This window comes from Amycolatopsis sp. NPDC051128, assembly GCF_040682715.1.
Lineage (GTDB): Bacteria > Actinomycetota > Actinomycetes > Mycobacteriales > Pseudonocardiaceae > Amycolatopsis.
This window is the reverse complement of record NZ_JBFBBN010000004.1, coordinates 109,201-221,110: the sequence shown is the minus strand read 5'-3', so window position 1 is coordinate 221,110 and position 111,910 is coordinate 109,201. Positions and strand designations below refer to the sequence as shown.

General features: G+C 70.8%; 120 protein-coding genes (2 of these 120 running past the window's edge). 34 read left to right on the top strand and 86 right to left on the bottom strand.

What is annotated here, in order from left to right; all coding sequences use genetic code 11:
• Positions 1-596 carry the 3' portion of an ESX secretion-associated protein EspG gene (locus AB0M82_RS06905; RefSeq protein WP_364718331.1) on the top strand. Its footprint begins 160 nt before the window's first position, so only the last 596 of its 756 coding nucleotides appear in the window; its start codon lies beyond the left edge, outside the window; the stop codon is at positions 594-596.
• Here the strand turns inward: AB0M82_RS06905 and AB0M82_RS06900 are convergent.
• Together AB0M82_RS06900 and AB0M82_RS06895 are read right to left on the bottom strand one after the other, a co-directional pair.
• Entirely contained in the window at positions 549-752 is a 204-nt protein-coding gene (locus AB0M82_RS06900) for a DUF397 domain-containing protein (RefSeq protein WP_364718329.1), read from the bottom strand. The two genes, AB0M82_RS06905 and AB0M82_RS06900, sit on opposite strands and share 48 nt — an antisense overlap.
• A 13-nt stretch (positions 753-765) precedes the next feature.
• The gene (locus AB0M82_RS06895) at positions 766-1,608 is read right to left on the bottom strand and encodes a helix-turn-helix transcriptional regulator (protein WP_364718328.1); all 843 of its coding nucleotides are present in this window, start codon (positions 1,606-1,608) and stop codon (positions 766-768) included.
• A gap of 88 nt (positions 1,609-1,696) precedes the next feature.
• Here AB0M82_RS06895 and AB0M82_RS06890 point away from each other — a divergent pair, with 88 nt between their 5' ends.
• On the top strand, positions 1,697-2,014 hold the full coding sequence (locus AB0M82_RS06890; RefSeq protein ID WP_364718327.1) for a hypothetical protein: 318 nt from the start codon (positions 1,697-1,699) through the stop codon (positions 2,012-2,014).
• A 49-nt stretch (positions 2,015-2,063) separates the two neighbouring features.
• Here the strand turns inward: AB0M82_RS06890 and nuoN are convergent, their stop codons facing one another.
• The 18 genes from nuoN to AB0M82_RS06800 form a co-directional block, all read right to left on the bottom strand.
• Entirely contained in the window at positions 2,064-3,629 is a 1,566-nt protein-coding gene (nuoN, locus tag AB0M82_RS06885) for an NADH-quinone oxidoreductase subunit NuoN (protein ID WP_364718326.1), read from the bottom strand.
• A 2-nt stretch (positions 3,630-3,631) separates the two neighbouring features.
• On the bottom strand, positions 3,632-5,182 hold the full coding sequence (locus AB0M82_RS06880; protein WP_364718325.1) for an NADH-quinone oxidoreductase subunit M: 1,551 nt from the start codon (positions 5,180-5,182) through the stop codon (positions 3,632-3,634).
• A complete protein-coding gene (gene nuoL, locus AB0M82_RS06875) occupies positions 5,182-7,083 on the bottom strand; it encodes an NADH-quinone oxidoreductase subunit L (RefSeq protein ID WP_364718323.1) in 1,902 nt (633 codons plus the stop codon). The genes AB0M82_RS06880 and nuoL overlap by 1 nt, the downstream gene beginning before the upstream one ends.
• 10 nt (positions 7,084-7,093) lie before the next feature.
• The gene (gene nuoK, locus AB0M82_RS06870; RefSeq protein ID WP_003081840.1) at positions 7,094-7,393 is read right to left on the bottom strand and encodes an NADH-quinone oxidoreductase subunit NuoK; all 300 of its coding nucleotides are present in this window, start codon (positions 7,391-7,393) and stop codon (positions 7,094-7,096) included.
• Positions 7,390-8,247: an NADH-quinone oxidoreductase subunit J gene (locus AB0M82_RS06865; RefSeq protein WP_364718321.1), complete on the bottom strand. Its 858-nt coding sequence runs from the start codon at positions 8,245-8,247 to the stop codon at positions 7,390-7,392. Before AB0M82_RS06865 ends, nuoK begins: the two co-directional genes overlap by 4 nt.
• Positions 8,244-8,810 carry an NADH-quinone oxidoreductase subunit NuoI gene (gene nuoI / locus AB0M82_RS06860; RefSeq protein WP_364718320.1) on the bottom strand — a complete coding sequence of 189 codons (567 nt, stop codon included), beginning with the start codon at positions 8,808-8,810 and terminating at the stop codon, positions 8,244-8,246. Before nuoI ends, AB0M82_RS06865 begins: the two co-directional genes overlap by 4 nt.
• The gene (nuoH, locus tag AB0M82_RS06855) at positions 8,797-10,146 is read right to left on the bottom strand and encodes an NADH-quinone oxidoreductase subunit NuoH (RefSeq protein ID WP_364718319.1); all 1,350 of its coding nucleotides are present in this window, start codon (positions 10,144-10,146) and stop codon (positions 8,797-8,799) included. The genes nuoI and nuoH overlap by 14 nt, the downstream gene beginning before the upstream one ends.
• Positions 10,143-12,614 (bottom strand): NADH-quinone oxidoreductase subunit G, encoded by a 2,472-nt coding sequence (locus tag AB0M82_RS06850; protein WP_364718317.1) that lies wholly within the window; start codon positions 12,612-12,614, stop codon positions 10,143-10,145. The genes nuoH and AB0M82_RS06850 overlap by 4 nt, the downstream gene beginning before the upstream one ends.
• A complete protein-coding gene (gene nuoF / locus AB0M82_RS06845; RefSeq protein WP_364718315.1) occupies positions 12,611-13,891 on the bottom strand; it encodes an NADH-quinone oxidoreductase subunit NuoF in 1,281 nt (426 codons plus the stop codon). The genes AB0M82_RS06850 and nuoF overlap by 4 nt, the downstream gene beginning before the upstream one ends.
• Positions 13,891-14,763: an NADH-quinone oxidoreductase subunit NuoE gene (nuoE, locus tag AB0M82_RS06840; protein WP_364718314.1), complete on the bottom strand. Its 873-nt coding sequence runs from the start codon at positions 14,761-14,763 to the stop codon at positions 13,891-13,893. The genes nuoF and nuoE overlap by 1 nt, the downstream gene beginning before the upstream one ends.
• Positions 14,760-16,142, bottom strand: a complete 1,383-nt coding sequence (locus AB0M82_RS06835) for an NADH-quinone oxidoreductase subunit D (protein ID WP_364718313.1) — start codon at positions 16,140-16,142, stop codon at positions 14,760-14,762. The genes nuoE and AB0M82_RS06835 overlap by 4 nt, the downstream gene beginning before the upstream one ends.
• Complete coding sequence (locus AB0M82_RS06830; RefSeq protein WP_364718312.1) at positions 16,139-16,888, bottom strand: NADH-quinone oxidoreductase subunit C; 750 nt, start codon at positions 16,886-16,888, stop codon at positions 16,139-16,141. Before AB0M82_RS06830 ends, AB0M82_RS06835 begins: the two co-directional genes overlap by 4 nt.
• Before the next feature lie 4 nt (positions 16,889-16,892).
• Complete coding sequence (locus tag AB0M82_RS06825) at positions 16,893-17,441, bottom strand: NADH-quinone oxidoreductase subunit B (RefSeq protein WP_020643101.1); 549 nt, start codon at positions 17,439-17,441, stop codon at positions 16,893-16,895.
• Positions 17,442-17,445: 4 nt separating this feature from the next.
• Complete coding sequence (locus AB0M82_RS06820) at positions 17,446-17,865, bottom strand: NADH-quinone oxidoreductase subunit A (protein ID WP_360263495.1); 420 nt, start codon at positions 17,863-17,865, stop codon at positions 17,446-17,448.
• Positions 17,866-18,382: 517 nt separating this feature from the next.
• The gene (locus AB0M82_RS06815; protein ID WP_364718311.1) at positions 18,383-19,669 is read right to left on the bottom strand and encodes a geranylgeranyl reductase family protein; all 1,287 of its coding nucleotides are present in this window, start codon (positions 19,667-19,669) and stop codon (positions 18,383-18,385) included.
• A 10-nt stretch (positions 19,670-19,679) separates the two neighbouring features.
• Entirely contained in the window at positions 19,680-20,369 is a 690-nt protein-coding gene (locus AB0M82_RS06810; protein WP_364718309.1) for a class I SAM-dependent methyltransferase, read from the bottom strand.
• A gap of 112 nt (positions 20,370-20,481) precedes the next feature.
• Positions 20,482-21,585, bottom strand: coding sequence for a glycosyltransferase (locus AB0M82_RS06805; RefSeq protein WP_364718307.1), 1,104 nt, complete (start codon positions 21,583-21,585; stop codon positions 20,482-20,484).
• A gap of 3 nt (positions 21,586-21,588) precedes the next feature.
• Positions 21,589-22,659 carry a glycosyltransferase family 1 protein gene (locus AB0M82_RS06800; RefSeq protein WP_364718306.1) on the bottom strand — a complete coding sequence of 357 codons (1,071 nt, stop codon included), beginning with the start codon at positions 22,657-22,659 and terminating at the stop codon, positions 21,589-21,591.
• 176 nt (positions 22,660-22,835) lie between these two features.
• Here AB0M82_RS06800 and AB0M82_RS06795 point away from each other — a divergent pair, with 176 nt between their 5' ends.
• Positions 22,836-23,672, top strand: coding sequence for an inositol monophosphatase (locus tag AB0M82_RS06795; protein WP_364718305.1), 837 nt, complete (start codon positions 22,836-22,838; stop codon positions 23,670-23,672).
• On the opposite strand, the gene AB0M82_RS06790 is transcribed toward AB0M82_RS06795, so the two are convergent.
• The 3 genes from AB0M82_RS06790 to menD form a co-directional block, all read right to left on the bottom strand.
• Positions 23,669-24,115, bottom strand: a complete 447-nt coding sequence (locus tag AB0M82_RS06790; protein WP_364718304.1) for a DUF3592 domain-containing protein — start codon at positions 24,113-24,115, stop codon at positions 23,669-23,671. The genes AB0M82_RS06795 and AB0M82_RS06790 overlap by 4 nt on opposite strands.
• A 22-nt stretch (positions 24,116-24,137) precedes the next feature.
• Positions 24,138-25,652 carry a M1 family metallopeptidase gene (locus AB0M82_RS06785; protein WP_364718303.1) on the bottom strand — a complete coding sequence of 505 codons (1,515 nt, stop codon included), beginning with the start codon at positions 25,650-25,652 and terminating at the stop codon, positions 24,138-24,140.
• Between the two features lie 125 nt (positions 25,653-25,777).
• The gene (gene menD / locus AB0M82_RS06780; protein WP_364718302.1) at positions 25,778-27,454 is read right to left on the bottom strand and encodes a 2-succinyl-5-enolpyruvyl-6-hydroxy-3-cyclohexene-1-carboxylic-acid synthase; all 1,677 of its coding nucleotides are present in this window, start codon (positions 27,452-27,454) and stop codon (positions 25,778-25,780) included.
• A gap of 57 nt (positions 27,455-27,511) precedes the next feature.
• Between menD and AB0M82_RS06775 the strand changes: the two genes are divergently transcribed.
• The 4 genes from AB0M82_RS06775 (at position 27,512) to AB0M82_RS06760 (ending at position 30,817) form a co-directional block, all read left to right on the top strand.
• Entirely contained in the window at positions 27,512-28,435 is a 924-nt protein-coding gene (locus AB0M82_RS06775; protein WP_364718300.1) for a 1,4-dihydroxy-2-naphthoyl-CoA synthase, read from the top strand.
• 60 nt (positions 28,436-28,495) lie between these two features.
• Positions 28,496-29,620, top strand: a complete 1,125-nt coding sequence (menE, locus tag AB0M82_RS06770) for an o-succinylbenzoate--CoA ligase (protein WP_364718299.1) — start codon at positions 28,496-28,498, stop codon at positions 29,618-29,620.
• A 51-nt stretch (positions 29,621-29,671) separates the two neighbouring features.
• A complete protein-coding gene (locus AB0M82_RS06765) occupies positions 29,672-29,818 on the top strand; it encodes a hypothetical protein (RefSeq protein WP_364718298.1) in 147 nt (48 codons plus the stop codon).
• A gap of 126 nt (positions 29,819-29,944) precedes the next feature.
• The gene (locus AB0M82_RS06760) at positions 29,945-30,817 is read left to right on the top strand and encodes a 1,4-dihydroxy-2-naphthoate polyprenyltransferase (RefSeq protein WP_364718297.1); all 873 of its coding nucleotides are present in this window, start codon (positions 29,945-29,947) and stop codon (positions 30,815-30,817) included.
• On the opposite strand, the gene AB0M82_RS06755 is transcribed toward AB0M82_RS06760, so the two are convergent.
• From AB0M82_RS06755 to AB0M82_RS06745, 3 genes are read right to left on the bottom strand one after another with little or no spacing between them, the layout of a single operon-like run.
• On the bottom strand, positions 30,814-31,896 hold the full coding sequence (locus AB0M82_RS06755) for a PLP-dependent cysteine synthase family protein (protein ID WP_364718296.1): 1,083 nt from the start codon (positions 31,894-31,896) through the stop codon (positions 30,814-30,816). The two genes, AB0M82_RS06760 and AB0M82_RS06755, sit on opposite strands and share 4 nt — an antisense overlap.
• Complete coding sequence (locus AB0M82_RS06750) at positions 31,893-32,198, bottom strand: DUF4229 domain-containing protein (protein WP_364718294.1); 306 nt, start codon at positions 32,196-32,198, stop codon at positions 31,893-31,895. Before AB0M82_RS06750 ends, AB0M82_RS06755 begins: the two co-directional genes overlap by 4 nt.
• Before the next feature lie 11 nt (positions 32,199-32,209).
• Positions 32,210-32,683, bottom strand: a complete 474-nt coding sequence (locus AB0M82_RS06745) for an Lrp/AsnC family transcriptional regulator (protein WP_364718293.1) — start codon at positions 32,681-32,683, stop codon at positions 32,210-32,212.
• Between the two features lie 280 nt (positions 32,684-32,963).
• On the opposite strand from AB0M82_RS06745, the gene AB0M82_RS06740 reads away from it, so the two are divergent.
• Both AB0M82_RS06740 and AB0M82_RS06735 read left to right on the top strand, forming a co-directional pair.
• Positions 32,964-33,176 (top strand): BldC family transcriptional regulator, encoded by a 213-nt coding sequence (locus AB0M82_RS06740; protein ID WP_086837800.1) that lies wholly within the window; start codon positions 32,964-32,966, stop codon positions 33,174-33,176.
• Positions 33,177-33,326: 150 nt separating this feature from the next.
• Positions 33,327-33,512 carry a hypothetical protein gene (locus tag AB0M82_RS06735; RefSeq protein ID WP_364718291.1) on the top strand — a complete coding sequence of 62 codons (186 nt, stop codon included), beginning with the start codon at positions 33,327-33,329 and terminating at the stop codon, positions 33,510-33,512.
• Positions 33,513-33,639: 127 nt separating this feature from the next.
• On the opposite strand, the gene AB0M82_RS06730 is transcribed toward AB0M82_RS06735, so the two are convergent.
• The 7 genes from AB0M82_RS06730 to hemL form a co-directional block, all read right to left on the bottom strand.
• On the bottom strand, positions 33,640-34,971 hold the full coding sequence (locus AB0M82_RS06730) for a MinD/ParA family protein (RefSeq protein ID WP_364718290.1): 1,332 nt from the start codon (positions 34,969-34,971) through the stop codon (positions 33,640-33,642).
• A 76-nt stretch (positions 34,972-35,047) separates the two neighbouring features.
• Complete coding sequence (ccsB, locus tag AB0M82_RS06725) at positions 35,048-36,043, bottom strand: c-type cytochrome biogenesis protein CcsB (RefSeq protein ID WP_364718289.1); 996 nt, start codon at positions 36,041-36,043, stop codon at positions 35,048-35,050.
• A gap of 3 nt (positions 36,044-36,046) precedes the next feature.
• Positions 36,047-37,552: a cytochrome c biogenesis protein ResB gene (locus AB0M82_RS06720; RefSeq protein ID WP_364718514.1), complete on the bottom strand. Its 1,506-nt coding sequence runs from the start codon at positions 37,550-37,552 to the stop codon at positions 36,047-36,049.
• A 98-nt stretch (positions 37,553-37,650) separates the two neighbouring features.
• A complete protein-coding gene (locus tag AB0M82_RS06715; RefSeq protein WP_364718288.1) occupies positions 37,651-38,424 on the bottom strand; it encodes a cytochrome c biogenesis CcdA family protein in 774 nt (257 codons plus the stop codon).
• 125 nt (positions 38,425-38,549) lie between these two features.
• Entirely contained in the window at positions 38,550-39,119 is a 570-nt protein-coding gene (locus AB0M82_RS06710) for a redoxin domain-containing protein (RefSeq protein ID WP_364718287.1), read from the bottom strand.
• Positions 39,116-39,742 (bottom strand): histidine phosphatase family protein, encoded by a 627-nt coding sequence (locus AB0M82_RS06705; protein WP_364718285.1) that lies wholly within the window; start codon positions 39,740-39,742, stop codon positions 39,116-39,118. The genes AB0M82_RS06710 and AB0M82_RS06705 overlap by 4 nt, the downstream gene beginning before the upstream one ends.
• Positions 39,739-41,040 (bottom strand): glutamate-1-semialdehyde 2,1-aminomutase, encoded by a 1,302-nt coding sequence (hemL, locus tag AB0M82_RS06700; protein ID WP_364718284.1) that lies wholly within the window; start codon positions 41,038-41,040, stop codon positions 39,739-39,741. Before hemL ends, AB0M82_RS06705 begins: the two co-directional genes overlap by 4 nt.
• 61 nt (positions 41,041-41,101) lie before the next feature.
• On the opposite strand from hemL, the gene AB0M82_RS06695 reads away from it, so the two are divergent.
• Positions 41,102-41,578: a TspO/MBR family protein gene (locus tag AB0M82_RS06695; RefSeq protein WP_364718282.1), complete on the top strand. Its 477-nt coding sequence runs from the start codon at positions 41,102-41,104 to the stop codon at positions 41,576-41,578.
• Here AB0M82_RS06695 and AB0M82_RS06690 read toward each other — a convergent pair.
• The 15 genes from AB0M82_RS06690 to AB0M82_RS06620 form a co-directional block, all read right to left on the bottom strand.
• On the bottom strand, positions 41,575-42,147 hold the full coding sequence (locus AB0M82_RS06690; RefSeq protein ID WP_364718280.1) for a hypothetical protein: 573 nt from the start codon (positions 42,145-42,147) through the stop codon (positions 41,575-41,577). The genes AB0M82_RS06695 and AB0M82_RS06690 overlap by 4 nt on opposite strands.
• Positions 42,148-42,155: 8 nt before the next feature.
• Positions 42,156-43,358: an ABC transporter permease gene (locus AB0M82_RS06685; protein ID WP_364718278.1), complete on the bottom strand. Its 1,203-nt coding sequence runs from the start codon at positions 43,356-43,358 to the stop codon at positions 42,156-42,158.
• Positions 43,355-44,068: an ABC transporter ATP-binding protein gene (locus tag AB0M82_RS06680; RefSeq protein WP_364718277.1), complete on the bottom strand. Its 714-nt coding sequence runs from the start codon at positions 44,066-44,068 to the stop codon at positions 43,355-43,357. The genes AB0M82_RS06685 and AB0M82_RS06680 overlap by 4 nt, the downstream gene beginning before the upstream one ends.
• Positions 44,065-45,351 carry an HlyD family efflux transporter periplasmic adaptor subunit gene (locus tag AB0M82_RS06675; protein WP_364718275.1) on the bottom strand — a complete coding sequence of 429 codons (1,287 nt, stop codon included), beginning with the start codon at positions 45,349-45,351 and terminating at the stop codon, positions 44,065-44,067. Before AB0M82_RS06675 ends, AB0M82_RS06680 begins: the two co-directional genes overlap by 4 nt.
• Before the next feature lie 62 nt (positions 45,352-45,413).
• On the bottom strand, positions 45,414-45,752 hold the full coding sequence (locus AB0M82_RS06670) for a hypothetical protein (protein WP_364718273.1): 339 nt from the start codon (positions 45,750-45,752) through the stop codon (positions 45,414-45,416).
• Positions 45,753-45,765: 13 nt separating this feature from the next.
• A complete protein-coding gene (locus tag AB0M82_RS06665) occupies positions 45,766-46,212 on the bottom strand; it encodes a hypothetical protein (RefSeq protein ID WP_364718272.1) in 447 nt (148 codons plus the stop codon).
• Positions 46,209-46,760, bottom strand: a complete 552-nt coding sequence (locus AB0M82_RS06660) for a hypothetical protein (protein WP_364718270.1) — start codon at positions 46,758-46,760, stop codon at positions 46,209-46,211. The genes AB0M82_RS06665 and AB0M82_RS06660 overlap by 4 nt, the downstream gene beginning before the upstream one ends.
• Before the next feature lie 16 nt (positions 46,761-46,776).
• Entirely contained in the window at positions 46,777-47,748 is a 972-nt protein-coding gene (gene hemB, locus AB0M82_RS06655; RefSeq protein ID WP_364718269.1) for a porphobilinogen synthase, read from the bottom strand.
• A gap of 215 nt (positions 47,749-47,963) precedes the next feature.
• On the bottom strand, positions 47,964-49,496 hold the full coding sequence (locus AB0M82_RS06650; RefSeq protein WP_364718267.1) for a bifunctional uroporphyrinogen-III C-methyltransferase/uroporphyrinogen-III synthase: 1,533 nt from the start codon (positions 49,494-49,496) through the stop codon (positions 47,964-47,966).
• An 83-nt stretch (positions 49,497-49,579) separates the two neighbouring features.
• Entirely contained in the window at positions 49,580-50,509 is a 930-nt protein-coding gene (gene hemC / locus AB0M82_RS06645; RefSeq protein ID WP_364718266.1) for a hydroxymethylbilane synthase, read from the bottom strand.
• Positions 50,510-50,529: 20 nt separating this feature from the next.
• The gene (locus tag AB0M82_RS06640; protein WP_364718264.1) at positions 50,530-51,837 is read right to left on the bottom strand and encodes a glutamyl-tRNA reductase; all 1,308 of its coding nucleotides are present in this window, start codon (positions 51,835-51,837) and stop codon (positions 50,530-50,532) included.
• Positions 51,834-52,757, bottom strand: a complete 924-nt coding sequence (locus AB0M82_RS06635; RefSeq protein ID WP_364718262.1) for a redox-sensing transcriptional repressor Rex — start codon at positions 52,755-52,757, stop codon at positions 51,834-51,836. The genes AB0M82_RS06640 and AB0M82_RS06635 overlap by 4 nt, the downstream gene beginning before the upstream one ends.
• Before the next feature lie 372 nt (positions 52,758-53,129).
• Entirely contained in the window at positions 53,130-54,686 is a 1,557-nt protein-coding gene (locus AB0M82_RS06630) for a molybdopterin-dependent oxidoreductase (protein WP_364718260.1), read from the bottom strand.
• Positions 54,687-54,750: 64 nt separating this feature from the next.
• On the bottom strand, positions 54,751-54,987 hold the full coding sequence (locus AB0M82_RS06625; protein WP_364718258.1) for a glutaredoxin family protein: 237 nt from the start codon (positions 54,985-54,987) through the stop codon (positions 54,751-54,753).
• Between the two features lie 10 nt (positions 54,988-54,997).
• Positions 54,998-56,542: a long-chain fatty acid--CoA ligase gene (locus AB0M82_RS06620; protein ID WP_364718256.1), complete on the bottom strand. Its 1,545-nt coding sequence runs from the start codon at positions 56,540-56,542 to the stop codon at positions 54,998-55,000.
• A 313-nt stretch (positions 56,543-56,855) separates the two neighbouring features.
• Between AB0M82_RS06620 and AB0M82_RS06615 the strand changes: the two genes are divergently transcribed.
• The 3 genes from AB0M82_RS06615 (at position 56,856) to AB0M82_RS06605 (ending at position 59,769) form a co-directional block, all read left to right on the top strand.
• Positions 56,856-57,548 carry a sigma-70 family RNA polymerase sigma factor gene (locus AB0M82_RS06615; protein WP_364718255.1) on the top strand — a complete coding sequence of 231 codons (693 nt, stop codon included), beginning with the start codon at positions 56,856-56,858 and terminating at the stop codon, positions 57,546-57,548.
• Between the two features lie 113 nt (positions 57,549-57,661).
• Entirely contained in the window at positions 57,662-58,756 is a 1,095-nt protein-coding gene (locus tag AB0M82_RS06610) for a DUF5667 domain-containing protein (protein ID WP_364718254.1), read from the top strand.
• Positions 58,757-58,851: 95 nt separating this feature from the next.
• The gene (locus AB0M82_RS06605; protein ID WP_364718253.1) at positions 58,852-59,769 is read left to right on the top strand and encodes an HAD-IB family hydrolase; all 918 of its coding nucleotides are present in this window, start codon (positions 58,852-58,854) and stop codon (positions 59,767-59,769) included.
• A 15-nt stretch (positions 59,770-59,784) separates the two neighbouring features.
• Here the strand turns inward: AB0M82_RS06605 and AB0M82_RS06600 are convergent, their stop codons facing one another.
• The 12 genes from AB0M82_RS06600 to AB0M82_RS06545 form a co-directional block, all read right to left on the bottom strand.
• Positions 59,785-60,828, bottom strand: a complete 1,044-nt coding sequence (locus AB0M82_RS06600; protein ID WP_364718251.1) for a lysophospholipid acyltransferase family protein — start codon at positions 60,826-60,828, stop codon at positions 59,785-59,787.
• A gap of 88 nt (positions 60,829-60,916) precedes the next feature.
• Positions 60,917-61,960, bottom strand: coding sequence for an NAD-dependent epimerase/dehydratase family protein (locus AB0M82_RS06595; protein WP_364718250.1), 1,044 nt, complete (start codon positions 61,958-61,960; stop codon positions 60,917-60,919).
• A 267-nt stretch (positions 61,961-62,227) separates the two neighbouring features.
• Positions 62,228-62,329: an AURKAIP1/COX24 domain-containing protein gene (locus tag AB0M82_RS06590; RefSeq protein WP_007030867.1), complete on the bottom strand. Its 102-nt coding sequence runs from the start codon at positions 62,327-62,329 to the stop codon at positions 62,228-62,230.
• 236 nt (positions 62,330-62,565) lie between these two features.
• The gene (locus tag AB0M82_RS06585) at positions 62,566-62,781 is read right to left on the bottom strand and encodes a helix-turn-helix domain-containing protein (protein WP_013222402.1); all 216 of its coding nucleotides are present in this window, start codon (positions 62,779-62,781) and stop codon (positions 62,566-62,568) included.
• A 257-nt stretch (positions 62,782-63,038) separates the two neighbouring features.
• A complete protein-coding gene (gene proC, locus AB0M82_RS06580) occupies positions 63,039-63,851 on the bottom strand; it encodes a pyrroline-5-carboxylate reductase (RefSeq protein ID WP_364718248.1) in 813 nt (270 codons plus the stop codon).
• A gap of 24 nt (positions 63,852-63,875) precedes the next feature.
• Entirely contained in the window at positions 63,876-64,703 is an 828-nt protein-coding gene (locus AB0M82_RS06575) for a thioesterase family protein (RefSeq protein ID WP_364718247.1), read from the bottom strand.
• A 161-nt stretch (positions 64,704-64,864) separates the two neighbouring features.
• Positions 64,865-65,677, bottom strand: a complete 813-nt coding sequence (locus tag AB0M82_RS06570; protein WP_364718246.1) for a sugar phosphate isomerase/epimerase family protein — start codon at positions 65,675-65,677, stop codon at positions 64,865-64,867.
• Between the two features lie 91 nt (positions 65,678-65,768).
• On the bottom strand, positions 65,769-67,433 hold the full coding sequence (locus tag AB0M82_RS06565) for a hypothetical protein (RefSeq protein WP_364718244.1): 1,665 nt from the start codon (positions 67,431-67,433) through the stop codon (positions 65,769-65,771).
• Positions 67,434-67,612: 179 nt separating this feature from the next.
• Positions 67,613-68,596, bottom strand: a complete 984-nt coding sequence (locus tag AB0M82_RS06560) for a Ppx/GppA phosphatase family protein (protein ID WP_364718243.1) — start codon at positions 68,594-68,596, stop codon at positions 67,613-67,615.
• Between the two features lie 150 nt (positions 68,597-68,746).
• Positions 68,747-69,436, bottom strand: coding sequence for a response regulator transcription factor (locus AB0M82_RS06555; protein ID WP_364718242.1), 690 nt, complete (start codon positions 69,434-69,436; stop codon positions 68,747-68,749).
• On the bottom strand, positions 69,433-70,677 hold the full coding sequence (locus AB0M82_RS06550; protein ID WP_364718241.1) for an ATP-binding protein: 1,245 nt from the start codon (positions 70,675-70,677) through the stop codon (positions 69,433-69,435). The genes AB0M82_RS06555 and AB0M82_RS06550 overlap by 4 nt, the downstream gene beginning before the upstream one ends.
• Before the next feature lie 146 nt (positions 70,678-70,823).
• Complete coding sequence (locus AB0M82_RS06545; RefSeq protein WP_364718240.1) at positions 70,824-71,699, bottom strand: oxidoreductase; 876 nt, start codon at positions 71,697-71,699, stop codon at positions 70,824-70,826.
• Positions 71,700-71,765: 66 nt separating this feature from the next.
• On the opposite strand from AB0M82_RS06545, the gene AB0M82_RS06540 reads away from it, so the two are divergent.
• A complete protein-coding gene (locus AB0M82_RS06540; protein WP_364718238.1) occupies positions 71,766-72,404 on the top strand; it encodes a DNA-binding response regulator in 639 nt (212 codons plus the stop codon).
• A 120-nt stretch (positions 72,405-72,524) separates the two neighbouring features.
• Here AB0M82_RS06540 and AB0M82_RS06535 read toward each other — a convergent pair whose 3' ends face one another.
• The 7 genes from AB0M82_RS06535 to AB0M82_RS06505 form a co-directional block, all read right to left on the bottom strand.
• A complete protein-coding gene (locus AB0M82_RS06535; RefSeq protein ID WP_364718237.1) occupies positions 72,525-73,274 on the bottom strand; it encodes a phosphoglyceromutase in 750 nt (249 codons plus the stop codon).
• Positions 73,275-73,697: 423 nt separating this feature from the next.
• Positions 73,698-74,582, bottom strand: coding sequence for a DUF4349 domain-containing protein (locus AB0M82_RS06530; protein WP_364718235.1), 885 nt, complete (start codon positions 74,580-74,582; stop codon positions 73,698-73,700).
• A gap of 70 nt (positions 74,583-74,652) precedes the next feature.
• Positions 74,653-75,165: a YbjN domain-containing protein gene (locus AB0M82_RS06525; protein WP_364718233.1), complete on the bottom strand. Its 513-nt coding sequence runs from the start codon at positions 75,163-75,165 to the stop codon at positions 74,653-74,655.
• Positions 75,162-76,466 carry a D-inositol-3-phosphate glycosyltransferase gene (gene mshA, locus AB0M82_RS06520; protein WP_364718232.1) on the bottom strand — a complete coding sequence of 435 codons (1,305 nt, stop codon included), beginning with the start codon at positions 76,464-76,466 and terminating at the stop codon, positions 75,162-75,164. The genes AB0M82_RS06525 and mshA overlap by 4 nt, the downstream gene beginning before the upstream one ends.
• Before the next feature lie 20 nt (positions 76,467-76,486).
• Complete coding sequence (locus tag AB0M82_RS06515; protein WP_364718230.1) at positions 76,487-77,302, bottom strand: alpha/beta hydrolase; 816 nt, start codon at positions 77,300-77,302, stop codon at positions 76,487-76,489.
• Between the two features lie 3 nt (positions 77,303-77,305).
• Entirely contained in the window at positions 77,306-78,484 is a 1,179-nt protein-coding gene (locus AB0M82_RS06510) for an Ig-like domain-containing protein (protein ID WP_364718229.1), read from the bottom strand.
• A 157-nt stretch (positions 78,485-78,641) separates the two neighbouring features.
• The gene (locus AB0M82_RS06505; protein WP_364718228.1) at positions 78,642-79,697 is read right to left on the bottom strand and encodes a UDP-N-acetylmuramate dehydrogenase; all 1,056 of its coding nucleotides are present in this window, start codon (positions 79,695-79,697) and stop codon (positions 78,642-78,644) included.
• A 24-nt stretch (positions 79,698-79,721) separates the two neighbouring features.
• Between AB0M82_RS06505 and AB0M82_RS06500 the strand changes: the two genes are divergently transcribed.
• The 4 genes from AB0M82_RS06500 to purU are packed head-to-tail and all read left to right on the top strand — an operon-like array spanning position 79,722 to position 82,572.
• The gene (locus AB0M82_RS06500; protein WP_364718227.1) at positions 79,722-80,228 is read left to right on the top strand and encodes a DUF2505 domain-containing protein; all 507 of its coding nucleotides are present in this window, start codon (positions 79,722-79,724) and stop codon (positions 80,226-80,228) included.
• A complete protein-coding gene (locus AB0M82_RS06495) occupies positions 80,207-81,007 on the top strand; it encodes a class I SAM-dependent methyltransferase (RefSeq protein ID WP_364718225.1) in 801 nt (266 codons plus the stop codon). Before AB0M82_RS06500 ends, AB0M82_RS06495 begins: the two co-directional genes overlap by 22 nt.
• Before the next feature lie 50 nt (positions 81,008-81,057).
• The gene (locus AB0M82_RS06490; RefSeq protein ID WP_364718224.1) at positions 81,058-81,681 is read left to right on the top strand and encodes a maleylpyruvate isomerase family mycothiol-dependent enzyme; all 624 of its coding nucleotides are present in this window, start codon (positions 81,058-81,060) and stop codon (positions 81,679-81,681) included.
• Between the two features lie 15 nt (positions 81,682-81,696).
• On the top strand, positions 81,697-82,572 hold the full coding sequence (purU, locus tag AB0M82_RS06485) for a formyltetrahydrofolate deformylase (RefSeq protein WP_364718223.1): 876 nt from the start codon (positions 81,697-81,699) through the stop codon (positions 82,570-82,572).
• A 27-nt stretch (positions 82,573-82,599) separates the two neighbouring features.
• Here the strand turns inward: purU and AB0M82_RS06480 are convergent, their stop codons facing one another.
• Entirely contained in the window at positions 82,600-83,649 is a 1,050-nt protein-coding gene (locus AB0M82_RS06480) for an NAD(P)-dependent alcohol dehydrogenase (protein WP_364718221.1), read from the bottom strand.
• Between the two features lie 92 nt (positions 83,650-83,741).
• Here AB0M82_RS06480 and AB0M82_RS06475 point away from each other — a divergent pair, with 92 nt between their 5' ends.
• The gene (locus AB0M82_RS06475; RefSeq protein WP_364718219.1) at positions 83,742-84,368 is read left to right on the top strand and encodes a TetR/AcrR family transcriptional regulator; all 627 of its coding nucleotides are present in this window, start codon (positions 83,742-83,744) and stop codon (positions 84,366-84,368) included.
• 9 nt (positions 84,369-84,377) lie between these two features.
• The gene (locus tag AB0M82_RS06470; protein WP_364718218.1) at positions 84,378-84,992 is read left to right on the top strand and encodes a pyridoxamine 5'-phosphate oxidase family protein; all 615 of its coding nucleotides are present in this window, start codon (positions 84,378-84,380) and stop codon (positions 84,990-84,992) included.
• On the opposite strand, the gene AB0M82_RS06465 is transcribed toward AB0M82_RS06470, so the two are convergent.
• Positions 84,961-85,308 carry a helix-turn-helix transcriptional regulator gene (locus AB0M82_RS06465; RefSeq protein WP_364718217.1) on the bottom strand — a complete coding sequence of 116 codons (348 nt, stop codon included), beginning with the start codon at positions 85,306-85,308 and terminating at the stop codon, positions 84,961-84,963. The genes AB0M82_RS06470 and AB0M82_RS06465 overlap by 32 nt on opposite strands.
• 69 nt (positions 85,309-85,377) lie before the next feature.
• Between AB0M82_RS06465 and AB0M82_RS06460 the strand changes: the two genes are divergently transcribed.
• Entirely contained in the window at positions 85,378-86,010 is a 633-nt protein-coding gene (locus AB0M82_RS06460; protein WP_364718216.1) for a haloacid dehalogenase type II, read from the top strand.
• Here the strand turns inward: AB0M82_RS06460 and AB0M82_RS06455 are convergent.
• The 3 genes from AB0M82_RS06455 to AB0M82_RS06445 form a co-directional block, all read right to left on the bottom strand.
• Positions 86,007-87,023 (bottom strand): NADP-dependent oxidoreductase, encoded by a 1,017-nt coding sequence (locus tag AB0M82_RS06455; RefSeq protein WP_364718215.1) that lies wholly within the window; start codon positions 87,021-87,023, stop codon positions 86,007-86,009. The genes AB0M82_RS06460 and AB0M82_RS06455 overlap by 4 nt on opposite strands.
• 95 nt (positions 87,024-87,118) lie before the next feature.
• Positions 87,119-87,553: an SRPBCC family protein gene (locus AB0M82_RS06450; RefSeq protein WP_364718213.1), complete on the bottom strand. Its 435-nt coding sequence runs from the start codon at positions 87,551-87,553 to the stop codon at positions 87,119-87,121.
• Positions 87,554-87,634: 81 nt separating this feature from the next.
• A complete protein-coding gene (locus AB0M82_RS06445) occupies positions 87,635-88,498 on the bottom strand; it encodes an NAD(P)H-binding protein (protein WP_364718212.1) in 864 nt (287 codons plus the stop codon).
• Between the two features lie 82 nt (positions 88,499-88,580).
• On the opposite strand from AB0M82_RS06445, the gene AB0M82_RS06440 reads away from it, so the two are divergent.
• Both AB0M82_RS06440 and AB0M82_RS06435 read left to right on the top strand, forming a co-directional pair.
• The gene (locus AB0M82_RS06440; protein ID WP_364718210.1) at positions 88,581-89,078 is read left to right on the top strand and encodes a MarR family transcriptional regulator; all 498 of its coding nucleotides are present in this window, start codon (positions 88,581-88,583) and stop codon (positions 89,076-89,078) included.
• A gap of 29 nt (positions 89,079-89,107) precedes the next feature.
• Complete coding sequence (locus AB0M82_RS06435) at positions 89,108-89,887, top strand: class I SAM-dependent methyltransferase (protein WP_364718208.1); 780 nt, start codon at positions 89,108-89,110, stop codon at positions 89,885-89,887.
• 1 nt (position 89,888) lies between these two features.
• Here the strand turns inward: AB0M82_RS06435 and AB0M82_RS06430 are convergent, their stop codons facing one another.
• Positions 89,889-90,812 (bottom strand): ABC transporter substrate-binding protein, encoded by a 924-nt coding sequence (locus AB0M82_RS06430; protein WP_364718207.1) that lies wholly within the window; start codon positions 90,810-90,812, stop codon positions 89,889-89,891.
• Between the two features lie 139 nt (positions 90,813-90,951).
• Between AB0M82_RS06430 and AB0M82_RS06425 the strand changes: the two genes are divergently transcribed.
• The 5 genes from AB0M82_RS06425 (at position 90,952) to AB0M82_RS06405 (ending at position 95,700) form a co-directional block, all read left to right on the top strand.
• A complete protein-coding gene (locus tag AB0M82_RS06425) occupies positions 90,952-91,635 on the top strand; it encodes an ABC transporter permease (protein ID WP_364718512.1) in 684 nt (227 codons plus the stop codon).
• Positions 91,632-92,345 carry an ABC transporter permease subunit gene (locus tag AB0M82_RS06420; RefSeq protein ID WP_364718206.1) on the top strand — a complete coding sequence of 238 codons (714 nt, stop codon included), beginning with the start codon at positions 91,632-91,634 and terminating at the stop codon, positions 92,343-92,345. The genes AB0M82_RS06425 and AB0M82_RS06420 overlap by 4 nt, the downstream gene beginning before the upstream one ends.
• 405 nt (positions 92,346-92,750) lie before the next feature.
• The gene (locus tag AB0M82_RS06415) at positions 92,751-93,404 is read left to right on the top strand and encodes a hypothetical protein (RefSeq protein WP_364718205.1); all 654 of its coding nucleotides are present in this window, start codon (positions 92,751-92,753) and stop codon (positions 93,402-93,404) included.
• A complete protein-coding gene (locus tag AB0M82_RS06410) occupies positions 93,401-95,059 on the top strand; it encodes an N-6 DNA methylase (RefSeq protein WP_364718204.1) in 1,659 nt (552 codons plus the stop codon). Before AB0M82_RS06415 ends, AB0M82_RS06410 begins: the two co-directional genes overlap by 4 nt.
• Positions 95,047-95,700, top strand: coding sequence for a restriction endonuclease subunit S (locus tag AB0M82_RS06405; protein WP_364718203.1), 654 nt, complete (start codon positions 95,047-95,049; stop codon positions 95,698-95,700). The genes AB0M82_RS06410 and AB0M82_RS06405 overlap by 13 nt, the downstream gene beginning before the upstream one ends.
• Here AB0M82_RS06405 and AB0M82_RS06400 read toward each other — a convergent pair.
• The 6 genes from AB0M82_RS06400 to AB0M82_RS06375 form a co-directional block, all read right to left on the bottom strand.
• The gene (locus AB0M82_RS06400) at positions 95,669-97,138 is read right to left on the bottom strand and encodes an aromatic amino acid lyase (protein ID WP_364718201.1); all 1,470 of its coding nucleotides are present in this window, start codon (positions 97,136-97,138) and stop codon (positions 95,669-95,671) included. The two genes, AB0M82_RS06405 and AB0M82_RS06400, sit on opposite strands and share 32 nt — an antisense overlap.
• Positions 97,135-98,142, bottom strand: a complete 1,008-nt coding sequence (locus AB0M82_RS06395; protein ID WP_364718199.1) for an ornithine cyclodeaminase family protein — start codon at positions 98,140-98,142, stop codon at positions 97,135-97,137. The genes AB0M82_RS06400 and AB0M82_RS06395 overlap by 4 nt, the downstream gene beginning before the upstream one ends.
• Positions 98,139-98,681 carry a YbaK/EbsC family protein gene (locus AB0M82_RS06390; protein ID WP_364718197.1) on the bottom strand — a complete coding sequence of 181 codons (543 nt, stop codon included), beginning with the start codon at positions 98,679-98,681 and terminating at the stop codon, positions 98,139-98,141. Before AB0M82_RS06390 ends, AB0M82_RS06395 begins: the two co-directional genes overlap by 4 nt.
• A 19-nt stretch (positions 98,682-98,700) precedes the next feature.
• Positions 98,701-98,994: a DUF2516 family protein gene (locus tag AB0M82_RS06385; protein WP_364718195.1), complete on the bottom strand. Its 294-nt coding sequence runs from the start codon at positions 98,992-98,994 to the stop codon at positions 98,701-98,703.
• A gap of 84 nt (positions 98,995-99,078) precedes the next feature.
• Positions 99,079-99,780 carry a hypothetical protein gene (locus tag AB0M82_RS06380; RefSeq protein WP_364718193.1) on the bottom strand — a complete coding sequence of 234 codons (702 nt, stop codon included), beginning with the start codon at positions 99,778-99,780 and terminating at the stop codon, positions 99,079-99,081.
• On the bottom strand, positions 99,777-100,211 hold the full coding sequence (locus AB0M82_RS06375; RefSeq protein WP_364718511.1) for a helix-turn-helix transcriptional regulator: 435 nt from the start codon (positions 100,209-100,211) through the stop codon (positions 99,777-99,779). The genes AB0M82_RS06380 and AB0M82_RS06375 overlap by 4 nt, the downstream gene beginning before the upstream one ends.
• A gap of 150 nt (positions 100,212-100,361) precedes the next feature.
• Here AB0M82_RS06375 and AB0M82_RS06370 point away from each other — a divergent pair, with 150 nt between their 5' ends.
• Positions 100,362-101,510, top strand: a complete 1,149-nt coding sequence (locus AB0M82_RS06370) for a methyltransferase domain-containing protein (protein WP_364718192.1) — start codon at positions 100,362-100,364, stop codon at positions 101,508-101,510.
• A 17-nt stretch (positions 101,511-101,527) separates the two neighbouring features.
• On the opposite strand, the gene AB0M82_RS06365 is transcribed toward AB0M82_RS06370, so the two are convergent.
• The 3 genes from AB0M82_RS06365 to AB0M82_RS06355 are packed head-to-tail and all read right to left on the bottom strand — an operon-like array spanning position 101,528 to position 102,920.
• On the bottom strand, positions 101,528-102,160 hold the full coding sequence (locus tag AB0M82_RS06365; RefSeq protein ID WP_364718191.1) for a nucleoside kinase: 633 nt from the start codon (positions 102,158-102,160) through the stop codon (positions 101,528-101,530).
• 1 nt (position 102,161) lies between these two features.
• On the bottom strand, positions 102,162-102,524 hold the full coding sequence (locus AB0M82_RS06360; protein WP_364718509.1) for a zf-TFIIB domain-containing protein: 363 nt from the start codon (positions 102,522-102,524) through the stop codon (positions 102,162-102,164).
• A gap of 27 nt (positions 102,525-102,551) precedes the next feature.
• Complete coding sequence (locus AB0M82_RS06355; RefSeq protein WP_364718190.1) at positions 102,552-102,920, bottom strand: VOC family protein; 369 nt, start codon at positions 102,918-102,920, stop codon at positions 102,552-102,554.
• A gap of 90 nt (positions 102,921-103,010) precedes the next feature.
• Between AB0M82_RS06355 and AB0M82_RS06350 the strand changes: the two genes are divergently transcribed.
• Positions 103,011-103,475: a CGNR zinc finger domain-containing protein gene (locus AB0M82_RS06350; RefSeq protein ID WP_364718189.1), complete on the top strand. Its 465-nt coding sequence runs from the start codon at positions 103,011-103,013 to the stop codon at positions 103,473-103,475.
• A gap of 211 nt (positions 103,476-103,686) precedes the next feature.
• Here AB0M82_RS06350 and AB0M82_RS06345 read toward each other — a convergent pair whose 3' ends face one another.
• On the bottom strand, positions 103,687-104,985 hold the full coding sequence (locus tag AB0M82_RS06345) for a DUF445 family protein (protein ID WP_364718188.1): 1,299 nt from the start codon (positions 104,983-104,985) through the stop codon (positions 103,687-103,689).
• 29 nt (positions 104,986-105,014) lie between these two features.
• Here AB0M82_RS06345 and AB0M82_RS06340 point away from each other — a divergent pair, with 29 nt between their 5' ends.
• Complete coding sequence (locus AB0M82_RS06340) at positions 105,015-106,181, top strand: pyridoxal phosphate-dependent aminotransferase (protein ID WP_364718186.1); 1,167 nt, start codon at positions 105,015-105,017, stop codon at positions 106,179-106,181.
• A gap of 459 nt (positions 106,182-106,640) precedes the next feature.
• Positions 106,641-107,780, top strand: a complete 1,140-nt coding sequence (locus AB0M82_RS06335; RefSeq protein ID WP_364718185.1) for a hypothetical protein — start codon at positions 106,641-106,643, stop codon at positions 107,778-107,780.
• 512 nt (positions 107,781-108,292) lie between these two features.
• On the opposite strand, the gene AB0M82_RS06330 is transcribed toward AB0M82_RS06335, so the two are convergent.
• Positions 108,293-109,702 carry a PLP-dependent aminotransferase family protein gene (locus AB0M82_RS06330; protein WP_364718184.1) on the bottom strand — a complete coding sequence of 470 codons (1,410 nt, stop codon included), beginning with the start codon at positions 109,700-109,702 and terminating at the stop codon, positions 108,293-108,295.
• A 121-nt stretch (positions 109,703-109,823) separates the two neighbouring features.
• Here AB0M82_RS06330 and AB0M82_RS06325 point away from each other — a divergent pair, with 121 nt between their 5' ends.
• The gene (locus AB0M82_RS06325; RefSeq protein ID WP_364718183.1) at positions 109,824-110,459 is read left to right on the top strand and encodes a hypothetical protein; all 636 of its coding nucleotides are present in this window, start codon (positions 109,824-109,826) and stop codon (positions 110,457-110,459) included.
• Here the strand turns inward: AB0M82_RS06325 and AB0M82_RS06320 are convergent.
• Both AB0M82_RS06320 and AB0M82_RS06315 read right to left on the bottom strand, forming a co-directional pair.
• Positions 110,456-110,995, bottom strand: a complete 540-nt coding sequence (locus AB0M82_RS06320; RefSeq protein WP_364718181.1) for a Clp protease N-terminal domain-containing protein — start codon at positions 110,993-110,995, stop codon at positions 110,456-110,458. The genes AB0M82_RS06325 and AB0M82_RS06320 overlap by 4 nt on opposite strands.
• A complete protein-coding gene (locus AB0M82_RS06315) occupies positions 110,995-111,204 on the bottom strand; it encodes a sigma factor-like helix-turn-helix DNA-binding protein (protein WP_004559389.1) in 210 nt (69 codons plus the stop codon). Before AB0M82_RS06315 ends, AB0M82_RS06320 begins: the two co-directional genes overlap by 1 nt.
• Before the next feature lie 65 nt (positions 111,205-111,269).
• Between AB0M82_RS06315 and AB0M82_RS06310 the strand changes: the two genes are divergently transcribed.
• Positions 111,270-111,910 carry the 5' portion of a protein phosphatase 2C domain-containing protein gene (locus tag AB0M82_RS06310; protein ID WP_364718179.1) on the top strand. It continues 121 nt past the right edge of the window, so the window shows 641 of its 762 coding nt (coding positions 1-641); it begins with the start codon at positions 111,270-111,272; its stop codon lies off the right edge, out of view.

Here is a 111,910-nt window from a genome sequence, read left to right as displayed (position 1 = left end):
AGTACGGTCTCACTCAGGGAAACGGGTTCACCCCCGGCTTCGAGGAGGTCCTGCACCTGCTCGACCGTCCGGCGACCGAGTACTTCGCCTACGCCCGCGATATGGACGAGCAGTTCGGAGTGCTCGTCGCCGTCCAGGGACGGTTCGCGGTCACCGCATTGTGCCAGGACGAACGCGTCTGGCTGAAGACGGTTTCGCCGGACAGCAGCCCGGTGGACGCGCTGGTCGCCAACCTGCCGCAGTACGTTCCGGCGCGCTTCACGCCGTTCTCACTGCCCCAGGACGAATTCCGGCGCGAAGAAGAAGTCGACGACCTCTACGACACGGGCCCCACGCGAAGCCGCGTCGCTCAGCAACTCGATGAGATCTTCGACCAGCCCTATTACGGCGTCGGTCAGTTCTACGCGGCGAAGCGCGTCAACGGCGGGCCTCGGACGCTGACCCAGGACTCGCTGAGCTACCTCGACATCGATGCCGGGCGCGTGGCCATCGAGCTGTCCGGGGCGCCGGGCAACCGGTATATCACCGTGCTCCCCGGCGAGCCGGGGCTACTGGGCCAGAAAGTCGCCGCGCTGCGCGCCGGCCTTGACCACTAGCGCCGCGAACGACGCCGGCGACAGCACCAGCGCGCCGCCATCCGGGTCCTTCGAGTCCCGGATGGCAGCGCGTGTGGCACCGAACGCGACTTCGACACAGTCCGACTGAGTGCCGCTGTAGCTGGATTTGCGCCAGCTCGCCGAGTGGGGGTTCACGCAGTCAGTCTAGTCACTTGTAACTTGCAGCAAGGTGCTCGATCATCTGCACCGACTGCATCGGATCGAGCGCGACCGCATCCAGGCTTGCCGTTGCACGCACGTAGGGCTCCACGTCGATCGCATGGTCCAGGAACAGGCCGGAACTGAGCTGTTCCACATGGACGACAGGACGATTGTCGGCGAACTCCAGCAGGACGAAAGAACCATCGATCGCAGCGTGACCGCCGACGTCGAACGGAATGACCCGCAGATCGACCGATGAGCGTTCCGCCATTGCAACCAGGTGTTTCAGCTGATCCGCCATCACTATTGCACCCCCGATCCGGCGATGCAACGCAGCCTCGTCGATGAAACTCACCAACGTCGGCGCACGCTCGCCGGAAAGGACCTTCTGACGCTGCAATCGCACGTCCACGCGCAACGGAATGTCTTGTGGTGACACACCGCCCGCACTCATCAACGATCGAATGTACGAGGGAGTCTGCAGAAGACCAGGAATCAGGGTCACCGCCGCACCGACGATCTTGGTGGCATCGGCCTCGTACTGCGCGAGAGTCTTGGCCTGCTCGGGAACGTCGGCATAACGCAACTCCACCCAGACCGGGCGGTCCACGTCGCGCGCCATCTCGATCAGCGTGTCACGCCTGGCGCCGGTCACCTGGTAGATGGCCAGTAGTGCGGAAACCTCTTCAGCCGAAGCATTGCGAAGGCCGGTTTCGATGCGACTGAGCGTCGACTCGGACCACCCCAATTTGTTCGCCACTTCGATCATGGCGAGCTTGCAAGCACGTCGTTCGAAACGCAACCCCTCTGCAAGTCCACGGGCCTGCGGTTTCGGTTTTGTTCTCGGCATGCGCCCTCCCTTCAGGTGAACGACCTTGCCACGGCGCACGGGAACGTCGATAGGGTTCTTGCAACAACAACTCGATCAGGGGACCAAGATGCGTTACGGCTATTTCGCCTACGAACTCCGCAAGACTTCCGTCAATGAACTTCACTATGAATTGGTCGGCTTCGCCGCGATGAGCTCCGTGAGCAAGCACGACAAGTACGTCGCCAACCTGCGCACGTGGGCTCTCGACCTGCTTCGCAGCGGGCAGCACGAAGCCGGGCTGTTCAGCTTCTCCTACGGCGAAGTCAACGAGTACGACGAGATGGGGAAAACTCTCGCCGACCTCATGCTGGCCTGGGACGGCACGAGCGAGCTCACGTCGGCCGATCACCCTGCCCGCCTGACGACAGAAGCCCAAACGCTCTGAAGGCCATCAGCAGGGCAACCCTGATGATGGCCTTCGGAGACTTACTGAACTACGAAGCGAAGCCTCCGGCACCCGCCCAGCCGAGCGCGAACGCCGGGACCAGGCCCAGGATCAGCGTCACCGCCGTGCCGAGGAAGATCGCCGTTCCCGTGCCGAAGCCCGGGACCGAGACCGAAGGGCCGTCGGCCGCCGGCTCGGAAAAGTACATCAGGACGATCACTCGCAGGTAGAAGAACGCCGCCACCGCGCTGAACACCAGGGCGATCACCACCAGCGGGGCCATTCCGTCCGACAGCGCCGCCGAAAACACGACGAACTTGCCCACGAACCCCGAAGTGAGCGGGATACCGGCCAGGGCCAAGAGCAAGAACGTGAACACGCCCGCCACCAACGGTGAGCGCTTCGCCAGTCCCGCCCACGCCGAAAGGTGCGTTGCCTCGCCCGAAGAATCGCGGACCAGGCTGATCACGCCGAACGCCGCCAGCGTCGTGAAACCGTACGCCAGCAAGTAGAACAGCGTGCTCGACAGACCGTCCTTCGTCATCGCGATCGCGCCCACCAGCAGGAACCCCGCGTGGGCGATCGACGAATACGCCACCATGCGCTTGACGTCGGTCTGCGTCAGGCCCAGCACCGCGCCGACCACCATCGAGATGATCGCCACGCCCCAGAGCACTCCGCGCCACTCCCAGCTGGTCGAGGAGAACGCCACCGACAGCACGCGCAGGATCCCGCCGAACGCGGCGACCTTCGTGCACGCCGCCATGAACGCCGTCACCGGCGTCGGCGCTCCTTGGTACACGTCCGGGGTCCACGTGTGGAACGGGCCGACCGAACCCTTGAACAGCAGGCCGACCACCAGCAGGCCGAGGCCGGCGAACAGCAGCGTGTCCGAGCGGTCCGAACCGGCCGCCGCCGCCGCGATGTCGCCCAGCTTCACGGAGTTCGCGTAGCCGTACAGCAGCGCGAGGCCGTACAAGAAGAACGCCGACGAGAACGCGCCGAGCAGGAAGTACTTGACCGCCGCCTCCTGCGACAACAGCCGACGGCGCCGGGCCAGGCCGCACATCAGGTACAGCGGCAGCGAAAGCACTTCCAGCGCGATGAACATCGTCAGCAGGTCGTTCGCCGCGCAGAACGCCATCATGCCGCCGAGCGCGAACAGCGTCAGCGGGAACACCTCGGTCTGCATGACCGTCGCCGTCTGCGCCCGGTCCTGCACGGTGCCCGGCCGGATGCCGGCCTGCGCCACCAGCGCGCCGCCCGGTTCGACGACGCGGTCCGAGATCAGCAGCACCGCGCCGACCGCCAGCGCCAGCAGCGTGCCCCAGAGGAACAGCGCGGGCTTGTCGATCGAGACCGCACCGCTGAACGTCTTCACGCCGCCTGCCGGCGAGCCGATCGCGTAGCTGATCAGGAAACCGCCCGCCGCGAGAATCGCCGCCAGGCTCAGCACGACCTGCACGCGGAACCGCGAGCGCTTCGAAGCGAACGCCTCGACCAGCACGCTGACGCACGCCGCGCCGAAGATGATCAGCACCGGCAGCACGGCCGGGTAATCGACCGACGGCACCACCACCGGCGGCTCCGCCTGGGTCAGGAGGATGTCGAGCACGGTTACTTGCCTCCCTGAACCGCGGACAGCGTCTGCTGCACCGTCGGGGTGACTGTGTCGAGCACCGGCTTCGGGTAGAAGCCGAGGACGAGGATCAGCACGACCAGCGGCGCGAGGATCGCGATTTCCTTACCACCAAGGTCGCGGATGGCCTTCTTGGCGCCGAGCTCCGGCGCGATGGCCGTGCCCGGACCGCCGCCGACACCCACGAGAGCGTCTCCGCGAACCGGACCCTGGAAGACCCGCTGGTAGAGCCACAGGACGTACGCCGCGGCCAGGACCATGCCCACCGTGGCGAGGATCGTGTACACCGGCTGGTCCACAAAGGACCCGATGAGCACCAGGAACTCCGAGACGAACGAGTTGGTGCCCGGCAGGGACAGCGTCGACAGACCGGCGAGGAGGAACATGCCTGCCAGCAGCGGGGTCACCTTCGCCATGCCGCCGTAGTCGGAGATCTTCGAGGACCCGCCGCGCGCGATGACCAGGCCGATCACCACGATCAGCATGCCGGTCGCGAGGCTGTGGTTCAGCATGTACGTCGCCGAGCCGACCATCGCCTGCTCGTTGAACGCGAAGATGCCGAGCGAGATGAAGCCGAAGTGCGCGATGGACACGTAGGCGATGAACCGCTTCATGTCCCGCTGCCCCGCGGCGAGGATCGATCCATAGAGGACACCGATCACCGAGAGCACCAGCACCAACGGCGCCAGTGCCTTGCTCGCGTCCGGGAACATCGGCAGGCAGTAGCGCAGGAACCCGAACGTGCCGACCTTGTCCAGCACGCCGACCAGCAGGACGGCGACGCCGATCGGCGCCTCCCCCGCCGCGTCCGGCAGCCAGGTGTGGAACGGCACGAGCGGCGCCTTGATCGCGAACGCCAGGAAGAAGCCGAGGAACAGCCAGATCTGCGTGGACAGCGGCGCGTCGCGCACCACCGTCACCAGCGTGGCCCAGTCGAAGGTGCCGTGCCCGAGCTTGTCCTTCGCCAGCGAGTACGCCCCGATCGCCGACGCCAGCATGATCAGGCCGCCGAGGAACGAGTAGAGGAAGAACTTCACCGCCGCGTACTGCCGGTTCGCGCCGCCGTAGCCGCCGATCAGGAAGTACATCGGGATCAGCATGATTTCGAACAGCACGTAGAACAGGAACACGTCGGTCGCGGCGAAGACGCCGATCGTGAGCGCCTCCTGCAACAGGATCAGCGACAGGAACCCGCCCGCGCTGCGGCCCGGCGGCAGCTTGTCCAGCGTGCCGAGTCCGCCGACGACGATCGGCACCAGCAGCGCGATCACCGCGATCATGATCAGCGAGATGCCGTCGGTGCCGAACGCGATGTGCACGCCGAAACTGGGGATCCAGTCGAAGCTCGACGTCATCTGCAGTCGCGCGCCGGACGGCGAGTAGCTGAGCCAGAACGGGATCACCAGCACGAACTCGAGGATCGAGAACCCGAGCGCGGCCAGCACCGCGGCGCGGTCGTTCCCCTTGAGGAACGCCAGCACCAGGGAGCCGGCGAGCGGCACCAGGATGAGGATCAGCAACCAGGTCATCAGGAGAACCTCACCAGCAGGAGAGCCGCCAGAAGCAGGAACGTGCCGCCCAGCATCGACAGCGCGTAGGACCGGACGAACCCGGTCTGGAGCCGCCTCAGCCGGCCGGAGCCGCCGCCGAGGGAGGCGGCCAGGCCGTTGACCGCGCCGTCGACGCCACGGTTGTCGACGAACACCAGCGCCCGCGAGAGCCAGGTGCCCGGGCGGGCGACCAGCGTCTCGTTGAGGGTGTTGCCGTACAGGTCCTTGCGCGCGGCCCGGGTGACGAACGAGACCCGCTGGGGCTGCTCGACCGGGACGTCGCGGCGGAAGATCAGGTACGCGAGCGCGACGCCGGCCAGCGAGAGCACGACCGCCGCCACCGAGATCACCCAGGCGTCGAACGGCGCGTGGTGCGCTTCCTCCAGCTCGCCGACCGAGGGGGTGAGCCAGTCGCTGAAGCGGTGGCCGAGGGCGAAGAACGCGCCGGCGCCGACGGAACCGAGCGCCAGCACCGCCATCGGGATCCACATGACGGACTTCGACTCGTGCGGGTGGAAGTCGTGGCCGTCCGCGCTCTTGAGGTCCTTCCAGCGTTCCTTGCCGAAGAACGTCATCACCATCAGGCGGGTCATGTAGAACGCGGTCAGCCCAGCGCCGAGCAGCGCCGCGCCGCCCATCACCCAGCCGCGCCAGCCACCCTGGCCGAACGCCGCCTCGATGATCGCGTCCTTGGTGAAGAAGCCCGACAGCGGCGGGATGCCGATCAGCGCCAGGTAGCCGAGGCCGAACGTGATGAAGGTGATCGGCATGTGCTTGCGCAGCCCGCCGAACTTCCGCATGTCGACCTCGTCGTTCATGGCGTGCATGACCGACCCGGCCCCGAGGAACAGCCCGGCCTTGAAGAAGCCGTGCGCGACCAGGTGCATGATGCCCAGCGCGTACGCGATCGGCCCGAGCCCGACGGCCAGCATCATGTAGCCGATCTGGCTGACGGTGGAGTACGCGAGAACCTTCTTGATGTCGTCGTACGCGCAGCCGATGATGCACCCGAGCAGCAGCGTCACCGTGCCGACCAGCGTGACGATCAGCCTGCCGTCCTCGGTGGCGTTGAAGATGTCCTTCGAGCGGGCCACCAGGTAGACGCCCGCGGTCACCATCGTCGCCGCGTGGATCAGCGCCGACACCGGGGTCGGGCCCTCCATCGCGTCCGGGAGCCACGCCTGGAGCGGGAACTGGCCGGACTTACCGCAGGCGCCCAGCAGGAGCAGGATCGCCATCGCGGTGATCGCGCCCGGCGAGAACTTGCCGTCGCCGACCGCCTGGAACACCTGCGCGTAGCCGGTGGAGCCCGCGTACTTGAACATGATGAAGATCGCCAGCGCGAGCCCGACGTCCCCGACGCGGTTCATCAGGAACGCCTTCTTGGCGGCGGTCGCCGCGGACGGGCGGCCCTGGTACCAGCCGATCAGCAGGTAGGAGGCGAGACCAACGCCTTCCCAGCCGAGGTACAGCGTGATGAAGCTGTTGCCCAGCACCAGGATCAGCATCGACGCGACGAAGAGGTTCAGGTACGCGAAGAAGCGGTACCGGCCCTCGTCGTCGGCCATGTAGCCGATCGAGTAGTAGTGGATCAGCATGCCGACGCCGGTGATGAGCAGCACGAACGTCAGCGACAGCGCGTCGATCCGCAGCCCGAAGTCCACCTGCAGCGCGCCGACCGGGATCCACGAGTACAGCTTCGTGTCCGTGGTGGTGCCCGTGTCGGCGGTGAAGAACAGAATCAGCCCGTAGACGAAGGCAAGCGTGACGGTGGCACAGCCGAGCAGATGCCCCCACGCCTTCGCGCGCTTACCCGCCAGAAGCAGGACCAGGGCGCCGAGAGCCGGAAGGGCCACCAGCAGCCACGATGATGCGGTCACTCGGTGTCTCCTAGTACTTCAGCAGGTTGGTGTCGTCGACCGAGGCCGAGCGCCGGGTGCGGAAGATGGCCATGATGATCGCCAGGCCGACCACGACCTCGGCGGCCGCGACGACCATGACGAAGAACGCCATGATCTGGCCGTCGAGCCCGCCGTTGATCCGGGCGAAGGTGACCAGCGAGAGGTTCACCGCGTTCAGCATCAGCTCGATGCACATGAACACGACGATCGCGTTGCGCCGCACCAGCACGCCGACCGCGCCGAGCGCGAACAGCAGCGCCGACAGCAGCAGGTAGTACGTCGGGGTCATTCCTTCTCCCCTTCCGAAGCGCTCTCCGGGCCGACCAGCGCGTGCGCGTCCGGGTGCGGGCCCTGGTCCGCGACGAGCTTGCGGTCCTTCGCCAGCTCGATCGCCGAGGTCGACTCGATGATCGCCGACAGCGACTCCGGCGCGACCGAGCCGTCCGGCAGCAACGCCGGGGTGGCCACCGAGTTGGCGGTGGCGAAGACGCCCGGGCCGGGCAGCGGCGACGGCCGGTCGTGCTCACCGCGGAAGCGGGCGACGACCAGTTCCTTCTGCGTCTGCTTCCCGCCCTTGCCGTGCCGGTCGGTGAAGGCCAGCACCATCGCGCCGATCGCGGCGGTGATGAGCAGCGCCGACGTCAGCTCGAACGGGAACAGGTAGTCGGTGAAGATCAGCCGGCCCAGGCCCTTCGGCCCGCCGCCGGCCGGGGTGGCCGAGTCGAGCGGGATGGCCGGGGTGACGTTTTCGAGCGCCCGGTAGATGCCGGTGGCCAGCAGCGCGGCCAGCCCGATGCCGAGCACGGTCGCGGCCAGCCGCTGGCCGCGCAGGACCTCGACGACCGAGTCGGAGCTCTCCCGGCCGACCAGCATCAGCACGAACAGGAACAGCATCATGATCGCGCCGGTGTAGACGATGATCTGCGTGAAGCCGAGGAACGGCGCCGACTGGATCATGTACAGCGCGCCCAGGTTCAGCATGGTCAGCACCAGCCACAGCGCCGAGTGGACGGCGTTGCGGGAGAAGATCATGCCGAGCGCGCCGAGCAGCGAGAGCGGGCCGAGGATCCAGAACGCGACGGCCTCGCCGGTGGTGACGCCCGCGGCGGGGTCGGGCGCCTGGGCCAGGAGTGCGGCGATCACTTGACGCCCTCCCCGCCACGCGCCAGCTGTGTCGATGAGCTCTCAGCTGAGAAGCGTGCTTCGAGCTGCGGCCCGTTCACGTAGTAGTCCTGCTCGCTGTCGCCGAGCCGCATCGGGTGCGGCGGCTGCTCCATGCCGGCCAGCAGCGGCGCGAGGAGGTCTTCCTTCGTGTAGATCAGCCGCTGGCGGTCGTCGTCGGCCAGCTCGTAGAAGTTGATCATCGTCAGCGACCGCGTCGGGCACGCCTCGACGCAGAGGCCGCAGCCGATGCAGCGCAGGTAGTTGATCTGGTAGTCCTTGCCGTACCGCTCACCCGGCGAGAACCGCGCCTCCTCGGTGTTGTCACCGCCCTCGACGAAGATCGCGTCCGCCGGGCACGCCCACGCGCACAGCTCGCAGCCGACGCACTTCTCGAGGCCGTCCGGGTGGCGGTTCAGCTGGTGCCGGCCGTGGTAGCGCGGCGCCGCCGGGGCGCCGGCCTCCGGGTACTCCTCGGTGGCGACCTTCTTGAACATCATCCCGAAGGTGACGCCGAAGCCCTTGACGGGATCAAGAAACCCCATCTTGCGCTCCTTCCTTTGCGGTACCGACAGCTGCCGGCTTGCGACGGGCCGCCTTGGCTTCGGCCTTGGCCAAAGCCTTCTGACGCGGAGTGGTCTGCGGGACCTTGAGGTCCAGTGGCGGAACCGGGAACCCGCCGCCGGTCACCGGCACGCTTTCGCTCTCTTCCTCGCGACTCGCCGCGCGGACGTAGAAGAACAAGGCGACGACGATGAAGATCGCGATCGCGGCGATGATGATCGACGCGGTGTTCCAGGTGATGACCTTCGCGAAGGTCACCATGATGATCCACACCAGGTTCAGCGGGACCAGGACCTTCCAGCCCAGGCGCATGAACTGGTCGTAGCGCAGGCGGGGCAGCGTGCCGCGCAGCCAGATGAACCCGAACAGCAGGACGAACATCTTCGCGAAGAACCACAGCACCGGCCACCAGCCGGTGTTGAGCACGTTGTTCCCGATCAGCGACAGCGGCCACGGGGCCATCCAGCCGCCGAGGAACAGCGTCGTCGCGAACGCCGAAACGATCACCATGTTGACGTACTCGGCGAGGAAGAACATCGCGAACTTCATCGAGCTGTACTCGGTGTGGAAGCCGCCGACCAGCTCCGACTCGGCCTCGGGGAGGTCGAACGGGGCGCGGTTGGTCTCGCCGACCATCGAGATCAGGTAGATCACGAAGCTCGGGACCAGGTAGAGGAACCACGCCGGCTGCTGCTTGGCGACGATGTCGGCCAGGTTCAGCGACCCGGCCTGCAGGATCACCGCGACGATCGACAGGCCCATCGCGATCTCGTAGGAGATCACCTGGGCCGCGCTGCGCATGCCGCCGAGCAGCGGGTACGGCGAGCCGGACGACCAGCCGGCGAGCACGATGCCGTAGACGCCGATCGAGGAGCAGGCCAGGATCACCAGCGCGCTGACCGGCAGGTCGAGCAGCTGCAGCATGGTCCGCTCGCCGAAGATCGAGACCACCGGGCCGAACGGGATGGCCGACAGGGCGATCAGCGAGGGCACCACGCAGACGACCGGGGCGAGGAAGTACACCTTGCGGTCGGCGGTGTCCGGGATGATCTGTTCCTTGAACGGCAGCTTGATCGCGTCCGCCAGTGACTGCAAGTAGCCGCCCGGGCCGACCCGGTTGGGGCCGGGCCGGTTCTGCATCCGGCCGACCGCCTTGCGCTCCCAGACGATCAGGAAGATCGTCAGGATCGGCCCGATCAGCAGGATGACCACGCACTTGAGCAGGATCAACCAGAACGGGTCGTCCGCCAGCAGCGCCGCCCGCGTCGCCGCGTCCGGCACGCTGCCAACGGCCGCTTCAGAGAGCAGCGGGGTCATTGCCCACCTCCAGCGAGGTTCACGACGGCGCCGTGTCCGGCACCGAGCGTCTTGGCCACGGCGGAGCCGTCGGAGTTGCCCGGCAGCCACACGACGCCGTCGGGCAGGTCGGCGATCTCCACCGGCAGCGTGATCGCACCGCGTTCGGTGCTGACCCGCACGGTGGCGCCCAGTCCTTCGGCGGTCTTCGCCGACAGCCGCGCGACCGGCGTGCGCTGGGTGCCCTTGAGGTGCGGCTCGCCGTCCTGCAGCGATCCGTTGTCGATCAGCTGGCGCCAAGTCGACAGGACCGCTTGGCCGGCGCCCGGGGTCGCGGACTCCGCGACCTCGGCCGGGACGTAACCCCAGCGCAGCGCCGAGGCCGGGCCGAGCTTCTCGTAGTCGCCGCGTGCGGCCGCCGGCGTCTGCGTGAACAGGTCCGCGTCCATCTCGACGGCGAGGGTGTCGAGCACCCGGCAGTCCGGCAGGGCGCCGGTGCCTTCGAGGGTGACGTCGAACGGGCGGGTGCGGCCCTCCCAGTTGAGGTAGCTGCCTGCCTTCTCGTCCGACGCGGCCACCGGGAGCACGACGTCCGCGCGCTCGGTCACCGCGCTGTGCCGCAGTTCCAGGCTGACCACGAAGCCGGCGTTGTCCAGCGCGCGCAGCGCGAGGTCCGGGTCCGGGAGGTCGAACGGGTCGACGCCGCCGACGATCAGGCCACCCAGCTCCTGGCTCGAAGCGGCCTTGAGGATATCGGTGGCGTCGCGGCCCGGCGTGGCCGGGATCGGGACGCCCCAGGCGTTTTCGACGGCGACGCGGGCGGCGTCGTCGCCGACCCGGCGGCCGCCGGGCAGCAGCGACGGCACGCAGCCGGTCTCGAGCGCGCCCCGGTCGCCGGCGCGGCGCGGGATCCAGGCGAGCCGGACACCGGTGCGCTCCACCAGGTCGTGCAGGGCGGAGAACAGGCCGGGGACCGCGGCGGCGCGCTCGCCGACCAGGACGACGGCGTTCTCGCCGCGCAGGGCCTCGTCGAGGTCCGGCGCGTGCTTGGCGATGCCCTCGATGGCGGCGGCTTCGGCACCGGGAACGCAGGCGAGCAGCTCGCCGAACGTCTTGCGCACCGACGACGTCGTCCACTGTCCCAAGTGGACGACCCGGGTGCGGTTCTTGCGGGCCGCCTTGCGCAGCCGCAGGAACACGATCGGGGCTTCGTCCTCGGGCTCGAACGCGACGCACAGGACAGTGCGGGCCCGCTCGATCTCGCCGAAGGTGATGCCGGACTCCGGCGTCACGCCCACGACGTGCGAGGTGAGGAACGCGAGTTCCTCGGCCGAGTGCGGGCGGGCACGGAAGTCGACGTCGTTGGTCTGCAAGGCGACGCGGGCGAACTTCGAGTACGCGTAGGCGTCCTCGACGGTCAGCCGGCCACCGGGCAGGACGCCGACGCCGCCGTTGGAGCGGGCCTCGGTGAGACCAGCGGCGGCGGCACGCAGCGCGTCGGTCCAGGACGCTTCCTCCAGCTCACCGGTCTCGCGGTTGCGGACCAGCGGACGCCGGATGCGGTCCTCGGCGCCGGTGTAGCGGAAGGCGAACCGGCCCTTGTCGCAGATCCACTCCTCGTTGACCTCGGGGTCGTCGCCGGCCAGCTTGCGCTGGACCTTGCCGCGCCGGAAGTCGGTGCGCTCGGCGCAGCCGGACGAGCAGTGCTCGCAGACGCTCGGCGAGGACACCAGGTCGAACGGACGCGACCGGAACCGGTAAGCCGCGCTGGTCAGCGCGCCAACCGGGCAGATCTGGATGACGTTGCCGGAGAAGTAGCTCTGGAACGGCTGACCGGACGTCGTCCGCGAAGCCATGTCCAGCACGTCCGCCGTCTCCGCGGTGCCGATCTGCTGGTGGGCACCACGCTCGAGGAGCTCGATGAACGGGTCGCCGGCGATCTCGCGGGAGAACCGGGTGCAGCGCTGGCAGAGCACGCAGCGTTCGCGGTCGAGCAGCACCTGCGTCGAGATCGGCAGCGGCTTCTGGAACGTCCGCTTCGTGTCGACGAACCGGGACTCCGTGCGGCCGTGCGCCAGCGCCTGGTTCTGCAACGGGCACTCGCCGCCCTTGTCGCAGATCGGGCAGTCCAGCGGGTGGTTGATGAGCAGCAGCTCCATCACGCCCTGCTGGGCCTTGTCCGCGACCGGCGACGTCAGCTGCGTCTTGACGACCATGCCGTCGGCGACGGTCATCGTGCAGGACGCCTGCGGCTTCGGCATCGGCCGACCGCCCATCTCGACCTCGACCAGGCACTGGCGGCAGGCGCCGGCCGGGTCGAGGAGCGGGTGGTCGCAGAACCGCGGGATGACCGTGCCGAGGCGTTCGGCCGTGCGGATGAGCAGCTCGCCCTTGGGGGCGATGACCTCTTCGCCGTCGATGACCAGCTTGACGTGGCCTTCGGGGACCGGCGTCTCTTTGGTCTCGGGCTTGTCGGGGGCGATCGTCATGCCTGCGCTCCCACCAATTCGCGCTTGTTGCTCTCACACAGAGCGAGGAATTCGTCGCGGAAGTACTTGATGCCGCTGGTGATCGGCGAAACGGCACCGTCACCGAGGGCGCAGAACGACCGGCCGAGGATGTTGTCGCAGACGTCGAGGAGGGTGTCGATGTCCTCTTCGGTGCCGTGGCCGTCGACCATCCGCTCGAGGATCTGTGCCAGCCAGTACGTGCCTTCGCGGCACGGCGTGCACTTGCCGCAGGACTCGTGCTCGTAGAACTGCGTCCACTTCATCACGGCCCAGGGCACCGACACGGTCTCGTTGAAGACCTGCACGGCGGTGGTGCCCAGCATCGACCCCGCTTCCGCCGCGCCTTCGAAGTCCAGGGGAACGTCGAGGTGCTCGGCGGTGAACATCGGGGTCGACGAGCCGCCCGGGGTCCAGAACTTGAGCGGGATGCCGTCCTTCATGCCGCCCGCCATGTCGAGGAGCTCGCGCAGCGTGGTGCCGAGCGGGCACTCGTACTGGCCGGGCTTCTCGACGTGGCCGGAGATCGAGTAGATCTTCGGGCCGGGCGACTTCTCGCGGCCCATCTCGCGGAACCAGCTGGAGCCGCCGTTGACGATGAAGGGCGCGCTCGCGATGGTCTCGACGTTGTTGACCGTGGTCGGCGCCGCGTAGAGACCGGCGGCCGCGGGGAACGGCGGCTTGAGCCGCGGCTGGCCACGACGTCCCTCGAGCGAGTCGAGCAACGCCGTCTCTTCGCCGCAGATGTACGCGCCCGCTCCCGCGTGGACGGTGATCTTGAGGTCGAAGCCGGAACCGAGGATGTTTTCGCCGAGGTAGCCCGCCGCTTCGGCTTCGCGCACGGCCGCGTTGAGGCGGCGGATGCAGTGCAGCGCCTCGCCGCGGACGTAGATGAAGCAGTGGTTGGACCGCATCGCGTACGAGGCGATGATGCAGCCCTCGATGAGCGAGTGCGGGTCCGCCATCATCAGCGGGATGTCCTTGCAGGTGCCCGGCTCGCCCTCGTCGGCGTTGATCACCAGGTAGTGCGGCTTGTCGAAGTTCGGCGGCATGAAGGACCACTTGATGCCGGCCGGGAAGCCGGCGCCGCCGCGGCCGCGCAGGCCGGAGTCCTTGATCAGCTGGACGAGTTGCTCGGGCGTGCCCGCGAGCGCCTTGCGGATGGCGGTGTAGCCCTCCAGCGCCTCGTACTGGCCGATCTGCCAGGAGTTCGGCGACAGCCAGCGCTTCGTGAGGACCGGGGTAATGGGATCGGCCATTACTTCTTCTCCCCATCTTTGGAGGGCAGAGCAGGGAGTGGGACGTCCTTGGCGGCCGGGGCGACCCAGCCGCGGTCCTGCGCGAGCTTCGCGCCCCGCAGCGTCTCGACGGCCTGCGACGGGCCGTCGACGTCCCGGCGGTAGGCCGCTTCGTCCTCCGGGAAGAACCCGGCGAGCTGCAGCTCGGCGCCCTTGAAGCTCGTCAGCGGGGCGCCGCGCGTCGGGGCCGGCTTCTTGCCCGCCTGCAGCGCGTCGACCAGCGCGACGGCCTTCTCCTCGGTCTGGTTGTCGAAGTACTCGTAGTTGACCTGGATGACCGGCGCGAGGTCGCAGGCCGCGAGGCACTCGGCGTGCTCGAGGGTGATCGAGCCCGGCTCGTTCGGCGTGCCCGCGGTCTCGTTGTGCCCCAGCGGCTTGTCCTCGGAACCGAGGTGCGTCTGGAGCTTCTTGTAGATCGCGTCGCCGCCCATGGCCGCGCACAGCGTGTTGGTGCAGACACTCACGAGGTGCTCGCCGCAGGGACGGCGCTTGTACATCGTGTAGAACGTCGCGACCGCGCTGACCTCGGCGTCGGACAGGTCGAGCTGCCGCGCGCAGAACGCGACGCCCTCCTGGCTGACGTAGCCCTGCACCGACTGCACGAGGTGCAGCATCGGCAGCAGCGCCGACCGCGACATCGGGTAGCGCGCGATCAGGTCCTGCGCCTTGGCGTGGATGTCCGCGTCGAAGATGTCCTCGAGGGGCGTCTCGGTGATGATCCCGGCTGCGACATCGGGGTCCGGCGCGATCGCGACGACGTCGGTGTCCGGGCCGGCCGCCGCGTGCGTCGTCGCGGAATAGTTCGGGCCCGGCTCGGGAACTGCTGTGGTCATCGGTCCACTCCCCCCATGACGGGGTCGATCGAGGCGATCGCGGCGATCACGTCCGCGACCAGGCCGCCTTCGGCCATTGCGGGCATCGACTGCAGGTTCACGAAGCTCGGTTCGCGCACGTGGACCCGCAGCGGCCGCGTGCCGCCGTCGGACACCAGGTGCGCGCCCAGCTCGCCGCGCGGCGACTCCACCGACGTGTAGACCTGCCCGGCCGGCACCTTGAAGCCCTCGGTGACCAGCTTGAAGTGGTGGATCAGGGACTCCATGGACTGGCCCATGATCTTCTTGACGTGTTCGAGCGAGTTGCCCATGCCGTCGCTGCCGATGGACAGCTGCGCGGGCCACGCGACCTTCTTGTCCTCGACCATGACCGGGCCCGGCTCGAGCTTCTCGAGGCACTGCTCGATGATCTTGAGGCTCTCGTGCATCTCGTGCACCCGGATCAGGTAGCGCGACCAGCAGTCGGCGCCGTTGTCGACCGGGACGTCGAAGTCGAACTCGTCGTAGCAGGAGTACGGCTCGGTCTTGCGCAGGTCCCACGGCAGGCCGGCGCTGCGCAGCACCGGGCCGGTGACGCCGAGCGCGAGGCACGCGTCCACCGGCAGGTACCCGACGCCCTTGAGCCGGTTGCGCCAGATCGGCTGCCCGGTGAACAGCTTGTCGTACAGCGGGAGGCGTTCCTTCATCGTCTTGACGAATTCGGTGACCTTCTCGCGGTAGTCCGCCGGCATGTCCTGCGCGAGGCCGCCGGGGCGGATGAACGCGTGGTTCATGCGCAGGCCGGTCAGGTGCTCCAGCAGGTGCAGCACGACCTCGCGCTCGCGGAAGCCGAGCGTCATCGCGGTGGTGGCGCCGAGCTCCATGCCGCCGGTGGCGATGTAGACCAGGTGCGAGCCGATCCGGTTGATCTCCAGCAGCATCACGCGCAGCAGCTGCGCGCGGCGCGGAGCCTCGATCTGGAGCAGCTTCTCGACCCCGAGGCAGTACGCCATCTCCGTGGACAGCGGCGCCAGGTAGTCCATGCGCGTCACGAACGTGACGCCCTGGGTCCAGGTGCGGTACTCGCAGTTCTTCTCGATGCCGGTGTGCAGGTAGCCGATGACCGACCGCAGCTGCGTGACGGTCTCGCCCTCCATCTCCAGCACGAGGCGGAGCACGCCGTGCGTCGACGGGTGCTGCGGGCCCATGTTGATGACCATGCGCTCGTCGTGCGCCGCGTCGGCGATGACGTCGTCCCAGTCGCCGCCGGAGACCGAGTAGACGCGGCCTTCGGTGGTGTCGCGGGAGTCGGCGTAGTTGACGTTGTCCGTGCTGTCCGATCCCGGCGCGCTCGTGTCCGTCCCGGTCGTGACGTCGGACAGGTTCTCGGTGCTGCTCACGAGTACGACCTCCGCTGGTCCGGCGGCGGGATCTCCGCGCCCTTGTATTCGACCGGGATCCCGCCGAGCGGGTAGTCCTTGCGCTGGGGGTGGCCGTCCCAGTCGTCCGGCATGAGGATCCGGGTCAGCGCCGGGTGGCCGTCGAAGACGATGCCGAACATGTCCCAGGCCTCGCGCTCCTGCCAGTCGGCCGTCGGGTAGATCCCGACCAGCGACGGCACGTGCGCGTCCTCGATGTCGAGGGTGACCTCGAGGCGGATCCGGCGGCGGTAGGTCAGCGACGTGAAGTGGTAGACCGCGTGCAGCCGCTGCGGGACGTCGACGCCGTAGTCCACCCCGGACACCGAGCTGAGCAGCTCGAACCGGAGGCCGCCGTCGTCGCGCAGCACCTTCGCGATCGCGGGCAGCTGCTCGCGGGCGACGTAGAAGGTGATCTCGCCGCGGTCGACCGTCGTCTGCAGGATCGCCTCGGCCGGGATCTTGTTGTCGGCCAGGGCCGCGTAGAACTCGTCGGCGAACTGGTCGAACCAGCCGCCGTACGGGCGTTCGGCCGGGGCCGGGCTGTAGGCCGGGAGCCGGACACCGCCGTAGCCGGAGGTGTCACCGCTGCCGTGCACGCCGAACATGCCCTGGCGTTCGCGACCGGTGACGACCGGTTCGGCGGGCCGGGTGCCCTTCGGCTCGAGGCCGCCTTCGGGACGGTCGGCGCTGGACTGCTCGCCGCCGGGTTCAGGAGTCTCAGTCATCGCTTTACTTCTTCGCGTACTTGATCGACGACGCGACGAGCTCGGTGCGCGCACCGCTGGCGGCGCGGATCGCGGCGCGGCGGGCGTTGATCGGCTCGTCCTGGATCTTGGCGTGCAGCTTGAGGATCGCGTCCAGCAGCATCTCCGGCCGCGGCGGGCAGCCGGGCAGGTACATGTCGACCGGCACGATGTGGTCGACGCCCTGGACCACGGCGTAGTTGTTGAACATGCCGCCGGAGGAGGCGCAGACGCCCATGGCGAGGACCCACTTGGGCTCGGCCATCTGGTCGTAGATCTGACGCAGGACCGGGGCCATCTTCTGGGTGACCCGGCCGGCGACGATCATCAGGTCGGCCTGGCGCGGCGTGGCGCTGAAGCGCTCCATGCCGAAGCGGGCGATGTCGTAGCGGGAACCGCCGACGGTCATCATCTCGATCGCGCAGCAGGCCAGCCCGAAGGTGGCGGGCCACATCGAGTTCTTCCGCGACCAGTTGACGAGACCTTCGAGACTGGCCAGCAGGATGCCGTTGGGGAGTTTCTCTTCGAGGCCCATGGGTCTAGTTCCAATCCAGGCCGCCGCGCCGCCACACGTAGGCGTACGCGAAGCCGACCGTCGCGATGAACAGCAGGATCTCCACCAGGCCGAACGTGCCCAGTGCGTCCGCCTGCACGGCGAACGGGTAGAGGAAGACCATCTCGATGTCGAACAGGATGAACATCATTGCCGTGATGTAGTACGCCACCGGCATCCGTCCGGCGCCGACGAGCGGCTGCGGGGACGGTTCGATGCCGCACTCGTAGGCCTCGAGCTTGGCCTTGTTGTAGCGACTGGGTCCGACGAGCGGGCCCAGGAGCACCGACAGCACGGCAAACCCGAGCGCCAGCACGAACAACAGGACCAGGGGCAGGTAGGGCTTCAGGCTCGGAGCCTCTTGAGCCAGCTGCACCGTGTCGGTTCGGGTCAGCAACGTCAGCACGGGGTCTTCGCCATCCTTTCCGCGCCGATGCGGTTGTGCTTGTGGTGGGGAACCGCTTGGCCTCGTCGGCACCCTAAGGGACCTGGGTCACACCGCCGAGGGTCAGGGTCTCCTTACGGCCCGTGGCTGGACCGAGCGGGAGGAAACTGCCCGCTTGTGAAATAGTTCACAAGCCACTCGTCGTGGATGTGAAGGGATTCACAAAGCATGGGGGGAGTGTAGGACGCGACTCACATTCTTGTCCCTAGGGGCCCATGTTATAAGGGTTGCCTAACTTCCACCGCCATCGTTGTCACGGCGCGGCGAAGGTGCCCGCGCGACCTGCGCGAAGGCCGTTCAAGATCGCCCACTGACCGGACAATCCGGACGCCGCCATGTGAGCTATCCCACTGACCGCACGGCCAACTTGTTAGGCCACCCGAGTGTCCGCGCGCGCCCAACCCCGAGCTTTCCCTAGGAAAGATGCGTCTCGAGGGCCCGCAGACGCATCTTTCCTAGGGAAAGTGACGGGTTCGGGTCAGCGGGGGGAGGGGGTGAGGCGGGCGAGGGCGGAGATCAGGCGGTCGACGCCGTCGCCGCCCTTGGCGTCGTAGCAGCCCGACAGGCCCTTGTAGACCAGCGGCAGGAGCCTGTCGACGCGCAGCCCGTACTTCGTGCAGGCGTGCATGATCTTCGGCTTGCCGATGATCTTCGCGAACACGTTGCCCAGCCGGTAGTAGCCGCCCATCAGCTCCCCGACCGCGCGCGGGTACGCCTCCAGCGCCCGCTCGCGCGAAGGGCCTTCGCGCCGCGCCAGCGCCTGCACGACGACCTCCGCGGCGATCTGCGCGGACTCCATCGCCGCCGAGATGCCTTCGCCGTTGAACGGGCTGACCATGCCGCCCGCGTCGCCGAGCAGCAGCAGGCCGTCGCGGTAGTGCGGGGTGCGGTTGAAGCCCATCGGGAGGCCGGCGCCGCCGACCTTGCCGATCGCGTTCTCCTCGCGGTAGCCCCACTCCTCCGGCGTCCCGTCGAGCCACTGGCGCAGCAGCGCGCGGTAGTCGGTGTTCCGGAACGACGCCGACGTCGAGAGCATGCCGAGGCCGACGTTCACCGTGCCGTCGCCGAGCGGGAACGCCCAGCCGTAGCCCGGCAGCAGCTTCGGGTCACGCGGGTCCGAGCGGTCCCACAGCTCGAGGTGGCCCTCGATGAACGGGTCGTCGTGGCGCGGGCTCTTGTAGTACTGGCGCACCGCGACGCCCATCGGGCGCTTCTCGTTCTTCTGGATGCCGACGCTCAGCGCGAGCCGCGCGGAGACGCCGTCGCAGGCCAGGACGAGCGGCGCGCGGTAGTGCACCGGCGTCCGATCGGGGCCGACCTTCGCCTCGACGCCGACCACGCGCCCGGCCGGGCTGGTGATCGCGCCGGTGACCGTGGTGCGCTCGTACAGCCGCGCGCCCGCCTTCACCGCCAGCTTGGCGAGCAGGTCGTCGAAGTCGTGGCGGGTGCGGGAAACGCCGTACGGCGGGTAGCTCGTCAGGTCCGGCCAGTCGAGCTCGAGCGTGAGGTCGCCGGTGAGGATCCGCAGGCCGCGGCTGTGCACCCAGCCCGCGTCCTCGCTCGTGTCGATGCCGAGGTCGATCAGCTGCTTGACGCCGCGCGGGGTCAGTCCGTCGCCGCAGACCTTCTCGCGGGGGAACTCGGTCTTCTCCAGCAGCAGCACGTCGACGCCCGCGCGGGCCAGGTAGGTGGCCACGGTGGACCCGGCCGGTCCGGCGCCGACGACGATGACTTCGGCGTCCTGGTCTGCGGTGCGTCGCGTCATACGCGCGAGTTTATGCAGGCTTTCGCGCGCGGTGGATTGCCACGACGCCGAATGTGAGGTTCAACCACTCGACGTCGGTCCAGCCCGCGCTCGCGATGATCTCGCCGAGCGTGCGCTGGTCGGGCCAGGTGAGCATGGATTCGGCCAGGTAGGAGTAGGCCTCGGGGTTGGACGACGTCCGCTTGCCGACCCAGGTGAGCAGCCGCAGCATGAACCGCCGGTGGACGAACCGGATCGGCGCGAACGGCGGCGTCGAGACCTCGCAGATCACCAGGCGGCCGCCCGGCTTGACGACGCGGGCGATCTCGGTGAGCGCGGCCTTCGGGTCGACGAAGTTGCGCAGGGCGAGGGAGATCGTCACGGCGTCGAAGCTCTCGTCCGCGAACGGCAGGTTGAGCGCGTCGGCCGCGACCATCGGGACCCGGCGGTGCAGGCCGGCCTTGAGCATCCCGAACGAGAAGTCCGCGGCCAGGCACCAGGCGCCACCACGGGCGTACTCGACGGTGGACACCCCGGTGCCGGCGGCCAGGTCCAGGACCCGCTCGCCGCGGCGGGCGTCGAGCACGCGGGCGGTGGTGGTGCGCCAGCGCCGGTCGAAGCCGAAGGTCATGAACGAGTTCGCCCGGTCGTACCCGGACGCGACGCCGTCGAACATCGCGGCGACTTCGTGCGGATCCTTGTCCAGGCTTGCGCGTGACATGGCTCGAATCTAGACCGGCTGTCGTCCGGCCATGGAAGGTCCCTCGGAAAGCCGTGAATGGCACATTGAGGGACTTGAAGTCCCTCGATGTGCCATTCACGGCTTTGGACGGTCAGCGGAAGGTGGCCAGCATCCCGGCCACCGCGGCGGGCCAGGTGAACTCCTCGGCCCGCGCCCGGGCGGCCGCGCGGCGCAGATCTTCGGGGCTGTCCAGGAGGTCCGTCACCGCCGTGGCGAACGCGGACGCGTGGTCGGCGACCGCCGCGCCGCAGCCCGGCCGCACGATCTCCCGCAGCGCCGACGACGCCGACACCACCACCGGCGTCCCGGACGCCAGCGCTTCCAAGGCGGCGAGCCCGAAGGTCTCGTGGGGGCCGGGCGCCAGGGAGACGTCCGCGCTGGCCAGCAGCCGGGCGACGTCGCCGCGACCGGACAGGAACCCGAGGAACGTCACCGGCAGGCCACGTGCCCGGCGTTCGAGGGCGCGCCGTCGCGGCCCGTCGCCCGCCACCGCCAGCCGCACCTTCGCGCCGGCCTCCGTCAGCTCGGCGACGGTGTCCACGCTGCGCTCCACGTGCTTCTCCGGCGACAACCGTCCGCAGTGGACGAGCAGCGTGTCCGCTCCCCCGGCCAGGCCGGCGCGCCAGCCGTCGTCGCGCATGGTGGGCCGGAACGTCGCGAGGTCGACGCCGAGGGGCACCCGGCGGACGTTCGGCGCGGCGATCCGGTCGAACTCCGCGCGGGCGAACGCCGTCGTGCAGACGACGGTGTCGTAGCTCGCGGCCATCCGCCGGTTCGCGACGTCGGCGACGCGGCGCGCCACCGGCGCGGGCAGCAGGAACTGCTCCAGCAGCCGGTCGAGCCGCTCGTGGGAGATCACCGTGCTGGGCACGCCGTGGTGCCGCGCCCAACCGCCCATCCCCCGCAGCGTGAGCCGGTCCGACACCTCCAATCGATCGGGCTCGAGCCTTCGCAGCACCGCGCGGACGCGGTGGGGGTCGACGGCGCGGTAGCCGCCGGTGCCCGGGATCTTCGGCGCCGGCAGGGAAAACCGGCGCACGCCGGTCGGCAGGACCTCGTCGGCGTACCGGGTGCCGGGCACCACGAGCGTCACCCGGTGGCCGCTCGCGACGTACCCGGCGCCGAGGTGGTGCAGCGCCGTGCGCAGGCCGCCCGAGCGCGGCCCGTAGAAGTTCGCGAGCTGGACGATGTGCACGCCTCAGGCCGCGCGGGCGGCCCGGCCCTGCACGGCTTCGTAGTGCCCCAGGAGCTCGTGGCAGACGGCGGGCCAGGTCCGCCCGAGCACCACCTTGCGTGCCTTCTCGCCGAGCCGGGCCCGCAGCGCGGCGTCGCGCAGGGCGCCGACCTTCGCGACCAGCGCCGGGCCGAACTGCTCGCGGTCCGCGGGCAGCAGGTAGCCGGTGCGGCCGGGCAGGACGAGGTCCTTGGGGCCGCCCGCGTCCGGCGCGAGCACCGGCAGGCCGGAGGCCATCGCCTCCTGCACCGCCTGGCAGAACGTCTCGTGCGGTCCAGTGTGGACGAAGATGTCGAAGCTCGCGTACGCCGCAGACAGCTCTTCGCCGTACTTCGCGCCGAGGAACGCCGCGCCGGGCAGCTGCTCGCGCAGGGTTTCCAGCTCCGGTCCGTCGCCGACGACGACCACGCGGATCCCCGGCATCCCGGCCAGCGCGGCCAGCCGGTCGACCTCCTTTTCCGGCGCCAGCCTGCCGACGAACCCGACGAGCAGCTCGCCGTGGGGCGCCAGCTCGGCCCGCAGCGCCGGGTCGGCGTGTGCCGGGGAGAACCGGTCGACGTCGACACCCCGCGCCCAGCGGTGCACCCGCGGGACGCCGTGCAGCCGCAGCTGCTCGACCGAGTCGCTGGACGGCGCCAGGGTCCGGTCGGCGCGCGAATGCAGCCGCCGCACCCAGCGCCACGCGGCCCGCGCGGCGATGCCGAAGCCGTACGCGGCGGCGAACCCGGCGATGTCGGTCTGGTAGACGGCGATCGACGGCACCCGCAGCCGGCGCGCCGCGGCGAGCCCGCGTGCGCCGACGACGAACGGCGAAGCGAGGTGCACGACGTCGGGACCGAACGCGGCCAGCGCGTTCAGCACGGTGCGCGTCGGCACGCCGATCGGCAGGGAGTGGACGCCGGGGAAGTCGAGCGCCGGGATCCGGACCACCGGGGCGCCGCGGTAGGAGTCCGGGCCGGGGCCGGGCGCGATGATCAGCACGTCGTGCCGGCGTTCGCGCAGGTGCTCGACCACCCGCAGGACGGAGTTGGTCACGCCGTTCACCTGGGGCAGGAAACTTTCGGTGACTATCGCGACTCGCACGATCCGACCATCGCAGCCGATCCTGGCGACCGCGTGACACCACGGCCAACGCTGCCGGAACAGATCGGCCACGACATGTCATCTCAAGGTCGTGTCCCGTTATCCAGCGGGGCCCAGACTAAGCAGGCATGACCCTCTTGTCCTCCAGGCCGCCGCGGCCCGTGGAGCCCGGCCTGCTGTCGAGGGCCCTCGAAGTGGCCGGGCGACTGGCCAACGACGCCACCGACGTGATCACCGCGACCGCCGGCCGCGGCGCCCACCCTTCGACACTGGATTCGCCGTTCGACTGGGTCACCGACACCGACCGGATCCTCGAGCGGCACACGCGACGCGTGCTGACCGCCGAGTTCCCGGGCATCCCGGTGGTGGGCCACGAGTTCGGCGCCGACCACGGCGCGGACGTCGCCGAGTACCGCTGGGTGGTCGACTCGGTGGACGGCACCGCGAACTACGTCGCCGGAGTGCCGTGGTGCGCCTACAGCCTGGCGCTGGTCGACTCGGCCGGTCCGGTGGTCGGCGTGGTGGCGGACCCGTACCGCGGCCAGATCTACGCCGCGGCGCGCGGACGAGGCGCCCGCGCCAACGGCAAACCGATCCAGCTGACGGACCGCAGCGTGACGGCGGGCACGATCGTCTGCACGGAGTTCGCCCGTCGCGGGCCCTGGCCGGGGATGGGCGGGTTCATCGAACGCGCGGCGGCGGCGCACGCGGGGGTCCGCGTGCTGGGCTCGGCGGCGTTGTCGATCGCCCAGGTGGCACTGGGCCACGCGGCGGCGGCGGTGCTGCACAGCTACCACGAGTGGGACGTCGCGGGCTCGGTGGCGATGGCCATCGAGGCGGGCGCGGTGGTGCTGGACAAGCACGGCGAGGACACGGCGTTGCCGACCGACGGGCTGCTGGTCGCGGCGCCGGGCGTGGCCGACGAGGTGCTGGGCTGGTGGCAGGAGACGGCCCACGCGGGCTAAGCCGCCGCCGGCGTCTCGGCCTTCGCTCGCTTGTTCTGCCGCCGGATCCACCACAACGCCGGGCCGGCCACCAGCCACGTGAAGAACACGAAACTCCCCAGCGGCAACAGCGTCAACGTCGCCGAGCGGCCCGCCACGCGCGCCAGCTCCGGGTCCGACGCGTCGTACTCGACGCGGACCAGCTGGCCCGCCGCCAGGCCGTCCGGGTACAGGACGCCGTTCGCCGGGCTGTGGACGATGCCGTCCGGGGTCTCGAAGTGGATGATCGTGCGGTCGAACGCCACCGAGTCCACCGTGGCCGTCGCCGTGCCGAGCTGGGCCGAGATCGCGCGGTCGTTGCGGATCGCCGCGAACAGCAGGCACACGCACATCACGGTGAGGAGCGAGGCGACGCCGATGATGACCCACCACCCGACGCGCCTCGCCCGCTCACTCTTGCTCACGCCGCGAGCGTAGCGGTCCCGGCTACCCCGCGTGTTCCGCGGCGAGGAACCGGTGGTTCGCCTGGATCTGGTCGTACGACTTGGGCTTGGCCGGAGCCGCGGCACGGAAAGCGGAGACAGCGGCGCCGTTCGGGCCCACCGCCGGCTTGCCCGCCGTGTACAGCCAGGTCTGGAACAGGTCGTGCAGCGGCTTGCCCGAGATCTTCTCCGCCAGCGCGATGAACTCGAGGATCCGCCCGTGCGACCCGCCCTTCTGCGCCTGCCACGTCTTCAAAATGGCAAAGAACGCCTGATCACCCACGGCCGTCCGCAGCGCCTGGAGCGTCAGCGCACCCCGGTCGTACACGGCGTTGTCGAACTGGTTGTCCGCGCCCGGGTCGGCCGGGACGAGCTTCCACAGGTCGGCGTCGGCCGCGTTCGAGTCGTACGTGTACTGCGCCAGCTCGGCGACCGAGCCTTCGCCTTCGTGCTCCGACCACAGCCACTCGGCGTACGACGCGAAGCCCTCGTTCAGCCAGATGTCGCTCCAGCGGCCGAGCGAGACGTTGTCGCCGAACCACTGGTGGGCGTTCTCGTGCGCGATCAGCGTCGTGTTCGAACCCGCGCGGAAGTTGCGGGCCCCGTAGGTCGGCCGGGTCTGGTTCTCCAGGGAGAAGCCGATGCCGCTGGTCACGACGCCGCCCTCGGCCTCGAACGGGTACGGCCCGAACTGGGTGCCCAGGAACTCGTTGATCTCCGGCGTGCGCTCGACGCTGGCCTTCGCCGCGCCCAGCGAGTCGCCGAGGTCGGCGCCGTACGCCGTGACGAACGGCTTGCCGTCCGGCGTCGTGGACTCGAGGACCTCGTACTTGCCGACGATGAACGACGTCAGGTAGGTCGCCTGCGGCTTGGTGCTCCGCCACTGCCAGCGGGTCCAGCCGGCGCGCTGCTTCGTCGTGCGCACCAGGGTGCCGTTGGAGATGGCGGCGTTGTCGTCAGGCGCCTCGATCGAGACGTCGTAGGTCGCCTTGTCCGTCGGGTGGTCGTTGGCTGGGAACCACCACGCGGAGCTCTGCGGCTCGTCGATGCCGAGCGCGCCGAAGGAACCCTTCTTCCACGCGTTCAGGCCGTCGACCGTCTCAGTCGACGGGACGTCCGAGTAGGCGACGACGACGGTCGCCGTCTGGCCCTTGAGCAGCGGCTGCGCCGGGATGACGACCAGTTCGCCGTTGCCGGTCTGGTTCGTGAACGCCGCCGGCCGGTTGTTCACGCGCACGCTCGACGCCTTCAGCGCGAAGTCCAGGTCGAACCGCGAAAGGTCCTGCGTCGCGGTGAGCAGCAGCGTCGTGGTGCCCGCCAGCACGTCGGTCGCGGGCTGGTAGGTGAGCCGGATGTCGTAGTGCAGCACGTCCGTGCCGCCGTTGCCGGCGTTCGGGTAGTAGGGGTCGCCGACGCCCGGGGCGCCGGGCGAAGGCGCCGCGCTGGCGGTTCCGGCGAGCAGCACCGAGACGACACCGGCTGCGAGCGCACCCAGGCCGGTGCGCGTTCTTGCACGCATTCGTTTTCCTCCAATGGAGTGTGGAGCAGCGCGCTCGAACGTAGCCAGCCCACGGGGTGCCAGGTACCCGCGAAGGAGGGTTCTTACCACCTGGGATCTCACCCGGAAAGCGGTTGACCGATTGCTCAGACGGCGGAAACCGCCGAGGAGACCGCCGCCCGCAGGCGGGCGTGCAGGTCACGGTGCCGCGACCGGTCCACCCGCACCTCGACGACCCGCAGCCCGGGCTCCGGCCGCAACGCCGACCGGAACTCGGTCAGCGTCTCCGCCACGACGTGCGGGACGCGGTAGCCCGCGCACAACGCGCCCAGGTCGGCGCCGTGCGGGGTGCCGAAGACCCGCTCGAAGCTCGCCGCGTGCTCCGGCGCGCCCTGTTCGAGCAGCGAAAAGATCCCGCCGCCGTCGTCGTTGAGCACCACGATCGTCAGGTCGGGCCGCTGCTCGGCGGGCCCGGTCAGCAGCCCGGACGCGTCGTGCAGGAACGTCAGGTCGCCGAGCAGCGCGTACGACGGGCCACGGTGGACGTGGGCGGCACCGATCGCCGTCGAGACCGTGCCGTCGATGCCCGCGACACCGCGGTTGCGGTGGACGAGGACGTCCGGGCGCAGCCGGCCGGCCAGCGCCACGTCCCGCGTCGGGTTGGACGAGCCGACCACCAGCAGGGAGTCCGGGGGCAGCGCGTCCACCAGCTCGGTCGCCACCCGCAGCCCGCTCGGCCACGGCTCGTCGGCCAAGGTGGCCGCCACCGCCCCGGCGGCCGCCGCGTCGGCGCGGCGCCAGCCGGCGAGCCACTCCGGGTCGGCGGGCTTGGTCGGCTCGTCGAACCACTGCCCGACCTGCCGGACGTTGTGCGCGGGCGCCGGCCAGTCCGAGTCCGGGCGCACCAGCAGCACCTCGACCGAGGCGTCGGAGAGCACGTTCTGGATCTGCCGGAACACCGTCGGCCTGCCGAGGCAGAGCACCTGCTCCGGCTTGTGCTTCGTGATGAACTCCTCGACGTCCAGCAGCCACGCGCCGGACGAGATCGCCGTGCCGCCGGACAGGCCGAGGCCGCCGGTCTCCGACACCACCGGCCAGCCGTGCTGCTCGGCCCACTCGCTGGCCGCCTGGACGCCGGTGTCGCACGCGATGACCAGGCCGTGCCGCGCCGAGGGCACCACGAACGACGGGAGCGCGCCGAAGTCCGGCAGCTCGGTCCACCGGGAGCCGTCCGAACGGCCGTCCAAGGACTCGTACCACTCACCGTCATCGTCGACGTCCGGGACGAGCGGCTCGCGGAACGGGATGTTCAGGTGCACGGGGCCGCAGCGCCACTCGCCGTAGGCGGCGTTCCAGGCCCGGCAGATCTGGCTGCGCCAGTACGAGTTCTGCCCGGCCCGCCGCTCGGCGACGGCCAGCTCGTCGAAGTAGCGGATCGCGTTGCCGAACAGCTGGTGCTGGTCGATGACCTGCGACGCGCCCGCGGCGCGCAGCTCGGGCGGCCGGTCGGCGGTGAGCACGATCAGCGGGACGCCGGCCCGGTCGGCCTCCAGGACGGCCGGGTGGAAGTTCGCGGCCGCGGTGCCCGACGTGCAGAGCACGGCCACCGGGCGGCCGGTGCGCGCGGCGATGCCGAGGGCGAGGAAGGCGGCGCCGCGCTCGTCGATGCGGACGTGCAGCTGCAGCTTGCCCGCGGCCGCCGCGTCATACAGCGCGATCGACAGCGGCGCGTTGCGGGAACCGGGGCAGAGGACGACGTGCGAAACGGTGTTGCGGACGAGTTCGTCGACGATGACCCTGGCCTGCGCGGTGGAAGGGTTCACCGGCACGCCCCTGGTACACCCAGCTGGTTCATGTCCACACGTCCTATCCTCGCAAACGTGGATGACGCCCGAGTTTCCGAGCTGTTCGATCCGGCCGCGTGGACCGAGGTCGAAGGTTTCGCCTTCACCGACATCACCTACCACCGCTCCGCCGAGAGCCGGGGCGGCAAACGCGTCGTGCGCATCGCGTTCGACCGGCCCGAGGTCCGCAACGCCTTCCGGCCGCACACCGTCGACGAGCTCTACCGGGCGCTGGACCACGCCCGGATGAGCGCCGACGTCGGTTGTGTCCTGCTCACCGGCAACGGCCCCTCGCCCAAGGACGGCGGGTGGGCGTTCTGCTCCGGCGGTGACCAGCGTATTCGCGGACGCTCCGGGTATCAGTACGCGAGCGGCGAGACCTCCGACACGGTGGACCCCGCGCGGGCGGGCCGGCTGCACATCCTCGAGGTCCAGCGGCTGATCCGGTTCCTGCCGAAACCCGTGATCGCGGTGGTGCCGGGCTGGGCCGCGGGTGGCGGGCACTCCCTGCACGTGGTGTGCGATCTCACGCTCGCTTCGGCCGAGCACGCGAAGTTCAAGCAGACCGACGCCGACGTCGGTTCGTTCGACGGCGGCTACGGCTCGGCCTACCTGGCGAAGATGGTCGGCCAGAAGTTCGCCCGCGAGATCTTCTTCCTGGGCCGCGAGTACTCCGCCGAGCAGATGCACCACATGGGCGCGGTCAACGCCGTCGTCCCGCACGCCGACCTCGAAAAAGAGGCTCTCGACTGGGCGTGGACGATCGCCGGCAAGTCGCCGACGGCGCAGCGCATGCTGAAGTACGCGTTCAACCTCACCGACGACGGCCTCGTCGGCCAGCAGCTGTTCGCCGGCGAAACCACCCGGTTGGCGTACATGCAGGACGAAGCCGTCGAAGGCCGTGACGCGTTCCTCCAGAAGCGTGACCCCGACTTCAAGGACGTCCCCTATTACTACTGACTTCGCACTTTCGCTATGAAAGTGCGAAGTCCTCACGCGGATTTCACATCGGGAGGTGAGATGCGGACCGTCGGGCTCGACGGCTCCCGCGAGGCGCTCGAAGCGCTGATGGGGGCTGTCGCGGACGCGCTGGGCGGCGGCCCGGCGGTGCTGCCGTTCACCGACCCCGCGCTGCGCGACGCGATGGCGCCGGACCGGCCCGCCGAGCCGGACACCGCCGTGGTCATCGCCACCTCGGGCTCGACCGGCGCCCCCAAGGGCGTGCTGCTGCCGGCCCGGGCGCTCACCGCGTCCGCCGAGGCCACCCACGCCCGGCTCGGCGGTCCCGGGCACTGGCTGCTCGCCACTCCGGCGCACTACATCGGCGGGCTGCAGGTGCTGGTCCGGTCGCTGCTGGCGGGCACCACCCCGGCGCTGCTGACCGGCACCGGCTTCCGGCCGGACGACTTCGCCGCCGCGGCGGCGACGCTGAAGGGCAGCCCGCGGTACACGGCCCTGGTGCCCACCCAGCTCGTCCGGCTGCTCGACGACGGCGGCGCGGGGCTGGCCGCGGCGAAGACGTTCGACGCGATCGTGGTCGGCGCGGCGGCGACCACGCCGGCGCTGCGGGAGCGTGCCGCCGACGCCGGCGTCCGGATCGTGCCCGCGTACGGGATGAGCGAGACGGCGAGCGGCTGCGTCTACGACGGCTTCCCCCTCGACGGCGTCCGCGTCGACGTGTCCGGTGACCGGATCCGCATCGCGGGCGACGTCCTCGCCCACGGCTACCGGCTCCGGCCGGACCTCACGGCGGAGGCGTTCCGCGACGGCTGGTTCACGACATCGGACCGTGGGGTCCGGCACGGCGACGGCCGCGTCGAGGTGCTCGGCCGGGCCGACGACATGATCAACACCGGCGGCGTGAAGGTGTCGGCGAACGCGATCGAACGGTGTCTCCGCGCGCAGCCGGGGGTGCGCGACGCGTGCGTCGTCGGCCTGCCGGACCCGGAGTGGGGCGAGGCCGTGGTGGCGCTGGTCGTCCCGGCCGGCGAGCCCGGCGATCTGCGCGCGGCGGTGCGCGCCGAGCTGGGTGCGGCGTCGACGCCCAAGCGCGTCGAATACGACGCTGAGCTGCCCCTCCGGGGGCCGGGCAAGGTCGACCGGGCGGCGGTGAAGGCCCGGCTTCGGTCGGGTTCGACCGGCTGAATGGCGGGACTTCGTTGACATGCACGGGGTGCGCCCGCTTGGCTACTCACCATGACGCGCTGGATCAGAACCGCTCTCATCAGCACTGCCGTCACGCTGGGGGTCCTCCTGCCCGCCGGCGCGGCCCTGGCCGCCGACGGCTCGACGGTCGATCCGAACAGCGGCTCGCTCGTCTGGCAGCTGCCGACCGCCGACTGACGCCCGCGAGGACCGCGCCACCCCCTCGGCGGCACGGTCCTCGCGACCCCCAGCGGGTGCCGCCCGTGCGCCGGGCTCTTCCCGGGTTCCCGCCCGGCCGTGATCGACATGGCGTTGAATGGCGCCATGGCGAGCTTGAGCGAGTGGATCGAAGGGGCCCGGCCGCGGACGCTGCCGAACGCGGTGGCGCCGGTGGTGGCGGGCGCCGGCGCGGCGATCGCGCTGGACGCGTTCTCGTGGTGGCGTTCGGCGCTGGCCCTGCTGGTCTCCCTCTCGCTGATCATCGGCGTCAACTACGCCAACGACTACTCCGACGGCATCCGCGGCACGGACGAGCACCGCGTCGGCCCGCTGCGGCTGGTCGGCTCCGGTGTCGCCGCGCCGAAGGCCGTGCTCACCGCCGCGCTGATCTCCCTGGGCCTCGCCGGCGTGCTGGGGCTGGTCCTGGTGGCGGTCAGCGGCCACTGGTGGCTGCTGGGGATGGGCGCGCTGTGCATCCTCGGCGCGTGGTTCTACACCGGCGGGAAGAAACCCTACGGCTACTACGGCTTCGGCGAGATCGCCGTTTTCGTGTTCTTCGGCCTGGCGGGCGTGCTGGGCACGGTGTACGTCCAGGCCGGCCGGGTCAGCTGGGCGGCGCTGGGGTGCGCGGTCGCGGTCGGCTGCTTCTCGACGGCGGTCCTGACGGCCAACAACCTCCGCGACATCCCCACGGACGTCGAGGCAGGCAAGCGCACTCTCGCCACCCGCCTTGGCGACAAGGGCACGCGACGGCTCTACGTGGCGCTGATCGGGATCCCCTACTTGATCAGCCTGTCGTTCGTCTTCACCGGCTATCCGACGGCCGCGCTGGCGGCGCTGACCATCGCCGTACTGCTTCCGGCAGCGGGGGCTGTCCAAAGCGGGAAGACCGGCCGCGAGCTGATCCCCGCGCTGCGCGACACCGGCCTGGCCATGCTCGTGTGGGCCTTGATGACCGCCGTCGGGATGAACATCTAGCTCTCCGGGACGAACTTCCCGGTCGTCAGGAACTCCTCGAACAACGCGGTGTGCGGCGCCAGGTCCAAGCCCTGCTTGGCGAGCCACTCGTCGTTGTAGTACGTGTGCGCGTACCGCTCGCCGCCGTCGCACAGCAGCGTGACCACGCTGCCCGCCTTGCCGTCCTCGACCATCCGCGAGATCAGCCGGAACGCGCCGTAGAGGTTCGTGCCCGTCGAGCCGCCCGCCCAGTGGCCGGTGCGCTCGCGCAGCAGCCGGATCGCCGCCAGCGAGCCGGCGTCGGGGATCCGGAACATCTCGTCGATGACGCCGGGCACGAACGACGGTTCGCAGCGTGGCCGTCCGATGCCCTCGATCCGGGACGGCATTCCGGTGGCGTAGTCCAGCGCCCCGGTCTCCCAGGCGCCGTAGAAGGACGAGTTCTCCGGGTCGACGACGCAGACCTTCGTCGTGTGCCGCTTGTAGCGCACGTACCGGCCGAAGGTCGCGCTCGTGCCGCCCGTGCCCGCGCCGACGACGATCCAGGCGGGCACCGGGTGGCGCTCCGAGCGCATCTGCGCGAACACCGACTCCGCGATGTTGTTGTTGCCCCGCCAGTCCGTCGCGCGCTCGGCGTAGGTGAACTGGTCGAGGTAGTGCCCGCCGCACTCGGCCGCGAGCCGCTCCGCCTCGGGGTACATCGCCGGCGCCTCGTCGACGAAGTGGCACTCGCCGCCGTAGAACTCGATGAGCGCGACTTTCTCCTGCGACGTGCGCCGCGGCACGACGGTGATGAAGCGCAGCCCGAGCATCCGGGCGAAGTAGGCCTCGGACACCGCGGTGGACCCGCTGGACGCCTCGACGAGCACGGTGTCCGGCCCGATCTGGCCGTTGACGAGCCCGTAGAGGAACAGCGACCGGGCCAGCCGGTGCTTCAGCGAGCCGGTCGGGTGGACGGACTCGTCCTTGAGGTACAGGTCGATGCCCCATTCCGGGGGCAGCGGGAAGACGTGCAGGTGCGTGTCGGCGCTGCGGTTGGCGTCGGCCTCGATGATCCGGACGGCCTCGCGCACCCAGCTGCGGTTGTGCGGCCGGCTCACTCGGGTTGCCCCGCAGGGCCGGCAGTGCCGCCAGTGTCGCCCCGGAGCTGGGCGCGCAGCTGGGCCCGGGCGCGGGCCCGCTTCTCGTTGCGCCGCGCCAAGCCGGCCGTGACGCGGGCGTTGAGCGGACGGAACAGCAGCAGGCCGAGCGGCAGCCCGACGACCAGGCCGATGAGCAGGGCGACCAGGAACGGCACACCGACCAGGGACAGCACCGACGCGATCACGCCGACCAGCACGAACCGTGCCAGCAGGTACAGCGTCAGGTCACGGGGCAGGTGGTCGGCCTTCACGTCGCTCACAGCAACGCAGGCTACGCCCCGCCTGCCCGGTCCTTCTGCAGGCCCGCGTTGTTCGGGCGGCCCTCGAAACGCGTCGAGAGCACGACGGTGGTGTTCGTCCGCCCGACGCCGGGGATGCGGCGGAGCCTGCCGAGGGTGCGCTCCAGCTCGTCGACGGTCGGCACGCGCACCTTGACGACGAACGCCTCGTCCCCCGCCACCGCGTAACAGCTCTCGACCTCGTCGAGCTCGCCGAGCGCGTCGGCGACGTCGTCTTCGGTCGCGGTGTCGGTGGGATGGATGCTGACGAGGGCGGTCACGCCGAGGCCGACCGAGCTCGGGTCGACCACCGCGTGGTAGCCGGTGATCACGCCGGCGGCTTCGAGTTTGCCGACCCGCTCGTGCACCGACGACGCGGACAGCCCGACGGCTCGCCCGAGGTCGGCGTAAGTGGCCCGTCCGTTGATGCGCAACGCTGCGATGATCTTCCGGTCCAACTGATCCACGGGATCACTCTATGCGGTCGGACAATCCCCCATTGGCACCACACCGCGCGGCCGATACCTCGGCGGAACCGCGTCCGGGCACGTCAGGTCACCGCCAGATTAGTTGCGCGCCGTAAGCAATCTGTCCGTTTTGACCTTTAAGGGCTCTTTACTCTTGGACAACCGTTCGAGTACCTGACGGGTGAAGTGCAACGATTGCCGCGTTGGCTACCCCGGCGCGACGGGCAGAAGGGCCCGGACGCCTCCCGGTATAGCAGTGATGTCGTTAAGGAGGCGGAAAATGACCGCGACGATGGGCGGACGACTGCTCACCCCAGGCGAGGTGGCGGCACTCTTCCGAGTGGACCCGAAGACCGTGACCCGGTGGGCCACGGCCGGGCGGATCGGCTCGATCCGGACCCCGGGCGGGCACCGGCGGTTCCGCGAGTCCGAGGTGAACGAGCTCCTCGCCGAGCTGACCACCGACGCCAGCGAACCGGCGCGCACCGCCTGAACCATTTCCGGCGCGGGGCCGTGTCGGGTACGGGGAACCACCCCGTCCCGCGCGGCCCCTCGTGCTTTGGTCGTCACTCCGCAACACGGGGTCGAGCCGAAAACCGGCCGAAGAGGCTAACCTCGGGGGACCCACACGGAAGGATCCGGCATGCTCGCTCTGCTCGCGGCGGTCGGCGCACTGGTCGTCGCCCTGCTCCTGTGGCGGTCGTTCGCCGGTCAGCGGGTCGGCGTCCCGTCGGCCCCGCGCCGCGCCCCGATCGCCCCGGACGACGACCCCGACTTCCTGCGCCAGCTGGCCGAACAGCAACGCAAACGCCGGGACGAAGGCCTCTAAGCGGCCTTTACCTTCACAGAACCCGTAACTCGCGTGACTGGGGCCGTAACTCGCGTGATCAGAGCCGGAACTCGCGAGATACGGCCCCGATCACGCGAGATACGTCCCTGATCACGCGAGTTACGGGTTAGCGATAGCCCTGCGAGAGGGGGGTCGCGAAGCCGTCGGCGACGGTCGCCGCCAGGTCCAGCAGGGCCAGGCGGGTGTCACCGGACAGGCGGTCCAGCTCGATCTCCGCGCCCTCCTCGAGGTGCGGGTCGAACGGCACCTTGCAGACCGCGCGGACCTTGGCGCCGAAGTGCGCCGACAGCTTGTCGAGGTCGACCGAGCCGCCCTTGGGGCGGACCGAGTTGATCACCGCGACCGAGCGTTTCACCAGCTCGCCGTAGCCGTGGGCCTCGAGCCAGTCCAGCGTCGCCGAAGCGCTGCGGGCGCCGTCCACCGAGCCCGACGACACCACGACCAGCGCGTCCGCGACGTCCAGGACGCCCTTCATCGCCGAGTGCATCAGCCCGGTCCCGCAGTCGGTGAGCACGATGTTGTAGAAGTGCTCCAGCAGGTTCACCGTGCGCCGGTAGTCGTCCTCCGAGAAGGCCTCCGACACGGCCGGGTCCTGCTCGCTGGCGAGGATCTCCAGCCGGCTGGAGCCCTGCGACGTGTACGACCGGACGTCGCTGTAGCGCGTGATGCGGGCCGCGTCGCGCAGCAGGTGGCGGACCGTCGCCGTGGTTTCCAGCGGGATCTTCTGCGAGAGCGTGCCGCGGTCCGGGTTGGCGTCCACGGCGACCACGCGGTCGCCGCGCAGGGACGCGAACGTCGAGCCCAGCGTCGTCGTCACGGTGGTCTTGCCGACGCCGCCCTTCAGCGACAGCATCGCGATCTTGTAGCACCCGCGCAGCGGCTGGTTGACCCGCGCGATGAGGTCGCGGCGCTGGGTGTCGGCCGGGCTCTCACCCGGGTTGATCAGCTTTCCGGAGCCGACGTAGAGCGCCTTGCGCCAGCCGGACTGCGGCGGCCGCTTGACCTGCTTGACCAGGTGCGCGGTCGACAGGTCGTGGCCGTGGCCCGGTTGCGGCGGCGGCGCTTGCCTGCCGCCCTGCGGCTGCGGCAGGCCGGACGGCTGCTGGGGCTGCGGCGGGTACTGGGCCTGCGCCTGGGCGTACTGCTGCGCCGGGTCGCCGTACTGCGGCTGCAGCGGCGGGAGGTTCTGGTCGTAGCCGTACTGGGGCACCTGGTGCGGACCCGACACGGCCGGGTTGGGCACCTGGTGCGGGCCGGACACGGCCGGGTTGGGCGGCGGCGCGACCGCCTGCGTCGGCTGCGCGTCGTACGCGCCCGGCGTCTCCGGGTGCGGGTGCGAGTCCGTCCGGTCGTCGGCGAACAGCCCGGCCGCCCCCGCCGACTGCTGCGCCGCACCCGATTCGGCCTGCTCGGGGCGCTCTTCGCTGGATCCGGTCACCGGTGAAAAACCTCCGCGCGCTCCGCCTGACACATCAGTCCCGACGCCGACGGTAGTCGGCGGACGCGCGGAATGCTCAGCCCACCCCGGCGTAGGAGTGCAGGCCGACCGAGACGAGGTTCACGAAGAACAGGTTGAAGATCATCGCCGCGAACCCGACGATGTTGATGACCGCGGCCCGTGCCCCGCGCCAGCCCGCGGTCGCCCGCGAGTGCAGGTAGGCCGCGTAGACCACCCAGGCGATGAACGCGCAGGTCTCCTTGGGGTCCCAGCCCCAGAACCGGCCCCACGCCGACTCGGCCCAGACGGCGCCGCAGAGCACGCCGAAGGTGAACACCGGGAAGGCGAAGATGGTCGTCCGGTAGGCGATCCGGTCGAGGACGTCGGCCGCGGGCAGCTTCGAGGCGAAGCGGACGAACTTCACAGTGTTGTTTTCAAGACCGTCCTTCGCTGTGCTTTTTTCGTAGGCCGCCCGGAACAGGTAAAGCACGCTCGCGACACCCGGGACCAGGAACACGCCGGAGCCGATGATGGCCGCCGAGACGTGGATGACCAGCCAGTACGACTGCAACGCGGGCTGCACCGGCGCCGCGATCGTGTACAGCATCGTGCCGTTGACGAACATCAGGATCACGACGGGCAGCAGCAGGAAGCCGGTGAGGTGCCGGACCGGGAACTTGTACATGACGATCAGCCAGGTGACCACCGTGATGAAGGTGACCGCCATGCCGTACTCGTACATGTTGCCCCATGGCGCGCGGTGCACGGCGAGCCCGCGCAGCACGATCGCCGCCAGCTGCAGCAGCGCGCCGAGCACGAGCAGCGCCGCGCCCATCCGGCCGATCCGTTCGGGGCGGCCGACCTCGCGCTGCGCGGCCTGGACCTCCTCGGTCGGCGGGCCGCCGGCGCCGACGAGCTCGCGCGAGCGCCGCTGGGCCCGCTCCATGGCGAGCCGGCCCTTGGCGCCGAAGCCCTGCTCGATCAGGGTGAACATCAGCGCGACGACGTAGATCGCGGCGGCGGTGGTGTACAGCCAGTCGCTGTACTGCGACAGCGTCTCGTTGATCGGCATGCCTCAGCCCTTCTGACCACTGATCAGGCGTTCACTGATCCGGTGGAACTCTTCGCCGTACCCGGCCTGGTCGGTGCGGGCCAGTCCGGCGACCTCGATCACGGTACCCGGGTCGGCCGGCGTCCCCGGCTTCACCCGCACCCACAGCCGGCGGCGCTTGACCAGCAGGGAAGCGCCGAGGCCGAGGAACATCGCGATGGCGAAGCCGAGCACGAACCCCTGCGTCGGGTCGTGGGAGACCTGGAGGGAGACCCAGTGGTTGACGCCGTCGAAGCGGACCTTCGTGCCGTCGTCGAGCTTGATCTCCTGGCCGACCTTCAGGTTCTCGCGGGCGACCTTCTTCAGCCGGCCGTCGTCGATGAGCGACTGGTCGACCTCGAAGACGGACTGGCCGCGCCCGGCGTCCAGGCCGAGGTCGCCACGCAGGATGTCGACGGCGACGGCGGGGTCCTTCAGCTCCGGCGCCGCCGAGGTCAGCACGTTGCCGTGCAGGAACGACGTCGGCGCGAACAGGCCGGTGACGGCGAGCTGGCGGGTCCGCCGCTGCACCTCGTCGGTGATGCCGGGCTGGTCGAACTTCGTCGCGCCCTCGGCGAGCATCGTGGTCGGGTCGACCGTGCGCCACTGGGTGTTCTGGGTGCGTTTCGCGCCGTCCGGGAAGGTCACCGTGAACTGCGGCGAGTAGCCCTGGCCGAGCAGGTAGACGCGGTCGCCCGCGGTCCGCAGCGGCGAGTTGACCTCGAGGCCGTACGGGCGCCACGTGTTCGTGTCGAGGTCTTCGCCGGACTGGTACCCGATGTTCGCGTGGTAGTACTCCGGCTCGCCGGCCGGGGTGTACCGCACGGTGAAGTCGTCGACCTTCACGCAGAACGGGGCGAGGTCGGTGCCGTCGACGCGCAGGCCCGCGTTGAACGAGTCGTAGTTGTAGATCCCGGAGTTGCAGAAGCTGTCGCCGGTGGCCTGGACGATGACCTGGCCCTCGTAGCCGTAGAGCTTGCCCAGCGCGAAGAAGACGATCAGGCCGAGCATGCTGAAGTGGAAGATCAGATTGCCGGTCTCGCGGAGGAACCCGCGTTCGGCGGAGACCGTGCGGACGCCGTCGGCTTCTTCGCGTTCGACCCGGCGCCAGCCGGAGAGCTGCTTGTGGACGGCCGCGACCTCGGCGGCAGCGTCTGACACGTCGGTCTTGCCGCGGCCCAGCCGGTAGTGCGGCATCCGGGCCAGGTTGCGCGGGGTCAGCACCGGCTTGGCGCGCATCGCCTTGACGTAGTCGAAGCTGCGCGGGGTCAGGCACCCCACGAGCGAGATCATCAGCAGCAGGTAGATCGCCGAAAACCAGATGCTGGAGTAGACGTCGTAGAACTCGAGCTTGTCGAGCAGGGTGCCCCACCAGCCGTGCGCGGCGATGTACTCGTCGACCTTGGGGGCGTTGAGCTTCCGCTGCGGCAGGAGCGCGCCCGGCAGGGCGGCCAGCGCCAGGAGGAACAGCAGGACCAGGGCGGTGCGCATCGACGTCAGGCCGCGCCAGGTGTTGCGGAGGAAGGCGAGCGTGCGCTTGACGGGCGTGGGGCCTTGTGGCGCGGCGGGCGGTGCTTCTTCCGTGGTCGTCACAGCGGCAGCCTCAGCTCGACGGCGAGCTCGTTGCGGAGCCAGCCCATCAGATCCCCCCACACCCCGGTGACCAGCAGGATCCCGACGATCATCAGCAGCACGCCGCCGAAGATCTGCACCTGGCGGCCGTGCCGCCGGACCCAGTCGGTGGCGCGCACGGCCCAGCGGGCGCCGAGCGCGATGAGCAGGAACGGCAGCCCGAGGCCGAGGCAGTAGACGGCGATCAGCAGGTAGCCGCGAGCCGCGGCGCCGCCGGTGGCACTGGCCAGCGTCATGACCGCGGAGAGGGTCGGGCCGATGCACGGCGTCCAGCCGAGCCCGAAGATCGCGCCGAGCAGCGGGGCGCTCCAGATACCGCCGCGCGGCACGTGGTGCGAGCGGACCTCGCGCTGCAGGCCGGGGATCCAGCCGAGGAACACCAGCGCCATGGCGATGGTCAGCACTCCGCCGATGCGCTGCAGCAGGTCCTGGTTGAGCACCAGCGTGTCGGCGAGCCAGACGAGGGTGCCCAGCGTGGCGACGAACACGACGGTGAACCCGAGCACGAACAGCAGCGCGGCACCGACGACGGCCCACCGGCCCTGCTTCCGGTCCTCATCGGCGCTGACCGCGGGGGCGTCGGCGCCGACGAGCGCGGCGAGGTACGCGAGGTACCCCGGCACCAGCGGCACCACGCAGGGCGAGGCGAAGGAGATCGTTCCGGCCAGCAGCGCGACGCCCGCGGCGAGCAGCAGCGGTCCGGAGAGCGCCAGCTCGGTCACGGAGTTCACTCCGTTGAGGGTAGGCAGTGAGGTCCTGGTGAGAACGCCGGGGCCGCTTCACAGGACCTACGCCACAGCAGATCAGGACCTTGGTCCCGCTGGTCCGGACGGCGGCGCTGGGCAAAAGCCGTCGATCAGGCTTCCTTCTCCAGCCGCTGCGTCACCGGGAGCAGGTCCTGGGCCAGCACCTGCCGCAGGAAGACCGCCGCCACGCGGTGCTGTTTGTCCAGCACGATCGTCGACGGGATGATGTTGCGCGGATAGCCGCTCAGCTTGAGCAGCACCCGGCCGTCCGGGTCGTAGATCGACGGGTACGTCAGCTTGCGGTCCCGCACGAAGTCCTGCGCGACGTCCCGCGCCGGGTCGCGGACGTCGATGCCCACCACCTGGACGCCGGGAGCCTGCTTCGCCAGCGACTCGATCTCCGACGCCTCCGTGCGGCACGGCCCGCACCACTGGCCCCAGAGGTTCAGGACGACCACCTTGCCGGGGAAGTCCGCCAGCGACAGCTGCTTGCCCTCGTTCATCAGGTCGTCGCCCGACAGCACCGGCGCGGTCTGGCGCTGGGCGAGGTCGTAGGTGATGTCGATCTTGCCGCCCGGGGAGACGAAGCTGAAGCTGCTCCCCTGCACGACCGCGTCCTTGCCGGCGCTGCACCCCGCCAGCGCGAGCACCGCGACCAGCACGGACACCAGCCGTTTCATGCTCCGGTCACCTTCGGGTCGGTGGTGCCAGCGGGCTCGCTGTAGACGATCTCGCGCAGCTCGTCGCCGTCGAAGACGAGGCTGGTCAGCGACGCCAGCGAGCACTGGCGGCGCCGCGGGTCGTGCCACAGCTTCCGGCCCTCGAGGAACCGCCGGAGCGTCCAGATCGGCAGCTGGTGCGACACGCACAGGGCTTCGTGACCCACCGCCGCCGCCCGCGCCCGGTGGACCGCGCCGAGCATCCGGTGCGCGATCTCGAGGTACGGCTCGCCCCACGACGGCTTGAACGGGTTGACCAGCTTCGGCCAGTGCTTCGGCTCGCGCAGCGCGCCGTCGCCGACCGCGACGTGCAGGCCCTCGAACTGGTTGCCGGCCTCGATCAGGCCTTCGTCGGTCGCGATGTCGAGCCGGTGCGCCGCCGCGATCGGCGCCGCCGTCTCCTGCGCCCGCTGCAGCGGCGACGCGACGACGTGCACGAGGTCGTGGCCGGCCACCGCTTCGGCGACCGTGAGCGCCTGACGCTGCCCGCGCTCGGAGAGCCGATAACCCTCCAGGCGGCCGTACAGGATCTTCTCGGGGTTGTGGACTTCGCCGTGACGCAGCATGTGGACGACGGTGGTCACTGGACGGCCCCAGCCGCCGCGCGCGCCGCCGCGGGCAGTGCCGCTTCGATCACCGAGAACGCTTCGTCGTCCATGGCCGCGTTGACGAACCAGGCCTCGTACGCGCTTGGGGGCGCGTACACGCCTCCGTCGAGCAACGCGTGGAAGAACGGCGGGAACCGCCACGTCTCGGACGCCTGCGCGCCCGCGTAGTCGCGTACCGGCTTCTCGCCGAAGAACACGCTCACCAAGTTGCCTGCGTACTGCACGTTGTGGGCAACCCCGGCTTCGCTCAGCGCGGCACCGAAGAGGTCACCGAGCCGCTTCGCGTTGGCGTCGAGAGCCGCGTACACGGCGTCGTCGGCCGCGCGCAGCGTCGCGAGGCCCGCGGCCACCGCGACGGGGTTTCCGGACAGCGTCCCGGCCTGGTAGACCGGGCCGCCCGGGGCGAGCTTGGCCATCACGTCGGCGCGACCGCCGAAGGCCGCCGCCGGCAGCCCGCCGGACATCACCTTGCCGAACGTGTACAGATCGCCGGCCACGCCTTCGAGGCCGAACCAGCCCGCGCGCGAAACGCGGAACCCGGTCATCACCTCGTCCATGACCAGCAGCGCGCCGTGCTCGTGGGCGAGGTCGCGCAGGGCCGCGTTGAACCCCTCGCCGGGGGCGACCGCGCCCATGTTGCCGGCCGCGGCTTCGGTGATCACCGCGGCGATCTCACCCGGGTTGTCCATAAAGGATTTCCGGACGGCGTCAAGGTCGTTGTAGGGCAGCACCAGCGTGTCGGCGGCCTGGGCGCCGGTGACCCCCGGCGACGTCGGCAGCCCGAGCGTCGCGACGCCGGAGCCCGCCTGCGCGAGCAGCGCGTCGACATGACCGTGGTAACACCCGGCGAACTTCACGATCTTCGCCCGGCCGGTGAACCCCCTGGCCAGCCGGATCGCGCTCATCGTGGCCTCGGTGCCGGAGTTGACCAGCCGGACCTGCTCGACCGGGGCCACCCGGCCGATGATCTCCTCGGCCAGCTCCACCTCGCCGATGGTCGGCGTGCCGAACGACAGCCCGGACGTCGCCGCCGCGCGCGCTGCCTCGACCACCGCGGGGTGCGCGTGGCCCAGGATCATCGGCCCCCAGGACGAGACCAGGTCGACGTAGCGGTTGCCGTCGGCGTCCCACAGGTGCGGGCCCTCGCCGCGGACCATGAACCGCGGGGTGCCGCCGACCGAGTTGAACGCCCGGACCGGCGAGTTCACCCCACCGGGGATGGCCGCCTTCGCGCGTTCGAACCATGCCTTGGACTGCTCGGTTCCTGTGCTCACCCCTCCAGTCTCGCAAACCGGCCTAGGATGGCGGGCAGCCGCCCGGGAGGGGGAACAGCCGGTGACCGAACGCGTCTCGCACCGCAACCCGTGGCTGGTGCTGACCGGCTTCCTCGGCCTCGTCGCCGTGGTGGCGGTGGTCGGCGGCTTGGCCGCGACGTCGGCGAAGGACGTCTACGCCCGGCTCGAACAGCCGCCGTGGGCGCCGCCCCCGTCCGTGTTCGGTCCGGTTTGGACGGTTCTCTACGTCGCCATCGCGGTGGCCGGCTGGTGCTACTGGCGCACGGACGGCGAGACCCGTGGGTTCGCCGCGTACGGCATCGGCCTGCTGTTCAACCTGCTGTGGACGCCGTTGTTCTTCGAAGGTGGCGCCGCCAAGGCCGCGTTGGCCGACATCGTGCTGCTCGACGCGGTCGTGGTCGTGACGATCGTGCTGTTCGCCCGCCGGTCGAAGCTCGCCGCCGCGCTGCTGGTGCCCTACCTGGCGTGGATCCTCTACGCGACGGCGCTCAACACCGCGATCGTCGTGCTCAACTAGCGCGCGGCCTCCTGGGTGATGGCCTGCGCGGTCACCGTGCCGTCTTCGCCCGCCTGTCCCTGGACGACGACCGTCGACCCCGGCTTGAGGTCCGAAAGCTTGCCCTGCTGGGTGACGCCGACCGTGGTGGAGTCCGATGTGGATACCTTGACGTCGGCGCCCTGCGCGGTCTTGACGTACACCGTGGTGCCGTCGACGCGGTCGACCGTGCCCGTGGTGCCGCGGCCGCCCGCACCACGGAACCCGCCGCCCTGCTGGCCCGAGCCGGCCGCCTGACCGGTGCCACCCTGGGTTCCGCCGGACGGCCGAGTGGGCGCCGAGGTCGTCGGCGAGCCGAACGCGGCGTGCGTCCAGGCGCCGCCGCCGAACGCGATCGCGAGCACCACGAGCCCGGCCAGCACCAGCGTCGTGCGGGAGAACGGCTTCGCGGCCCGGCGCATCTCCGCGTTCAGGTCACCCTCGACCGCCGGGCTGGCGACGATCTGCTCGGCGGTCGGTTCGACGGGCGGCAGGACAGCCGTCGGCTCGTCCCCCGGAACCGGCGGCGGGGTGGTGGTGGCTGAGGACATCGTGACTCCTACTCGTGCCGGAGGGCGTCGATGGGACGCAGCTTGGCGGCCCGGTTCGCCGGGAAGCTGCCGAAGAACAGCCCGATCAGGGCGGATACCGCGAAGGCCAGCAGGATCGACGACGGCACCACGACGGGCTTGATCCCGGAGATGGTGAACCGGCTGCCGATCAGCCCGATCGCCACGCCGAGCAGCCCGCCGAACAGGCTGAGCATGGTCGCTTCGGCGAGGAACTGGCCGAGAATGGCCGAACGCGGGGCGCCGATGGCCTTGCGGATGCCGATCTCGCGGATCCGCTCGGTCACGGTGACGAGCATGATGTTCGTGACGCCGATGCCGCCGACCAGCAGCGAGATCGCCGCGACCGCCGCCAGCAGCACGGTGAACGTCTCGGTCGCCGACGTGCGCGTCGCGAGCAGCTGCTCGGAGTTCTGGATCTGGTAGTCGGCGGTGCCGCCGAGCCGGATGCCGTGGCGGGCGTTGAGGATGGCGGTGATCTCCGACTGGGCCAGCGAGACGGAGTCGGCGCTGGTCGCCTGGACGGCGATCTGGCTGAGGCCGCCGTAGCCCGCCAGGGAGTTCTGGACCGCCGAAATCGGCGCGATGGCGACGTCGTCGGCGTTCTGCAGGCCGGTGCTGCCCTTGGCCTGGAGCACGCCGATCACGGTGAACTGGATGCTGTTCAGGAGGACGTTCTTCCCGACCGGGTCGGCGGCGCCGAAGATCGACTCCGCGGTGGTCGGGCCCAGCACGACGACCTTCCGCGCGGTCGTGACGTCCTCACCGGTGAACAGCTGCCCCTGGGCGAGCTCACGGTTGGTCGTCGTGAAGTACGCCGGTTCGGTGCCCGCGACGCTGGGGATGTCGTACGACGTCTGCCCGTAGGTCGCGGTGGCCGTCGTGTTCACCACCGGCGACGCGGCCTTGACGTCCGGCGCGCCGACGGGGTCGACGAGCGCGTGCGCGTCCTGCACGGTCAGCGGCCGCGCGGACGCGCCCTGCCCGCCGCCGCGCGCCGGGGAGACGTTGACGACGTTGGTGCCGAGGCCCTGGATGCTGGCCGCGATGGCCGCGGACGCGCCGTTGCCGACGGCGACCAGCAGGATCACCGCCGCCACGCCGATGGTGATGCCGAGCGTGGTGAGCGCCGAGCGCAGCTTGTTCGCGGTGAGCCCGCGCACGGCGAAGCGCAGGATCTCGAGGACGTTCACGGCGCGACCCCCACGGTCCTGGTCGAACGGGTGATCTCGTCCGAGACGATCAGCCCGTCGTCCACCCGGACGACCCGGCGCGCGTGTTCGGCGACCTCGTCCTCGTGGGTGATCACGACGATGGTGCGGCCGAGCCGGTTGAGCCGGTCGAACACGCCGAGGACGTCCTCGGTGCTGCGCCGGTCGAGGTTGCCGGTCGGCTCGTCGGCCAGCAGCATCGCCGGGCCGGTGACCAGCGCCCGCGCCACCGCGACCCGCTGGATCTGCCCACCGGACAGCTCGCTCGGCAGGTGCTTGGCCCGGTCGGACAGCCCGACCATGTCGAGCGCCGCGAGCGCGCGCCGGCGTCGCTCCGACCGCCGTAGTCCACTGTAGACGAGCGGTAGCTCCACATTGGACGACGCGGAGGTTCGCGGCACCAGGTTGAACGACTGGAAGATGAAGCCGATCTTGCGATTGCGCAGCAACGCCAGCTGGCGTTCGTTCAGCCTGCCGACGCCGAAACCGTCCAAAAGGTACTGTCCCGACGTCGGAACGTCCAGGCAGCCCAGCATGTTCAGCAGCGTCGACTTCCCGGAGCCCGAGGCGCCCATGATGGCGACGTACTCGCCGGGCCACACGGTGAGGTCGACGCCGCGCAGCGCGTGCACCGCCGTCTCCCCGGCGCCGTAGGTCTTGCGCAGTCCGGAGACCGCGATCACCGGGTTCATCCGCGTCCGCCGAAGCCGCCGGTGCCGCCGGTGCTGGTCCCGGTGCCGCCACCGGGGAAACCGCCGGTCCCGCCGCCGGGGAACCCGCCGGCGCCGCCCGTGCCGGTCCGGCCGGTGCCGGTGCTCCCGGTCGCGGCCGTCGCGGTGAGCACGACGTTCTCGCCCTCGGTGAGCCCGGAGGTGATCTGGACCGTCGACTCGCCGCGGAGGCCGATCTGCACCGGGCGGGTGACGTTCCGGCCGTTCTCCTGCACCGTGACGAGGGTGGTGCCGCCGACGGTCTGCACCGCCGCGGCCGGCACGCTCAGCGCGTTCTGCGCCTCGGCGACGGTGATCACGACGCTCGCCGACTGGCCGGGCCGCAGCCCGTCCGGCGGGCTGGTCAACGTCAGCTGCGCGCCGTAGGACACGACGTTGCCGCTGGTGGTCGGGGTCAGGTTGATGCTCGAGACGGTGGCCTGGACCGGCTTGTCCGGCAGCGCGTTGAGCGTCACCGTGGCCTTCTGGCCGGTCTTGACCTTGCTGACGTCGATCTCGGCGACCGAGGTGGTCACGACCAGGCCGGTCATGTTCGTGATGGTGATGAACCCGCTGCCGCTACTGCTGGAAGACGACGCGGCGCTGGAGTTCGACGAACCCTGCCCGCCCTGGCCGCTCCCGCTGCTCGACGTCGACTGGGAGCCGCTGCTGGACGAGCCGCTGGAGGCCTGCTGCCCGACACTGCCGTTGATCGCGGTGACCGTGCCGGCGCCGGGCGCGTAGAGCGTCGTGTTGTCGAGCGCAGTCTGCGCGGTCTGGACGTCCAGCTCGGCCTGGTCCAGCTTCGCCTGCGCCGAGGTGACACTGTTGGCGGCGGACTGCGCGCTGTTCTGGCTGTTCTGGCCCGTGGCCGGGGTGTCCTCCGCGTCTTCGGCGCTGTCCAGGTTGTCCTGCGCGACCGCCAGGTTCGCCTTCGCGACTTGAAGCTGCTTCGCCGCCTGTGTGCTGTCGACGGTGGCGAGCTTCTGCCCGGCGCTCACCACGTCGCCGACCTTCACGTCGATCGAGGTGACCTTGCCGGCCGTCGCGAAGTTCGCCGCGCCGGTGTAGCTGCTGGCGAGGGTCCCGGCCGCGGAAATGGTCTCGGCCACCGTCGCCCGGCGCACCGGGGTGCTGCGCGTCTGCGCCTGCGCCGTGCTCGGTTCGGGACTGAATGCCTGGTATATCCCGAATCCCGCTCCGGCCAGCAGTACGACCAGAGCACCGTTGATCACCCATGCCTTCGAGGCACGCACGCGCGTCATGCGGCAACAATGGTGCCGCCGCTTAGCAATTGACTGTTCGTTCCCTGTGCGGGAGCTGTGTATCAGTCCTCGGGCGAGCGACGCCGGGCACGAACCGCGAGCGACAGCTGACGGACCGCGTCGACCAGCAGGAGCGCGGCCACCGTGCCGAGTCCGATGGCGGCGGCGAGGAGCGCGCCGAAGTAGCGGTGCGACTCGAGCACCGCGCCGTCGTCGGTCCGGGTGACCACGGTGGCGGCGGAGCCGTGCCAGCACGCGTAGGCGCCCCAGCCGGCCAGCACGGCGAGCACGACCTCCACGGCGGCGACCAGCGTCCGCCACGGCTTGTGCAGCCGCGCGCGGGGGCCGGGTTCGTCCGGCGGCCAGAGCTCGGCGCCGGTGGGCTGCGGAAGGTCGATCACAACGCCGATTTTCTCATGCTTCGCGCGGTGTCGCCCGGACAAGGCGGTCGAGCGCGTCCTGCAGGGCCTCGACGTCCTTCGCCCAGGCGAGGACCACGGTGCCGTCGGTGAGCTTCACCGGTAGCGAGTCGTATTTGCGCGGCACCGACCAGCCGCCGCCCAGCACCCGCGCGCCGACCGGGGCGCCGACGTCGGTGACCTCGGCGAGCTGCTCGGCCGGCACGGTCTCCCGGCCCTGCCGCAGCTGTTTCGTGGTGACTTCCAGCGAGAGGAACCGGCGCCGCGCGTACACCCACGGCACGGTGAGGACGCACAGCCCGAAGCCGACCATCAGCCAGCCCGCGACGTGCACCGGACCGCCCGTCGTCAGCTCGGCGAGGGCGCCGGCCACGGCGAACACCGGGCCCCAGACGATCGCGGCCCAGCTCACGCCGGATTCGGCGTAGAGCCGGTCGCTCACGGCTTCCGGCCGGCCTTCGGGAAGTAGCCGGCCACCGACGGCACGTACATCAGGATCAGCGCGATGACGAACAGCAGCACCGCGACCAGCGTCAGGTAGTTGATGATCGGCGCCAGCGTCATGATCATCAGCACCATCACGATCGGCAGGACGGTGAGCACCGTCCGGGCCGAGCGGGTGCCCTCGCGGGCCTTGTACGCGAAGAGCAGGAACAGCAGGACGAACACGATCGCGCCGCCGAGCAGGTACCACAGCAGCGCCGTGACGCCCGCCGTGATGCTCTCGGGCGTGACCTTCGGGTCGGCGGACGCCGTGACGATCTGGTTGACCAGGGCGGACTTGCTGGTCAGCAGCTGGACGTAGCTGAGGACCAGCACCGCGCCGCCGGCGAGCCACAGCCAGAACGACACGGCCACCGGGCGCGGCGGGGTCGCCTTCGGCGCGCGCTCGCCCGGCGGCAGCGGGTCCGGCGAGCGGCCCAGCTTGCGGCGCTCGTCGTCGGTGAGACCCGCGAGGTCTTCGGTGTCTTTGTCGTACTCGTCGGCCACGCGAGGACTCTAGCCGCTAGTCCAGCCAGGCAGCGGCTTCGGCGGCCCAGTAGGTGAGGATCATGTCGGCGCCGGCGCGGCGGATCGAAGTGAGCACCTCGAGGATGGTCCGCTCGCGGTCCAACCAGCCGTTCGCCGCGGCGGCCTCGACCATCGCGTACTCGCCCGAGATGTTGTACGCCGCCACCGGCACCGGGGAGATGTCCGCGGCCGCCTTGATGACGTCCAGGTAGGACAGCGCCGGCTTGACCATGATCATGTCCGCGCCCTCGGCGAGGTCGAGCTCGATCTCGCGCAGCGCCTCACGGGCGTTGCCCGGGTCCTGCTGGTAGGTCTTGCGATCGCCCTTGAGCTGCGAGTCGATGGCCTCGCGGAAGGGGCCGTAGAACGAGCTGGCGTACTTGGCGGCGTACGCGAGGATCGCCGTCTCCTTGTGCCCGACCTCGTCGAGCGCGCGGCGGATGACGCCGATCTGGCCGTCCATCATCCCGCTGGGCCCGAGCACGTGTGCCCCGGCCTCGACCTGCGCGACGGCCATCTGGGCGTACACGCGCAGGGTCGCGTCGTTGTCGACCGCGCCGTCGGCGTCCAGGACGCCGCAGTGGCCGTGGTCGGTGAACTCGTCGAGGCAGGTGTCGGCCATCAGCACGGTGCTGTCGCCCAGCTCGTGCCGCAGGTCGCGCAGGGCGACGTTGAGGATGCCGTTTTCGTCGACGGCGCCGGAGCCCTCGGCGTCGCGCGTGGTCGGGATGCCGAACAGCATGAGCCCGCCGACCCCGGCGTTGACCGCGTCGACGGCGGCCTTCCGCAGGGTGTCCCGGGTGTGCTGCACGACGCCCGGCATGCTCGCGATCGGCCGGGGCTGATCGAGCCCTTCGCCGACGAACATCGGGAGGATCAGCTGGCGTGGCCGCAGTGTCGTCTCACCTACCAGCCTGCGCATGGCCGGGGTGGTGCGAAGCCTGCGGGGACGATGCTCGGGGAACACCCCTACAAAGTTACTCCGCACGCTTCGCCCCAGGTTCCGCAAGGGTGCTCAGCGGCCGACCGGCCCCGAGACGCGAGACCAAAGCGCCCCCATCCAACGCACCGAACGCCACATTGGGTGCACCCAACGCACCCAACGCCACATTGGGGGCGCTTGGCCCAGGGCAGAGCGAAGGCCGCCCCGGCGAACCGGGGCGGCCTTCGTCATGCAGAACTTCAGGAGCGGCGTGCCCGCTTCGCCTTGCGCGGCGGCGGCAGCGCGCCCTCGGCGCGCAACCGCGCCGCGTGCTCGGCCAGCGCGTCCACCAGGTGCGGGACGTCCGCCTTCTCCGGCTGGACGTCGACCCGGAGCCCGAACTCCACCGCGGTCTCGGCGGTCTTCGGGCCGATGCACGCGACCAGCGTGCGGGTGTGCGGCTTGCCGGCGATGCCGACCAGGTTCCGCACGGTCGAAGACGAGGTGAAGCAGACCGCGTCGAAGCCGCCGGTCTTGATCATCTCGCGGGTCTCGGCGGGCGGCGGGGCGGCCCGGACGGTCCGGTAGGCCGTCACGTCGTCGATCTCCCAGCCGCGCTCGCGCAGGCCCGCCGACAGCGTCTCGGTGGCGATGTCCGCCCGCGGGAGCAGCACGCGGTCGACCGGGTCGAGCACGTCGTCGTACGGCGGGAACTCGGCCAGCAGACCCTCGGAAGACTGCTCACCCGAGGGGACCAGCTCCGGGATGATGCCGAACGAGCGCACCTTCGCCGCCGTCGCGTGGCCGACGCAGGCGATCTTCACGCCGGAGAACGCGCGGGCGTCCAGGCCGAACTCCTCGAACTTCTCCCACACCGCGCGCACCGCGTTGGTCGAAGTGAAGACGATCCACTGGTAACGGCCGTCGACCAGGCCCTTGACCGAACGCTCCATCTGCGCCGGGCTGCGGGGCGGCTCGACCGAGATGGTCGGCACCTCGTGCGACGTCGCGCCGTGGCCGCGCAGGCGCTCGGCCATCTCGCCTGCCTGCTCCTTGGTGCGCGGCACCAGGACCTTCCAGCCGTACAGCGCCCGCGACTCCCACCACGACAGCTTCGACCGCTGCCCGGCGGCCTGGCCGATCGTGACGATCAGCGGCCCGACGAGCTCGCCCGCGTCGTTGGCGACCTTCTCGAGCGTGGTGTCGAGGGTGCGCTGGGTGTTGATGGTGCCGTTCGCGGTGACCGCGACCGGCGTCGACGCCGGCAGGCCGTTGCCGGTGAGCGCCGAAGCGGCTTCGGCCAGGTGCGCCGACGTCGCGTGCAGCACCAGCGGCCCGGGTGCGGCGGCCAGCGCCGCCCAGTCGACGTCACCGCGGACGTCGACCTCGACGTGCGTGCCGCCCAGCGCGACGCCCGCGTACGCCGGGACGGCCGCGCCCGGGGAGACCCCCGGGATCACGTCGAACACGGCGCTGGTGCGCGCGACCGCCTGGACCTCGGCCACCACGGCCGGGGTGGTCAGCGGGTCGCCCGCCACCAGGCGCAGCACCAGCCGGCCGGCCTTGGCCTCGCCGGTGAGGTCCTTGGCGACCTCGGAGGCCTCGCCGACGGCGGGCCGGACCTCGGCGCCTTCGGCGGCCATGGCCAGCACGGCCTGCGGCACGTCCGGATCGGTCACCACGACCTCGGCCTTGGCCAGCAGTTCCTGGGCACGGACCGTGAGCAGGCCGGCGTCGCCGGGCCCGGAGCCCACGAACGCTACGCGCCCGGTGGTCTTTCGCGCGGGGGTCATCTGTGCGTTTCTCCTCTTGCGGCGGCCGGGCACGATCGCCCGGCCACAGGTCTCCTACGTCCTTTGAAGCGCTCGGCAGAGCGCTACTGCGCGGTGCCGGAGAGTGCTCCGGCTCCGAGGTCCAGCAGCTCGGCGGCCAGGTCCTTGCCCAGCTGGGCGGCCTGGTGCTTGTCGGCGAGCGCGGAGGCCCGGACCATGTCCACCGCGCCGTTCTCGCCGTCGACCGCGGCGGTGCCGCGCAACGAGATCCGTTCGACGACCTTGCCCTCGGCGTCGAAATCTTCGACGATCTCGGCGAGCGCGCCCACCGGCGCGCTGCACCCCGCCTCGAGCGCGGCCAGCAGGGCCCGCTCGGCCGTCACCGCGGCCCGCGTGCCCTCGTCGTCCACTGTGGATCCGAGCAGCTGCTCGATGTCCACGTCGGCGGCCCGGCACTCCACCGCCAGCGCGCCCTGCGCGGGCGCGGGCAGCATCTGGATCGGGTCGAGGGTCTCGGTGATCGCCTCGGCCAGTCCGATCCTGGCCAGTCCGGCACGCGCGAGCACCACGGCATCGAGCTCGCCGTCGCTGACCTTGCGCATGCGGGTGTCGATATTGCCGCGAATCGGCACGATTTCCAAACCGAGGCCCAGCGCGCGCAGCTGCGCGGTGCGCCGCGGCGAGCCGGTGCCGACGGTGGAGCCGGGCGGCAGCTCGCCCAGCGTCAGTCCGTCACGCGCGATCAGCGCGTCCCGCGGGTCCTCGCGCGGCGGCACGGCGGCCAGCGTGATGCCCGGCTCGGGTGCGGTCGGCAGATCCTTGTACGAGTGGACGATGACGTCGACCTCGTTGCGCCGCAAGGCTTCCCGCAACGCCGACGTGAACACGCCGACCCCGATCGTGGGAATCGGCGCGGAGGACTGGTCACCGGGAGTGGTCACCTTGACGATCTCGACCTCGACACCGGTGGCGCGCAGGGCGTCGGCGATGGTCCCGGTCTGGGCGAGCGCGAGCTTCGAACCGCGCGTACCCATGCGAATGACTCTGGTCACTACTACTTCTTCTCCGGTGGGGGCTTGGGGCTCGCCACCGCGGCGGGCGCCTGCGGGTCGAGGCAGAACAGTTCTCGCAACGCGTTCGCGTAGTCGGTTTCGGCCGTCTCGGCGGCCAGCTGCTTGACCCGCACCGTCGGCGCGTGCAGCAGCTTGTCGACCACCCGGCGGACCGTGCGGCCGACCTCCTCGCGGACGGCGCCGTCCAGTTCGGGCAGGCGGTTGTCCAGCCGGAGCAGCTCGGCGTCGACGACTTCGGCCGCGCGGCGGCGCAGCGCGGTCACCGTCGGCGTCACCTCGGCGCTGCGCTGCCCGGCGAGGTAGTCGCGCACCTCGTCGAGGACGATCCCGGTCGCCTTGGCGGTCTGGCGCTCGGTGGTCGGTGTCCCGGCGTCGCGCATCCGGCGCTGGATGGTGGCCAGGTCGACGACCCGGACGTCCGTCAGCTCGCCGACCGCCGGGTCGACGTCCCGGGGCAGGCCGAGGTCGCAGACGACCAGCGCCCGGCCGCCGCGCGGCAGCACCTGGCCGGGGCCGAAGACGGCGTCCTGCGCGCCGGTGCAGCAGATCACGATGTCGGCGTCGCGAACGGCTTCGGCGACGCCGGACAGCGGGACCGCGCGGGCCGGCACGCCCTGCTCGGTGACGTTCGCGGCGAGCCGGCGGGCGCGGGCGTCGGTGCGGTTGGCCACGGTGATCTCGCCGATCCCGGCCTTGCGCAGCTGCGACGCGCTCAGCGCGCCCATCGAACCGGCGCCGACGATGACGGCGTGCTTGCCGGTGACGTCCCCGGCCGCGGCGAGCGCCTCGGACACGACCGACGCGCCGAGGGCGTCGAGGCCGGTCTCGGTGTGCACGCGCTTGCCGACGCGCAGCGTCGTCTGGATCAGCTCGTGCAGCGTGCGGCCGACAGTGCCGACGTCGCGCGCGGTGGCGTAGGCGGAGCGGACCTGGCCGAGGATCTGCGTCTCGCCGACGACCATCGAGTCCAGGCCCGAGGTGACCGAGAAGAGGTGCTCGACCGCCGCGCCGGCGTAGTGCACGTACAGGCTGTCGTAGAGCTCAGCCGGTTCCATCCCGGCCTGGCGGGCCAGGACTTCGGAGACGTCGTTGAGGCCGCCGTGGAAGGTCTCGACGACCGCGTAGACCTCGATCCGGTTGCAGGTCGAGACGAGCATGACCTCGTCGATGTGCTCGGCCTGCTGCAGCTCGTGCAGCACTTTGCCCACCTCGGGCGCCGGCACCGCGACACGCTCCAGCGTGCTCAGCTCCGCACTGCGATGCGAGAGACCGACCGCCAACACGCTCATGAGCGCACCACCATTTCCCGTCCGCCGTCCGGACCCGTGCCGTTCCGTCCGTTCTTGCCATTGTCGGACGGCGACCCACCGGCGGGTAATCCGGAATTGCCCTGATTGCCTGCGGCGTCATCCGCTCGACGGGCCACATGGAACGAGAGTATCTGCAGCTCGACGGCCAAATCCACTTTGCGGACCTCGATGTGAGCAGGAACCTGCAGCACGACCGGGGCGAAGTTGAGGATGCACTGGACACCGCCTGCGACGAGCCGGTCACACACCGACTGCGCAGCGGTGGGCGGGGTGGCGATCACCCCGATGGAAATACCGCGCTCGGCGCAGATCCGGGGGATGTCGTCCATGTGCGACACCGGGAGGCCGCCGACCGGCACGCCGATCAGGTCCGGGTCCAGGTCGAACAGCGCTTCCACCGGGAAACCGCGCCCCGGGAAGCCGCCGTAGTTGGCCAGTGCGTGGCCCAGGTTGCCGATCCCGACCACGGCGACCTTGTGCTGCCGGGTCAGGCCGAGGATGCGTTCGATCTGGCTGACCAGGACGCTGACCTCGTAGCCGACGCCGCGGGTGCCGTAGGAGCCCAGGTAGGAGAGGTCTTTGCGCAGTTTGGCGGAATTGACGCCGGCGGCCTGCGAAAGCTCTTCGCTCGACACCGTCGTGGCGCCCTGTTCGGACATTCCGGACAAAACACGGAGATAGACGGCGAGCCGGGCGACGGCGGCCTCGGGAATCTGCTTCGCCCGGACAGCCTCGGGGGCATCCCCATTGGCGGCACCGCGGCCCGGCTCACCCGCGGGGACCGCGGGCATTTCGGCGGTGGGAGCGTTGTCGGCGTCGGGGCCGGCCGGACGGCGGGGCCGCCGCGGCACCCGGCCCGGGGAGTCCGCCGCGTCGCGCCTCCCCCGCTCTGTCACCACGCCGTCGTCTCCTACCCGCTGTGCACGTCTGGCGGCCATCGCCATTCGGAACTGTGTCTTGACCCAGGCCCCGGAGTCCGGTTCGATACCGGCCCGTCCCGGGCGATGGCCCTACGGTAGACCACTTGTGAACGCGCGCACAAAGTCACTGGTCGGAGGCGGTTCCCGACCCGTGCGAACGCGCCGGAGATCACGACACCGCGTCAGAATCCTTGTCCGCCAGGCACTTCCGGGCCAGGCGTGCGTGGCGGGTGATCGAATGCCGCCCCGGTGGCGGCGCTTGCCCACGCGGCGAGCGGGCCACCTGGCTCGGTGAGCGGCTCCGGCGCACTGGTCGGCGGGCGCCCTGCCGACGGCTCCTGGCGAGGCGGCTCAGTGGGCGTCGAGGGTGACCGAGTGCCAGCCGGTGGCGCCGTCGGGCACCGGGTCCGCGCGGTTTTCGGTCTGGGTGTAACCGCCGGAATCGGTGGCCCGGACGAACGCCTGGTGCGTGCCCGCCGGCACGTCGAGCTCGAGCCACCACATCCGCCAGGTGTCCTTGCTCACCTCGGCCGAGAGCGTGGCCTGCCGCCACTCCCCCTGGTCCAGCCGGACCTCGACCTTCGCGATGCCGGTGTGCTGCGCCCACGCCGTGCCGGCCAGCCGGACCTTGCCCGCGGTGACTTTGGCGAACCCGCTCGGGGTGTCGATCCGGGACTCGGTCTTGATCGGCGCCTGCTCAGCCCAGCCGCGGCCGAGCCAGTACGCCTGCCGGGCGTCCCACCTGGTGAATTCGAGGTCCGTGACCCACTTCGTCGCCGAGACGTAGCCGTACAGGCCGGGGATGACGATCCGTGCCGGGAAGCCGTGCTCGACCGGCAGCGGTTCGCCGTTCATGCCGATCGCCAGCATCGCGCCGCGGGCCGGGTCGAGCGCGACCTTCGCCGGGGTGCCGCACGTCCAGCCGTCGACGCTGGTCGCGAACATCTGCTCGGCGCCGGCCTGCACGCCGGCTTCGCCGAGCAGGTCGGCGAGGTCGACGCCGATGAAGGCCGCGTTCGAGATCAGCGGCCCGCCGACCTCGTTGGAGACGCAGGTCAGCGTCACCCGGCGCTCGACGAGCGGCCGGTTACGGATGTCGGCGTAGGAGAAGGTCACCTCGCGGTCGACCATGCCGTGGATGCGGAGGTTCCAGTCCTCGGTGCGGAGCTGTGGCACGACCAGCGCGGTGTCGATGCGGTAGAAGTCCGGGTTCCGCGTGATGAACGGCGGCGAGCCGAGCTTCGCGAAGTCGGCGTCCGCGGGCAGCGGCGGCGCGGTGCGCGCGGGGACGAGCGGCCCGACGGCCGCGCGGGAGCCTTCGGCGTCCGCGCCGGTCCCGGCGACCTGCCCGGCGACGGCCGCGATCCCCGACCCCGCGGCGACGCCGACCCCGGCGCGCAGGAACTTGCGGCGATCGAAGCCCCGCTCGTCCCCGGCCGGCTCCGGCGGCAGCGCGATCCGGTGCAGGAAGGTGAACACCGCGAGCCCGGCGGCCAGTGCGGCGACCGGCGCGAGCAGCGAGACCTGGCCGAGGTCGCTGCGCGCGTACACGGCCGCGACACCGGCGGCGCCGAGCAGGACGACCAGCACCTGCCCGGCCCTCGGGGTCCGGCGCGAGAGCTGCCCGGCCAGCAGCGCGAACAGGACCAGCACGACGGCGAGCCCGAGCTTCAGCACCGGCTTGTCCCAGGTGCCCAGCGTCCGCTCGGCCCACTTCACGATGCCGGTGGGGCTGTGGTCGACGACGTAGTTGGCCACCGCGATGAACGGCGAGGCCGTGTAGCCGACGAAGCCCGCGACCAGGTGCCCGGCACCGAGGGCGGCGGCCAGCGCGAGAAGCCCGATCAGCGTCGCGACCGGGAGCGAAAGCCGTCGTGTCTCGGGCGGCGCGTCCTGCAGAGTGCTCACGTCTCCATCTTCGGAGCCCCCGGCCGTCCCGGCTGCCCGTTGTGGCTTACGGACGTGTTACGGCTCAGGCCAGCGCGCGCCGGAGCCGGTCCTCTTCCACCCGCCAGTAGCCGTGCTCGGCGCCGTCGACCAGGATCACCGGGACGCGGTCGCCGTACTCCGCCCGCCACTCCGGGTCGGTGTCGACGTCTTCGGCCGACCACCCGACGCCGAGCTCGCCGCAGATCCGCGCGACGTCGGCCTCCGCGACCTCGCAGAGGTGGCAGCCGGCCCGGCTCATCACCGTCACTTCGTGCGCCATGCCGTCCTTCCTACCGCAGCCGCAGGCGGCGCAGCTTCCCGGTGGCCGAGTGCGGCAGCGACTCGGCGAACTCCACCGCGTGCGGCACCTTGTACCCGGCCAGGTGGGCCGCGCAGTGGGCGACGACCTGCTGCTCGGACAGCGCCGCCCCGGTCGCCGGCACGACGAACGCCTTCACCGCCTCACCGCTCCGCTCGTCGACGACTCCGACGACCGCGGCCTCGGCCACCTCGGGCAGCTGCCCGATGACCTCCTCGACCTCGCGCGGGAAGACGTTGAAGCCGTTGACGATGATCAGGTCGTTGGCCCGGTCGACCAGGTGCAGGTCGCCGTCGGTGTCGAGGTAGCCGACGTCGCCGGTGCGGAACCAGCCCTCGTCGTCGGGCCCGTGGTCGCCGTCGGGCCAGTAACCGGAGAAGAGGTTCGCGCCGCGGATCGACACCAGCCCGGTCTCGCCTTCGGCCTCGAAGACGTCGTCGACGTCGTCGGGGTCGAGCGGCACGGCCTGGTCGCTGCCGTCGCTGTCCACCAGCCGCAGCTCGATCCCGGGCAGCGGGCGGCCGACCGAGCCCGGCTTCGGGTAGCCGGTGACCAGCGTCGACGTCACCACCGGCGCACATTCGGTGAGGCCGTAGCCCTCGTAGACGTCGAGGCCGGTGGCCTCGCGGAGCGCGGTCAGCACCTTCGGGTGCAGCGGCGCGGCGCCGGACGTCATCCGCCGCACGGTGGCCAGCCCGCGGACGAGCTCCTCGGCGCCGAGCGCGGCGAACTCGCCGTACATCGTCGGGACGCCGGTGATGGAGGTGACGCCGTATTCGGCGCAGTCGTCCAGCGTGCGCTGGGCTTCGAAGCGCTCCGACAGGATCGCGGTCGCGCCGACGGCCGTGGCCAGCAGGAGCCCGGGCCCGAGGCCGTAGACGTGGAACAGCGGGATGGTGAGCAGCACGCGGTCGTCGTGGTCGAGGACGCCCTCGATGCCGCTCAGCTGCGCCAGGTTCGCCAGCAGAGCGCGGTGCGACAGCATCACCCCGCGCGGCGGGCCGGTGGTGCCGGAGGTGTACGAAATGACCGCGATGTCCTCACCGGCCCGGCCGGCCTCGGTTGTAAAGTCCGCGTGAGGCGACGCATCTTTCATAGGGAAAGTGGCGGGTGAGGCGTCGGTCACCGGGGTGAGGCCGCTCACGCCCGCCGGCAGGACCTCGTCCTCGTCGCGCTGGACGACCACCTTGGCACCGCTGTGCTTCAGCAGCTTTTCGAGTTCGGGTCCGGGGGCCTGCGGCGACAGCGGCACCACGATCGCCCCGGCGCGCAGCGCGCCGAAGAAGGCGACCACGAAGTCCACCGACGTCGGCAGCCGCAGCGCGACGCGGTCGCCGGGCTCGACACCGGCGTCCGCCAGCCGCCCGGCCTGGGCCTGGGCGGCGGCCTCGACCCGGCGGTAGGTCAGGCCCCGGCCGGTGCCGGTCTCGCGCACGGCCGGGTGGTCCGGCCACGTGGCCGCGGCCCGTGTGAGCAGCCCGCCGACCCCTTGCTGCGTTGCCTCTCCGGCTCTCACCCGCGGCCCACCTCTCCTCGCCCGGCCAACCGTTGCAAGTCTGTCATTTGGAGCGCCGTCATGCGTGACGACCGCGAGCGTCCACCCTTCGCAACCCCCGGAGCCACTACCTACTTAGCGGTAACTACACGTATGCTGCACTGCGTCGCGGGATGGTGTTGATCACCGCCCGTGACCGGAGAGAGGGAGTCGCCGTGACGAACTTGCCTGCCCACGAGGTCGTGGGGCACGCGAGCCGGCAGGGCCCCGCTCGTCCGAATTCCGGGGGTACCGTGACCCACTGGGTCGAAGCCGCCGCCGGAGGTGCCGCCCGATGACCGTCCCGATCGCCCTCAGCCGCGGGCCCGTCCTGATGTTCGCCGAGCGCGTGTTCGGGCGATCGACCGCCGTGCCGGTGAGCAGGCAGGCGGCCGACGACGAGCACGCCGAAGCGGCGAAGGCCGAGGCCTGGGAGCTGGTGCGCGCCGCGCAGGACGGCGACACGTCCGCCTTCGGCCGCCTCTACGACCGCTACGTCGACGTCGTCTACCGCTACGTGCTGTTCCGGCTCGGCGACCGCGACCTCGCCGAAGACGTCACCAGCGAAACGTTCCTGCGCGCGCTCCGGCGGATCACGTCCGTGAGCTACCAGGGACGTGACGTCGGCGCCTGGTTCGTCACCATTGCCCGCAACCTCGTGCTCGACCACGTGAAGTCGAGCCGGTTCAAGCTCGAGGTGGTCACCGACGAGGTCACCGAGCCTCGGTCGGCGCCGTTCAGCGTCGGCGCCACCGCGCAGGTGGGCCCGGAGCAGGAGGCGATCAGCCGCGCCACCCGCGCCGAGCTGTTGCGCTGCGTCGCGGAACTGGGCGACGACCAGCGGGAATGCATCGTGCTGCGGTTCCTGCAGGGCCTGTCCGTGGCGGAGACGGCCGAGATCATGAACCGCAACGAGGGAGCCATCAAGGCGTTGCAGCACCGCGCGGTACGCCGTCTGGCACAACTCTTGCCGACCGGGCTGCGCTGAAACGGGTCACTTTTCTGCTCATTGACAGAAACCGGTAACCCTGACGGCTTCCGGATCGTTAATCCAGCCAGACCGGTGTCAGGACCGGCCAAGGCCCGAGATGGAGCAGCGCCGTGAGGTTTGCGCGTGAGCGAGCCGAGATCGAGCGGTTCGCGCGTGCCCTGGAACCGTCCCCGGTACGCCGGGACGGCGAGTTCGCCGACGAACTGGCCCTCGTCGGCGCGCTGCGCGAGCTGGGCGCGGCCGGGGCCCCGGATCTGGAGACGCGGCAGCGGATCCACGCGGAGATCGCGGGGCGCCTCGAGACGGCGGCGGCCACCACCCCACGTCGGAGGTGGCGGCCGCGGACCGCCGACCTGGTGGCCGCCGCGCTCTTCCTGGTCCTCGTCCTCTCCGGCCTGACCCTCGTGCTCTCCCGGAGCGCATTGCCGGGTGACGCGCTGTACGGCGTGAAGCGGGCCGGTGAGTCGACGGCGCTGGGCCTGACGTTCGGCGACCAGGCGAAGGCGCGGAAGCACCTCGAGTTCGCCACCAACCGGATCACCGAGCTCGGCGAGCTGGCCGGGCAAGACGCGAGCGAGCGTGACTACCGCACCGCCTACGACGACTTCGCCGCCGACCTGAAGGCCGGCGTCGCCCAGATGGCGACCGTGGCCACCACCGACGGCGGCGGGACGCAGGCACTGTCCGACGTCCGGCTGTGGGCGCGGAACCAGGCGGCGCGGCTGGCTTCCCGGCAGGCCGCGCTCCCGGCGGACGCGGCCCCGGTGTTCGGCGACGCGCGCGACCTGCTCGCCAAGGTCCAGGACCGCACGAGCGGGCTGGTGGCGCGGATGAGCTGCTACCAGATCACCACCGGCGCGTCGGACGAACTGGGCCCGCTCCCGGCGACCGGCGAGTGCACGGAGCGGTCCGTGGCGCCGCAGGCCGGCGTCCCGTCGCCGGGGCCGGCCGAGCCGTCAGGGCCGACAGGGCCGGATTCGGGAGAGAGCACGGCACCGACGCCGACGGCGACCCAGCTGCCCGCTTCGGACGCGACGGCGACCCCGGGCATCCCGGTGCCGACCGGCGGAGTCGTCCCACCACCGGTGTACGGCCAGACGCCGACGACGCCCCCGGGCCCGCCGGCGACGTCGGCCACGCCGCCACCGCCGCTGGTTTCGATCCCGCCGTTGCTGCCCGGCTTGCCACCGATCGTGATCGGCTGAGGTCCCGCCCACACCTGCGACGACCTCGTGGGCGGCTCGCTACCCTGTGCGAAGGACCCGGACGTTCGCAGGAACGTGGCCAGACGTGGGCAGACGTGGAGGCGGTGTGCGTGTCAGCTTGGCGTGGCAGGGATAAGAGTCAGGAGCTGGAACGGCTCGCCGCGCTCGCGGGCGAGGCGTCGGCCGAGGCCGCCCACGCCCGAGTGGTTTCCGAAGCCGCCGAGCCGCCCGTCCCGCCCGCGCCGCCGGACCTCACCGCCGCCGCCTTCTTCGACGTCGACAACACGATGATGATGGGCGCGTCGATCTTCTACTTCGCCCGCGGGCTGGCGGCGCGGAAGTTCTTCACGTCGGCGGACCTGGCCGGGTTCGTCTGGGGCCAGATCAAGTTCCGGCTCGGCGGCCGCGAGAACAAAGAGGACATCAAGACCCACCGCGAGCGCGCACTGTCCTTTGTGGCCGGTCGCACGGTGGCGGAGCTGACGTCGATCAGCGAAGAGATCTACGACGAGCTGATGGCCGACAAGATCTGGTCCGGCACGCGCTCGCTGGCCCAGATGCACCTGGACGCGGGCCAGCGCGTCTGGCTGGTGACGGCGACCCCGATCGAGCTGGCGGCGATCATCTCGCGGCGGCTCGGGCTCACGGGAGCCCTCGGCACGGTGGCGGAGACCCGCGACGGCGTCTACACCGGCCGACTGGTCGGTGACCTGCTCCACGGCCGCGCGAAGGCCCACGCGGTGCGGGCGCTGGCGTCCCGGGAGGGCCTCAACCTGAAGCGCTGCACGGCGTACTCCGACTCGGCCAACGACGTCCCGATGCTGTCGGCCGTGGGCACGGCGGTGGCGGTCAACCCGGACGGCGGGCTGCGCGACGTGGCCAGGGCCCGCGGCTGGGAGATCCGCGACTTCCGGACGGGCCGCAAGGCGGCGAAGATCGGGGTGCCGTCGGTGCTCGGGGCCGGAGCGCTGGCGGGTGCGGTGGCGGCCGGCATGGCTTACCGCCGCCGCTGAGCGCCAAGGACGGCCTCAGCCGCGGAAGACCGACTTCCGCTGCGAAAGCCGCTGGTAGAGCGTCTGCTGGATCGACTCCCGCACCTGGTCCGTCAGCTGGAACACCAGCATCGGGTCCTCCACGGCTTCGGGGCCGTACGAATCCGTCGCGATCGGCTCGCCGAACTCGATGCTCCACTTCGTCGGGAGCGGGATCGCGCCCAGCGGGCCCAGCAGCGGGAAGAACGGCGTCACCGGGAAGTACGGGAGCCCGAACATGCGGGCCAGCACCTTGATGTCGCCGATCTTCGGGTAGATCTCCTCGGCGCCGATGACCGACACCGGGATGATCGGCACGCCCGAGCGCAGCGCGGCCGACACGAAGCCGCCGCGGCCGAAGCGCTGCAGCTTGTAGCGGGACGAGAACGGCTTGCCGACGCCCTTGAAGCCCTCCGGCCACACGCCGACCAGCTCCCCCTTGCGCAGCAGGCGTTCCGCGTCCGCGTTGCAGGCCAGCGTCTGCCCGGACTTGCGGGCGAACGACCCCACCAGCGGCACCTGGAACACCAGGTCGGCGCCGAGGCCGCGCAGGTGACGGCCGCCGGTCTCGTCGTGCACCGCCACCGCCGTCATCAGGGAGTCCAGCGGCAGCGTGCCCGAGTGGTTGGACACCAGCAGCGCGCCACCCGAGGCCGGCAGGTTCTCGACGCCGAACGTGTCGACGCGGAACCACTTCTTGTACAGCGCGCGCAGCGGCGGGAGGAACACCGCGTCGGTCAGCTCGGCGTCGAAGCCGAACTCGTCGACGGTGTAGTCACCCGTCAGCCGGTCGCGGAGGAAGCCGAGCGCCGAGCGGGCCGCGTCCGAGAGGATGTCGGGGGCCTGTGCCGGCTGGTCGGCGCCCGGGAAGGCGACGACCGGGGCGGCCGGCTGGGCTTCGGCCTCGCGGGCCACTTCGACTTCGCGCAGGTCCTGCTCCGCCCTCACCGCTTCCGGCTTCTCCCGGCCCGGCCCGTGCAGGGGGATGACCTGCGCCTCGGCACCGCCCACAGTCTCCGCCTCGCTTTCGAAGTCGTCCAAGTCGTAGGGTCTGCTGTCTCAACCGGAGGTCAACTGGAGCTTCGCCCCTGGCCGGGGATTCCGCCACCCGGATCCCCCGAAAGCCTGGTCACCGGCTCTGCCCGGTCGCCGCGGCGACGAGCACCTTGCCGGCCAGGCCCGCCAGCTTGCCGCCGTCGAGCACCGGCCGGAGCCCGCGTCCGACGATGTAGTCGTCGAACGCCTCGCGCGTGGTCCACCGTGGGGTGTACCCGAAGTCGTGCTTCAGCTTGGTGATGTCGACGACCCGGCCGAAGTTCAACAGCCGGACCTGGTCGGCGGAGAAGTCGACCACGCGGGCACCGCGCAGGACCTTCCCCACCGACGGCACCACGCTCCGCGGCATCGGCAGCTCGACCCGGCCGGCTCGCCGGATCGCCTGCGAAAGGGTGAGTACCCCTTCCGAGCCGACGTTAAAGACGCCGGGCTTGTCGTTCAGGGTCGCGCGTTCCAGCACGGCCAGGGCGTCGGACGAATGGAGCAGCTGGATGCGCGCGTCGTAGCCGAAGACCGTCGGCACCACCGGCAGCGCGAAGTAGCGGGAAAGGACGGTGTCGGTCGACGGCCCGATGATGTTCGCGAACCGGAACAGCGTCGTGGTGATGTCGGGGCGGCGGCGCATCAGACCGCGCACGTACCCCTCCATCTCGACGGCGTCCTTCGCGTATCCGCTGGTCGACGTCGGGATGAGCTCGGAGTCCTCGGTGAACACCGCCTGCGAGCGGGCGTCGGCGCCGTAGACCGCCGCGGTCGACTTGACCACCAGCTTGCGCACCAGCGGGGACCGCTGGCAGGCCGCGAGCAGCCGCATCGTGCCGATGACGTTGACTTCCTTGATCGCCGTGCGGCGGCCCGGCCCGGCCGGGTGCGCGGTGCAGGACGCGTGCACCACCGTGTCGACCTTGGCGGTGCTGATGACCTTGGCGATCAGCGGGTTCCGGATGTCCGCGCGGACGAACTCCGCGTGGCCCATGCGTTGCAGCACCGTCTTGTCCGGCGGGACCGTGTCGACGCCGATGACGCGTTCGAAATCGGGATTGTTGCCCAGCCTGGCGAGCAGTTTCCCGCCCAGTTCCCCGGCGACCCCGGTGACGAGCACGATGTTCGACGGCATACGACTCCCTGTGGCGTAGGGCGTGTGGGGTGGACGATCACCCGAGCTGCGCGAACCTGCACTCACTGGAAGCATCGCGCGGACGCCCTTGAGATGTTACCGCTCTTCAGTGGTAGCTCCGGGATGTCTTACGTGCTATTAACCGCTGTTCCCCGGAAAGCGACGAACGCCTCACTCGAACGGGGGGAGCCGGCCCACCACATGGACGTGGCCCGCCCAGAGACTGGACGGGCCACGACTACGCACGGCTTGCTTGGACAAGCAGACTTACTTGCCGGCCTTCCGGCGCTGCACTCGCGTGCGGCGCAGCAGCTTGCGGTGCTTCTTCTTCGACATGCGCTTGCGGCGCTTCTTGATCACAGAGCCCATGGGCGCTCCTTAGGTCGTCGTCGGTCACGCTGCCCGGCGCAGCGTCCAACGGGTGGAGCGCACAGGCACGAGCGGTCTTTTAGGTTACCCGTGACCCTTCGCGGGCCGGTCGGGGGGCACGCTGTAGCACTGTGCGAGCACTGCGCACCGCTGGCCACGGCGTGCCCGGCGACCGGTTCAGCAGGCCTTTCGGGGGATCCGGGTTGCGGAGCCCCCGGCCCGGAGCTCCGGGGTGTTCAGCCCACGTCGTAGTAGGCACCCTGCAGATACTCGTGCACTGCTTTCTCCGGCACCCGGAAAGACTTCCCGACTCTGACGGCGGGTAGCTCACCCGAGTGGACGAGACGATAGACGGTCATCTTGGAGACCCGCATCAGCGTGGCCACTTCGGCGACTGTCAGGAACTGGACTTGCCCGACGGCGGGCAGGTCCTCCTTCTTGTTCGGCGACATGTTTACCGCGTCCTTCGACACGTGTCGCGCCACGAGGCTTCCCCACCTGTGGTATCGACACGCACGTGCTCTATCGAGAGTAGCGGGACTGGTGGGACTAATGCGACGCCTGTCACCGAGATGGGCCCCTACCAGCGCTAACGCACAGGAACTCGCTCGTGCAAGACCGCCGCGATCGCCCTTTCCGGCGAATCCGGGAGCCACCTGGAGGGGCTCGGCTCGAGCGGCAGCCGCGGCACCAGCACCAGGCCGAGGGCCTAGTCCTCTTCGTGGGCCTTGCCCAGCTCCACGGACCGGTCCCGCGCCGCCTCGATGGCGGCCAGCATCGCCGCGCGGACCCCATGCTTCTCCAGCTCGCGGATCGCGTTGATGGTCGTCCCGGCCGGCGACGTCACGGCCTCGCGCAGCAGCACCGGGTGCTCGTCCGACTCGGCGAGCATCTTCGCCGCGCCGACGGCCGACTGGATGATCAGCTGCCCGGCCAGCACCCGCGGCAGGCCCAGCAGGATCCCGGCGTCGATCATCGCCTCGACCAGGTAGAAGAAGTACGCCGGGCCGGATCCCGACAACGCCGTGACGGCGTCCTGCTGCCCCTCCGGCACCTCGACGACCCGGCCGACGTGGGACAGCAGGTCCCGCACCACCGCCAGGTGCTCGGCGGTCGCGTATCGCCCCGCCGAGATGGCGCTCATGGCCTCGTTGACCAGCATCGGCGTGTTCGGCATGACCCGCACCACGGGCACCCCCGAAGCGAGCCGCCGCTCGTACAGCGACGTCGGCAGCCCCGCGCACAGCGACACCACGAGCGACGACGGCCCGAGCAGCGGCGCCAGCTCGTCGAGCACCGGCTCGATGTCCTGCGGCTTCACCGCCACCACCAGCACGTCGGCGCGCTTCGCCGCTTCCTCGACCTCGACGCCGCGGACGCCGTAACGCGTCGTCAGCTCCTCGACGCGCGCCGCGTACCGCTCGGTGAACAGGAGGTCGCCCGGCTGGTGGCCGCCGTGCAGCAGCCCCGAAAGCAACGCTTCGCCGATCTTGCCCGCACCCAGCACCGCGATGACCGTCATGGCGTCAAGCGTGCCAAACGCCGCTCAGCCGCCCGGTGCCGGGGCGAGCCCGAGCTGCCGGGCCTGGCACACCAGCCTGCCCTGCGCGTCGACGACCGTGGCGTCGGAGTCGAACCACGCCTCGTGCACCGACCGGGATTCGACGATGACCCGCAGCCAGCCCGGGGCCGGGCGGGTGCGCAGCAACGCCGTCAGCTGCACCGTGGGCGCCCAGCCGATCCGGCCGAGGTTCATCACCACCGGCGGGTTGACGTCGGAGGCGAGGAGCGTGAAGTAGGGGTCGACCAGGCCGTGCCGCGGCCGGACCCACAGCCGCATCCGCGGCGGCTCGCCGGTGCGCCCGGCCAGGTAGCCCGCGGTCGCCGGGTCGAGCCGGACGTCGCAGCCCTTGGCCAGGTTGAACGGGCCTTCGGTGCTCTCGGCCATGGTGAGCGCGCCGGGCGACGGTTCGGCGGGCATCGACGGCACGTCCGTCCACTCCGGGCGTCGCATGGGCAGCCGCCCGGTCGTCACCCTGGCCTCGACGCAGCTGCGGCCGCGCTGCTCCAGCCGGACCTCCACGACCGTCGCCCGGCGCCCGACCTTGCGGACGTCCGTGCGCAGCAGCACCGGGCCGAGCGCGGGCGCGTGCAGGAACTCCGCGCTGACGACGAGGGGCTCGGCGTGCGGCTCCCCGCGCTCGTGCAGGGCGGCGATCGCCGCCTTGGCCAGCAGGGCCAGCAGGAAACCCCCGTGCGGGTGGGAGCCGACGGCCCATTCCGCACGCAGCACCGCGGTGAAGGTGCCGTCCCCCAGCGACCGCGCCACACTCGCCGTGTCGAAGGACACGGCGGTGCCGTCCGATCCGCTCACGAACGCGCGGCCCCGTCCGTACCCGTCCCGATCGGGGAATTCGGATAATGACCGGGATCGGCGGAGATCAACGAGCGCAACGGGTTCACAGCCGGAACTTTACGTGTTCGACCGGGGGAAATGGAGGCGGGAGTAGTCGTGTCCGGCCGGAAAGTGCGCGCCTATTGCCCGAGATGGAATCGCGCGAACAGCAATGCCTCCGCGAGGTCGCGGACGCGCTCGGCCGCGTTGACGGCGTGCCGGGTGTTGATCTCCAGCACGATCTGCCCGGCGAAACCGCCGCTGACCAGCTTCTCGAGCAGTTCGGCGCACGGCTGGCCGCCCCGGCCGGGCACCAGGTGTTCGTCCTTCGGGACGCCCGTGCCGTCGGCCAGATGGAGGTGGGTGAGGCCCTCGCCCATCCGCTGCGCGAGCGCCAGCGCGTCCATCCGGGCCGCCGCCGTGTGGGACAGGTCGAGCGTGTAGTGCCGGAAACCGACGTCGGTCGGGTCGATCGACGGCCGGAACGCGGAGACTCGCGAATTCTTCGAACCGCCGGGCGGCCGGACCTTGAACATGTTCTCGACGGCGATTTCGATCCCGCTGGACTCCTCCAGCTCGTCGACGAGATCACCGAAGGCGTCGCCGTACCGGCGTTGCCAGCGGAACGGCGGGTGCACCACGACGGTGCGCGCGCCGAGCTCGTGCGCGGCGTCGACGGACATCCGCAGCCGCACGACGGGGTCCGGCGACCAGATCCGCTGGGTGATCAACAGTGACGGCGAGTGCACGGACAGCACCGGCACCCCGGTGCGGCGCGACCAGCGCCGCAGCGCCGTGATGTCCTGGCTGACCGGGTCGGCCCAGACCATCACCTCGACGCCGTCGTAGCCGAGCTCGGCGGCCAGTTCGAAGGCGGCCCCGGCCTTGAGGGGCCACACCGACGCCGTGCTCAGGCCGACCGGCACCGGGTTCTCGTCTGTCACGCGCGCCATCCTGCCTCGTCACCGAGGGTGCGCGGAGCCACCGGGCCGGTAGGGGGACGCGGATCACCTCACCCCGGGCGGCAGCGGCCGCGCGAGCGCGTCAGCGGCCGACGAGCAGCAAGGCCGCCGGGGACACCGTCACCACCAGGCCGACCAGCACCGCCAGCACGGTCGTCTGCAGGTCCTCGGCGCGGCGGATCTTCCGCACGATCCAGACCAGCGCGACGACCACCAGCAGCGCCGCGACCAGCGCGGCGGCCGGGAGGTTCACCCACAGCCAGTTGAAGCCGAGCCAGACGCCGGCGCCGCCGACGACGCCCATCGCCAGCTGACCGGCCAGCGCCAGCCACTGCTTGCCGGGCGAAGCCGCCACCGCCGGCTCGGCGGCCGGCTCCGGCACGTCGTCGTACTCGTCGTCTTCGTAGCCATCGCCCTGCTCGTAGGCGTAGTCGTCCTGCTCGAAGTCCGGGCCGTCCGCCGGGTAGCCGTCGGCGAACTCGCGCTCGTAGGGCTCGAGGTCGTCCGGCGCGGGGGTCCGCGCGCCAGCGGGCGCGAACGGCATCGGCGGCGGGTACGCGCCGGTCGGCGGCCCCGCGTCGTAGGCGGCCTGGTAGCCGCTGCTCTCCGGCGCGAAATCGTCCGGCTCGAAGTCGTCCTCGGGGTAGCCGTCGTCCGGGGTTTCGGTGGGCACCGCCGGCATGACGCCGATCTCGGTGTCCTCCAGCTGCTCCTTCTGCCGTCGCTTGCGCCAGTTCGCCAGCCCCGCCGGCGACTCGGGCTTCTTCGACTTCTTCGACGTCGCGGCGGGCGGCGGGGGCTCTTCGTCGCTGACCGCGGAGAACTGCTCTGTGTGCGCCTCGGGCTTCGGCTCCGGGCGGCGCGACGGAGCGCGGCGCGGGCGGCCGGGTGCGGCCGGCGGCGTCGCGAAGGACCCGCTGGCCATCGGGCCCGGCGGCACGTCGATGTCGGCGTCCGGGGTGCCGTTGAGGCCGTCGAGCCGGGCCGACAGCGGCGCGGCGGGCGGCGGGGGCGTCGGCAGCTGCTGCGACGGCTGCGGCGGCGGAACCGGAAGCTGCTGTGACGGTTGCGGCGGCGCCGGGCGGCGCCGGACCGGCGGGACGGCCCCGCGGGTCTCCTCGGCCGCCGGCGGCGGGGTCGGCAGCTGCTGCGACGGCTGGGGCGGCGGCTGACGCCGGGGCGCGGCCCGCGGCGGCACCGGCAGCTGGGCCGAGTCCGGCGGCCGCGGCGGCACCGGCAGCTGCGCCGACTCCGGCGGACGCTTGAACTGCCCGGACTCCGGCGGCGCCGGCCGGGCGAACTGGCCCGACTCCTGCGGCGCCGGGCGCGCGTACTGGCCGGACTCGGGCCCACCGGGCGCGGGCCGCGCCGGGGGCGGCGGCACCGGCCGCGGCAGCGGCTGGGAGTCCTGCGGCGCCTGGCGCGGCAGCGGCTGGGAGTCCTGAGGAACCGCGCGGGGCGCGGGCGGCGGCTCGGCGCGGCGCCGTCCGGCGGGCCGGGCGGTGGGTGCCGACGGGGGCGGCGGCGCCGTGCCCTCGGCGGCCACCCGGTCGATGATCGCCTGCGGGCCGGTGTCGCTCACGCCCGGCCGCCGGTGCGTGCCGGTGGCAGCTTCGGGGGTGGCGGGTTCGTCGTCGTCGGCCGCGCGCCGCCGCCGGCGGCGAACGCCGTCGACCTGGGCACCGTGCTGGGCGAGCAGCTCAGCCACGGTCTTCTGCGGCTGGTCGCCTCCGGTCTGGTCCGTCATGCCTGGTAATCCTCTGCGCGCACCGGGAAGTCACCGTCGGCACCGGGCGAAGCGGTCCCCGACGGCACACCGGCGGCACCGCGCGCGCTGTACGCCGACCTTTGCATGTCCATCTCCTCTTCACCGTGCCCGTGCTTTTAGGGAAAACACTGTCGTCCGGGAAGTCCAGTCGTGTGCTTTCACCGGTCCTCCTGTGCGCCGAAGCGCCCCACGAGGGCGGCTCCAGTCTCATCCTCGCCGTTGGAATGGTCCAGCCGCCGCAGGATGACACCCTCTCGCAGAGCCCACGGGCAGATCTCGAGTTCGGGCAATCCGAGGGCCCGCATCGTGGCCTGCGCGACGAGCGCGCCCGCCACCAGCTGGTGCGCTCGGCTCGAGCTGACGCCTTCGAGCTGCGCCAGATCCGCCGACGGCATCCGCGAGATGAAGGCCAGGAGCTGGCGCAATGCGGTGTCCGTGAGCGTACGTCGCACGCGCGGGCCCGCCGCCGAGGGGGCGGCGCCGGTCAGCCGGGCGAGGGAGCGGAACGTCTTCGACGTCGCCACGACACGATCGGGATCACCCACCTTGGTGACCTTCCGCGCCAGCTCGGTGAGCTGGTCGTCGAGCCACGCCGATGTCGCGACGAGCTCCGAGCGCGTCGGCGGGTCGTGCCGGAAGCGGGTGCGCGTGGTGCGGCCGGCGCCCAGCGGCAGGGATTCGGCGAGCACCGGCTCCTCGTCGTGGCCCATCGCGACCTCGAGGGAGCCGCCGCCGATGTCGAGCACCAGCAGCCGGCCCGCCGACCAGCCGTACCAGCGGCGGACGGCGAGGAAGGTCAGCCGGGCCTCATCGACACCGGACAGGACCTGCAGGTCGACGCCGGTTTCTTCGGCCACCCGGGCAAGCACCTTCGCCGAGTTCTTCGCTTCGCGGACCGCGGAGGTGGCGAAGGCCATCACGTCTTCGCAGCCGAGCCGGGCGGCCGCCTCCTTCGCCGACACGACGGCCCGCACCAGCTCGTCGGCCCCGGCCTTGCTGAGGTCGCCGCCACGGGTGATCTGCTCGGCCAGGCGGAGCACGGACTTTTCGGAATGCATCGGCGTCGGGTGGGCGCCACGGTGGGCGTCGACCACGAGCAGGTGGACGGTGTTGGAACCGACGTCGAGTACCCCTAGGCGCACGGGGGTCCAGCGTACCGGCCTCAGCGTCAGGTCTCGAACTTGTAACCAACAACACTCGGTCCGGCCAAGACGTCACTTTCATAGCGAAAGTGACGCGGAGAGGGTGTCTCCGGATCACTTTCCCTACGAAAGTGACGCCTTGGGGTGGGGTTACGACTCGAACTTGTAGCCGAGGCCACGAACCGTCACGAGGTGCCGGGGCGAACCCGGGTCCGGCTCGATCTTCGAACGCAGCCGCTTCACGTGGACGTCGAGCGTCTTGGTGTCGCCGACGTAGTCCGCGCCCCACACCCGGTCGATGAGCTGGCCGCGGGTGAGCACCCGGCCCACGTTGCGGAGCAGGTACTCGAGCAGGTCGAACTCCTTGAGCGGGAGCGAGACCTCGCCGCCGCCGACGGTCACGACATGCCGCTCGACGTCCATCCGGACCGGGCCGGCCGAGAGCACCAGCGGGGCCAGCTCGCCGTCCGAGCCGGGCTCGCCGCCGCGGCGCAGCACCGCGCGGACCCGCGCGATGAGCTCCCGCGCCGAGTACGGCTTGGTGACGTAGTCGTCCGCGCCGAGTTCCAGGCCGACGACCTTGTCGATCTCGCTGTCACGCGCGGTCACCATGATCACCGGCACGGCCGAGCGCTGGCGCAGCTGCTTGCAGACGTCGGTGCCGCTCATCCCGGGCAGCATGAGGTCGAGCAGCACGATGTCGGCGCCGTTGCGGTCGAACTCCTCCAGCGCCGCCTGGCCGGTGCCGGCCACGGCCGCGGTGAACCCTTCCTTGCGCAGCAGGAAGGCGAGGGGGTCGGCGAACGACTCCTCGTCCTCGACGATGAGAACCCTGGTCACAGGTTTCCTCCATGATCTGGGCTGTCCTGCCCGGTAACCACGAGCCGGGTGCGCTCGGGGGTCTTCTCCTGCCGCGGTGCCGGCGAGGTCTGCGTCCCGGCCGTCCACGCCGGTTCGGGCGCGGGGTCGGTCCGGACGTGCGCGGGGATGCGCAGGGTGAAGGTCGAGCCGGTGCCGGGACGGCTCCACAGCCCGACCGAGCCGCCGTGGTTGGCCGCGACGTGCTTGACGATCGCCAGGCCGAGGCCGGTGCCGCCGGTGGCGCGGGAGCGGGCCTTGTCGGCGCGGTAGAAGCGCTCGAAGACGCGCTGCTGCTCGTCCTCGGCGATGCCGATGCCGCGGTCGGTGACGGCGATCTCGATCATCCCGTCGGCCAGCCTGCGCGAGATCGACACTGGGCTGCCGGCCGGCGAGTACGCGACGGCGTTCTCCAGCAGGTTCGACAGCGCGGTGACCAGCAGCGTGCGGTCGCCCTCGACGAGCAGGCCGCTGGCCGCGTCGGTGGTGATGGCGATGTCGGCGGACTCGGCCGACAGCGTGGTGCGGCCGAGCGCCTCGCGGACGACCGCGTCGACCTCGACGACGTTGAGGTCGGGCAGCCGCTCGGCGCCCTGCAGCCGCGACAGCGCGATCAGCTCGGTGACGAGCTGGCCGAGCCGGGTGGACTCGCGCAGGATCTTGCCGCCGAAGCGGCGGACCTCTTCGACGTCCTCGGCGGCGTCGAGCACGGCCTCGGTGAGCAGCGCGATCGCGCCGACCGGGGTCTTGAGCTCGTGGCTGACGTTGGCGACGAAGTCGCGGCGCACGGCCTCCAGCCGGATGGCCTCGGAGTGGTCGACGGCCTCGACGACGGTGAAGCCGTCGCCGAGCGGCCGGACCTGGCCGAGGACCGCTTCCGGCTGGCGGCCGCGCGCCTCCAGGGGCGAAAGGTCGATCTCCATCGGCTCGTCGGTCTCGGCGACCTGTTCGGCGGCCTTGCGGGCCCGCGAGTCGGCCTGGTTGACCTTGACCAGGCCCAGCTCGTAGGCGCGCGGGTTGTGCAGGACCATGTCGCCGAACTTGTTGAGCACGACGACACCGTTGTGCGAGGAGCGGACCAGCCGGTCGAGGAGCTCCGCGACGGTCGGGCCCGGCGGCCGGGCCTCTTCCCGCCGGGTCCGCGCCCGCGCGACGAGGTAGCCGGCCACCGCACCGGCCACCAGAGCTCCGATGGCCAGTGCGAGTGAAACAGGCGTGGTCACAAGGCCGATCGTAAGCCGTGATGTGGCCCTTCGGCCTAGCGTTGTCCGCCTTGTCGTGAGCACCGCGACACCTGGGGAGGACATGTTCGCCGGGGGGTCAGCCGCAGTTCACCCGGCCGATTCCCGAGCGAGACCTTCCGGGTGAATCACGCGGCTCCGTCGAGTGTTTTCAGGTCCCCTTCGGTGAGCTCCAACGTCGCCGCGGCGACGTTCTGCTCGAGGTGCGCGAGATCTCCCGTGCCGGGGATGGCGAGCACGTGCGGGCCCTGGTGCAGGGTCCACGCCAGCCGGACCTGCGCCGGGGTGGCGTCGTGCCGGCGCGCGACCTCGGCGACCCGCGTCTCCTCCGCCGAGCCGCTCGCCACGGCGAAGAACGGCACGAAGGCGATGCCGTGCTCGGCGCAGAGCCGGACCAGTTCGTCGTCCTCCCGGCGGGCGGTCAGGCCGTACTGGTTCTGGACGCAGACGACCGGCGCGATGGCGAGGGCTTCGGTGAGGTGCTCCGGGCCGATGTTGGAGATGCCCAGCTCGCGGATCATTCCGGCTTCGCGTAGCTCGGCGAGCGCGCCGAAGCCTTCGGCCAGGGACCCGGTGCCGCGGTCGAGGGCCTGGCCGATCCGGTAGTTGACGACGTCGAGGTGGTCGAGGCCCAGCTGGCGCAGGTTCTCCTCGACCTGGGCGCGCAGCTGGTCCGGCCGGGCCGTGTGGAAGGCGCCTTCGAAGTCGCGGCCGGGACCGACCTTGGTGGTGATCACCAGGTCGTCGCCGTACGGCGCGAGGGCCCGGTTGATCAGCTCGTTCGCCGAGCGCGGACCGAAGAAGTAGAACGCGGCGGTGTCGATGTGGTTGACGCCGAGCTCGACGGCGCGGCGCAGGACGGCGATCGACGTCTCGCGGTCGCGGATGCCGCCGTCCGTGGTGGACATGAGGCGCATGGCGCCGTAGCCGAGCCGGTTGACTTCGAAGGAGCCGAGCTTCCAGGTGCCGGCCGCGGCGGCGGGGAGGGTGTTCGTCGTGGTCATGCCGCCAGCCTTCCGACGCGGCTCGGGCGGCGCCGGTTTTGGCATTTTGCTGCCACACTGGAATGCGTGGAGAAGGTGACCGACGTCGTCATGGTGCGGGGCGAGGCCGAGCTCTTCGAGCGAACCGCGCACCTGTTCGCCGCGGCGACGGAGATCTCTTGCGCGGCCCGCGACCTGCACACGTGGTCGGTGGCGCACCCGACGGCGCCCGAGCGCGAGCAGTCGGTGCGCGGGATCACCGTGCGCAAGATCTACCTGCCGGGTGTGGTGTTCGACCCCGCGCTCGCCGAACACCTGCGGTTCATGGCGGCGAACGGCGCGCGGATCCGGATCACCGAGCGCGAGATCAACGAGACGATCCTGCTCGACCGCCGGATCGCGATCCTGGCGGGCGACCACGTCGGGGGTGTCCGCGGCTACACGGTGGTCAGCAGCCCGGAGCTGGTCCAGGGCATCCAGTCGCTGTTCGAAGCGGCTTGGCACGGCGCCACCGACCTGGAGTCCTACCAGGCCCGGTTCGCCGAGCTGGGTGCCCGGGAGATCCTGGAGCAGCTCGCGTCCGGCTGCAAGGACGAGACGGCGGCCCGCGCCCTCGGCGTCGGCCTGCGGACCTACCGGCGCCGGGTGGCGGAGCTGATGGAGTTCCTCGGCGCGTCTTCCCGGTTCCAGGCCGGAGCCCGCGCCCGGGAGGCCGGCCTGCTGTGAAGCGGATCCTGCCCGCGTTGGAAGGCGACCGCCGCCCTGACCGTCGCGGGGTCGCGAGAAGCCGTGAATGTCGCATCGAGGGACTTGGAGTCCCTCAATGCGACATTCACGGACTTGGCGTCAGCGGCCCTGGTTGGCGACCGCGGCGGCGGCTTCCTTGGCGGCCTCGGGGTCGAGGTACTCGCCGCCCGGCTTCACCGGCTTGAGGTCCTCGGTGAGGTCGTAGCGCAGCGGGATGCCGGTCGGGATGTTCAGGCCGGCGATGTCGGCGTCGGAGATCCCGTCGAGGTGCTTGACCAGCGCGCGCAGCGAGTTGCCGTGCGCGGCGACCAGCACCGTCTTGCCGGCACGCAGGTCCGGCACGATCTCGGACTCCCAGTACGGCAGCAGCCGCTCGACGACGTCCTTGAGGCACTCGGTCAGCGGCGCGTCGCCGCCGAGGTTCGCGTAGCGGGCGTCGTCCGCCTGGCTCCACTGGTCCTTCGGGTCGATCGCCGGCGGCGGGGTGTCGTACGAACGGCGCCAGAGCATGAACTGCTCCTCGCCGAACTCGGCGAGGGTCTGCTTCTTGTCCTTGCCCTGCAGCGCGCCGTAGTGGCGCTCGTTGAGGCGCCAGTCGCGCTTCACCGGGATCCAGTGCCGGTCGGCCGCGTCCAGCGCGATGTTCGCGGTGGAGATCGCGCGGCGCAGCAGCGAGGTGTGCACCACGTCCGGCAGCAGCCCCGCGCCGGCCAGCAACTGACCGCCTTGGCGGGCTTCGCCTTCACCCTGCTCCGAAAGCGGTACGTCCACCCAGCCGGTGAACAGGTTTTCCGCGTTCCACGTGCTCTGCCCGTGCCGCAGCAGCACCAACGTCCCAATCTCGGCCATGCCCCACAGCCTGCCAGAACGGGCCGGTCAGCTCACCGGTGACCCGCGGTCCTACACAAAGTGCGTTACCCGCAAGTAACGCCTCACTCTTTGACAAGTCCGAGCGCCAACTACGCGCAAAATCCCCGAACCTGACTGCGCATCGTTATCGTCGTTCGCGAATTTCACTCGAACAGACTAGTGAGTAGTCTTGTGATTACAGGTCGAGATCTGACAGGTTGACTAGGTCCCGAGCGGCCGGATTCCACGCACTCCCCGGCCGGATTCGGGCTTTGACCGCGGCTCGTCTCCCCCCTGCCGAGCCGCGGCCCGCCCGGCCCCGTTGGCACCCCCCTCGTCACCGGGTCCTGATCGGCGGGAACTTCAGCGGGGCGGCTCGAGATCGCGACTCCCCCCTCCCTCGAGCCGTCCCGCCTGCCCGCTTCACACCTCGGTGGGCTCCGGCTTCACGGTCCGGCGACGGCGGTTCAGCCACCAGCCGAGCCACGCGAGCGGCCCGACGATCAGCAGGAACGGCGCGATCGCGCCCAGCACCGTCAACAGGCCGCCGCCGAAGACGAGGAACGCGTCCCAGCCGCCGGCCAGCCCGCCGAGGAAGCCACTGTGGTCGGCTTCCGGGGGCGCGGGCGCGGCCACGCTCCGGATGCTCATCGCCACGGTCGCCATCGCGACACTGCCCGCGAGGGAGTTCCGCTGCTGTTCGAGCGACTCGAGCGCCGACTCGCGGCTCGTCAGCTCACTCTCGACCGAAGCGATCTCGGACACCGAAGCCGCCCTCGCGAGCAACGCGCGGATCCGCTCGACCGACGCGCGCTGCGTCGCCAGCCGCGCTTCGACGTCGACGACCTGCTCGGTGACGTCCTGGGTGTTCAGTTCCCGCTTCACCAGGCTCGTGCCCAGGTGCGAGAGCTGGTCGAGCACGCCGTCGAGCTTGTCCGCCGGCACGGCGAGGCTGAGCGTCGCCAGCTCCTCGCCGGTGCTCTCCTGCCCGGTGTAGCCCCCGGCACCCTGCGCGATCCCGCGTGCCTGCGCGACGACGTCGACGACCTTGGTGGCGGTCAGTTCGAGCCGGGCGCTGCGCGAGAGTTTGCGGTTGGTGGCGCCGGCCTGCGGCGGCGTCACCTGCGCCACCCCCTTGCCCTGCTCCGTCTTCCCGGCGTCGCCGGCGCCCTGCCGCGGGGCGGCCGGCACCTGGCCGGAGCCGGCACTGTCCGCCGTGGCCGATTTCCCGCTGTCGGCCGCCGAGCAGCCGGCCAGCACGAACGCCGCGGCCGCGGCCGCGAGCACGGCTCTCCATCGAGTCCGCATCCTGCGTCTCCCTCCAGTTTCGTCTGGCGGTGAGACGGATGTCCGGTTCAGGGCCGTTGCACGGCCAGGGTCACGACTCGGTCAAGCCCGGTTCGTGCGGCTTCTCGGGTGCGACGAGATGCTTGAACGCCTGCAGGTTGGCCAGCGACTCGCCGCGGGAGACGCGCCAGTCCCACTCGCGCTTGATGGACGTCGCGAAGCCGATCTCCAGCAGCGTGTTGAAGTCGCCGTCGGCGGCTTCCAGCACTTGGCCGAGCACCTTGTCGAGCTCGTCGGCGTTCATCGTTTCCCTGCCGAACCGGCCGACGAGGTAGATGTCACCGAGACTGTCCACTGTGTAGTGGACGCCGTAGAGCTTGGCGTTGCGCTGCAACAAGAATCGGTAAACGTCCTCATGGGACTCATCGGGACGGCGACAGACGAAGGCCTCCACGGAGAAGGCGTGGTCGCCGTCCACCAGCCACGCGTTCGTCTGCAGCTTCTTCGCCCCCGGCAACGTGACGAAGTACTTGCCCGGGCCGCGCCTGTCGTACTTCAGCTCCGCGGAGTCCAAAGTAGACCGGATCAGCTCGTCCAGGCTCACACCGCCACCTCCGCGCGCAGGTCCAGCGCGTGGGTGAACGCACTGGTGGCCTGAGCATAAATGTCGAGCAGCGCGTCCGTCGTGCGGCGCCAGGAGAACCGCCGCGCGTGCACGACGGCGTTGGCGCCGAGCTCGGCGCGCCGGTCGGGGCGCAGCGCGACCGCGGCCAGCGCGTCCGCCCACTCCTCGGCGCCGTGCCCCGGCACCAGCAGCCCGGAGACGCCGTGCGGCACCGCCACCGGCAGGCCGCCGACCTCGGCCGCGACCACCGGCGTCCCGCAGGCCTGCGCCTCCAGGGCGACCAGGCCGAACGACTCGTTGTAGCTGGGCACCGCGACGACGTCGGCGGCGCGGAAGACTCCGGCGAGCGCCTCGCCCGGCTGCGGAGGGAGGAAGCGAACCTGCCGCTCGATGCCGAGGGAGACGGCGAGCTCGCGCAGGGCCTGCGGCTGCTCCAGCCCGGTGCCGGACGGCCCGCCGACGATCAGCACGACCAGCTTCGGCGCCAGCTCGGGGCGGCGGCGCAGGAGGGCCGCCGCCGCGTGCAGCAGCACGTCCGGCGCCTTCAGCGGCTGGATCCGGCCGGCGAAGGCCAGCACGACGTCGTCGTCGGCCAGGCCGAGTTCGCGCCGGGCCACGTCCTTCGGGCCGGGGGTGAAGCGTTCGAGGTCGACGCCCGGCGGCACGGCGTGCACCGCGTCCGGCTCGGCGTCGTAGAGGTCGATGAGCTGGCGCGCCTCGACCGCGGTGTTGGCGACCAGCCGGTCGGCCTCGGCGACCACCTGCTCCTCGCCGATCACGCGGGTGCGCGGCTCGGGCTTGTCCCCTGAAGCGAGCGCGGCGTTCTTCACCTTCGCCAGCGTGTGCGCGGTGTGCACCAGCGGGACCGACCACCGGTCGCGGGCGAGCCAGCCGACCTGGCCCGACAGCCAGTAGTGCGAGTGGATGAGGTCGTAGTGGCCGGGCTCGTGGAAGGCCTCGGTCCGCAGCACGCCGGAGGTGAACGCGCACAGCTGGGCGGGCAGCTCGTCGCGGCCCAGCGGCTCGAACGGCCCGGCCTGCACGTGCCGCACGGTCACGCCGGGCGCCAGTTCGGCCACCGGCGGCTGGTCGGACGCGGTCGCGCGGGTGAACACCTCGACCTCGACGCCGCGGCGGGCCATCTCGGTCGCCGTCTGGCTGATGTACACGTTCATCCCGCCGGCGTCGCCGGTCCCCGGCTGCTCGAGCGGCGAGGTGTGCACGGAGAGCACCGCGATCCGGCGCGGCACAGCCCGGAACCTCCGGATGGAGCTGGTCACCTGGTCGTCTCCCGCGTAATTCAGCATTCCTCGGCGAACTGCCGGAGCACCGCGTCGAACTCGGCCGCGGACTCGGCGAAGGGCGCATGCCCCCCGCCAACGAACCAACGCCCGGTGGCACCCGGAATCTTCCCGATGGCGTGCTTCGCCGCAGCGGCGTCGATCACGCGGTCGTGCGAGCCGTGCACGACCAGGGTGGGTTTGTCGACCGTGACCAGGACCCCTTCACTGCCGACGTCCCGGCGGAACAGGGCCGCGCGGACCGAAGGGGGCACGCTGAGAGAAGCGCCGAGCAGGGCTTGGGCCTGGGCGCCGGGCACCGGCCTCGCGTTCATCCCGCGGGTGAACGCGGTGAGCGCCGGGACCGCGATGTCCGGATCGTCCGAAAGCATCGCCCGCATGTGCTCGCGCATCAGCGGGCCGACGCGCCCGCCCGGCCGGTCGCGGCCGATCTCGGTGACGGCCCCGACGAGCACCAGACCGCGCAGCCGTGCGGTGCCGTGCACCCGGATGTGGTCGGTCAGCACCAGGCCGCCGTACGACCAGGCGACGACGATCGCGTCCGGCCCGGCGAAGTCGAGCACCGCGGCGAGATCGTCGGCCCAGACCCGCGGGTCGTCGTACCCCGACGCCGGGACGTCGGAGGAGCCGTGACCGCGCAGGTCCACCGCGACCAGCCGGAACCGGTCGGTCAGGGCGGGGTCGGCGAGCTGCGCCGCCCAGCACCCGGCCGACTGCGCCCAGCCGTGCACGAACACGATCGGCCTGCTGTTCTCGACGCCCTCGACCCGCAGGCCGAGCCGGACCCCGCCGTGCCCGACGACTTCGGTGCGCACGGGCTACTTCGCGCCCATCGACTGCCAGGTCTTCCAGTCGAAATTCCAGTCCTTGACGTCCGAGTTCATCGGCGGCGACAGCTTCGAACCGGTGATCTCGACCGGGTCGCCGATCATCGCGGAGTCGAAGTAGTCCTTGGCGTCGGCTTCGAGGAGGTTGACGCAGCCGTGGGAGTTGTTGGTCTTCCCGATGTTGGCCGCGTTGTCCTGGTTCTCGTGGATGTACTCGCCGTGGTTGGAGAAGCGGCAGGCCCACTTCTTGTTGACGTTCGTGTAGCCGTAGCGGGCGTTGTCGAACACCGCCGTCGGCTCCTTGCTCATGACGATGTAGGTGCCGTTCGGGGTGTTGCGCTCGGCCTCGGCGTCCAGCCCGTTGGCGCACGGATAGCTCTTGACCTGCGACCCGCCGCGGTAGACGCGCATCTGGTGATCCGGGGTGTTGACCTTGACCACCTGGTTGCGGCCGATCTTGAACTTCGTGGTGACGTCAGCCTTCCCATACGCGCCGCCGCCCAGGTCGACGCCGTAGAGCTTCGCCTCGACGTTCACGGTGATGTTCTGCGGCCAGTACTCCTTCGGCCGGTAGTCGACCTGCTTGTCGGACAGCCAGCCCCACGCGCCCTCGACGTCCTTGTCCGTCTTCACGGACAAGGCCTTCTCGACCGCCGCGCGGTTCTTCACCGGCGACGCGAACTTGACGCTGATCGGCATGGCCACGCCGACCGTCTGGTTGTCGGCCGGGTTGAGCGTGGCGCGGACCTGCGTCGCCGGGGCGATCGTGGAGAACTTGCCGGTGAACTCGACCGGCTTGCCGTCGCTGCCGGTGGCCTTGGCCGAGTAGGTGTAGGTCTTGCCGTAGCCGAGCGGCTCGGAGCTGGTCCAGGTGAGGCCGTCGGGCGAGAGATCGCCCTTGACGTCCTTGCCACCCTCGGCAGTCAGCTTGCACTCGGTGAGCTTGCCGTCGGCGACCTTGAGCACGGCGGGCTTCAGCACCGCGACGTCCTTGGCGTCGGCGGCGGGCTCGGCTGTGATCTTCGCCACCGGCGGAGCGCCACCCTGGCCGTCGGCCCCCGCCGCGCCGGTGGGCAGCGCCGTGCCGTCGTTCTGGCTCGAGCACGCGGCGGCGACCAGTGCGGCACCAGCCGCCAGAGCGGCCTTGAACACCGTACGCCGTTCGATCACCGATACCTCCCGAATTCCCCCGCCGGCCAGCGGGCACACGCTCTTAGCGCCGGCCGTGCGTCCGACGTTACCTGCCGGAAGGTCAAGACCATCCGATCAGGTGGCGACGCCTTTGTCGACAAGACGTCCTCCACACGTACAGGTTGCCCGGTTCGGCTCAAATCACGCAGTTGATCAGCAGTGGTTCGGGGTGCAACCGGACGCCGAACCGCTCGTACACGCCGTCGCGGACTTCGCGGGCCAGCGCGAGCAGGTCCTCCGTCGTCGCGTCGCCGCGGTTGGTCAGCGCCAGGGTGTGCTTCGTCGACAACGAGACGCGGTGGCCTGGCCCGGGGTGGCCCTTGGCGAAGCCGGCGCGCTCGATCAGCCAGGCCGCCGACAGCTTGACGCCCCCTTCGGCCGGGTACTGCGGGACCTCGGTGCCCACCGTGCCGGTGATGCGCGTCAGGACCGCTTCCGCCTCGGCCGACGGGACGATCGGGTTGGTGAAGAACGAGCCCGCGCTCCACGTGTCGTGGTCGTCCGGGTCGAGCACCATGCCCTTGCCGCGGCGCAGCTTGAGCACGGCTTCGCGCGCTTCGGCCGCCGGGACGCGGGCCCCGATCTCGACGCCGAGCGTCCGCGCGAGCTCGGCGTAGCGGATGGGCGCGGACAGGCCGTCCTCGCGGATTTCGAAGCGGACCGAGAGCACGACGCCCGTGTCCGTGCCCTTGAGGATGCTGGTGCGATAGGCGAAGCCGAGGTCGTCGGCCTTGAGCGTGCGCACTTCGCGCGTCACGCGGTCGTACAGCTCCAGCGAGACGATCGACTCCGCGACCTCGCAGCCGTACGCGCCGACGTTCTGGATCGGCGTCGCGCCGACGCTGCCCGGGATGCCCGAGAGGCATTCGAGCCCGCCCAGTCCGGCCTCGACCAGCGCGGCGACCAGCGCGTCCCAGTTCTGCCCGGCTTCGGCCTCGACGACGTCACCTTCTCGCCGCCACCCCGTGTTCGCCACCTCGACGAGCGTGCCGTCGAACCCCGCGTCGGCGACCACCAGGTTGGAGCCCCCGCCGAGCAGCAGCGCCGGTTCGCCCGCCGCGTCCGCCTCGCGGACGGCCGCGACCAGGTCTTCGCTGGTCACGGCGCTGACGAACCGGCGAGCCGGACCGCCGAGGCGCAGCGTGGTGTACGCGGAGAGGGTCGGGAGTGCGGGAGTTCGGCCGGGGTTCACGCGTCTGACGGTACTGTCCGGCGCATGGGATCCCGGATCGAGCACCGTGCTGAGTTCTTCGCCGACGTCCCCGCGACGTACGCGGCGGTCGCCGGTGAAGACGCCCTGCGAGCGCAGCTCGAGGAACTCGGCGGGCACGGCGCGGCCCTGCTGTCGTACGAGGTGGCCGGCACGGACCTGCGGTACGAGCTGCGGCAGGGAATCAGCGCGGACAAGCTGCCGTCGGCCGTCCGGACCCTGCACAAGGGCGACCTGCTGGTGACCCGCACGCAGACCTGGCGCGTGAGCAACGACGGCACCGGCCGGCAGGGCCAGGCGTCGGTCGAGGTCGGCGGCGTCCCGGGCGAGATCGTCGCGCGGACGGCGCTGCTGGCCAACGGCGGCAAGACCGTGCTGCGGATCAGCGGCGAAGTCACCGTCCGGATCCCGCTGTTCGGCGGGAAGCTGGAGAGCGTGATCGCCGAGCAGGTCACGAAGCTGCTGGAGCACGAAGCCGAATTCACCGCAAAGTGGCTGGCCGAAGCCGCCTGAGTCCGGTCGGCGCGCCGACCCGCGGCACGACCAACCCGAACCGCCTGCGCCGGGTCGACCGGTGGATCGCGTCGGCGCCGGTCACCACCCGGCTGCTGCGCTCGGCCACCGATCCTCTCGTCATCGACCTCGGGTACGGCGCCTCCCCGGTGACGACGGTCGAACTGGCGCGGTGGCTGCGCCGGGTCCGGCCGGACGCCCGGGTGCTGGGCCTGGAGCTGGACGCCGCCCGGGTGGCCTTCGCCCAGCCCGCCGCTTCGCCGCCGTGGCTCGAGTTCCGCCGTGGCGGGTTCGAGCTGGCCGGGACGCGGCCGGTGCTGGTGCGGGCGTTCAACGTGCTCCGGCAGTACGCGGAGGACGAGGTCGCGGGCGCGTGGGCGCTGATGCTGGACGCGATGCCGCCCGGCGGCCTGCTGGTCGAGGGCACGTGCGACGAAATCGGCCGGCTGTCGACGTGGGTGCTGGTGGCGGCGTCCGGACCGGTCTCGTTGACGCTCTCGATGCGGCTGGCGGGTCTGGAGAAGCCGTCGACGGTGGCCGAGCGGCTGCCGAAGGCGCTGATCCACCGGAACGTCCCGGGCGAGCGGGTCCACGCGTTCTTGTCCGCGTTGGACGCCTGCTGGGCGACGGCGGCGCCGCACCAGGCGTTCGGGGTCCGCTCGCGGTGGCGGGAAACGGTGCGGCTGCTGGTTTCGCGCGGGTGGCCGGTGCTCGGCCCGCCGTCGCGGGTGCGGCTGGGCGAGCTGTCCGTGCCCTGGGCGGCGGTCGCCCCGGCCTGACCGCCGCATGGTCGTCGCGAGCGAAGCCGTCCGGCGGATACGGTCGGCGCATGGAGTTCCTGGAGGCGATCGACGTCCACGCGGACGGGCTGAAACGGGCGGCGCTGGCGGCCGGTCCGGCGGCCCCGGTCCCGCACTGTCCGAAGTGGACTGTCCATGAGCTGGTGACGCACATCGCGTTCGTGCACTGCTTCGCCGTCGGCCTGGCGATGAACCGGCCCGCGAAGCCGGCACCACCGGAGGCCTGGACCGACATCCTCGGTTGGTGGGACGGCCAGCGCCTGGCCCTGCGCGAAGCACTGGGCCGTGCCCCGGAAACCCCGGCTTTCTCGCCGTACCCGGGTTTCGCCGCGACGGTCGGCGACTGGACGCGGCGGATGGCCCACGAGACCGCGATCCACCGCCTCGACGCCGAATCAGCGCTCGACGAGGTCCCGCCGACGCGCTTCTCCCCCGAGTTCGCGAACGACGGCGTCGACGAGTTCCTGACGTACCTGGCCCCACGCCTGGGCAAGAAAGCCGACGTGCGCGTCACGACGCCGGAGCGCGCGTGGACCATCGGCGGACCCGGCGCCGAGGTCTCCGGCGCCGCCGACGACGTCTACCGCGCGCTGTGGGGCCGTCCGCACCGGGCGGCCGTCACGGGTGATCTCGCACCGCTCGCGGCGCCCTGACCAGCGCAAGGGACAATGCTCGGCGTGACAGCTCCCGAACGCCGCTACGTCATCACCTTCGGCTGCCCCGACCGCACCGGCATCATCGCCCGGATCTCCGGCTTCCTCGCCGAGCACGGCGGCTGGATCGTCGAGGCGGCCTATCACACCGACCCCGACACGGGCTGGTTCTTCACCCGCCAGGTGGTCCGGGCCGACTCACTGCCGTTCGACGCCGCCGGACTGCGGTCCCGGTTCGCCGAGGTGGCCGCGGACCTGTCCGCGGACTCGAGCTGGCAGGTGAGCGACACCGGCGAGCGACGGCGAGCGGTGATTCTGGTGTCGAAGGCCGGGCACTGCCTGTACGACCTGCTCGGCCGCGTCGCCTCCGGGGAGCTCGACGTCGACATCGCGGCCGTGATCGGCAACCACGACTCGCTCGCCGACATCACCCGCGCGCACGGCATCCCGTTCCACCACGTGCCGTTCCCGGCGGACGGTAAGGCGGAGGCGTTCGAGCAGGTCCGGAAGCTGGTCGACGAGCACGAGCCGCACGCGGTGGTGCTGGCCCGGTTCATGCAGATCCTGCCCGCCGACCTGTGCCGCGAATGGGCGGGGCGGGCGATCAACATCCACCACAGCTTCCTGCCGTCGTTCATCGGCGCGAAGCCGTACCACCAGGCGCACACGCGCGGGGTGAAGCTGGTCGGCGCGACCTGCCACTACGTGACGGCCGATCTCGACGCGGGCCCGATCATCGAACAGGACGTCATCCGCGTGGACCACGGCGACTCGGTCGAGGACATGGTCCGCAAGGGCCGCGACATCGAGAAGGTGACGCTGGCCAAGGGACTGCGCTGGCACCTGGAGAACCGCGTCCTGGTGCACGGCAACCGGACAGTGGTCTTCTGACCGACAGGCTGCCGTGCACCCGCGGCGTCACGCGCCGATGGTCGCCGTGTCGATGACGAACCGGTAGCGCACGTCCGAGTTCTGGACGCGCTCGTAGGCCGCGTTGACCTGGTCGGCCGAGATCGTCTCGATCTCCGCGCCGATGCCGTGCTCGGCGCAGAAGTCCAGCATTTCCTGCGTCTCGGCGATGCCGCCGATCATCGAGCCGGCCAGCACCTTGTTGCCGCCGAGGAGCGAGAACGCGTTGTACGACAGCGGTTCGCCGGGCGCGCCGACGTTGACCATCGCGCCGCCGACCCGCAGCAGCGAGAGGTAGGCGTCCACCGGCAGCTTCGCCGACACGGTGTTGAGGATGATGTCGAACTTGCCCCTGAGGACGTCGAACGTGGCCTCGTCGCTGGTCGCGTAGTACTCGGATGCGCCGAGCTTGAGGCCGTCCTCCTGCTTCTTGAGGCTCTGGCTGAGGACCGTCACCTCGGCGCCCATGGCGGCGGCGATCTTGACGCCCATGTGCCCGAGGCCGCCGAGGCCGATCACGGCGACCTTCTTGCCGGGGCCGGCACCCCAGTGGCGCAGCGGCGAGTAGGTGGTGATGCCCGCGCACAGCAGCGGCGCGGCGACGTCGAGGTCGATGCCTTCCGGGATGCCGCAGACGAAGGCGTCCTTGACGACGATCTGCCTGCTGTAGCCGCCGTAGGTGTTCTCGCCGTCGAAGCCGACGCCGTTGTACGTCTGGATGTTGCCCTTGACGCAGAACTGCTCGGTGCCGGCGCGGCAGTACTCGCACTCGCCACAGGAGTCGACCATGCAGCCGACGCCGACGCGGTCACCGACCTGGTACTTCGTGACGGCCGGACCGACCGCGGCGACGACGCCGGCGATCTCGTGCCCGGGCACCATCGGGAAGATGGCCTGGCCCCAGTCTTCCTGGGCCTGGTGGATGTCGCTGTGGCAGATGCCGGCGAACGCGATGTCGATCAGCACGTCGTCCGGGCGCAGGTCACGGCGCTCGATCGTGGTCGGCGCGAGCGGCGCGCCCGGTGCCGGGGCGGCGATGGCGTGCGTGGTCGTGCTCATGGAACCCTCCGAGTTCAAGTACTGTGGGTCTTCGTAAGAGGCCTCTTACATGGACGACGTAAGAGGGGTCTTACATATTCCGGACGAAAGATGTGAGCCAGGTCATGGGCGGCAAGTACCACCACGGCGACCTCCGCGGCGAGCTCGTGCACATCTCCCTGGACCTGATCGCCGAACAGGGCTTCGAAGGCTTCTCGGTCGCGGAGGTCGCCAGGCGGGCGAAGGTCAGCCCCGGCGCGCCCTACCGGCATTTCGCCTCCCGGGAGAGCCTCCTGGCCGAGGTGGCGGGCAACATCGCCTGCCAGCTGGCCGACCGCGTCGCCTCGGCGGCCGGCGAACACGAAGACCCGGTGGACGCCCTGGCCGCGGCGGCGGGCGCGTACACGCGCTACCTGATCGAGCGCCGGGCCGGGATGAACGTCATCTACGCCGAGGGTCTCCACGGCCCGCGGCACACCGGTCTCCACGAGCAGACCCGGCGGCTGACCGACGAGTTCCTGCTGCGCTGCCTGGCGGTCGCCCCCGACCCGGCGACGGCGCTGGAGCTGATGGAGCAGCTGTTCACCCAGGCACACGGCTACGGCACGTTCCACCTCGACGGCGTCTTCGGCAAGCACGGCTATTCGGCGGACCTGGTGGTGCGCAAATCCGCGGAGGCCGCGCGCGCCGCCATCGTGGGGCGGATTATCGGTGGGGGGATTGTCGGTGGGGGGAGCTAAGTTGACGACATGGCGATCATCGACTCCCACGAGGCGCTGCGCGAGGTGATCGGCGAGGTCGCCGAGCGGACGCAGAAGAAGGTCATCGACCGCATCGACAAGCACGCGCGGAACCTCATCGCGCACTCGCCGTTCGTGCTGCTCGCGACGTCGGCGCCGGACGGCAGCTGCGACGTCTCACCGCGCGGCGACCCGGCGGGCTCGGTGCTGGTGCTCGACGAGCGGACGCTGGTGCTCGCGGACCGGCCGGGCAACAAGCTGGTCGACAGCTTCCGCAACATCGTCGACAACCCGCACGCCGGGTTGTTGTTCCTGGTGCCGGGCATGAACGAGACCCTGCGGGTCAACGGGCGCGCGAAGCTGGTGTCGGACGCGCCGTTCTTCGACGACCTCGTGGTGCGCGGAAAGCGGCCGAAGCTCGCGGTGGTCGTCGAGGTCGAAGAGCTGTACATGCACTGCGCGAAGGCGTTCCTGCGGTCCTCGCTGTGGCAGCCGGAAACCTGGCCGGAGCGCTCGGCACTGCCGTCGCTGGGCACGATCCTGCGCGACCAGATCTCGCTGCCGATCTCGGCGGCGGACCTGGACGCGGAGCTCAACGAGCGGGCGCTGAACCAGCAGTACTGATCTCGACAGTGCTGATGTCGGTGACGACGTCGAGCAGACCGGGGAAGCGCGCGTCGAACTCGTCGCGGCGAAGGCGGACGAAGGTGCCGTTACCCGCGTCGCGCTGGCGGACCAGGCCGGCCTCGCGCAGCACACGCCAGTGGTGCGTCCGCGTCGACTTGGCGATCGGCAGCGGGAACGACGAGCAGGCACGCTCGGCGCCGTCCCCGCTCACCAGGTCCAGGACCACGGCGCGGCGGTGCGGGTCGGCGAGCGCGGACAGCACCGTGCCGAGGTCGACGTCGGCCATCGCCGGGATCGGCAGTTCTCCGGGCATGCTGGACATGGTACGGCAGCTGTCGTACCTTTGGGCAGGTACGAGAAACTTCGAACCTTCGGAGTCCGCATGCTGTGCGTGTTCGACGTCAACGAGACCCTGCTCGACCTGGCGGCACTGGACGCCACGATGGGCGGCGCCGCGCTGCGGCGCGAATGGTTCGACCTGGTGATCCACACGGCGCTGACGGTCACGGCTTCCGGCGGCTACCGCGACTTCGCGGGCATCGCGGGCCAAGCCGCCGCCGAGGTCGCGGCCCGGCACGGACGGGAACCGGTGGACGTCGCCGCGATCGGTGCGGGGCTGCGCTCGCTCCCGGCCCACCCGGACGTCGAAGCCGGCCTCGCGAAGCTGCGCGAGGCCGGCCACGACGTCGTCGCGCTGACGAACTCACCGCTCGCCACGGCCGAGGCACAGCTGCTGAACGCGGGCCTGGCGACGCAGTTCGACCGGATCTTTTCGGCCGAGCAGGTCGGCAGGCTCAAGCCGGCGCCCGAGCCGTACCACCAGGTCCTGGACGCGTATTCGCTCGAGCCGGGCGACGCGGTGATGATCGCCGCGCACGACTGGGACATCGCGGGCGCCCAAGCGGCCGGCCTGCGGACGGCGTTGCTAACCCGCCCCGGCGTCCGCCCGCTGCCCGGCTCGCCCGCGCCCACGTACACCGCGTCGACCCTGCCGGAGCTGGCCGAACTGCTCTAGTCGGCGATACGGACGAGCATCTTGCCGGTGTTGGCTCCGGACAGCAGGCCGAGGAACGCCTCGGGCGCGTTCCGGATGCCGTCCACGAAGGTCTCCGAGTACTTGATCCGGCCGGACGCCACCAGCGGCGCGACCTCCTTGACGAACTGCGGCTGCAGACCCCAGTGGTCGAGCACCAGCAGGCCGCGGATGGTGATCCGCTTGGCGATGATCTGCGAGAGGTTGCGCGGCGCCGGGGTCGCCTCGGTGGCGTTGTACAGGGAGATCATCCCGCAGACGGCGATCCGGCCGTGCAGGGTGATCGCGTCGATCGCCGCTTCGAGGTGCTCACCGCCGACGTTGTCGAAGTAGACGTCGATGCCCTCGGGCGCCGCGGCGTGGAGCTGCTCGGCGACCGGGCCGTCCTTGTAGTTGAAGGCGGCGTCGAAGCCGAGGTCGTCGATCAGGTGCCGGACCTTCTCCGGCGACCCCGCCGAGCCGATGACGCGCTTGGCGCCCTTCAGCTTCGCGAGCTGGCCGACCAGCGAGCCGACGGCGCCGGCCGCGCCGGAGACGAATACCGTGTCGCCCGGCTTGAACTCGGCCGACTCCAGCAGGCCCGCGTACGCGGTCAGGCCCGGCATGCCGAGCACGCCGAGGTACGTCGACAGCGGCGCGGCGTCGGCGTCGACCTTGACGTAGTGCTTGGCGTCCAGCACGGCGTGCGTGCGCCAGCCGGACTGGTGCAGCACGTGTTCACCCGGCTTCACGTCGTCGATGTTCGACTCGACGACCTCGCCGACCGCCCCGCCGCTCATGACCTCGCCGACCTGGAACGGCGGCGCGTACGACTTCACGTCGCGCATGCGGCCGCGCATCGCGGGGTCGACGCTCATGACGAGGTTGCGCACCAGGATCTGGCCTTCGCCCGGGCTGGGGATCTCGGTGTCCACGATGGCGAAGTTTTCGTGCGTGGGGACACCGTGCGGGCGCGAAGCGAGCCGGATCTCGGTTGCCTGAGTGGGTGCGTTCACCGTGGAACTCCTAGGTCGACTTCAAGCGGGGCAAGCGCCCCGGCTTCCCTCCGGGACAACCGACTAAACGGGGCGCACATTCCGATTGTGACTCGTCACACGATCTCCGCCAAGTTCGCGAGCACGCCGTCGTAGATCTTCTTGAGACCACCGGGCGCGAACGTCTTCTCGAAGAAGCCGCCGACACCGCCCGCACCGTCCCAGGTCGTCTCGATCTTCACGACACTGCGCTCGCCCGCCTCGGTGACGGTCCAGGTGGTGACCATGCTGGAGTTCGCGTCGGTCTCGACCAGGGTGCCGGGCTTCGGCTCGGTGACCGTGGCCTTGACGTCGCGCACGCGCTTGGAGGTCGCCTGCAGCTTCCAGCCGGCCTTCGTCCCGGCGCCGACGCCGCCCTCGGTCACCTCGTAGTCGCGGTAGTGCTCGGTGAGCAGCTTCGGGCGCGTGTCGGCGTAGTCGGCGACGAGCGCGCGCACCTTGTCAGCCGGGGCGTCGATCGTGCGCTCCGCGGTGGCCGTGACCTTTCCCATGACACTCCTTCTCCCGTGTTCGCGAACAGGCTCCACGATTCCACCGCACCCCGCACGGCCGATCGGCGCCCTCGGTGAGCGTCACTCCTCAGCCGGCCGGAAATCGTCGGCGTGGTCGGCGGCCCACTCGGCGAACGTGCGCGCCGGGCGGCCGAGGATCTTCTCGACCTCGGGCGTCGGCGGGAACTGCGGCCGCGCGAGGTGGGCGGCGTAGCGCGCCATCATCGCGGTGACGAACGGCTCCGGGAAGCCGTTGGCCAGCATGCCCCGCGCGGCGGCCTCGGCCGGGATTTCATGGAAGCGCAACGGCCGGCCGAGCGCGTCGCCGATGAGGCGGACCATCTCCGCGTGCGACAGCGACTCCGGGCCGGTGAGGTCGATGCGGCGTCCGAGCAGGTCGTCGCCGACGAGGGCGCGGGCGAGCACCGCGACGAGGTCGCGTTCGTGGATCGGCGACTCCTCGAACCCGGCGTGCACGTAGCGGACGTCGTCTCCGGCGCGGATCTGGCCGCCCCAGGCGGAAAGCGCGTTGAGCGCGAACGAGCTCGGCCGCACGCTCACCCACTCCAGGCCGCTCGTCGCGGCCGCGACGTCCACCTCCTTGTTGCGATCGCCGCGGAAACGCGACGGCTGCGCGGCGAGGTCGTCGTCCACGTTGGCGGCGGCGAGCGCGACGACGCGGCGGACACCGAGGTCGCGGGCCAGCGCGACCAGGTCGTGCGCGGCGTCGCCGACGGCACGCGCGTGGAGGAACAACGCGGAGGCGCCGCGTAGCGCGTTCGCGAGGGTCTCGGGTCGCGACGGGTCTCCTTCGACGACCTCGACGTCCACGGGAAAACCCGCGTTCCGTGGTCCGCGGGTGACGGCGCGGACGCCCGCGGTTCCGGTGAGTTCGGCGGCGAGCAGGCGGCCGACCAAGCCGGTCGCCCCGGTGAGCACGATCATGGTGAGTCCTTTCCCCCGGGCGGCGGTCCCGCATCGGGTTACGCTGATGCCTGAAGTTCAGATGATATTAGGAGCATATCATATGAGTTCCATATCTGATGCCGACGCGGAGGCCGGTTCGCGTCGCCGGCGGTCGACCGTGGCGGTGAAGGAGTCGCTGCGGGAGCTGCGCAACCAGCTTTCGCTGCTGAACCACCAGGTCAGTGCCCAGCTGGCGATCAAGGACATCGATCTGGACTGCCTCGAGCTGATCGCCCGGCACGGCCCGCTGAGCCCGAGCGCGCTCGCCCGCCGCGCCGGCCTGCATCCCGCGACGATGACGGGCATCCTCGACCGGCTTCAGAAGGGCGGCTTCGTCGTCCGCGAACGCGACCCCGAGGCGGCCGACCGGCGCGCGGTCGCCGTGCGCGCGGTCCGCGGCCGGAACTCGGAGATCTTCCGGCTCTACGCGGGGATGAGTACCGCGATGGACGAGCTCTGCGCGGACTACAGCGAGGACGAACTGGCGCTGATCGCCGGGTTCCTGCGGCGCGCGACGTCGGCCGGGCACACCGCGACGGGTGACCTGGCTAGCGGCTGACCAGCGGTTTTTGTGCTGTACTCGGGGACATGTGGCAGTCAGGCGACGCGTACGAGGCCTACATCGGACGGTGGAGCCGCCGGATCGCGGAGACCTTCGTGCGGCGGCTCGCCGTCCCGGCGAGCAGACGCTGGCTCGACGTCGGCTGCGGCACCGGCGCGCTGACCTCGGCCGTGCTGGCCGCGGCCGATCCCGCGGAAGTCGCCGGCGTCGACCCGTCCGAAGACTTCCTGAAGACGGCTCGCGCGAGCGTGACCGACCGGCGGGCGTCGTTCACGCTGGCCGATGCCCGTGAGCTGCCGTTCCCGGCCGCCCGGTTCGACGTCGTCGCGACCGGCCTGGTCCTGAACTTCGTCCCGGACCCGGCCCGCGCGGCGGCGGAGATCGCGCGGGTGACCGTCCCGGGTGGACTGGCCGCGGCGTACTTGTGGGACCTCGCCGAAGGCATGCGGCTCATCCGGCACTTCTGGGACGCCGCGGCCGAACTGGACCCCACGACGGTCGCCGAACTGGACGAGGGCCGCCGCTTCCCGCTGTGCCGCCCGGCGCCGCTCGGCCGGCTGTGGACGGAGGCGGGCCTGACCTCGGTTTCGGTCGGGGAAATCAAGATTCCGACGGTGTTCAAGGATTTCGACGACTACTGGCAGCCGTTTCTCGGCGCCCAGGGACCGGCGCCGGCCTACCTCGCGACGCTTCCCGAGGTCCGTCGCGACCAGATCCGCGAACTGCTGCGCAGCCGCCTGCCGACGAACCCGGACGGCTCGATCCCGCTGACGGCCCGCGCGTGGGCCGTCAGCGGGATCGCGTAGTTCAGAGACCGGCCTGGGCCAGCCAGTCCTTCGCGACGTCGGCCGCCTTCTCGCCGTCGGAGTCGACGCGCTTGTTGAGGTCCCGCATGACATCGGTCGTCAGCTTCGCGCTGACCGCGTTGACCGCGGTCGCGAAGTCGGCGCCGCGCTCGTCGAGGACCTTCTTGTTCACCGCGGGCACGACGTTCTCGGTCGGCACGATGTTCAGGTCGTCCTTGAGCACGGTGTAGTTCGAGTCACCGGTCAGCGGGCTGACCGAGTCGACCGGGATCACCGTGACGGCGCCGGACTTGAGCTGCTCGACCCGCGGCCCGGCTTCCTGGATGGTCTGGAAGGTCGCGTTCGTCAGCTTGTAGACGTCCTTGAAGCCGAGGAAGCACGGGAGGCGCTTCTCGCACTCCGGCGGGCCCGCCATGACGACCTTGTCCAGCTTCTTCAGGTCGCTGATCGACGCGATGCCCTTGTCCTTGGCCAGGTCGGACTTGACGATGTAGGTGTTCTTGTCCTCGGCGGGCGCGAAGTTCAGCAGCGAGACGCCGCTCGGCTCGAACAGCTTCGCCAGCTGGTCGTGCTCCTCCTGCGCGGTCTTCCCGGCTTCCTTGCCGAAGCCGGTGGTGATCGCCGCGCCCTGGTACTCCGGGACGAACTGCAGTTCACCGGACTTCAGCGACGGGTAGATCAGCTCCCGCGAGCCGAGGTTCAGCTTGCGGGCCACCGGGTAGCCCTTGGCTTCCAGCGCCTGCGCGTAGATCTCGGCGAGGATCTGGCTGTCGGTGAAGTTGAAGGACGCGACGACGATCGGCGCCCCACCTTTGCTCTGCGCGGCGGGCTTGTCACCGCTGTCGCTGCCACCACCACAGGCGGCCAAGCCGAGCGTCGCCGCGACGGCCACCGCCACCACGGACGCGTTCCGGAACCAGCGCACGAATCCCCACTCCCTCGTCACTCGAACAGACGAAAAGGACCCTAGCGCCGTCCACCGACAAGAATCCACATGATGGGAGATCCCGAATTCCCAACCCGCGGAATTTGCCGCTCGATCGGGGTAGGGTCGGCGCGTGCACGTGACCCCGCTGGCCGCGGACAGCGGACCGCCGATCTTCCAGTGGAAGTGGGTGGACCGCAACGCCGACGACATCGCCCAGCGCCTCGTCGAACACATCTCGCTGACCGCCGCCGCGCTCGGCATCGGCCTGGTCGTCTCGATCGGGCTGGCGGTGATCTCGTTGCGCTACCGCTGGTCGTACGGGTTCATCCTGAGCACCGCCGGCGCGCTGTACGTGATCCCGAGCCTCGGCGCGTTCGCCCTGCTGGTGCCGTTCTTCGGGCTGACGTTCGTCTCCGCGATGATCCCGCTCGCGACGTACACGCTGCTCATCCTGGTCCGCAACATCGTCACGGGCGTCGACCAGGTGCCGAACGAGGTCCGCGAGGCCGCGATCGGCATGGGCTACACGCGCGGCAGGCTGCTCTGGCAGATCGAGCTGCCGCTGGCGCTGCCGGTGGTGATCGCCGGGCTGCGCGTCGCGGCGGTGACGACCATCGGCCTGGTCACGGTGACGTCGATGCTCGGCCTCGGCGGCCTGGGCTACTTCATCCGCGCGGGGATCCAGACGGCGACGCCGAACTCGACGGAGATCATCGTCGGCGTGGCGCTGTCGGTGGTCCTGGCGGTGGTCGTCGACCTCGTTCTCTGGCTCAGCGAGCGCGTGCTGGCGCCCTGGTCGCGGAAGGTGCGGGCGCGATGAGTTTCGTGGACCAGCTGAACGCGTGGCTGGCGGACCCGAACCGCTGGAGCTGGACCGACAAGGCCGGCATTCCCTACCGGACGCTGGAGCACCTCAGGTTTTCCCTTCTCGCCCTGGTGATCGCCGCGGTGTTGACGATCCCGGCCGCGTTGTGGCTCGCCCACTACCGCCGTGGCGCGTTTCTCGCGAGCAGCGCGGTGAACATCGGCCGGGCGATCCCGAGTTTCGGCCTGATCATCCTGTTCTGGTTCCTGGCCAGCCGCTGGGAGCTGGACACATCGTTCTGGCCGTTGCTCCTCGCTCTGGTCGCGCTGGCGATGCCGCCGTTGTTCACCAACACCTACGCCGGCGTGGTGTCCCTGGAGCAGGACACAGTGGACGCCGCCCGCGGCACCGGTCATCGCGAGGGGCAGATCATGCTGCGCCTGGAACTGCCGCTGGCGTCACCGGTGATCCTGGCGGGCGCGCGGGTGGCGTTCCTCCAGCTGATCGCGACGGTCGCCATCGGAGCGATCGTCAACGACGGTGGCGGTCTCGGCCGTTACATAGTCGACGGGTTCGCGTTGGGAGCACAGGGTTACGGCGAAATCTTCGCGGGTGGTCTGGCGGCGGTGGTCCTGGCCTTGGTGTGCGACGGCGCGTTCGCGGTGATCACGCGCGTGTCCACGCCGCGAGGACTCGCTCTGCAGGCCGCGCGTCGCGGATCTTGAGCGGCTTCCTCGAGACCGTTCCGGCGGCCGCCGCCCGCAAGAGCTCTCCCGATGACTTAACAGAGTTCGCTTCGCGACTTCACACTTTGGTCAAAGGCGCCACCTCTGCCCGCGAAGTTTGAAGGCCAAGTTCGGCAAGACGGCCATTGAACTGGCAATATGCGGAACGAGACCGCGCCGACTCGTCCTGCGACCAGCGGAAGCGACAACGCTTCACACATTGCGGGTTGCGCGCAGCCTGCTGCGCGAATACCCTCATCACACGGCACCCCGCCGGCGACCCAAGCGAAGTCGGGAAAAGAAATTGCCCCGGATGGCATGCCGAAGCAGAGGCGGATCCGGGGCTTACGCGACCGACGCTACCACAAATCAGCCATGATGCACACCGACCGAGGGGGACCGACCATGACCGCACTGCCCGGCTGGCTTGACCGGAACATCTCGGAGCCGCGCTTCCGACCGTACCTCGACGCGACCGGCGGTGACCCGGCACCGGCGCTGGAGCTCTACCAGTGGAACATCGCCGTCGCGTCCGCGTTCTACACGCCGCTGCACTGGCTGGAGGTCACCCTCCGGAACGCGCTGCACCACGAACTCCGGTCGCACTTCGGCCGGCCCGACTGGTGGGCCACTGCTCCCCTGGCCGACAACGGCCGTCGTGCGATCACCCGCGCACACACCCAGCTCACCAAGCGAAAGGCAGCCGGCTGCCCGGACGACCTCGTCACCGAACTCTCTCTCGGCTTCTGGGTGTCGCTGCTCAGCCGAGGCCTGGCCTACGATCGAACGCTCTGGGTCCCCGCCCTGCACCGGGCCTTCCCGCACCATTCGGGACGACGCCACGACCTGCACGCCGATCTGTTCCCGCTGCTGCACTTCCGCAACCGCATCATGCACCACGAGCCGATCCACCAGCTCGACCTCCGGCGCTACCACAGCACCATCTACCGGCTGCTCGGTTACGTGTCGCCCCAGGTCTCCGCGCTGTCCGCCAGGCTGGATCGCACGCCGGCGCTTCTCGACAACCGTCCCGACGCCACCCGGGGAGCCACTTCGTGACCGAGCAACTGTCCGCCACGGACATCGCCCGCCTCGCCGGGGTGAAGCAGGCAGCTATCAGCAACTGGCGGAAGCGGCACCGCGGTTTTCCCGCTCCGACGCGGACTCCGGCGGGGGAACGTTATTCGGTGGAGGCCGTCGCCGGCTGGCTCGACCAGCGCCGGATTCCGGCGAACGCGTTGCTGGCCGGAGAAAACGCGGGTGACACGTTCGGCGCTCGGTTCCGCGCGAACCTGGCCGGGGACGCCCGGCGCTCCGCGACGGACCCGCCGGCTCACCCGGCGCCTCGGCTCGAGCCGACGTTCCGAGCGAAGCCGAGCACCGCCACACCTCGCCCGCGTCCTGACCCCGTCAGAAGGCTGTGGGTCGAACTGGACCATCAGCGCGGCCGCTTCGGCTACGACCGGCTCCGCGATCTCGTGCTCGGCCTCCTGCTGGCAAACCATGTCGGAAACCCGGTGGAGCCGGAGCATCTCGACGTGCGCTATGTCGCCGAGCTGTTGACGCGGCACGGCTACTTCGCGCCCGAGCAGGCCGTCGCTCTGACACAGGCCATCACCTCTTCGGAGATCGACATCCGCGGGCTGGCCTACGCCGTCAGCACTGCGGTGGGCACGGAGGACGCTCTGGGATCCGACGAAATCCTCGACGGTTTCGTCGCGCGGGACGACAAGCGCAACGCCGAGTTCCTCACCCCGGAATCCGTCGCCAGAACCGTGGTGGCTCTCCTCGAACCGAGTGCGGACGACAGGATCCTCGATCCTTGCTGTGGCTCGGGCAGCCTTCTGGTGACCGCGGCCGAGTACGTCCGGAGCAACACTCGTCAGCCGTCGGAGATCTGGTCGACCGGCTGGGCACTCCACGAAGATTCCCTGCGGCTGGCCAAGCTGCGCGCCGCCTTGCACGGCATGACCGGCGACCGCTCGTCGCTCGTGCTCGCCGATCAGGTGAGCTCGTCGGTCTCCGGTGTCGCGGATGTCGTACTGACGAACCCGCCGTTCAACACCGGTGGTCCCCGGTTCGCGAACCAGACCGGACTGAACCGGCCGTTCGGCGAGCCCCCGGAGGGAAACTTCAACTTCGGCTGGCTCCAGCTCTGCCTCGAGCTGCTCAAGCCGGGGGGGCGAGCTGCCGTTGTCATGGCAAACGGATCACTGAGCTCGACACACGCCGCGGAGAAGGCCATCCGGCAGGGCATGGTCGAAGCCGGAGTGGTCAGCGGCATCGTCGCCCTGCCCCGCCGGCTGTTCCCCACCACAAGCGTGCCGGTCTGTGTATGGCTGCTGAGCAAACCCGCGCCGGGCAAGCGGCCCCCGTCCTCCGTCGTCATGGTCGACGCCACCGAGCTCGGTACGACGGTCGCCTCCGCCCGCCGTGAACTCACCACCGCGGACATCCTCCGGATCACGGAAGCCTGGCACGGACGTGCCGAGCGAGGACTGGGCGTTCCCGTTTCCATCGCCGAGATCCGAGCACGTGGCTATCGGCTGAACCCGGCCATCTACCGGAAGACCACGGCCGGCGTCGAGCTTTCGGCGGCGATCAGCGAAGTGCGAGACCTCCGCGTACGGCTCTCCGAGCTCTTGGCCGAGGTGAGCCGAGCCGACGCGGAAGCGGAGCGGCAACTGGACAGGATCTCGTCATGGAACCACTGATCGACCAGGCACCGGCCGCTTGGCCGGTCGTTCCACTCGGCGAGGTCTGTGACATCCTCGCCGGCCCCGGAGGCAAGCGGCTGCCTGCCCTGGAGCGCACTGACGAAGACCAGCCCGCCCGAGGCGACCTCGTCCCGGTCGTCACCCCCAGAGAGATCCGGCGGCACCGGATCACTGCTCAGGCGAGCACCGCGGTCAGCCCGGGCATCGCGAACGGCCTGGCTCGTTATCGGGTGCGACCGGGCGACATCGTCGCGGTCCGCACCGGCGAACTGGGACAGCACGCGCTGGCCGGCGACGAGCATGACGGATGGCTGCTCGGCACCTCCTGCCTTCGCATCCGACCGCGGGGCGAGGCGGTCGACACCGGCTATCTGCTCTTCTACTTGAGTCACCCGCAGATCAAGGACTGGATCGTGCGCAACGGCTCGGGCTCGAATCCGCCGAGCCTGGCCGCAACCGTCCTCGAAGCCCTTCCGACACATCTCCCGCCACTGGACCACCAGGTCGCCGTCGCAGAAGTGCTTTCCGCCCTGGACGAACGTGCGGAACAGCTCGGCCGGGCCGCGCGAACCGCGGCCGATCTCCTCGAGGCCGCCGTGCTCCCGCTCATGGCCGGTGTCCCGATCGACCCGCCGTGAATCGGCGAGCGGAGGAACCCTTGTCCCGGCAAGCGGTGATCAGTCGTTCGACCTCGGGGCCGAGCGGGCGGTCCTCGTCCAGCGGCGGCACCACCGACCGCACCCACCCGTAAGCCGCGCGAAGCCCCGGAACGCCGTCGCCGGAGGACAGATACCGAGCCTGGGACGCCGTGATCAGCTCGCACGCCGTGATCGCGAACAGGTGGGACGCCGCCGCGCGCAGTTGCTCGCCTGCCGCGGCCGCGAACGCTTGCACGTCCTCCTGGCCGGCCGAGGTGTCGATGGAACCGAGCGTCGCCGGTGCCGCGAGCCGGCGCAGCGCGTGCAGTTCGCCGGCCGCTCGCTTGTGCAGCGGGGCCAATCCCGCCCGCGCCCCCGGATCGGCCGTGAGCTGCGCGGGGAGCCCGCTGAACCGCTCGTCCAGCAGGCGGTGTGTCCGTTGCGCCGAGATTTCGCCGAGGTGCGCCAGTCCGGCCGTCACCGCGTCCATCCGCAGTCCCAGGTCCACCGCGTGGTAGCCCGTCCCCGGAACGAACGAACCGTCGACGAACGAGGGTGAGTCGCCCGGCATCGTCTCCCAGCGTCGCCAGGTCTCGCGCAAGTCGCTGTGGACGCGCGAAGCGTGGGCGAGCGCCCGCGGCGCGACCCGCACCGACAGCGGGGCCTGCACGACGCCGGGCCGCACCGGGCCGATTCCCACCAGCTCGGTCAGCTCGTGCAGCAGCGTCCGCAGGTGGTCGTCGCCGCCCGCCATGACCGGTGAGAAGACCTCGCGCGGCGCGCCGAGCACGTCGATCGCCATCGCCGCGGCGAGCGTCTGCAGGTCGATGAGCTGCTGGGTTTCGGCCCAGCCCCGCTGCGCGTGCATCACCGCCAGCGGAGAACCCTGAAGCAGCGAAGCACCTTCCTTGGACCCGAGGACGTAAGGCGTGACGCCGCGAGCAGCGAGCGCCGAAGCGGCCGGCACCTCGACGCCGTCTTCGAGGACCGTGCCGACGCCGAGGAACGTCTGGAAAGCGTGTGACAGCGCGATGATCTCGCCCGAGCTGCCGAGGCCGAAGCGCGGGACGGCAGGGGTGAACCCGTCGTTCAAGCGATCCACGAGGAACCGCACCAGCTCCGGGCTCACACCCGACCACGGCTGCAGGAAGTCCCGCAGCCGCACGACGAACAGCGCGCGCACGTCTTCCGGCGGGAGCCACGGCGGCCCGCCGACGGCGCGGCCGATCAGCAGGTTGCGCTGGTGTTCGGCCTGCTGCCGCGCATCGAGGGCGACGCCCGCGAGGCGGCCCATCCCCGTGTTCACGCCGTAGACCGGCGCCGAGCGCTTTTCCAGCGCTGTCAACAACTCTTTCCGGCGCCGTCGCAGGCTCTCGACCAGCGAACCGGCCAAAACCAACCGTTCACTGTCGGTGAAATCGCTTCCGTCGATGATCATCGGTACGGCAGCATGGTGCCGACGCCGGAAGCCTCGGCACGGGTGAGGATCAGGTTCGCCACCGCGACGTCCGTTGTGGACAGTCCGCGGTGCCAGAACAGGATCCGTTCGGCGTCGTGCTCGCGGCCCGGCTTCTTCCCGGCCACGATGTCGCCGATCTCGGCGTGGACCCCGTCCGCGGTGAGGAGGCCGGCGTTGAGCTGCGGGCGCAGGGCACCGAACCGCGGGTTGCCGGACCTCGATTCGCGCCAGTCGTCGACGACGACCTTGTCGATGTCGTCGAGCAGCGTCAGCTCGAGGGCGCTGATCGTGCCGTAGGGCACCAGGAAGGTGCCCGGCCGGAGGAACTCGCGGCGCACCAGCGCCTCGGGTTCGACCAGCCGGGAGGCCTCGACCTGGATGTCCGCGCCGTCCAGGGTCTCCTCGGCCGTGGCACAGACGCGGACGTCCTTGCCGAGCCGCTCGGACAGCCGGCGGCCGAAGTCCTCGCGGGACTCTGGGCGCTTGCTGGTCACGCGGATCTCGGCGAAGTCGAACAACGAGTCGAGCAGCACGACGTTCCACCAGGCGGTGCCGCGGGCACCGATGTGCCCGAGCACCCGGGCGTCCGGACGCGCCAGGTACTTCGCGCCCACGGCGGTCATCGCGCCGGTGCGGGCCTCGGTGATCATCGTGCCGTCGACGATCGCCCGCGGCATGCCGGTGTCCGGGTCGAGCAGCAGGATCAACGCCATTTCCGAAGGGAGGCCCCGTTCGAAGTTCCCCACGAAGTCACCGACGACCTTCACGCCACTGACCTGTTTCGCGGAAAGGTGGCCGCGAAGGATGTTGAAGTGGCCCTTGCCGCCGTTGTCCGGCACGAGGTGCGTACGCGGCTCGAAGACGACCTGACCGCGGCCGTGGTCGGCGAGCACGTCCTCGACCGCGCCGACGATGTCCGCGTCCGTGACGCCGAGCGAGTCGATGTCGGCGCCGGTCAGATACCGGAGCCAGACCGACGTCACCGGGCGAGGTCCTCGATGACCTCGGCTCCGGGCAACGCGGCCAGCGCGGTGCCGGAGATCAGCAGCTTGCTGCCGCGGCTCCCGCTGCCGATCACGAGCTCAGGTGCGTCGGCGACGGCCTTGTCGATCAGGACGGGCCACTCGGCGGGCAGGCCGACCGGGGTGATGCCGCCGTACTCCATCCCGGTCAGGGAGACGGCTTCGTCCATCGGCGCGAACGACGCCTTGCGGACGTCGAGACGGCGCTTGATCACACCGTTGACGTCGGCACGGGTGGTCGCGAGCACGAGCGCGGCCGCGAAGCGGACCTCGCCCGCGCGCTTGCCGGCGACGACGACGCAGTTCGCGGACGCCTCGAGCGGCGAGCCGTAGGCTTCGCAGAAGGCGGCGGTGTCGGCCAGCGACGGGTCGATCTCGGCGACGCCGACGGCGTCCGGGTCCGCGAGCGCGGCCAGGGCCTTGGCGACGGGCTCGGCGAGCAGGTCAGTACGCGTGGGAGCGGGAACGACGGTGAGGCTCCCGGCAATCGTCCAGGTCACCTCGCCAGCCTAACCACAGCTACCAGTTGGAGCCGCCGCGCTGGACTTCGATCAGCTTCGGGCGGACGTCCACGATGTAGACCAGGACCGCGGCCATGGCCGGCACCCAGAAGATCATCCCGGGGCCCATCACGTTGAACAGCGCCATGGCGAGCGTCGCGCCACCGGTGATCAGCATCCAGATGGGCTTGGTCTTGCGGTCGGCGGCCGAATAGGCGTCGGCACGCTGGAGCAGCGCGTGCACGAAGGCGAAGAGCCCGACCAGCGCGCTGCCCCAGTGGATGACTTCGAGGATCCAGATGGCGACTAGCACAGCGACAGCTTACGGCAAACCGCCCGAACGACCCCGGCCCCGCCACCTGAGGTCCGGTGGCGGGGCGGGGTTTTCACGATGTTTTTACTTGTCGGTCTTCGGCGCGGCCGGCTTCTTCGCGGCGGCGCTGGTGGTGGTGCTGGTGGTGGTGCTGGTGGTGGTCCGACGGGCCGGGGCGGCCGTCTTCGGAGCCGTCTTGTTCGCGACCCGGCGGCTCGCCGAACGGGTCTCGTGGGCGACGTCGTCACCCAGCTCCTCGATGGCGTCCGCGGTCTCGGCGGCGGCCTGGGTCACCTTGCGGGCGGCCTTCTCGCCGGCCGAGCGGGTGCGCTTGGTCACCTTGGCCAGCACGCCGTCGACGCGCTCACGGACCTCGGTGGTGACGCCCCCGACCTGACCCTGCGCGGTGGTCAGGGCCTCCTCGAGCTGCTCGATGGCCTTCTTGACCTGCGGCTGCGTGGCGATCTTGTCCCAGGCCTGCTCGCCCGACTCGGCCAGCTTGTTGTACAGCTTCAGCGCGGCCTCGGTGTACTCGTCGATGACCTTGCGCAGCTCGGCCGGGTCCAGCTTCTCGCGGAGGCTCTCGACCTCGGTCGGCAGCTCCTGCAGGTTCTTGCGGGCGGTCTCGCTGCCCTTGGTCACGTTCTCCTTGGCCTTCGCCACGGCGTCGGTGACGGCGTGGGTCGCCAGGTTGCCGGCGCCGAGCGCGGCGAGCAGCGGGGTGCGGACCTGGTCGAGGGCGGTGTTGACGGCCTTCTTGACGTCTTCGGTCTTGGGGGTGGTCATGCTGACTCCTTGGTGTCTGCGGCTGGACTGCTGCCTGGAATGTCTGGGGTGGCGGTGGTGGGGGCGGACTCGGCGGCCGGCCGTGCCGCGGCGTTCTCCCGGCGGAAGGACTCGTAGACGTCGAGCAGGACCTGCTTCTGCCGTTCGGTCAGCTCGGCGTCGGCGCGAATCGCGTCGCCCACCGGACCACCCGTCGGGAGATCGAGGATCCCCGCCTGCACATACAGCGCTTCCGCCGAAATGCGCAGGCCCTTGGCGATCTGCTGCAGGATCTCCGCGCTGGGCTTGCGCACCCCGCGCTCGATCTGGCTCAGGTACGGGTTGGACACGCCGGCGAGCTTCGACAGCTGGCGCAACGAGATCTTCGCGGTGTTGCGCTGCTGGCGGATGTACTCGCCGATGTCGGAAGCGATGTCCGCGACCTTCTCCATCGGACCGCCGGATCCTGGCGGTGTCCCACCGGTTTCCGTCATCCGGTCACCTCCTCACGACGTCTTCCACGCTACGCCGTCGTGCTAGCTATTGCAAGCACTCTGCTTGCAACTATCGGGTGTGGTGGTGCTCACCGCTAACGTGGTGCCATGACGCGCTCGGCCCGGCTGCGGCGGCGCCTCGTCGAGCACCTGCTCGACGAGGACGTCCTGCACGCCCCGGAGTGGATCGCCGCCTTCCGGGCGGTGCCTCGCCACGTCTTCCTGCCGCGGTTCTTCGCGCCGGCGGGCGGGCTGTGGGCCGCGGTCGACCGCGGCGACCCTGGCTGGCTGGAGACGGTCTACTCCCGCGACGTCCTGGTGACGCAGCTCGACGACGACCCGGACCGCTGGGAGCTCGCCCGGCGCACCGGCCCGGTGGCGGGCACGCCGACGAGCTCGTCGAGCATGCCGTCGATCATGGCGATCATGCTCGAGGAGCTGCGGGTGCGGGACGGGCAGCGCGTGCTCGAGATCGGCACCGGCACCGGCTACAACGCCGCCCTGCTGAGCCACCGCTGCGGCGCCGGCCAGGTGTCCACAGTGGACATCGATCCGGTGATCGTCGCGGAGGCGCGCGAGCGGCTGGCCCTCGCGGGCTACCGGCCGGCGTGCGCGGTGGGCGACGGCGCGCTCGGCTTCCCGGCCGGCACGCTGTTCGACCGGGTGCTGTGCACCGCTTCGGTGTCTTCGATCCCGCCCGCGTGGTTGGCGCAGACCACGCCGGGCGGGCTGATCGTGACGACGCTGAACCGGCCGATCGGCGCCGGGCTGGTCCGGCTCGTCGCCGGCGAGGGCGGCACCGGGCAGGGCCGTGTCCTGGCCCGCGACGGCCGCTTCATGCCGCTCCGCGCGCACCGGCTGCCGGACGCCGGACCGCTGCCGATGCCGTCGCGCGACGACTGGGAGCAGACGCGGGTGCCGATGTCGACGGTGCTCCAGCCGCGCCGGCAGTTCGAGTTCTTCGCCGGCCTCGCGTTGCCCGGCGTCCGGCCGGTGCGCGACGGCGCCGACGACGAAGCGCCGAGCGTCGCGCTGGTCCACCCGGACGGCTCGTGGGTCCGCCACCGCAAGCGCGGCGGCGCGGACGAGGTGGCCCAAGGCGGCCCGAGGGCGCTGTGGGAAGTCGTCGAGGCGGCCTACGTCGAGTGGTGCGAGCTGGGCAAACCGGAACGCGACCGGTTCGGCGTGACGGTGACCGGGGAGCGCCAGGAGTTCTGGCTCGACTCACCGGACGACCGGACCTGGCCACTCGGCTGACTCGACTCCCGGCACTTTCACGGGAAAGTGCCGCTCGGCTGAGGCAGCCGTGCCCGGATCCACTTCTCGACGTGGTCGGCGGTCTCCTCCGCCGAAACCTCCGTCGTGTCGAAGAGGTCGACGCCGAGGTCCGGCGCCGACTTCTGGAGCCACGCGTTGAACTCCAGCATCTCCTCGATGCGCGGCTCGTCCCACTCGCGCCAGGCCGGGCGTGCGCGCAACCGCCGTCGCAGTGACTCCGGCGAGCCGACCAGCGCCAAATAGTGGATCTCGCTGAAGAACGCGCGCTCCGGCAGCGGCTCGAACTCCGGGGGCGCGACCGTTCCGCACAGCACCACCGGGCGGCCGTTCTGGTGCAGCATCGCCGCCATCCGCAGCCACACCGCGCGGAACGCCGCGACGTCGTCGCGCAGGGCACCCGTCCAGAGGATGTCCTGCTCCAGCACGACGACGTCGCCGGCGAACCGGGTCGCCAGCAGCGGCCCGAGCGTCGACTTGCCCGCGCCGCTCGGGCCGGTCAGCGCGAACAACGGCAGCCGCCGGAACGGCCACCGGTGCCCGCACCGGAGGCACGAGACGACGGAGTCCGCGACGGCCGGGCGGTCTGCCCGGTCACCGCAGGCCGGGCAGATCCGCAGGTCGAGCCCCACTTCAGTCGAAGAGGTTCTCGAGGAAGCCGCGCTTGCGGTTGCCGTGCCCGTACGGGCGCGGGGAATCCGAATGCCCGCGGTACCCCTTGGGCGAGTCCGCGTAGCCACCCCGATAGCCCTTGGGCGAGTCGGGGTAACCGCCACCGCGGTACGGGCGTGGCGAGTCGGGACGGCCGTAGTGCGCCGTCGGCGCCGGACCTCCCTGGTAGGGCGGCGGCTGGCGCCCGTAGAACGAGCTCTCCGCGCCGGCGATGGCCTCGAGTTCACCGCGGTCCAGGAAGATCCCGCGGCAGCCCTCGCACTGGTCGATGTGGACGCCGTTCTTGTCAACGGTCCGCATCTGGTTCTGACACTTCGGACAAATCACACCGCGAGCCTACGCAAAAACCGGTCAGCAGGCGCAGAGGCAGAACGGGTGCCCCACCGGGTCGGCGTAGACGCGGAACGTCTTCGGCTTGTCGTCCAGCAGTTTCGCGCCGAGACTGAGGACGCGTTCGTGCGCCGCTTCCAGGTCCGTGACGTTCAGGTCCAGGTGCAGTTGCTGCGGGTTCTCCGCCGACGGCCACCCCGGCGGCCGGTAGCCGGGCACGCGCTGGAACGCGATGCCCGCGCCGCCCGCCGGGTTGCGCAACGTCACCCAGTGCCCGTCGTCGACCACTTCCGGCGCGTCCCACTCCAGCACCGCCCGGTAGAACTCCGCCAGCGCCACCGGGTCGGGGCAGTCGAGGGCCACCACACCCAGCGTCGGTACCGCACTCATCGTCGCTCCCTTCGATCGCGAGTAACCAGCGAACTGATTATGTGGGTTAGCGTGGTCAAGGGCAACCACTCTTCGCCGTACACTGGTTTCGTGCACACCGACGCCTCCCTCGTGGTGGAGTTCCTCAACACGGTCAACGTCGAAGAGGGCACTGACCTGCTCGAAGATCCCGGGCAGTGGCGGGAGTGGGCGGCCGGGCACGCGCTGGCGGCCAATCCGGCCGCCGAAGCCCGCGCGGCGCGGGACGCCCTGCGCGCCGCGATCGGCGATCCGCGGCTGGAGAGAGAGCCGCGTGTCGACGTCGGCACGCGGATCTCCCTCACCGACGACGGGCCGGCGCTCGTCGCGGACGACGTCGTCGGCGCGGTGTTCGCGGCCTGCGCGCGGCTGGTCGTGCGCGGCGACTGGATCCGGCTGAAGATCTGCCCCGCCGACACCTGCCTGTGGGCGTTCTACGACGAGTCCCGCAACCGCTCGCGCACGTGGTGCTCCATGCGCGTCTGCGGCAACCGCGAGAAGGCGCGGGGCTGGCGGGCCCGCGCGGCGGCGGGCTGAGCCCTCATCCGAGTGGCGGACCCTCGAACAGGTGTGGACAACTCGCGAGCACGGCACCACATATCCACGCCCCGGAGAGCCCTACCCCCACACGTTGTGGACAGCCATTAGGCCATCACCGTGAAAACCTGTGGATAACCCGGGGGATAACTCAGCTTCCTGTGGACAACTGGGTTGAGACTCCCTCAGGTGTGGTATAGATGCCGACCGCTCAGAACAGCAGCTCCGCGACCGCGTAGATGACGAGCCCGGCGAGCGCGCCGACGACCGTGCCGTTGATCCGGATGAACTGCAGGTCGCGCCCCACCTGGAGCTCGATCTTGCGGGAAGTCTCCTCGGCGTCCCAGCGCTCCACCGTGTCGGTGATGATCGTCGTGATCTCCCGCGAGTAGTTCCTCACCAGGTACGCCGCGGCGCCCTCGACCCAGCCGTCGGCCTTCTCCCGCAGCTGGTCGTCGGTGATCAGCCGCTGCCCCAGCGACGTGAGCCCGAGCCGGACGCGCCGGCGCAGCTCGCTCGACGGGTCCTCGGCCGCGGTGAGCAGCATCTCCTTCGCCGTGCTCCACGCCGAGCCGATCAGCCGCTGCACCTCCTCGTGGTGCACGAGCTGGCCCTTGACCTGCTCGGCGCGCGCCATCACGTCGGGGTTGGTCTGCAGGTCCTGGGCGAACTCGCCGAGGAACTTGTCCAGCGCGAGCCGCATCGGGTGGTTGACGTCGGTCTTCACCGCCCACGCGAAGGACAGCACCTCGCCGTAGACCTTGTCGGCGAGCATCTCGTCGACGAACTTCGGCGACCAGCTCGGCGCCCGGTCCGACACCACGCGCAGCATCGTCGTGTGGTTGTCGCGCACCCACTCGTAGCCGCGGTCGCACATCAGGTCCACGAGCTTGTGGTGCGCGCCGTCGGCGAACACGCCCTGGAGGATCTTGCCCAGCGGCGGACCCCACGGCTTGTCGATGATCCGCCGCGCGACGGCCTGCTCCATGATCGCCTGGATGTCCTCGTCGCGGAGCACCTTCACCGTGGCGCGGACCACCGTGGCCAGCTCGGACGTCACGCGCTCGGCGTTGTCCGGCTCCGCGAGCCAGCCGCCGAGCCGCTTGGCGAGCTCGACGCGCTTGAGCTTGTCGCGGACGACCTCCTCGGACAGGAAGTTCGACCCGACGAAGTCGCCGAGGCTGTTGCCCAGCGCGTCCTTCTTGTTCGGGATGATCGCCGTGTGCGGGATCTTCAGCCCGAGCGGGTGCCGGAACAGCGCCGTGACGGCGAACCAGTCGGCCAGCGCGCCGACCATGCCCGCCTCGGCCGCGGCGCGGACGTAGCCGACCCAGCCCGGCCAGCCGCTCGCCTGCGCCCAGCTGGTCAGCAGGAACACGAGCGTGGCGCCGAGGAGGAACGACAGCGCGACGAACTTCATCTTGCGCAACGCGACGCGCTTCTGCTCTTCACCGGCTGCGCCGCCCGGCGGGTCGGCCGGGGTCACTTTGGCGGGGGTCAGTTGCTCCACATCGCCATTGTCCGTGAGGATGGCTGATCGTGCGCGAACCTGCTCTCGTCCCCCGCCTCCGGCCGTTCACCTCGACCATCTTCGCGGAGATGACCGCGCTGGCGGTCCGGCACGACGCCGTCAACCTCGGCCAGGGCTTCCCGGACACCGACGGCCCGGCCGGCATGCTCGAAGCGGCGAAGAACGCGCTGTTCGGCGGAGCCAACCAGTACCCACCGGGGCCCGGGCGGCCCGAGCTGCGGGCCGCGATCGCGCGGCACCGGCGGCGGTTCGGCACCGAGTACGACCCGGACACGGAGATCCTCGTCACCACGGGCGCGACCGAGGCCATCGCGGCGGCGTTGCTGGCGCTGACCGAGCGCGGCGACGAGGTGATCGTCATCGAGCCGTACTACGACTCCTACGCCGCGGCGGTCGCGATGGCGGGCGCCGAGCGCCGGGTCGTCGGGCTGGTCGAAGGCCCGGACGGCCGGTTCTGCCTCGACGTCACCGCGCTGCGCGCCGCGGTCACGCCGCGGACCAGGGCGATCCTGGTCAACTCGCCGCACAACCCGACCGGCACCGTGTTCACCCGGGCCGAACTCGAGGCGCTGGCCGCGCTGTGCGTCGAGCACGACCTGATCGCGATCACCGACGAGGTCTACGAGCACCTGGTGTTCGACGACGCCGAGCACATCCCGCTGGCCACGCTGCCCGGCATGCGGGCGCGGACGGTGACCATCTCGAGCGCGGGCAAGACGTTCAACTGCACCGGCTGGAAGATCGGCTGGGTCTGCTCGACGCCGGAGCTGGTCGCGGCGGTGAAGGCGGCAAAGCAGTTCATGACCTTCGTGTCCGGCGGCCCGCTGCAGCCGGCCGTCGCGCACGCGCTCGACCACGAACTGGCCTGGGTGGACAGTCTTCGCGAGAGCCTCCAGGAGAAGCGCGACCGGCTTTCTTCCGGGCTCGCCGACGCCGGTTTCGCCGTGCGGCCGACGGCGGGCACGTACTTCGTCTGTGTCGACGTGCGGCCGCTGGGCTTCGCCGACGCCGCCGACCTGGCGTGGGAGCTGCCGGGCCGGGTCGGGGTCGCCGCGGTGCCCGTCAAGGTGTTCACCGACCACCCGGACGAGTGGAAGCACCTCCTGCGATTCGCGTTCTGCAAGCGCAACGAAGTGATCGACGAAGCCATCACCCGGCTGCGCAAACTGGTCTGACGACCGTGCCCCGCGCGAACTCGGCGCCCGGCGACCGACCCGGGCGGGTGAGCCCGTTCGGCGCAGTCGGCGTCCCCCATCTCGGACGCCTTCCGCTCGTCCGGCCGAAACCGGCAAGCGAGCACCGAACGCGACCGGACCGACACGGAAAGCCCCAGTGAGCCCGCAAACATCAGGTCAGCGCCAAAAAAGCGCGAAGTGCGGCACTCGTCCGAATGGTCGCGGGCGAGCACCCGAACGGCACTGAAGGTGATCAACTTGTCGGCCGCAGATACCTTGCCCGGTAGGGCTGTTGCGCCTTACGGACTGGATCCGACGCGGGAGAGATGAAAGACTCCCGAGCGGTGCTAGAACGAGGGCAGCCCCGGGGGAACTGCGACCTGGCCGGAGAAAGACCCCAGCAGAAACAGACTCGAGCGTGCATCGCGAGAGCTTCAGGCGCGGACGGTGGTGGTGGCGGTGAGCAGCACGGCGGACGCGCGCCGCGGCACCCACGCGCAGCCTGCGGTCACCGCGGCTGAGAGCCCCCGGACGCGGGTGCGCACGCCGCGCCCGTGGGCCGCACCACTGCACCGGCCCGCCGCCAAGATCCTGCTCGTCGGCGGCCTGACCCTCGCGGGCTGGCTGCTCGGCGCCGCGCTGTCCGGGAACACCGCGTCGGCGGCGGAACGGCCGACGTGCCCCAGCGCCCCGGTGGTTTCCACTGTGGACCACGTCGTGCGGGTGTTCTCGCACGGCAAGCACCACAAGAGCCGCGAAACCGGCGCCGTCACGTGCGAGACGTCGCTGAGGACCGACACCGGCGGCAGCATGGAGCCCGCCGAAGCGCCACCGGCCGGCGAGACGCGGCAAGCCGGCAAAACGCGCACCGCGTCGAAGACCACCGCGCCAGAGACCACAAAGGACACCCGGACCACCGGGAAGCCGGCCACCACGAAGGCGGCACACTCCGGCGGCGACCTGCTCGGCGGGCTCGTCGGCGGAGTGCTCGACGTGGTCGGCGGGACGCTGAACACCGTCACGAGCACGGTCGGCGTCGTCACGGACACGCTCTCCCACACCGTGCTCGCACCGGTCACCCAGCCGCCTGCGAACAACCCGGACGCGCCCGCGCTGCTGCCCCTCGACGACATGCTGGGCCCGGTGCTCGGCGACGGCTCGAACTCGGACGACGTCACCGCCGCCATGCCCGGCGTGCCGGCCGTCGTCACCCAGGTGGCACCGGTCGCCGAGACCGTGGCGTCCGTCGCGGCAGCGCCGCAGCAGGCGCCCCGCGTCGCGGTGGCGCACCTGGTCGTCCGGCAGCAGCAGCCGCAGCAACTCCAGGCCACCCAGGAGCAGCCGCGCGACTCCGGTGTCCGCGCACGCGACGGCGGCGGCGACTCCACCCCCGGACTTCCCGGCGGCACCAGCGCCCCGAGCGCGCCCGCCACCACCGCCACCCCGGGCCATGACGGCTCCGGCGGCGCCCGCCACCAGTTCGCCGTCCACACCGACGACGTCACCACCACCCAACTCAAGCTCATCGGCGCCAGCCGCGACCACGAAGTCGACGGCGCCGGCAGGGAAGCCGCCCTGCCCACCACCTCCCCCGACTGACCCCTGGACCGGGTAGCCGGGGAGAAGTGCGTCCAAAACAAGATCGACCAGACGCGTTCCGCGCACATTGACGCGTAGCTCATCCCCTGCTCCAGTGCGCAATTCGTGATTCATTCACGTTTCGTGACGCCCAACCGCGTCCGACGTACCCCCAGGGGCGAACCCATGCGAACCCACAGTCTTTCCGACCGGCCGACCGCGCCCGGCCGGGTCGGATCCCGGTCCCGGCGCCGCGCTGCCCCCGTGGCGCCGGGACCCACACCGGGCGCGCTCCGGGAGCCCTTGCTCACCGCGCCGAGCGAGGACTCGCAGTACCGAGAGCACGCCTGAGCCGCCGGCTTCCCGGCACGTCGAGGGGCTGTGCCGGGAAGCCAGCGGTACCCGCGACGCGGAGGTCACGTACCGCCCGCGGGTGTGTGAAACAACGAACCGGTGCGCTGGATGCACATGAACGCCGCCCATCCCTGGGAGCAGGCTCGCATCCAGCGCACCGGTTCGTTGTTTGTCGGCGGCTAGGCGATCGGAGCGTCCAGCGAAGCCGGGGTTCCCTGGACCGACGCCGCGGCCGCGCTCAGGCGCCGGACCGCTTCGTGGATCTTTTCCGGTGGCAGCGAGAACGGCAGGCGGATCCAGCGCTCCAGGCCGCCGTGGACGCCGAAGCGGGAGCCCGGCGCCACCTGCACCCCGTGGCTCGCCGCCGCCACCGCCAGCCTTGAGCTCACCGGTTCCGGCATGCGGCACCACAACGACAGGCCGCCCTTCGGCAGCGTGAACGTCCAGTCCGGGAGATGCCGGCCGACCGCGCCGGCCAGGGCGTCGCGGTAGCCGCGCAACTCCTCGCGACGGCGGGCCAGCGCGGCCCGGCCCGCTTCACCCAGCAGCTCGGTCAACACGATCTGCTCGAACACCGGCGAGCCCAGGTCGACCGCGTAGCGCGCCGAAACCAGGCGGCCGAGCAGGTCCTCCGACGCACGGATCCAGCCGAGCCGAAGCCCGCCCCAGTGCGTCTTCGACGCCGAGCCCACGCAGATCGCCAGGTCACCCGCGAACGCGGCCAGCGGCGGCGGCCCGGCCAGCGGATCGCCCTCCAGGTCCAGCTCGGCCAGCGTCTCGTCCACCACGACCGGCGTCCGGGCCCGGGCGAGGACCGCGCCGAGCCGGTCGCGGCCTTCGGCGTCCAGGCGCAGGCCGGTCGGGTTCTGGAAGTCGACCACGAGGTACGCGAACCGCGGCGACGTCTGGCGCAGGGCCGCGTCGATGCCGGCGATGTCCCAGCCGCGCGCCCCGGTCGGGTCGAGCGCCACCGGCACCGGGATCGCGTGCGCGGCGCGGATCGCTTCCAGCGCGTTCGGGTACGTCGGCTGCTCCACCAGCACCCGGTCGCCCGGCCCGGCCAGCATCCGCAGGACCAGCACGAACGCGTGGTGCGCCCCGTTGGTGACCATCACCTGCGCGGGCGTCGTCGGCAGGCCGCGTTCGGTGTACCGGCGCGCGATCTTCTCCCGCAGGCCGAGCAGGCCGCGTTCCTGGTAGCCGTGGTCCGCCAGGTGCTCGGCGAGCCCGGCGCGGGCCGCGTCGACCGCCGCGATCATGCCGGGGGTGGCCGGCGAGGACGCGTGGGTGAAGTCGATCAGGTCGTCACCGCCGCCGGCCGCCGGGTCACGACGGCGACGGCCCGGCGCGGCGATCCACGAACCGGCGCCGCGGCGGCTCGCGACGAAGCCGTTCTCCCGGAGCCGGTCCAGCGCCGCGCCGATCAGCGTCCGGCTCGCGCCGAGCGCGTCGGCCAGTTCCCGCTCGGCGGGGAGCCGGGTGCCGAGCGGGAGCTGGCCGTCCAGCACCTGCAGCTCGATGGCCGCGGCCAGGTCGGCCGCGCCCTGCCGGGAGCCGCCTTGGCGCCACGAGCCCAGCATGACGGCCAATCGAGGACCAGAGATGCGTCCTCCCTGTATGCGTCTACCGAGCGGAATCACGGGTTCCATCAGACCAATATCCCAGAATTGGCTATGGTTTACCAGACCACTTACCCGCGATAGTGGACGTGTGGCTCAGATCGATCTCCGGCCCGTCCGGATCACCCGTGACCCCGCCCGGCGCAGCGTCCAGCTCCTGTCCGGCCTCGCCCTCTACGGCACCAGCGTCGCCATGCTCACCCGCGCCCACCTGGGCCTCGAACCATGGGGCGTACTGGCCGAAGGCGTCATGAAGCACACCGGGCTGACCTTCGGCACCGCGACCGGCGTGATCTCGGTGGCCGTCCTGCTGCTCTGGATCCCGCTACGACAGCGGCCCGGGATCGGCACCGTCGCGAACGTCGTGGTCATCTCGGTGACCGTCGACCTGGTGCGGGCGGTGCTCCCGGACCAGCACGACCTCGGCTGGCAGATCGCGCTGCTGGCCGGCGGGGTCGTGCTGAACGGCGTCGCGACCGCGACCTACGTCGGCGCCCGGCTCGGACCCGGCGCCCGCGACGGCCTGATGACCGGGCTCGCGGCGCGCACCGGCCGGTCGGTCCGGCTGGTGCGCACCGGCATCGAGATCACCGTGGTCGCCGTGGGCTTCGCGCTCGGGGGAACCGTCGGGTTCGGCACCGTGCTCTACGCCCTCACCATCGGCCCGCTCACCCAGGCGCTGCTGCCCCTGGTCGCGTGGCGCGAAGAGCAGCAGCCCGTTCACTAACCCGCTTTGCGCTGCTGAACGACCCGGCGCAGCGTCGCGTAGTCGGCGCCGCGCCGGGCGAGGACCTCGTCGGTTCCGCGCTGCTGCGCCAGCGCCAGCAGGATGTGTTCCTGCCCCAGGTACTTGTCCTTCAACCGGGCGGCTTCCCGGATGCTCAGCTCCAGCGTCTTCTTCGACTGGGCGGTGAACGGGATGTGTCCGCGCTTGGCCGGGCCGAGCCGGCCGGCGAGCGCGCCCACGCCGTGCGTCTGCTCGACGCGCTCGACGATCTGCTCGACGTCGATGCCGAACTCGGTGAGCGCTTCGGCGTCGGCGTCGCTGACCCCGCCGCGGCGCCGGACGCGTTCCAGTTCCGCCGCGAGGTCCTCGGCGGAGATGCCCAGCTCGGCGAGCACGCGGACGCCGTCGCCCTCGGCGATCTTGACCAACCCGGCGAGCAGGTGGGCAGGCACGACTTCCACCGAGCCGGACTGCCGCGCCACCATCTGCGCCTCGATCACTCCCAGCCGCGCGTCGGCCGTGAACTTCTCGAACATCAGTGCCTCCCGTACTTCTTGTGCACGGCCTGCCGGCTGACCCCCAGCTCGGCGGCGATCTCCTGCCACGACCAGCCGTGCACCCGCGCGCTGCGGACCTGCACGGCCTCCAGTTGTTCCAGCAGCCGCCGGAGCGCGGCGACCGCGCGCAGCCCCACCCGGGGGTCGCGATCACCGGCCCGGGCGGCCAAATCCGTCGCTTCCGTCATGCCGTCAACCTACGTTGACATCAGGGATCTGTCAACCGGAGTTGACAGGACGGTACAGTCGGGTGATGCCCGAGATCGCGATCGCCGAGCGGGCCGGGGTGGGCGCCGACGGCCACCCACGCCCCACCGAGGACCACGTCGTCGTGCTGGACAACGCGGTGCTGGTCCTGGACGGCGCCACCTCGACGGACCCCTCGCAACCCCCTGGCGGCTGGTACGCGGAACGGCTGGCGAAGCGCCTCGGAGACGACCTCCGCGCGGCGCCCGGCGCCGACCTGACCGAGGTCCTGACCCGGGCGATCGCCGAAGTCACCACGGCGAACTCCCTCCGGCCGCAGCAGTCGCCGTCGAGCACGGTCGCGGCCGTGCGCTGGCTCGAAGACCGCGTCGACGCGCTGGTACTGGCCGACAGCCCGGTGGTCGGCTTCGGCGGTTTCGGCGTCGACGTCGTCTCCGACGACCGGCTCGCCCGGCTGCGGCGCCGCGGGATGCTCCAGACCGGCGCCGACGTCCGGCGCCGGCGCAACGCGCACGACGGCTTCTGGGTCGCCGAAGCCGACCCGGGTGCCGCCGCGCACGCGGTCCGGCGCAGCTGGCGGCGTGCCGACGTCGACGCCGTCCTGCTCGCCAGCGACGGCGTTTCCATCGGGGTCGACCAGTACGCGCTGTTCGACTGGCGCGACGTCCTGGCGATCACCCGCGCCGA

Bases quoted from the DNA above. Each gene is read 5' to 3' on its own strand.
- AB0M82_RS06710 (WP_364718287.1), bottom strand. From the start codon at position 39,119: ATGAAACGGCTGGTGTCCGTGCTGGTCGCGGTGCTCGCGCTGGCGGGG.
- AB0M82_RS06830 (WP_364718312.1), bottom strand. From the start codon at position 16,888: ATGACTGAGACTCCTGAACCCGGCGGCGAGCAGTCCAGCGCCGACCGT.
- AB0M82_RS06535 (WP_364718237.1), bottom strand. From the start codon at position 73,274: ATGGCCGAGATTGGGACGTTGGTGCTGCTGCGGCACGGGCAGAGCACG.
- AB0M82_RS06890 (WP_364718327.1), top strand. From the start codon at position 1,697: ATGCGTTACGGCTATTTCGCCTACGAACTCCGCAAGACTTCCGTCAAT.
- AB0M82_RS06880 (WP_364718325.1), bottom strand. From the start codon at position 5,182: ATGACCTGGTTGCTGATCCTCATCCTGGTGCCGCTCGCCGGCTCCCTG.
- AB0M82_RS06320 (WP_364718181.1), bottom strand. From the start codon at position 110,995: ATGTTCGAGAAGTTCACGGCCGACGCGCGGCTGGGAGTGATCGAGGCG.
- AB0M82_RS06400 (WP_364718201.1), bottom strand. From the start codon at position 97,138: ATGATCATCGACGGAAGCGATTTCACCGACAGTGAACGGTTGGTTTTG.
- AB0M82_RS06435 (WP_364718208.1), top strand. From the start codon at position 89,108: ATGTGGCAGTCAGGCGACGCGTACGAGGCCTACATCGGACGGTGGAGC.
- AB0M82_RS06570 (WP_364718246.1), bottom strand. From the start codon at position 65,677: ATGGCGCGCGTGACAGACGAGAACCCGGTGCCGGTCGGCCTGAGCACG.
- AB0M82_RS06675 (WP_364718275.1), bottom strand. From the start codon at position 45,351: ATGACGCGCGTGCGTGCCTCGAAGGCATGGGTGATCAACGGTGCTCTG.
- AB0M82_RS06590 (WP_007030867.1), bottom strand. From the start codon at position 62,329: ATGGGCTCTGTGATCAAGAAGCGCCGCAAGCGCATGTCGAAGAAGAAG.
- AB0M82_RS06785 (WP_364718303.1), bottom strand. From the start codon at position 25,652: ATGCGTGCAAGAACGCGCACCGGCCTGGGTGCGCTCGCAGCCGGTGTC.
- AB0M82_RS06440 (WP_364718210.1), top strand. From the start codon at position 88,581: ATGAGTTCCATATCTGATGCCGACGCGGAGGCCGGTTCGCGTCGCCGG.
- hemC (WP_364718266.1), bottom strand. From the start codon at position 50,509: ATGGGTACGCGCGGTTCGAAGCTCGCGCTCGCCCAGACCGGGACCATC.
- AB0M82_RS06460 (WP_364718216.1), top strand. From the start codon at position 85,378: ATGCTGTGCGTGTTCGACGTCAACGAGACCCTGCTCGACCTGGCGGCA.
- nuoE (WP_364718314.1), bottom strand. From the start codon at position 14,763: ATGACCACAGCAGTTCCCGAGCCGGGCCCGAACTATTCCGCGACGACG.
- AB0M82_RS06375 (WP_364718511.1), bottom strand. From the start codon at position 100,211: ATGGAGAAGGTCGCGGACATCGCTTCCGACATCGGCGAGTACATCCGC.
- menE (WP_364718299.1), top strand. From the start codon at position 28,496: ATGCGGACCGTCGGGCTCGACGGCTCCCGCGAGGCGCTCGAAGCGCTG.
- AB0M82_RS06370 (WP_364718192.1), top strand. From the start codon at position 100,362: ATGACGCGCTCGGCCCGGCTGCGGCGGCGCCTCGTCGAGCACCTGCTC.
- AB0M82_RS06355 (WP_364718190.1), bottom strand. From the start codon at position 102,920: ATGAGTGCGGTACCGACGCTGGGTGTGGTGGCCCTCGACTGCCCCGAC.
- nuoK (WP_003081840.1), bottom strand. From the start codon at position 7,393: ATGACCCCGACGTACTACCTGCTGCTGTCGGCGCTGCTGTTCGCGCTC.
- AB0M82_RS06850 (WP_364718317.1), bottom strand. From the start codon at position 12,614: ATGACGATCGCCCCCGACAAGCCCGAGACCAAAGAGACGCCGGTCCCC.
- AB0M82_RS06765 (WP_364718298.1), top strand. From the start codon at position 29,672: ATGACGCGCTGGATCAGAACCGCTCTCATCAGCACTGCCGTCACGCTG.
- proC (WP_364718248.1), bottom strand. From the start codon at position 63,851: ATGACGGTCATCGCGGTGCTGGGTGCGGGCAAGATCGGCGAAGCGTTG.
- AB0M82_RS06795 (WP_364718305.1), top strand. From the start codon at position 22,836: ATGACCCTCTTGTCCTCCAGGCCGCCGCGGCCCGTGGAGCCCGGCCTG.
- nuoI (WP_364718320.1), bottom strand. From the start codon at position 8,810: ATGGGGTTTCTTGATCCCGTCAAGGGCTTCGGCGTCACCTTCGGGATG.
- AB0M82_RS06450 (WP_364718213.1), bottom strand. From the start codon at position 87,553: ATGGGAAAGGTCACGGCCACCGCGGAGCGCACGATCGACGCCCCGGCT.
- ccsB (WP_364718289.1), bottom strand. From the start codon at position 36,043: ATGCCGATCAACGAGACGCTGTCGCAGTACAGCGACTGGCTGTACACC.
- AB0M82_RS06815 (WP_364718311.1), bottom strand. From the start codon at position 19,669: ATGACGCGACGCACCGCAGACCAGGACGCCGAAGTCATCGTCGTCGGC.
- AB0M82_RS06825 (WP_020643101.1), bottom strand. From the start codon at position 17,441: ATGGGCCTCGAAGAGAAACTCCCCAACGGCATCCTGCTGGCCAGTCTC.
- AB0M82_RS06640 (WP_364718264.1), bottom strand. From the start codon at position 51,837: ATGAGCGTGTTGGCGGTCGGTCTCTCGCATCGCAGTGCGGAGCTGAGC.
- AB0M82_RS06470 (WP_364718218.1), top strand. From the start codon at position 84,378: ATGGCGATCATCGACTCCCACGAGGCGCTGCGCGAGGTGATCGGCGAG.
- AB0M82_RS06480 (WP_364718221.1), bottom strand. From the start codon at position 83,649: ATGAGCACGACCACGCACGCCATCGCCGCCCCGGCACCGGGCGCGCCG.
- AB0M82_RS06690 (WP_364718280.1), bottom strand. From the start codon at position 42,147: ATGTCCTCAGCCACCACCACCCCGCCGCCGGTTCCGGGGGACGAGCCG.
- AB0M82_RS06760 (WP_364718297.1), top strand. From the start codon at position 29,945: ATGGCGAGCTTGAGCGAGTGGATCGAAGGGGCCCGGCCGCGGACGCTG.
- AB0M82_RS06740 (WP_086837800.1), top strand. From the start codon at position 32,964: ATGACCGCGACGATGGGCGGACGACTGCTCACCCCAGGCGAGGTGGCG.
- AB0M82_RS06465 (WP_364718217.1), bottom strand. From the start codon at position 85,308: ATGCCCGGAGAACTGCCGATCCCGGCGATGGCCGACGTCGACCTCGGC.
- AB0M82_RS06595 (WP_364718250.1), bottom strand. From the start codon at position 61,960: ATGCCGTCGAACATCGTGCTCGTCACCGGGGTCGCCGGGGAACTGGGC.
- AB0M82_RS06585 (WP_013222402.1), bottom strand. From the start codon at position 62,781: ATGTCGCCGAACAAGAAGGAGGACCTGCCCGCCGTCGGGCAAGTCCAG.
- AB0M82_RS06405 (WP_364718203.1), top strand. From the start codon at position 95,047: ATGGAACCACTGATCGACCAGGCACCGGCCGCTTGGCCGGTCGTTCCA.
- nuoF (WP_364718315.1), bottom strand. From the start codon at position 13,891: ATGGCCGATCCCATTACCCCGGTCCTCACGAAGCGCTGGCTGTCGCCG.
- AB0M82_RS06490 (WP_364718224.1), top strand. From the start codon at position 81,058: ATGGAGTTCCTGGAGGCGATCGACGTCCACGCGGACGGGCTGAAACGG.
- AB0M82_RS06625 (WP_364718258.1), bottom strand. From the start codon at position 54,987: ATGGCGCACGAAGTGACGGTGATGAGCCGGGCCGGCTGCCACCTCTGC.
- AB0M82_RS06895 (WP_364718328.1), bottom strand. From the start codon at position 1,608: ATGCCGAGAACAAAACCGAAACCGCAGGCCCGTGGACTTGCAGAGGGG.
- nuoH (WP_364718319.1), bottom strand. From the start codon at position 10,146: ATGACCCCGCTGCTCTCTGAAGCGGCCGTTGGCAGCGTGCCGGACGCG.
- AB0M82_RS06565 (WP_364718244.1), bottom strand. From the start codon at position 67,433: ATGACGGACCAGACCGGAGGCGACCAGCCGCAGAAGACCGTGGCTGAG.
- AB0M82_RS06315 (WP_004559389.1), bottom strand. From the start codon at position 111,204: ATGACGGAAGCGACGGATTTGGCCGCCCGGGCCGGTGATCGCGACCCC.
- AB0M82_RS06650 (WP_364718267.1), bottom strand. From the start codon at position 49,496: ATGACCCCCGCGCGAAAGACCACCGGGCGCGTAGCGTTCGTGGGCTCC.
- AB0M82_RS06680 (WP_364718277.1), bottom strand. From the start codon at position 44,068: ATGAACCCGGTGATCGCGGTCTCCGGACTGCGCAAGACCTACGGCGCC.
- AB0M82_RS06735 (WP_364718291.1), top strand. From the start codon at position 33,327: ATGCTCGCTCTGCTCGCGGCGGTCGGCGCACTGGTCGTCGCCCTGCTC.
- AB0M82_RS06720 (WP_364718514.1), bottom strand. From the start codon at position 37,552: ATGCGCACCGCCCTGGTCCTGCTGTTCCTCCTGGCGCTGGCCGCCCTG.
- AB0M82_RS06615 (WP_364718255.1), top strand. From the start codon at position 56,856: ATGACCGTCCCGATCGCCCTCAGCCGCGGGCCCGTCCTGATGTTCGCC.
- AB0M82_RS06500 (WP_364718227.1), top strand. From the start codon at position 79,722: ATGGGATCCCGGATCGAGCACCGTGCTGAGTTCTTCGCCGACGTCCCC.
- AB0M82_RS06445 (WP_364718212.1), bottom strand. From the start codon at position 88,498: ATGATCGTGCTCACCGGGGCGACCGGCTTGGTCGGCCGCCTGCTCGCC.
- AB0M82_RS06380 (WP_364718193.1), bottom strand. From the start codon at position 99,780: ATGACCACCCCCAAGACCGAAGACGTCAAGAAGGCCGTCAACACCGCC.
- AB0M82_RS06810 (WP_364718309.1), bottom strand. From the start codon at position 20,369: ATGTCACGCGCAAGCCTGGACAAGGATCCGCACGAAGTCGCCGCGATG.
- AB0M82_RS06530 (WP_364718235.1), bottom strand. From the start codon at position 74,582: ATGCGGACTCGATGGAGAGCCGTGCTCGCGGCCGCGGCCGCGGCGTTC.
- AB0M82_RS06420 (WP_364718206.1), top strand. From the start codon at position 91,632: ATGAGTTTCGTGGACCAGCTGAACGCGTGGCTGGCGGACCCGAACCGC.
- AB0M82_RS06545 (WP_364718240.1), bottom strand. From the start codon at position 71,699: ATGACCACGACGAACACCCTCCCCGCCGCCGCGGCCGGCACCTGGAAG.
- AB0M82_RS06415 (WP_364718205.1), top strand. From the start codon at position 92,751: ATGACCGCACTGCCCGGCTGGCTTGACCGGAACATCTCGGAGCCGCGC.
- purU (WP_364718223.1), top strand. From the start codon at position 81,697: ATGCTCGGCGTGACAGCTCCCGAACGCCGCTACGTCATCACCTTCGGC.